At 69.6% G+C, this 114932-nt stretch carries 102 protein-coding genes and 5 pseudogenes; 41 read left to right on the top strand and 66 right to left on the bottom strand.

Annotated elements, in window-relative coordinates; translation table 11 throughout:
* On the top strand, window positions 1-488 hold a 488-nt coding region (locus tag IEZ19_RS30030; RefSeq protein WP_189314450.1), incomplete at its 5' end, for an alpha/beta hydrolase.
* 88 nt (window positions 489-576) lie between these two features.
* Here IEZ19_RS30030 and IEZ19_RS30025 read toward each other — a convergent pair.
* Window positions 577-1028: pseudogene (locus IEZ19_RS30025) on the bottom strand (Uma2 family endonuclease); the annotation flags it as partial.
* A gap of 471 nt (window positions 1029-1499) precedes the next feature.
* On the opposite strand from IEZ19_RS30025, the gene IEZ19_RS30020 reads away from it, so the two are divergent.
* Genes IEZ19_RS30020 through IEZ19_RS30010 form a run of 4 tightly spaced genes read left to right on the top strand, consistent with a single transcriptional unit; the run spans window position 1500 to window position 6882 of the window.
* Window positions 1500-4871 carry a S8 family serine peptidase gene (locus tag IEZ19_RS30020; RefSeq protein ID WP_229841012.1) on the top strand — a complete coding sequence of 1124 codons (3372 nt, stop codon included), beginning with the start codon at window positions 1500-1502 and terminating at the stop codon, window positions 4869-4871.
* A gap of 39 nt (window positions 4872-4910) precedes the next feature.
* Window positions 4911-5222 carry a hypothetical protein gene (locus IEZ19_RS51155; protein WP_229841011.1) on the top strand — a complete coding sequence of 104 codons (312 nt, stop codon included), beginning with the start codon at window positions 4911-4913 and terminating at the stop codon, window positions 5220-5222.
* A 60-nt stretch (window positions 5223-5282) separates the two neighbouring features.
* Window positions 5283-5945, top strand: a complete 663-nt coding sequence (locus tag IEZ19_RS30015) for a transposase (RefSeq protein ID WP_189314449.1) — start codon at window positions 5283-5285, stop codon at window positions 5943-5945.
* Between the two features lie 34 nt (window positions 5946-5979).
* Window positions 5980-6882, top strand: coding sequence for a phosphotransferase family protein (locus tag IEZ19_RS30010; RefSeq protein ID WP_229841010.1), 903 nt, complete (start codon window positions 5980-5982; stop codon window positions 6880-6882).
* Window positions 6883-7134: 252 nt separating this feature from the next.
* Here IEZ19_RS30010 and IEZ19_RS53660 read toward each other — a convergent pair whose 3' ends face one another.
* Window positions 7135-7671: a transposase gene (locus tag IEZ19_RS53660; RefSeq protein ID WP_373297070.1), complete on the bottom strand. Its 537-nt coding sequence runs from the start codon at window positions 7669-7671 to the stop codon at window positions 7135-7137.
* Between the two features lie 233 nt (window positions 7672-7904).
* Between IEZ19_RS53660 and IEZ19_RS30000 the strand changes: the two genes are divergently transcribed.
* The 8 genes from IEZ19_RS30000 to IEZ19_RS29965 all read left to right on the top strand — a co-directional run bounded on the left by IEZ19_RS30000 (window position 7905) and on the right by IEZ19_RS29965 (window position 16773).
* Window positions 7905-9017, top strand: a complete 1113-nt coding sequence (locus IEZ19_RS30000; protein ID WP_189314446.1) for an NDMA-dependent alcohol dehydrogenase — start codon at window positions 7905-7907, stop codon at window positions 9015-9017.
* A 26-nt stretch (window positions 9018-9043) separates the two neighbouring features.
* The gene (locus IEZ19_RS29995; protein WP_189314445.1) at window positions 9044-10240 is read left to right on the top strand and encodes a cytochrome P450; all 1197 of its coding nucleotides are present in this window, start codon (window positions 9044-9046) and stop codon (window positions 10238-10240) included.
* Between the two features lie 6 nt (window positions 10241-10246).
* Entirely contained in the window at window positions 10247-10435 is a 189-nt protein-coding gene (locus IEZ19_RS29990; RefSeq protein ID WP_189314444.1) for a ferredoxin, read from the top strand.
* Between the two features lie 235 nt (window positions 10436-10670).
* A complete protein-coding gene (locus tag IEZ19_RS29985) occupies window positions 10671-11915 on the top strand; it encodes a phosphotransferase (protein WP_189314443.1) in 1245 nt (414 codons plus the stop codon).
* Window positions 11916-12301: 386 nt separating this feature from the next.
* Window positions 12302-13447 carry an epoxide hydrolase family protein gene (locus IEZ19_RS29980; RefSeq protein ID WP_189314442.1) on the top strand — a complete coding sequence of 382 codons (1146 nt, stop codon included), beginning with the start codon at window positions 12302-12304 and terminating at the stop codon, window positions 13445-13447.
* Entirely contained in the window at window positions 13444-14691 is a 1248-nt protein-coding gene (locus IEZ19_RS29975; RefSeq protein WP_189314441.1) for a phosphotransferase, read from the top strand. The genes IEZ19_RS29980 and IEZ19_RS29975 overlap by 4 nt, the downstream gene beginning before the upstream one ends.
* A gap of 471 nt (window positions 14692-15162) precedes the next feature.
* A complete protein-coding gene (locus tag IEZ19_RS29970; RefSeq protein WP_189314440.1) occupies window positions 15163-15930 on the top strand; it encodes a crotonase/enoyl-CoA hydratase family protein in 768 nt (255 codons plus the stop codon).
* Window positions 15931-15996: 66 nt separating this feature from the next.
* Window positions 15997-16773 carry an SDR family NAD(P)-dependent oxidoreductase gene (locus IEZ19_RS29965; RefSeq protein WP_189314439.1) on the top strand — a complete coding sequence of 259 codons (777 nt, stop codon included), beginning with the start codon at window positions 15997-15999 and terminating at the stop codon, window positions 16771-16773.
* A 231-nt stretch (window positions 16774-17004) separates the two neighbouring features.
* On the opposite strand, the gene IEZ19_RS29960 is transcribed toward IEZ19_RS29965, so the two are convergent.
* Window positions 17005-18072: a phosphotransferase family protein gene (locus IEZ19_RS29960; RefSeq protein WP_229841009.1), complete on the bottom strand. Its 1068-nt coding sequence runs from the start codon at window positions 18070-18072 to the stop codon at window positions 17005-17007.
* 472 nt (window positions 18073-18544) lie between these two features.
* Between IEZ19_RS29960 and IEZ19_RS29955 the strand changes: the two genes are divergently transcribed.
* Window positions 18545-19777, top strand: coding sequence for an Rv3169 family protein (locus IEZ19_RS29955; protein WP_189314438.1), 1233 nt, complete (start codon window positions 18545-18547; stop codon window positions 19775-19777).
* A gap of 12 nt (window positions 19778-19789) precedes the next feature.
* Here the strand turns inward: IEZ19_RS29955 and IEZ19_RS29950 are convergent, their stop codons facing one another.
* The 5 genes from IEZ19_RS29950 to IEZ19_RS29930 form a co-directional block, all read right to left on the bottom strand.
* Complete coding sequence (locus tag IEZ19_RS29950) at window positions 19790-20887, bottom strand: 2-oxoacid:ferredoxin oxidoreductase subunit beta (protein ID WP_189314437.1); 1098 nt, start codon at window positions 20885-20887, stop codon at window positions 19790-19792.
* The gene (locus IEZ19_RS29945; protein WP_189314436.1) at window positions 20884-22746 is read right to left on the bottom strand and encodes a 2-oxoacid:acceptor oxidoreductase subunit alpha; all 1863 of its coding nucleotides are present in this window, start codon (window positions 22744-22746) and stop codon (window positions 20884-20886) included. The genes IEZ19_RS29950 and IEZ19_RS29945 overlap by 4 nt, the downstream gene beginning before the upstream one ends.
* Window positions 22743-23063, bottom strand: coding sequence for a hypothetical protein (locus IEZ19_RS29940; protein ID WP_189314435.1), 321 nt, complete (start codon window positions 23061-23063; stop codon window positions 22743-22745). Before IEZ19_RS29940 ends, IEZ19_RS29945 begins: the two co-directional genes overlap by 4 nt.
* A 69-nt stretch (window positions 23064-23132) precedes the next feature.
* On the bottom strand, window positions 23133-24080 hold the full coding sequence (locus IEZ19_RS29935; RefSeq protein WP_189314434.1) for an SDR family NAD(P)-dependent oxidoreductase: 948 nt from the start codon (window positions 24078-24080) through the stop codon (window positions 23133-23135).
* A gap of 1 nt (window position 24081) precedes the next feature.
* Window positions 24082-25320, bottom strand: a complete 1239-nt coding sequence (locus IEZ19_RS29930; RefSeq protein WP_189314433.1) for a cytochrome P450 — start codon at window positions 25318-25320, stop codon at window positions 24082-24084.
* Window positions 25321-25431: 111 nt separating this feature from the next.
* Here IEZ19_RS29930 and IEZ19_RS29925 point away from each other — a divergent pair, with 111 nt between their 5' ends.
* The gene (locus IEZ19_RS29925; protein WP_229841007.1) at window positions 25432-26220 is read left to right on the top strand and encodes an enoyl-CoA hydratase; all 789 of its coding nucleotides are present in this window, start codon (window positions 25432-25434) and stop codon (window positions 26218-26220) included.
* Here the strand turns inward: IEZ19_RS29925 and IEZ19_RS29920 are convergent.
* The 17 genes from IEZ19_RS29920 to IEZ19_RS29840 form a co-directional block, all read right to left on the bottom strand.
* Window positions 26192-26680, bottom strand: a complete 489-nt coding sequence (locus IEZ19_RS29920; protein WP_189314431.1) for an SRPBCC family protein — start codon at window positions 26678-26680, stop codon at window positions 26192-26194. The two genes, IEZ19_RS29925 and IEZ19_RS29920, sit on opposite strands and share 29 nt — an antisense overlap.
* Window positions 26681-26982: 302 nt before the next feature.
* Entirely contained in the window at window positions 26983-27468 is a 486-nt protein-coding gene (locus IEZ19_RS29915; protein WP_189314430.1) for a nuclear transport factor 2 family protein, read from the bottom strand.
* A 16-nt stretch (window positions 27469-27484) separates the two neighbouring features.
* The gene (locus IEZ19_RS29910) at window positions 27485-29884 is read right to left on the bottom strand and encodes a thiamine pyrophosphate-binding protein (protein WP_189314429.1); all 2400 of its coding nucleotides are present in this window, start codon (window positions 29882-29884) and stop codon (window positions 27485-27487) included.
* A gap of 24 nt (window positions 29885-29908) precedes the next feature.
* Window positions 29909-31093, bottom strand: a complete 1185-nt coding sequence (locus IEZ19_RS29905; RefSeq protein ID WP_189314428.1) for an acyl-CoA dehydrogenase family protein — start codon at window positions 31091-31093, stop codon at window positions 29909-29911.
* An 11-nt stretch (window positions 31094-31104) separates the two neighbouring features.
* Window positions 31105-31893: an SDR family NAD(P)-dependent oxidoreductase gene (locus IEZ19_RS29900; RefSeq protein WP_189314427.1), complete on the bottom strand. Its 789-nt coding sequence runs from the start codon at window positions 31891-31893 to the stop codon at window positions 31105-31107.
* Window positions 31893-33056 carry a thiolase family protein gene (locus tag IEZ19_RS29895; RefSeq protein ID WP_189314466.1) on the bottom strand — a complete coding sequence of 388 codons (1164 nt, stop codon included), beginning with the start codon at window positions 33054-33056 and terminating at the stop codon, window positions 31893-31895. The genes IEZ19_RS29900 and IEZ19_RS29895 overlap by 1 nt, the downstream gene beginning before the upstream one ends.
* A 61-nt stretch (window positions 33057-33117) precedes the next feature.
* Window positions 33118-34164, bottom strand: coding sequence for an LLM class flavin-dependent oxidoreductase (locus IEZ19_RS29890; protein ID WP_189314426.1), 1047 nt, complete (start codon window positions 34162-34164; stop codon window positions 33118-33120).
* Between the two features lie 82 nt (window positions 34165-34246).
* Window positions 34247-35053 carry an alpha/beta fold hydrolase gene (locus IEZ19_RS29885; RefSeq protein ID WP_189314425.1) on the bottom strand — a complete coding sequence of 269 codons (807 nt, stop codon included), beginning with the start codon at window positions 35051-35053 and terminating at the stop codon, window positions 34247-34249.
* A 44-nt stretch (window positions 35054-35097) separates the two neighbouring features.
* Window positions 35098-36300 (bottom strand): CaiB/BaiF CoA transferase family protein, encoded by a 1203-nt coding sequence (locus IEZ19_RS29880; protein WP_189314424.1) that lies wholly within the window; start codon window positions 36298-36300, stop codon window positions 35098-35100.
* A complete protein-coding gene (locus IEZ19_RS29875) occupies window positions 36297-37466 on the bottom strand; it encodes an acetylxylan esterase (RefSeq protein WP_189314423.1) in 1170 nt (389 codons plus the stop codon). Before IEZ19_RS29875 ends, IEZ19_RS29880 begins: the two co-directional genes overlap by 4 nt.
* Window positions 37467-37564: 98 nt before the next feature.
* On the bottom strand, window positions 37565-38341 hold the full coding sequence (locus IEZ19_RS29870; protein WP_229841005.1) for an enoyl-CoA hydratase-related protein: 777 nt from the start codon (window positions 38339-38341) through the stop codon (window positions 37565-37567).
* Between the two features lie 15 nt (window positions 38342-38356).
* On the bottom strand, window positions 38357-39475 hold the full coding sequence (locus IEZ19_RS29865; protein WP_189314422.1) for a Rossmann-fold NAD(P)-binding domain-containing protein: 1119 nt from the start codon (window positions 39473-39475) through the stop codon (window positions 38357-38359).
* Window positions 39476-39477: 2 nt separating this feature from the next.
* Entirely contained in the window at window positions 39478-40290 is an 813-nt protein-coding gene (locus IEZ19_RS29860) for an SDR family NAD(P)-dependent oxidoreductase (protein WP_189314421.1), read from the bottom strand.
* 76 nt (window positions 40291-40366) lie between these two features.
* Window positions 40367-40828: a limonene-1,2-epoxide hydrolase family protein gene (locus IEZ19_RS29855; RefSeq protein WP_189314420.1), complete on the bottom strand. Its 462-nt coding sequence runs from the start codon at window positions 40826-40828 to the stop codon at window positions 40367-40369.
* A 94-nt stretch (window positions 40829-40922) separates the two neighbouring features.
* Window positions 40923-41483 (bottom strand): VOC family protein, encoded by a 561-nt coding sequence (locus IEZ19_RS29850; protein ID WP_189314419.1) that lies wholly within the window; start codon window positions 41481-41483, stop codon window positions 40923-40925.
* Window positions 41483-44230, bottom strand: a complete 2748-nt coding sequence (locus IEZ19_RS29845) for a branched-chain amino acid ABC transporter permease/ATP-binding protein (RefSeq protein WP_189314418.1) — start codon at window positions 44228-44230, stop codon at window positions 41483-41485. Before IEZ19_RS29845 ends, IEZ19_RS29850 begins: the two co-directional genes overlap by 1 nt.
* 40 nt (window positions 44231-44270) lie before the next feature.
* Entirely contained in the window at window positions 44271-44999 is a 729-nt protein-coding gene (locus IEZ19_RS29840; RefSeq protein WP_189314417.1) for an ABC transporter ATP-binding protein, read from the bottom strand.
* 241 nt (window positions 45000-45240) lie between these two features.
* On the opposite strand from IEZ19_RS29840, the gene IEZ19_RS29835 reads away from it, so the two are divergent.
* The 3 genes from IEZ19_RS29835 to IEZ19_RS29825 are packed head-to-tail and all read left to right on the top strand — an operon-like array spanning window position 45241 to window position 47870.
* Window positions 45241-46428: an ABC transporter substrate-binding protein gene (locus IEZ19_RS29835; protein ID WP_189314416.1), complete on the top strand. Its 1188-nt coding sequence runs from the start codon at window positions 45241-45243 to the stop codon at window positions 46426-46428.
* Between the two features lie 2 nt (window positions 46429-46430).
* Window positions 46431-47159, top strand: coding sequence for an SDR family NAD(P)-dependent oxidoreductase (locus IEZ19_RS29830; protein ID WP_189314415.1), 729 nt, complete (start codon window positions 46431-46433; stop codon window positions 47157-47159).
* Between the two features lie 60 nt (window positions 47160-47219).
* Entirely contained in the window at window positions 47220-47870 is a 651-nt protein-coding gene (locus IEZ19_RS29825; RefSeq protein WP_189314414.1) for a hypothetical protein, read from the top strand.
* 155 nt (window positions 47871-48025) lie between these two features.
* Here IEZ19_RS29825 and IEZ19_RS29820 read toward each other — a convergent pair whose 3' ends face one another.
* The 8 genes from IEZ19_RS29820 to IEZ19_RS29785 form a co-directional block, all read right to left on the bottom strand.
* Complete coding sequence (locus IEZ19_RS29820; protein WP_189314413.1) at window positions 48026-49129, bottom strand: phosphotransferase family protein; 1104 nt, start codon at window positions 49127-49129, stop codon at window positions 48026-48028.
* Entirely contained in the window at window positions 49126-49494 is a 369-nt protein-coding gene (locus IEZ19_RS29815) for a tyrosine-protein phosphatase (protein WP_229841003.1), read from the bottom strand. The genes IEZ19_RS29820 and IEZ19_RS29815 overlap by 4 nt, the downstream gene beginning before the upstream one ends.
* Before the next feature lie 94 nt (window positions 49495-49588).
* Window positions 49589-50776: an ABC transporter substrate-binding protein gene (locus IEZ19_RS29810; RefSeq protein ID WP_189314412.1), complete on the bottom strand. Its 1188-nt coding sequence runs from the start codon at window positions 50774-50776 to the stop codon at window positions 49589-49591.
* A 169-nt stretch (window positions 50777-50945) separates the two neighbouring features.
* Window positions 50946-52913 (bottom strand): oxidoreductase, encoded by a 1968-nt coding sequence (locus IEZ19_RS29805; RefSeq protein WP_189314411.1) that lies wholly within the window; start codon window positions 52911-52913, stop codon window positions 50946-50948.
* Between the two features lie 39 nt (window positions 52914-52952).
* Window positions 52953-54953, bottom strand: a complete 2001-nt coding sequence (locus IEZ19_RS29800; RefSeq protein ID WP_189314410.1) for an alpha-ketoacid dehydrogenase subunit alpha/beta — start codon at window positions 54951-54953, stop codon at window positions 52953-52955.
* 139 nt (window positions 54954-55092) lie between these two features.
* Window positions 55093-55602, bottom strand: a complete 510-nt coding sequence (locus IEZ19_RS29795) for a MarR family winged helix-turn-helix transcriptional regulator (RefSeq protein ID WP_189314409.1) — start codon at window positions 55600-55602, stop codon at window positions 55093-55095.
* A 25-nt stretch (window positions 55603-55627) separates the two neighbouring features.
* Window positions 55628-55822, bottom strand: coding sequence for a ferredoxin (locus IEZ19_RS29790; RefSeq protein ID WP_189314408.1), 195 nt, complete (start codon window positions 55820-55822; stop codon window positions 55628-55630).
* Complete coding sequence (locus IEZ19_RS29785; protein WP_189314407.1) at window positions 55819-56997, bottom strand: CaiB/BaiF CoA transferase family protein; 1179 nt, start codon at window positions 56995-56997, stop codon at window positions 55819-55821. The genes IEZ19_RS29790 and IEZ19_RS29785 overlap by 4 nt, the downstream gene beginning before the upstream one ends.
* A 72-nt stretch (window positions 56998-57069) precedes the next feature.
* On the opposite strand from IEZ19_RS29785, the gene IEZ19_RS29780 reads away from it, so the two are divergent.
* A complete protein-coding gene (locus tag IEZ19_RS29780; protein WP_189314406.1) occupies window positions 57070-58191 on the top strand; it encodes an NAD-dependent epimerase/dehydratase family protein in 1122 nt (373 codons plus the stop codon).
* Between the two features lie 15 nt (window positions 58192-58206).
* On the opposite strand, the gene IEZ19_RS29775 is transcribed toward IEZ19_RS29780, so the two are convergent.
* From IEZ19_RS29775 to IEZ19_RS29750, 6 genes are all read right to left on the bottom strand, one after another.
* Window positions 58207-58569, bottom strand: a complete 363-nt coding sequence (locus IEZ19_RS29775; protein WP_189314405.1) for a TIGR03618 family F420-dependent PPOX class oxidoreductase — start codon at window positions 58567-58569, stop codon at window positions 58207-58209.
* 50 nt (window positions 58570-58619) lie between these two features.
* Window positions 58620-59543: a hydroxymethylglutaryl-CoA lyase gene (locus IEZ19_RS29770; RefSeq protein ID WP_229841001.1), complete on the bottom strand. Its 924-nt coding sequence runs from the start codon at window positions 59541-59543 to the stop codon at window positions 58620-58622.
* A complete protein-coding gene (locus IEZ19_RS29765) occupies window positions 59540-61546 on the bottom strand; it encodes an oxidoreductase (protein WP_189314404.1) in 2007 nt (668 codons plus the stop codon). The genes IEZ19_RS29770 and IEZ19_RS29765 overlap by 4 nt, the downstream gene beginning before the upstream one ends.
* Before the next feature lie 12 nt (window positions 61547-61558).
* On the bottom strand, window positions 61559-63610 hold the full coding sequence (locus IEZ19_RS29760) for an oxidoreductase (RefSeq protein ID WP_189314403.1): 2052 nt from the start codon (window positions 63608-63610) through the stop codon (window positions 61559-61561).
* Window positions 63611-63684: 74 nt separating this feature from the next.
* A complete protein-coding gene (locus IEZ19_RS29755; RefSeq protein ID WP_189314402.1) occupies window positions 63685-65205 on the bottom strand; it encodes a class I adenylate-forming enzyme family protein in 1521 nt (506 codons plus the stop codon).
* A gap of 146 nt (window positions 65206-65351) precedes the next feature.
* Window positions 65352-66059 carry an EthD domain-containing protein gene (locus IEZ19_RS29750; RefSeq protein WP_189314401.1) on the bottom strand — a complete coding sequence of 236 codons (708 nt, stop codon included), beginning with the start codon at window positions 66057-66059 and terminating at the stop codon, window positions 65352-65354.
* Window positions 66060-66204: 145 nt separating this feature from the next.
* Between IEZ19_RS29750 and IEZ19_RS29745 the strand changes: the two genes are divergently transcribed.
* On the top strand, window positions 66205-66768 hold the full coding sequence (locus IEZ19_RS29745; RefSeq protein WP_229840999.1) for a VOC family protein: 564 nt from the start codon (window positions 66205-66207) through the stop codon (window positions 66766-66768).
* A gap of 174 nt (window positions 66769-66942) precedes the next feature.
* Window positions 66943-67254: a hypothetical protein gene (locus IEZ19_RS29740; protein ID WP_189314400.1), complete on the top strand. Its 312-nt coding sequence runs from the start codon at window positions 66943-66945 to the stop codon at window positions 67252-67254.
* Window positions 67255-67355: 101 nt separating this feature from the next.
* Here the strand turns inward: IEZ19_RS29740 and IEZ19_RS29735 are convergent, their stop codons facing one another.
* The gene (locus IEZ19_RS29735) at window positions 67356-68003 is read right to left on the bottom strand and encodes a TetR/AcrR family transcriptional regulator (RefSeq protein ID WP_189314399.1); all 648 of its coding nucleotides are present in this window, start codon (window positions 68001-68003) and stop codon (window positions 67356-67358) included.
* An 86-nt stretch (window positions 68004-68089) separates the two neighbouring features.
* A complete protein-coding gene (locus IEZ19_RS29730) occupies window positions 68090-68359 on the bottom strand; it encodes a hypothetical protein (RefSeq protein WP_189314468.1) in 270 nt (89 codons plus the stop codon).
* On the opposite strand from IEZ19_RS29730, the gene IEZ19_RS29725 reads away from it, so the two are divergent.
* From IEZ19_RS29725 to IEZ19_RS29715, 3 genes are read left to right on the top strand one after another with little or no spacing between them, the layout of a single operon-like run.
* On the top strand, window positions 68358-69488 hold the full coding sequence (locus IEZ19_RS29725) for a multidrug effflux MFS transporter (RefSeq protein ID WP_229840997.1): 1131 nt from the start codon (window positions 68358-68360) through the stop codon (window positions 69486-69488). The two genes, IEZ19_RS29730 and IEZ19_RS29725, sit on opposite strands and share 2 nt — an antisense overlap.
* Window positions 69489-69527: 39 nt before the next feature.
* Complete coding sequence (locus IEZ19_RS29720) at window positions 69528-70130, top strand: NADPH-dependent FMN reductase (protein ID WP_189314397.1); 603 nt, start codon at window positions 69528-69530, stop codon at window positions 70128-70130.
* A complete protein-coding gene (locus IEZ19_RS29715; RefSeq protein WP_189314396.1) occupies window positions 70127-71011 on the top strand; it encodes an LLM class F420-dependent oxidoreductase in 885 nt (294 codons plus the stop codon). The genes IEZ19_RS29720 and IEZ19_RS29715 overlap by 4 nt, the downstream gene beginning before the upstream one ends.
* Before the next feature lie 6 nt (window positions 71012-71017).
* Here IEZ19_RS29715 and IEZ19_RS29710 read toward each other — a convergent pair whose 3' ends face one another.
* Both IEZ19_RS29710 and IEZ19_RS29705 read right to left on the bottom strand, forming a co-directional pair.
* Window positions 71018-71821 carry an enoyl-CoA hydratase/isomerase family protein gene (locus tag IEZ19_RS29710; protein WP_189314395.1) on the bottom strand — a complete coding sequence of 268 codons (804 nt, stop codon included), beginning with the start codon at window positions 71819-71821 and terminating at the stop codon, window positions 71018-71020.
* Window positions 71821-72636, bottom strand: a complete 816-nt coding sequence (locus IEZ19_RS29705; RefSeq protein ID WP_229840995.1) for an SDR family oxidoreductase — start codon at window positions 72634-72636, stop codon at window positions 71821-71823. The genes IEZ19_RS29710 and IEZ19_RS29705 overlap by 1 nt, the downstream gene beginning before the upstream one ends.
* A gap of 45 nt (window positions 72637-72681) precedes the next feature.
* On the opposite strand from IEZ19_RS29705, the gene IEZ19_RS29700 reads away from it, so the two are divergent.
* Both IEZ19_RS29700 and IEZ19_RS29695 read left to right on the top strand, forming a co-directional pair.
* Window positions 72682-73941: a cytochrome P450 gene (locus tag IEZ19_RS29700; protein ID WP_189314394.1), complete on the top strand. Its 1260-nt coding sequence runs from the start codon at window positions 72682-72684 to the stop codon at window positions 73939-73941.
* Window positions 73938-75251 (top strand): cytochrome P450, encoded by a 1314-nt coding sequence (locus IEZ19_RS29695; protein ID WP_229840993.1) that lies wholly within the window; start codon window positions 73938-73940, stop codon window positions 75249-75251. Before IEZ19_RS29700 ends, IEZ19_RS29695 begins: the two co-directional genes overlap by 4 nt.
* 73 nt (window positions 75252-75324) lie before the next feature.
* Here the strand turns inward: IEZ19_RS29695 and IEZ19_RS29690 are convergent, their stop codons facing one another.
* Window positions 75325-76368 carry an NAD(P)H-dependent flavin oxidoreductase gene (locus IEZ19_RS29690; protein WP_229840991.1) on the bottom strand — a complete coding sequence of 348 codons (1044 nt, stop codon included), beginning with the start codon at window positions 76366-76368 and terminating at the stop codon, window positions 75325-75327.
* A gap of 194 nt (window positions 76369-76562) precedes the next feature.
* Between IEZ19_RS29690 and IEZ19_RS29685 the strand changes: the two genes are divergently transcribed.
* The 3 genes from IEZ19_RS29685 (at window position 76563) to IEZ19_RS29675 (ending at window position 80074) form a co-directional block, all read left to right on the top strand.
* Window positions 76563-77750 carry a flavin reductase gene (locus IEZ19_RS29685; RefSeq protein ID WP_189314393.1) on the top strand — a complete coding sequence of 396 codons (1188 nt, stop codon included), beginning with the start codon at window positions 76563-76565 and terminating at the stop codon, window positions 77748-77750.
* Window positions 77751-77752: 2 nt separating this feature from the next.
* Window positions 77753-78769 carry a TIGR03617 family F420-dependent LLM class oxidoreductase gene (locus IEZ19_RS29680; protein WP_189314392.1) on the top strand — a complete coding sequence of 339 codons (1017 nt, stop codon included), beginning with the start codon at window positions 77753-77755 and terminating at the stop codon, window positions 78767-78769.
* Window positions 78770-78874: 105 nt separating this feature from the next.
* Entirely contained in the window at window positions 78875-80074 is a 1200-nt protein-coding gene (locus IEZ19_RS29675) for a cytochrome P450 (RefSeq protein ID WP_189314391.1), read from the top strand.
* 104 nt (window positions 80075-80178) lie between these two features.
* Here the strand turns inward: IEZ19_RS29675 and IEZ19_RS29670 are convergent, their stop codons facing one another.
* From IEZ19_RS29670 to IEZ19_RS29655, 4 genes are all read right to left on the bottom strand, one after another.
* Window positions 80179-80679, bottom strand: coding sequence for a nuclear transport factor 2 family protein (locus IEZ19_RS29670; RefSeq protein WP_189314390.1), 501 nt, complete (start codon window positions 80677-80679; stop codon window positions 80179-80181).
* Entirely contained in the window at window positions 80679-82103 is a 1425-nt protein-coding gene (locus IEZ19_RS29665) for an FAD-dependent oxidoreductase (protein WP_189314389.1), read from the bottom strand. The genes IEZ19_RS29670 and IEZ19_RS29665 overlap by 1 nt, the downstream gene beginning before the upstream one ends.
* A 67-nt stretch (window positions 82104-82170) precedes the next feature.
* Window positions 82171-83352: an ABC transporter substrate-binding protein gene (locus IEZ19_RS29660; protein ID WP_189314388.1), complete on the bottom strand. Its 1182-nt coding sequence runs from the start codon at window positions 83350-83352 to the stop codon at window positions 82171-82173.
* A gap of 5 nt (window positions 83353-83357) precedes the next feature.
* Window positions 83358-84758: an aldehyde dehydrogenase family protein gene (locus IEZ19_RS29655; protein WP_189314387.1), complete on the bottom strand. Its 1401-nt coding sequence runs from the start codon at window positions 84756-84758 to the stop codon at window positions 83358-83360.
* Window positions 84759-85025: 267 nt separating this feature from the next.
* Between IEZ19_RS29655 and IEZ19_RS29650 the strand changes: the two genes are divergently transcribed.
* Window positions 85026-86210 carry an NAD(P)/FAD-dependent oxidoreductase gene (locus tag IEZ19_RS29650; RefSeq protein WP_189314386.1) on the top strand — a complete coding sequence of 395 codons (1185 nt, stop codon included), beginning with the start codon at window positions 85026-85028 and terminating at the stop codon, window positions 86208-86210.
* A gap of 174 nt (window positions 86211-86384) precedes the next feature.
* Here the strand turns inward: IEZ19_RS29650 and IEZ19_RS29645 are convergent, their stop codons facing one another.
* Window positions 86385-87287, bottom strand: a complete 903-nt coding sequence (locus IEZ19_RS29645; protein ID WP_189314385.1) for a crotonase/enoyl-CoA hydratase family protein — start codon at window positions 87285-87287, stop codon at window positions 86385-86387.
* Window positions 87288-87600: 313 nt separating this feature from the next.
* Here IEZ19_RS29645 and IEZ19_RS29640 point away from each other — a divergent pair, with 313 nt between their 5' ends.
* Window positions 87601-88236, top strand: a complete 636-nt coding sequence (locus IEZ19_RS29640; protein ID WP_189314384.1) for a TetR/AcrR family transcriptional regulator — start codon at window positions 87601-87603, stop codon at window positions 88234-88236.
* Window positions 88237-88318: 82 nt separating this feature from the next.
* Here IEZ19_RS29640 and IEZ19_RS29635 read toward each other — a convergent pair whose 3' ends face one another.
* Genes IEZ19_RS29635 through IEZ19_RS29620 form a run of 4 tightly spaced genes read right to left on the bottom strand, consistent with a single transcriptional unit; the run spans window position 88319 to window position 91881 of the window.
* On the bottom strand, window positions 88319-88789 hold the full coding sequence (locus tag IEZ19_RS29635; protein ID WP_229841015.1) for a nuclear transport factor 2 family protein: 471 nt from the start codon (window positions 88787-88789) through the stop codon (window positions 88319-88321).
* Window positions 88789-89943 carry an acyl-CoA dehydrogenase family protein gene (locus IEZ19_RS29630; protein ID WP_189314382.1) on the bottom strand — a complete coding sequence of 385 codons (1155 nt, stop codon included), beginning with the start codon at window positions 89941-89943 and terminating at the stop codon, window positions 88789-88791. Before IEZ19_RS29630 ends, IEZ19_RS29635 begins: the two co-directional genes overlap by 1 nt.
* Window positions 89936-91099, bottom strand: a complete 1164-nt coding sequence (locus IEZ19_RS29625; RefSeq protein WP_189314381.1) for an acyl-CoA dehydrogenase family protein — start codon at window positions 91097-91099, stop codon at window positions 89936-89938. Before IEZ19_RS29625 ends, IEZ19_RS29630 begins: the two co-directional genes overlap by 8 nt.
* Before the next feature lie 8 nt (window positions 91100-91107).
* Window positions 91108-91881 carry an enoyl-CoA hydratase-related protein gene (locus IEZ19_RS29620; protein WP_189314380.1) on the bottom strand — a complete coding sequence of 258 codons (774 nt, stop codon included), beginning with the start codon at window positions 91879-91881 and terminating at the stop codon, window positions 91108-91110.
* Window positions 91882-92202: 321 nt separating this feature from the next.
* Here IEZ19_RS29620 and IEZ19_RS29615 point away from each other — a divergent pair, with 321 nt between their 5' ends.
* Window positions 92203-96009, top strand: a complete 3807-nt coding sequence (locus IEZ19_RS29615; protein WP_229840989.1) for a S8 family serine peptidase — start codon at window positions 92203-92205, stop codon at window positions 96007-96009.
* Window positions 96010-96572: 563 nt separating this feature from the next.
* On the opposite strand, the gene IEZ19_RS29610 is transcribed toward IEZ19_RS29615, so the two are convergent.
* From IEZ19_RS29610 to IEZ19_RS29585, 5 genes and pseudogenes are all read right to left on the bottom strand, one after another.
* The gene (locus IEZ19_RS29610) at window positions 96573-96845 is read right to left on the bottom strand and encodes a YnfA family protein (RefSeq protein ID WP_189314379.1); all 273 of its coding nucleotides are present in this window, start codon (window positions 96843-96845) and stop codon (window positions 96573-96575) included.
* Window positions 96846-96859: 14 nt separating this feature from the next.
* Entirely contained in the window at window positions 96860-97174 is a 315-nt protein-coding gene (gene merT, locus IEZ19_RS29605) for a mercuric ion transporter MerT (RefSeq protein ID WP_189314378.1), read from the bottom strand.
* A complete protein-coding gene (locus IEZ19_RS29600) occupies window positions 97155-97601 on the bottom strand; it encodes a MerR family transcriptional regulator (RefSeq protein WP_189314377.1) in 447 nt (148 codons plus the stop codon). Before IEZ19_RS29600 ends, merT begins: the two co-directional genes overlap by 20 nt.
* A 413-nt stretch (window positions 97602-98014) precedes the next feature.
* Window positions 98015-98551: pseudogene (locus IEZ19_RS54205) on the bottom strand (transposase); the annotation flags it as partial.
* Window positions 98552-98609: 58 nt separating this feature from the next.
* Complete coding sequence (locus IEZ19_RS29585) at window positions 98610-99593, bottom strand: winged helix-turn-helix transcriptional regulator (protein WP_189314376.1); 984 nt, start codon at window positions 99591-99593, stop codon at window positions 98610-98612.
* Window positions 99594-99846: 253 nt separating this feature from the next.
* Between IEZ19_RS29585 and IEZ19_RS29580 the strand changes: the two genes are divergently transcribed.
* Window positions 99847-102861: a S8 family serine peptidase gene (locus IEZ19_RS29580; RefSeq protein WP_229840987.1), complete on the top strand. Its 3015-nt coding sequence runs from the start codon at window positions 99847-99849 to the stop codon at window positions 102859-102861.
* 134 nt (window positions 102862-102995) lie between these two features.
* Window positions 102996-103760, top strand: coding sequence for a LuxR family transcriptional regulator (locus IEZ19_RS29575; RefSeq protein WP_229840986.1), 765 nt, complete (start codon window positions 102996-102998; stop codon window positions 103758-103760).
* Between the two features lie 224 nt (window positions 103761-103984).
* Here the strand turns inward: IEZ19_RS29575 and IEZ19_RS29570 are convergent, their stop codons facing one another.
* Window positions 103985-104596 (bottom strand): hypothetical protein, encoded by a 612-nt coding sequence (locus tag IEZ19_RS29570; protein ID WP_189314375.1) that lies wholly within the window; start codon window positions 104594-104596, stop codon window positions 103985-103987.
* A 137-nt stretch (window positions 104597-104733) separates the two neighbouring features.
* Here IEZ19_RS29570 and IEZ19_RS29565 point away from each other — a divergent pair, with 137 nt between their 5' ends.
* A complete protein-coding gene (locus tag IEZ19_RS29565; RefSeq protein ID WP_229841013.1) occupies window positions 104734-105090 on the top strand; it encodes a sigma factor-like helix-turn-helix DNA-binding protein in 357 nt (118 codons plus the stop codon).
* Window positions 105091-105387: 297 nt separating this feature from the next.
* Here the strand turns inward: IEZ19_RS29565 and IEZ19_RS29560 are convergent.
* Window positions 105388-106213, bottom strand: a pseudogene (locus IEZ19_RS29560) (alpha/beta fold hydrolase).
* A gap of 77 nt (window positions 106214-106290) precedes the next feature.
* Here IEZ19_RS29560 and IEZ19_RS29555 point away from each other — a divergent pair.
* Window positions 106291-107253: an AraC family transcriptional regulator gene (locus IEZ19_RS29555; RefSeq protein WP_308429021.1), complete on the top strand. Its 963-nt coding sequence runs from the start codon at window positions 106291-106293 to the stop codon at window positions 107251-107253.
* A gap of 586 nt (window positions 107254-107839) precedes the next feature.
* Window positions 107840-108193, top strand: coding sequence for an antibiotic biosynthesis monooxygenase family protein (locus tag IEZ19_RS29550; RefSeq protein ID WP_189314374.1), 354 nt, complete (start codon window positions 107840-107842; stop codon window positions 108191-108193).
* 628 nt (window positions 108194-108821) lie between these two features.
* Here the strand turns inward: IEZ19_RS29550 and IEZ19_RS53655 are convergent.
* Genes IEZ19_RS53655 through IEZ19_RS29535 form a run of 3 tightly spaced genes read right to left on the bottom strand, consistent with a single transcriptional unit; the run spans window position 108822 to window position 110500 of the window.
* The gene (locus tag IEZ19_RS53655; protein WP_373297069.1) at window positions 108822-109142 is read right to left on the bottom strand and encodes a putative quinol monooxygenase; all 321 of its coding nucleotides are present in this window, start codon (window positions 109140-109142) and stop codon (window positions 108822-108824) included.
* Window positions 109120-109410: an SDR family oxidoreductase gene (locus tag IEZ19_RS53650; RefSeq protein ID WP_189314372.1), complete on the bottom strand. Its 291-nt coding sequence runs from the start codon at window positions 109408-109410 to the stop codon at window positions 109120-109122. The genes IEZ19_RS53655 and IEZ19_RS53650 overlap by 23 nt, the downstream gene beginning before the upstream one ends.
* A complete protein-coding gene (locus IEZ19_RS29535) occupies window positions 109373-110500 on the bottom strand; it encodes an alcohol dehydrogenase catalytic domain-containing protein (protein ID WP_229840983.1) in 1128 nt (375 codons plus the stop codon). Before IEZ19_RS29535 ends, IEZ19_RS53650 begins: the two co-directional genes overlap by 38 nt.
* Window positions 110501-110606: 106 nt before the next feature.
* Between IEZ19_RS29535 and IEZ19_RS29530 the strand changes: the two genes are divergently transcribed.
* Together IEZ19_RS29530 and IEZ19_RS29525 are read left to right on the top strand one after the other, a co-directional pair.
* A complete protein-coding gene (locus IEZ19_RS29530; RefSeq protein WP_189314371.1) occupies window positions 110607-111185 on the top strand; it encodes a TetR/AcrR family transcriptional regulator in 579 nt (192 codons plus the stop codon).
* Between the two features lie 49 nt (window positions 111186-111234).
* Window positions 111235-111393 carry a hypothetical protein gene (locus IEZ19_RS29525; RefSeq protein ID WP_189314370.1) on the top strand — a complete coding sequence of 53 codons (159 nt, stop codon included), beginning with the start codon at window positions 111235-111237 and terminating at the stop codon, window positions 111391-111393.
* 243 nt (window positions 111394-111636) lie between these two features.
* Here the strand turns inward: IEZ19_RS29525 and IEZ19_RS29520 are convergent, their stop codons facing one another.
* Together IEZ19_RS29520 and IEZ19_RS29515 are read right to left on the bottom strand one after the other, a co-directional pair.
* Window positions 111637-111930, bottom strand: a complete 294-nt coding sequence (locus tag IEZ19_RS29520) for a transposase (protein WP_229840980.1) — start codon at window positions 111928-111930, stop codon at window positions 111637-111639.
* Window positions 111931-112244: 314 nt separating this feature from the next.
* A pseudogene (locus IEZ19_RS29515) lies at window positions 112245-112352 on the bottom strand (IS5/IS1182 family transposase); the annotation flags it as partial.
* Window positions 112353-112484: 132 nt separating this feature from the next.
* Between IEZ19_RS29515 and IEZ19_RS29510 the strand changes: the two are divergent.
* Together IEZ19_RS29510 and IEZ19_RS53645 are read left to right on the top strand one after the other, a co-directional pair.
* Window positions 112485-113084, top strand: coding sequence for a BlaI/MecI/CopY family transcriptional regulator (locus IEZ19_RS29510; protein ID WP_189314369.1), 600 nt, complete (start codon window positions 112485-112487; stop codon window positions 113082-113084).
* Window positions 113085-113496: 412 nt separating this feature from the next.
* A pseudogene (locus IEZ19_RS53645) lies at window positions 113497-113721 on the top strand (alpha/beta hydrolase); the annotation flags it as partial.
* A gap of 125 nt (window positions 113722-113846) precedes the next feature.
* On the opposite strand, the gene IEZ19_RS29500 reads toward IEZ19_RS53645, so the two are convergent.
* Window positions 113847-114407, bottom strand: a complete 561-nt coding sequence (locus IEZ19_RS29500) for an LLM class flavin-dependent oxidoreductase (protein WP_229840978.1) — start codon at window positions 114405-114407, stop codon at window positions 113847-113849.
* Between the last annotated feature and the right edge of the window lie 525 nt (window positions 114408-114932).

Raw genomic sequence — 114932 nt, 5'->3', positions numbered from 1 at the left:
GCGATTCGACGGGCGGCAACATGGCCGCCGCCATGACCCTGATGGCCAAGGAGTACGGCGATCTGCCGCTGGTGTACCAGGTGCTGTTCTACCCGGTGACCGACGCCGCGTTCGACACCCCGTCGTACCGCCGGTTCGCCACTGGCTGTTTCCTGCGCCGCGACGGCATGCGGTGGTTCTGGGACCAGTACACGACCAACGAGGCCGAGCGCGCCCAGATCACCGCATCTCCCCTGCGGGCCACGAAGGAGCAGCTGACGGGGCTGCCGCCGGCTCTGGTCATCACGGGTGAGGCGGACGTGCTGCGGGACGAGGGCGAGGCGTACGCGAACAAGCTCCGCGAGGCGGGCGTCGCCGTCACCGCCGTCCGCTTCCAGGGCATCATCCACGGCTTCGTGGTGCTCAACGCCCTGCGCGAGACCCACGCCGCCGAGGCCGCAATCTCCCTGGCCGTCTCCACCCTGCGCACCGCCTTGCACACGACCTGACACACGGGGCGGGCGCGGGGGCAGTCGGGTGGCAACTGCCTGCCCCCTGAGGGTATGTGCCCCGACACCCCGTTGGCATCGGCCCGGGAAAGGGCGCCGCAACCTTGACGACCCCGGTGAACACGTCACCCTCACGAGAAATCTTCGTCGCCGGGTCGAGGACGTAGGTGTACACCAGGGGAACACCGTCGCGGCCTGCTCGACCCGCCGGTAGAACGCAAAGCCGGCCTTGGCGTACTGATCCACCTTCACGATCCGGTCGGTGGTCTCCGGCCCCGGTGAGACCACCTCGGCCACCAGCAGCGCATGCTCTGGACGAGTGGGCGTGACATCAATCGTGTCCGCGCGATACACAACGACGTCCGCCCGGCGATTCGTGAGCGGCACGTCCTGCAGCCGGACGTCGAAGTCCATGTCGGCATACCGGTCCGGCCCCGAGCCCGCCTCCAGAGCGTTGGCCAGGATCCGGGCCAGACGGTTGTGCCGCTTCGACGCACTCGGACCCACGACGACCATCCCGTCCACGATCTCGACCCCGGCGGACAACAAAGTGCCTGGATAGCAGGCACCTTGAATGATTCGGAACACCACCGGCCGCGTCGACATCAGCGGCTTGGCACTTCGGCGCCATGTCGCAAAGACGACGTTCGCCCGCGGCGGGGCTTCCGGCGGCTTCCGGCGGCGGCGAGGGAGTGGTCGACGGGGCGCTGCGGCCCCGCTCGGCGGCGAAGGCCGCGTGGTGCGAAGGGGCCTGACCGCAGTGGGTGCGGCGCCCGCCTGCCGGGCGGTCGGCAGTGGTGCGGCCGTCCGCGGACAGCGGGTGAACTCGCCCTGCTCCAGGCGTAATCGGTGATCGTAAGCCCGCCGGAATCAGATCGCTGAGGTGTGAAAGATCACTCTGCGTCCGCGGGTTCCCAGCACGGGATTCCAGGCCACTATGCGGTGCCCTCCCCAACGGGGTTCACCGAGGGCCGAAGACCCGGCCCCTCCCAACAGCCACAGGGGAACTGCTTGAAAACCCCATACAGACACCGGAGCCTGCTGGCCGCCGGCGCCGTCGTCCTCGCACTGGCGCAACCCGCCGCCGCGAACACCGCAAGCACCGCGACCACCGCGTCGCCCGCCGCACCGCACAACGTGCCGTCCGGCACGCACACGGTGACGCTGATCACCGGAGACACCGTCGTCACGCGCCGCTCCGGCAGCGCCAGCGGCACGGTCGGCGTCCGCAGCGCCTCGGGAGGAACCGCCCAGGCGCGCATCCTGGAGTCGAACGGCGACCTGTACGTCTACCCCGACTCCGCCCTTCCCTACGTCGCCGCGGGCACACTGGACCGGCGGCTGTTCGACGTCACCGACCTCATAGCGGACGGCTACGACGACGCCCACCGCGAGCGGCTGCCCCTGATCGTCTCGTACGACTCCGGGACCGCCGCCAAGGGCCTGCGCGCCACCCTGCCCCGGGGAGCCGCCCCAGTGCGCGACCTCGGTAGCGTGCACGGCGCCGCGATCACGGAGAACCGTGCCCAGGCGTCCGACTTCTGGCATGCCGTCACCAGCGCTTCGGCACAGAGTTCGAGGACCTCCGCAGGCGTCGCCGCGCGGTCCGGCGGACCGGCCTTCGGCGGCGGCATCACGCACATCTGGCTCGACGGCCACGTCGAGGCCGACCTCGCCGACACCACCGCGCAGATCGGCGCCCCCGAGGCATGGTCGGCCGGCGACACCGGGCAGGGCGTGGACGTTGCCGTCCTCGACACCGGCGTGGACGCCGGGCACCCCGACCTCACGGACCGGATCGCGGACACGCGCAGCTTCGTCCCCGACGAGGACGTGACCGACCGCAACGGCCACGGCACCCATGTCGCCTCCACCATCGCCGGCACCGGCGCCGCCTCCGGCGGCAAAGAGAAGGGCGTCGCACCCGGCGCCGAACTCCACATCGGCAAGGTGCTGGACGACGACGGCAGCGGTCAGGACCCGTGGGTGCTGGCCGGCATGGAGTGGGCCGCCCAGGACCAGCACGCCAGGGTCGTCAGCATGAGCCTCGGCTCCGAGACCCCGTCCGACGGCACCGACCCCCTCAGCGCGGCCGTCGACCGGCTGAGCGCCGAGACCGGCACGCTGTTCGTGGTCGCCGCCGGCAACGCCGGCGCGCCGAACACCATCGGCGCACCGGGGGCCGCCGACGCCGCTCTGACGGTGGGGGCGGTCGACTCCGCCGACGACGTGGCCTCGTTCTCCAGCCAGGGCCCGCGCGTCGGGGACGGCGCCCTCAAGCCCGAGATCACCGCCCCCGGCGTCGACGTACTGGCGGCGCGTTCGCAGTACGCCGCGGAGGGCGAGGGCGATTACCAGACGATGAGTGGCACCTCCATGGCCACACCGCACGTCGCCGGCGCCGCGGCCCTGCTCGCCGCAGCCCACCCGGACCTGACGGGAAGCCAGCTCAAGGACCTGCTGGTCAGCAGCTCCAAGCGGACCTCGGCGTACGACGCCTTCCAGGCCGGCAGCGGACGGGTGGACGTGGCCTCGGCGCTGCACAGCAGCGTGTTCGCCTCGGCGACCGCGTTCGCCGGGCAGGTGGCAGCCGGCGCCGGGACCGCGGTCACGCGTCCGGTGACGTACACCAACACCGGCGACTCCCCGGCCACGCTCCACCTCGCCGTCGACGCGCAGAACGCCCCCGCGGGCCTGTTCCGGGTCTCCCCCGACCAGGTCGTCGTGCCGGCGCACGGCACCGCCGAGGCCTCCGTCGTCATCGACGCCTCGAAGGCGACCGAGAAGGGCCGCTGGTCGGGGCAGGTCGTCGCGACGGACGCGGCCGGCACGGCCGTCACGCACACGGCGGTCTCCCTCGGCGACGTCGCGCACAAGCTGACCATGGTCCTCAAGGACGCCCAGGGCAAGCCCATGTCCGGCGTCGTCGAACTGCTGAGCCCCGGCCGCTTCGAACCCGACTTCTACCTGGTCGACGAGTCCGGCCGACTCGAGACCTTCCTGCCGGACGACGTGTACTCGGTGCTGTCGTTCAAGGAGGTGCAGGGCGTGCACGGGCCCCATTCGCTCGGCATGGCCCTGCTCGGGGACCTCGAGGTCGTCATGGACCGCAACAACGTCGTCACACTCGACGCCGGCGCGATCCGCCGTGTCGACATGACGACACCGCAGCGGACCGAGACGACCTATCAGCGTCTGGAGTACGACCGCTCGATGGGCGGCGGCACCTGGCGCGACTACATGGAGACCCAGACGGGTTACGACAGCCTCTGGGCCCAGCCGACCACCCGCAAGGTCACGCACGGCGACTTCTACCTCGGTGCCCGCTGGCGCAAGGAGCAGCCCATGCTCACCGTCGCCACCCGCACCGACGACTTCACCGACGTCCTGCGGCAGGACGGTGTCACACCGCTGGCCCAGGGCCGCCACAAGCTGCCGCTCGTCGCCGCGGGCGACGGCTCGAGCGCGGACTACGAGGCGCTGGACGCCCGCGGCAAGGCTGTCGTCGTGCGCCGCAACGAGGCGGTGTCCGACACCGATCAGGCGGCGGCGGCCGCGAAGGCGGGCGCGAGCCTCCTGCTGGTCGTCAACGACCAGCAGGGCCGACAGCTGCGCTCGTACACCGGCGACCCGTTCACGCCCGCCGCGATCGACGTCGCCCCACTCAGCACGGACGAGGGCGAGAAGCTCCTGCGGCAGGCCGCCGACCGCGACGCGGCCGTCACCGTGGACTCAGAACCCGACAGCCGGTACGTCTACGACCTGATGTGGACGTGGCACAACGAGATCCCGGACAGCCTCGTCGTCCAGGGCGGGCCCAAGACCCTGGCCCGGGTCGACGTCGACTTCGACAGCCCCGACACCACGCGCGACGGCGGGGAGTGGCGCTTCGACTGGCCCGTCTACTCCGACTGGGGCATCGGATTGACGGTGCGGGAGGAGATGAACAGCCGACGGGTCGACTGGGTCGCCACCGGCCCGGGATACCGCTGGGGCCAGGAGGCGTACGTCGACGGCCTGCTGTACGAGATCGAGCCCCGCACCGTGTACCGGGCCGGCAGCAGGCAGGGCCAGGAGTGGTTCAAGCCCATCGAGCGCCCGTACCTCAACGACAACTACAAGGCGCCCACGCGCAGCGGCAGCCGCCTGAACCTCGACGTCCCCGCGTGGGGCGGCTCCGACCATGTAGGGATGTCCATGGACTACGAGCGCGACCACCAGTCGCTCACCCTCTACCAGGGCGACACCCGGCTGGCGCAGGGCATGTACACCTCCGTCGGCGCCGACGCGCCCGCCGCAGGCCCGCTGCCGTACCGGCTCGTCCTGGACGCGGGACGGGACGCCTCGGTCAGCCCGTACTCCTCGGACACGCACACCGAGTGAGGCTTCACCTCCCGGGCGCCCGCCGGAGACGAAGCCGATGTGCTGCCGCTGATCCAGCTCTCCTACGACGTCCGCACCGACGAGGCGGGGCGGGCCGACCGGGGCGCGGCCGTGACGGTCTTCGCCGCGCACCTGCGCGGTGCCGCGGGAGCCGGCACGCTCTCCCCCGTCAGCGTGGAGTTCTCCTACGACGACGGACGGACGTGGCACCCGGCCCGTGACGGCCGTGACGGACGGTTCGCGCTGTCCGCCCCGCAGAAGACCGCGTACGTCTCGCTGCGGGCGGGCGCGCGGGACTCCGCGGGCAACACCGTCAGCCAGACGGTGATCCGGGCGTTCGGCCTGCGCTGAGCCCCGCCGGGCGGCCCGGACCTGCCGGTCCGGCCCGCCCGGCGCCGGACGCCACCGGCGGTGCAGCAGCCTCGATGTCCACCACGCCTGCCTCAGCCGGCGCATCGCCGAGACCCGCGGACGCATCACGCTCATGGCACTGCGCCGCAAACTCGCCGAACGCGGCCGGCAGAGCAGCTACTCCACGTCAGGCGACTGGGCCTTCCACCGCCTGGATCAGCCTCGCCGAACCCCGCGACTGCCGCCGGCGCCGTCCAGTACCCGCCAGTCACCGGCTGGCTCACCCGCCGCCCCAGCACCCTCACCGAGGACGAACACCAACAGCTCAAGACCGTCCTGGACGGCTGCCCCGAACTGGCCACCGTGCACCAACTGGTGCGGAACTTCGGCGACATGCTCACCTGGCAGACCGGCGTGCTGCTGCCCGCTTGGATCGACGGGGCCTTTACCGCGGACCTGCCCGGCCCGACCGGCTTCGCCCGCGGCCTGACCAGCGGCCTCGACGCCGTCACCGCCGGGCTCACGCTCCACTGGAGCTCGGGTGACACCGAGGGCGCCGTGAACCGCATCAAGAAGATCAAAAGGAAGCTCTACGGACGGGCGAACGGTGCCTGCGGCAGCTGCGAGAGGAACAGAGCAGCGTGGCCACCGCCGCCTCCAACGAAAGCTTTTGCGCGTGCCGCCGTCCCGATGATGAGGTGGCACGGTGATCGACCACGATGAGGCGGGGGCCGTCCGACCGTTGACCCTGGCTTGGGTGAGCCGGCACCTGGAGGTCGGCGAACGGATCGTCAGAACCGAGGCGCTGCACGGCGGCATCACTGCCGAAATGAGGCGGCTGACCATCGGCACGCGGGACGGAGGCACCCGCGACCTGGTACTGCGGACCTTCGTCAACGTGGAGCACGCCGAGGACTGGCTGAACAGGGAGGCCTGCGCCCTGACCCTGCTCACGGGGACCGGCGTGCCGGCTCCTGGACTGGTCGCGCTTGATCCGACCGCCGCGCACTGCGAGTATCCGTCGCTCCTCATGACACATCTGGCGGGCCGGACGGTCCTCGACGATGAGGGATTGGAGGCGCGCGTTCCTCTGCTGGCCCGTCAACTCGTGGCGATCCACGCGTTGCGACCCGCCGAGCGGCCCCGGAAGTATGAGGCGTCGACGACCGCCGACACCGTCGTCGTTCCGAAGGGCGCCGACGCGGCGGCATGGGCCGCGGCGACCGATGTGATCCGCAAGTCCGCGCCGCCCTATGAAGGACGCTTCCTGCACCGGGACTTCCACCCCGGCAACGTGCTGTTCGACGTGCCGCCCCCAAGCCCTGCAGGTGCGCGGATCACCGGCGTCGTCGACTGGGCAGCGACCTCATGGGGCCCGGCGGACCTCGATGTCGCGCACTGCTCCACCAATCTCGCGCTGCTGCACGGCCCGGCGTGGGGTCTGCGCTTCGCTGAGGCGTATGAGGAGGCCGGCGGGGTACTGGCTGCGGCCGCGAGCGAGCGGCTGTACTGGCAGGTGCGGGACGGGCTGGCGTTCTCAGAAGAAGTGCAGCAGGTGGCGCAGCCATGGCGTGAGGCAGGGAGAACAGAGCTGACGACGCGAGCCGTGGAGGAGCGGCTGGATGCCTATGTCACCGCCCTGATGGACGCGCTGGGCTGAGTCAAGGCGGTCCGGGGCGCAGGCCCGGCGGCGAGCGCCGGGCCCGGCTGCCACGTCCGGCAGCGGAGCCGATCGCACACCCACACCGGAGCACCCCCGAGTACGGGCCGGCTCCCGGTCGACAGCTCTGCGACGCCTCCGAATCGAACGGCAATATCACTCGCCGTAACGGCTCCCCGTGATCGCTGCCAGAGCCCGTTCGAAGACGTCCAGGCAGTACAGGATCTTCATCGAACGGGACCGACGAAGCCGTCATACCGGGGCCGCTGAACGATGTCCGAGTTGGTGCCTGAAGCGTCTGCTGGTCCGGGGGCTGAGAGCTGTGTGGCCGGGCTTCCAGTGGGCGTCGAGTCGGATGACGTTGAGGGCAGTGGCGGAGAAAGCGTGCTGGAGGCGGACCTTGGGCAGTGCGCGGTAGCGGGCCCGGCGGAGGCCGGTGACGTCGAGGGCCTGGTTGATGGTGCCCTCGATCCCAGCGCGGAGTGTGTACTTGTCCTTCCAGGTCTTCGTGTTCTGCTCAGTTCGCGCTCCGGCCAGGGTCTGGTGGAGTTCTTGCGGCCGGAGGCTGCGGATGCGGGTGCCACGCGCGGAGGTGGTGCACTCGTCCTGGACGGGGCATGCGTGGCAGTCGGTGCGGGCTCGTCCGCGAACACCTCGCCCAGCCGATCGGGCGCCCGCATCGCCAATGTCCCGTGGGGGATCGCCGCCGAGCGACAGCCACGGTCTGAGCCGGGATCTCTGGCAGCCCCTTCGGCTGCAACGACATCTGCTCCACCCCCTGCGGCCCACGAGGCGGCCAAGGCCACAGAAGCGGTCATGCCGCACCCACGACGCTCACTCAGTCAAATTGCGCAGCAGAGTCAACGTTGCGGGCAAAGACTTGGCCGCCCCAGGACGATACCGCTCGGACGACTTGCGAACGTCAGCCTCGGCAGAGCCTCGGCCTTCTTGCAGAGACCCTTGACACACTGAATCAAACACTGTGTGATTACCGCCACTGCAGGGCTGAGAGGGGTCATATTGTGAAGTCGAAGGCAGCAATCCTGTGGGAGACCGGCCAGCCGTGGAGCGTCGAGGAGATCGAACTCGACCCGCCCCGCCAGCACGAGGTCCTTGTACGGATCGAAGCCGCCGGCATGTGCCACTCCGACGATCACGTCCGTCTCGGCGACGGCTACGCCGCACTCCCCACCATCGGTGGACACGAGGGCGCGGGCGTGATCGAGCAGGTGGGCCCCGGCATCGAGCACCTGGCCGTGGGCGACCACGTGGTCTTCTCGTTCCTCCCCGCCTGCGGACAGTGCCGGTGGTGCTCCACCGGACGGTCGAACCTCTGCGACTACGGGCAGTTCCTGATGGAAGGCTCGATGATCAGCGGCGGGTACCGCGCACACGCCCGGGGCAAGGACGTCGGCACGCTCTCCCTCGTGGGCACGTTCAGCGAGCGCACGGTCGTGCACGAGACGTCGATCGTGAAGATCGACCCGGACATCCCCTTCGAGGTCGCCTGCCTCCTCGGCTGCGGTGTGCCGACCGGCTGGGGGTCGTCGGTCAACATCGGCAAGGTCCAGCCCGGCGAGACGGCCGTGGTGGTGGGGATCGGCGGGATCGGCGCGAACGCGATCCAGGGCGCCCGGATGTGCGGCGCGCGGAACATCGTGGCCGTCGACCCAGTCGCCTTCAAGACCGACCAGGCGAAGGTCCTCGGTGCCACGCACACCGCGTCCTCCATGGAGGAGGCGATGAGCCTCGTGCAGGACATCACCCAGGGTGTCATGGCCGATGTCGGGGTGTGCACGATCGGCGTGGTCGAGGGGTGGATGATCCAGCCGTTCCTCGACCTCGTCTCCAAGGGCGGTCGCGCGGTCCTCACCGGCATGGCCCGCAACGTCGACGACAAGCCGACCCTCGGCATGCAGATGTTCGCGCTGTTCGAGAAGTCCCTGCTCGGCACCGTGTACGGCGGTTGCAACCCGCGCGCCGACATTCCCCGCCTCGCCGACCTGTACAGGGCAGGAAAGCTCCAGCTCGACGAGCTGGTCACCCGCACCTACTCCCTCGACCAGATCAACGAGGGCTACGCCGACATGCTCGCAGGCAAGAACATCCGCGGCGTGATCGTCAACCAGTTCTGACCCGATCCCCCTGCCCGGGAGGCGCCATGACGATGCACCAAGCCGACAAGCAGCAGGACCTCGCCGAACAGCTCAGCCACTTCGACATCTTCAGCTGGGAGAACCAGCGGGTGAAGTGGGAGCTGTTCGCACACGCCCGGGAACGGTGCCCGGTGGCACACACCGACGGAAACGGCGGCTTCTACATCGTCAGCCGCTACGACGACGTTCGGCGGGTCATGGAGGACTGGGAGACGTTCTCCTCGACCGAGTCACCGCTGGTCCCGACCGGCTTGCCGTCGCTCTGCCCCATCGACGACGACCCGCCCGTCCAGACCGCGGCCCGGCAGCTGCTCAACCCGCTCTTCTCCCGCACAGCGCTCGCGCCGCACGAGGAGGCGATGCATCAGACCGCCCGTAGCCTGATCGACGAATTCATCGATCGCGGCTCCGCCGAGATCCTCAACGAGTACGCCGGCCCCTACATCGGCCGGATGCTGACGAAGGTGATCTTCAACGACCTCACCGACGAGGAGCTCGAAGCGGCCCAGGCGCTCGCGCTCGCCGTGGCCGAAGGAGCTACGCCGGAGCTGTACGCGCAACTGTTCGCCATGTGCACCGAGTATCTGGAGCGTGCCAAGAAGCGCGGGATCACGGGCGACGGTGTGCTCGCCCGCCTCGTCAACGGCCGCTTCGGAGACCGGCCCATCTCCCAGGAGGAGCAGATCGGTTGCCTGGGCATCCTGGTGATGGGGGGTCTGGACACCACGCGGGCTGCGATCGGCAACATCACCTACCGGCTCACGCAGCACCCTGGACTCGAGGACCGGCTGCGGGACCCCGCTTGGGTGCGCCGGGACATGGACGAGTTCCTCCGCCTGGACTCCCCGGTCGCCGCGATGGCTCGCGTGGCGACCCGGGACGTCGAGCTCAACGGGGTGCTGATCAAGAAGGGCGAGCGGGTGCAGGTCCGGTTCGACTCCGCCAACCGGGACACCGCCAAGTTCCGTGACGCCGACCGACTGGTCTTCGACGAGGCACGAAGCGGCCACACCGCCTTCGGCATGGGTGTCCACCGCTGCATCGGCTCCAACATGGCCCGGATGCAGATCGAGATCGCCTTCGAGGAACTGCTGAAGAGAGTCAGGAACATCCGGCTCGTCTCGACCGCCGACATCCAGTGGGTCCCGGGACAGAGCAACGCGCTCCACGCCGTGGACATCGAGTTCGACCGGGTCGGGTGAGCGACCATGAAGGTCAATGCCGACACCACTCGGTGCCAGGGGCACGGCCGGTGCGCGCTGCTGGCCCCAGACGTCTTCGACGTGAACGACGACGGCAAGGTCGTCGTGCTGCTCGCGGAGATCGGTGACGACCACGTCGCCGACGTCCGCGACGCCGTGACGAGCTGCCCGGAGGCTGCGCTCGAGCTCACCTGATCGTCCCGGCCCGGCGGGGTCCGGGCCGGGACACACCGCACGCCCCCACGACCCGCACCATCGTCAACTCCCCGGCTGCGGGCTCACCGCCGTCAGGCGAGGAGCGCGGCCGTCCCCGGCGTCGGCACCGAGGTCCCCGGCTCGCTCTCCCCGGAGGACGAGACGACCGGGAACGCTGCGATCCCGGCGGGGTTGGTCCCGGTCCATTGCATCACCTGGCTCCCGAAGGAGGCCGATGACGATGACGAGCGCCGTGCAGGCCCTGGCCGCCGCCGCCCGCGCCCCAAGCACTCTGCTTCATGGCACCGGCGATCCGACCTCGCGGCTGTACCGGACGTCGCGTACCGCGTGGGTGGCCGCTGCGGTCGCACGCGAGCGGGCGCTTCCCCGGCGTCCACGCGGCCGAGGGACCGTGCCGGCGACCCCGGACGCGGTCACCGACGCATGGCTGACCGATGTGCTGTGCCGCGATGTGCCCGGCGCCAGGGTCATCTGGTCACAGACCACGGAGGCATCTGTCGGCAGCTCGACCCGCTGGCGCACCGAGGTGCGATACAACCAGACGGGCGACGAGGCCGGACTGCCAAAGTCGCTCTTCAGCAAAACCACCCAGCGTTTCAAGCAGCGGCTGATGCTCGGATTCATCGGCATCCTGGCCGGCGAGCCGACGTTCTATCGTGACTTCCGTCCCCGGCTGGACATCGAGGCTCCCCTCGGCTACCACGGCAGCGTCGACCGGTCGTCGTGGCGCTCGATCGCGGTCACCGAGGATCTGGCCGCGACCAAAGACGCCGAGTTCATCACCGCTCTCCGCCCGGTCTCCCGGTCCGAGATCGAGGACCTGCTCGCGAACATGGCCGTCTGGCACGGCCGGTTCTGGGAAGCACCCGAGGTCACGCGCAACGAGCGGCTGCACCGGCCGATCGAGTACGTACGCCGATCGGCCGAGACCTTCGGCATCGCCGACGTCGCCAGGGCCGGGGTCGACATGGCCGGCGATGCCGTGCCGGTGTCGCTGCGCCACCGCACCGACGACGCCCTCAAGGCACTGTGGACCGGGCTCGAGAAGTGCAGCACCGGCCCCGCGACCCTGCTCCACGGCGACCCGCACATCGGCAACACCTATGTCACCGGCATCGGCCGGATGGGCTTCACCGACTGGCAGATCATCCAGCGCGGCAGCTGGTTCTACGACGTCACCTACCTGGTCAACGGCGCGCTTTCGGTCGAGGACCGCCGCGCCTGGGAGAGCGATCTGCTCGCGTTCTACCTCGACCGGCTCCATGCGGCCGGCGGGCCGAAGCTCGACCAGGAGACCGCGTGGGCGGCGTACCGGCGCCAGGCCGCCTGGCCGTACTTCGCGTGGCTGATGACACTGGGCCACGGCGCGATGCAACCGAACATGCAGCCCGATGAGGTCAGCACGCTCATGGTCGAACGCACCGCGGCAGCGCTCGATGACCACGGAACCCTGGCCTGAGCGACCGTATCGCGGTGGTGGGCGCGTCGCTCGCCGGTCGCGTGCTCGGCCCCCCGGCCCAGCATGCCCTGCCTCTCCGGCAGGCGCCACGACCGGGAGTCCTCGGCCGGCGGGCCGCGCCGGACCCGATCCGTGGACGTGTTCCCGACTGGCCCGAACGACGCTGACCGCACCGTCGTGTCCGGCTCCGATCCGGCTCCGGCTCACGACGATGCGAAGACGCCCTGCGGCAATCACTCTTCCGGGCCGCGTCAACGGGCCGGAGAGGCACAGGAGGTGGTCCGGCGGAGCCAAGTCCGCCGCGACAGCCGCCCATGTCGGACAGTCCGGCAGCCCCGACCAGGGCTGGTCCCCAACCGCCTGCTCACGTTCTTGAGGAGCCCGTCATGCCCCGACCGTTCACCGTCTCCATCCCGCAGGCCGCCCTCGACGAACTGCACCGCCGTCTCGACGACTCCAGGTGGCCCGACATGCTGCCCGGCGTGGGCTGGTCCGCCGGCGCGCCGCTGGACCGGGTGCAGGAGCTGGCGACGTACTGGAGGAACACCTTCGACTGGCGCAGGGCAGAAAAACGTCTCAACGCGCAGCCGCAGTTCACCACCACGATCGACGGAACGAATGTGCACTACGTCCACGTCCGCTCGCCCCGCGCCGACGCGCAGCCGATGCTGCTGATCCACGGCTGGCCGGGCTCGTACCTGGAGTACCTCGACACCATCGGCCCGCTCACCGACCCGGAGGCCCACGGCGGGAGCGCCGAGGACCCCGCGTTCCACGTCGTGCTGCCGTCACTGCCCGGCTACACGTTCTCCGGCCCTGTGCCCGACAGCGGCTGGGGCTCGAAGCGGGTCGCTCGTGCGCTGACGGCCCTGATGACCGAGCTGGGTCACGACCGGTTCCTCGTGCACGGCGGCGACTGGGGCGAGCGGATCGGTCGTGACGTGGCGATCCAGGCACCGGACCGGGTCACCGGAGTGCACCTCACGACGTTCTTCTGTTCCCCTCCGTTCGCCGGCACCGACGGGCTCGACGAGCTGACCGTCGGCGAGCGGGCCATACTCGACGACTACATGTCACGGGACTTCTCGATCGGCTACTTCCACCTGCTCTCCGAGCGCCCGCAGACCGTGGCCTATGGGTGGAGCGACTCCCCCGTCTCCCTGCTCGCGTGGATGGCCGAGAAGTTCGCGGCCTGGACCGACTGGACCGACTCCCCCGACGAGGCGGTTGACGTCGACACCTTCCTCACCAACGTCTCGATGTACTGGCTCACCAACACCGCCAACTCAGCCGGCCGGCTCTACTACGAGCAGGCCCGGACCGGCGAGGCCGGCGTGCCGGACTTCAACGCCACGCCCACCGGCTGCGGTGTCTACCCGCGCGAGATGTCGGTCCCGATCCGCAGGCTCGTCGAGAAGACCAACAACGTCGTCCACTGGACCGAGCACGACCGCGGCGGCCACTTCGCCGCGCTCGAGGAGCCCGACCTGGTGGTCGAGGACCTTCGCGGCTTCGCTCGGGCGCTGTCATGACCGGACCCGTCCAGGCCGTGCGGCGGTGGGCCCGGGAGGTCCATCACGGCACAGGAGTCCCCGCCTCCCGGCCCTACCGCCGTGCCCGGCTGGCCGCGGTCGCACTCCAGGTGGCGCGCGAGAAGCTGGTGGCGCCACTCGCCTACCGGTACGGCGACGTCCCGGCCACGCCCGCCGATGTCACGCCCGAGTGGCTCACGGCAGCGCTGTGCCGCGGCATCCCCGACGCCCGGGTGGAGTGGGCGAAGGCGACCCCGCACTCGGCGGGCAGTTCGACGCGCTGGCAGATCGACCTGCGGTACAACACGGCCGGCGAGAAGGCCGGCCTCCCGCCGACGGTATTCGCGAAGACCACCGCGGCCTACCGGCAGCGGATCATGCTCGGCTTCATCGGCAACATCTCCGGCGAGCCGACCTTCTTCCGCGACTTCCGCCCGCGCCTCGACATCGAAGCGCCGCTCGGCTACTACGGCGCCTTCGACCCGGTGTCATGGCGCTCGATCTCACTGATCGAGGACCTGGTGCGCACCAAGGGTGCGGAGTTCCTGGTGCCGGCCCGCTACGTCACCCGCGACGAGATGACTGGGCTGCTCGACCAGATGGCCACCTGGCACGGCCGGTTCTGGAACTCGCCCGAGGTGCGTCCGCTGGTCAACGCACCCGCGGACTACGTCGGCCGGGCCGGTGACTTCTTCGGCTGGGAGGTCATCGCCCGGCTCGGCGCCGAGCGCGGACGCAGGGTCATCCCGTCCGCCCTCGCCGCCCGGTCCGTCCGCGATCTGAAACCGATGATGGCCGGACTGCGGCTGCTCGGGCGGGGTCCCGTCACACTGCTGCACGGCGACCCGCACATCGGCAACACCTACGTCACCGAGCACGGCCGGATGGGTTTCGCCGACTGGCAGTGCGTGCTTCGCGGCTCGTGGGCGTACGACGTCTCCTACCTGCTCACCGGCGGCCTGACCGTGGAGGACCGGCGCGACTGGGAACGCGATCTGCTGGAGCACTATCTCCACCGGCTCGACGCGGCCGGGGGCGAGCCACCGACGTGGCAGGAGGCCTGGACCGCGTATCGGCGGCAGTCACTGTGGCCGTACTACGCCTGGCTCAGCACCATCGGCCACGGCGCTCTCCAGCCGGACATGCAGCCCGACGAGGTCAGCCTCGACATGGTGGCCAGGACCGCCACCGCAGTCGAGGACCACGAGCCCGTCGCGCTCCTCCGTGAGGCACCGGGTGGGTGAGGTGCGCTCGCGGCTGACTCGCCCCGGCACGGTCCGGGGCGAGTCAGCCGACGGCGACTGTCCTGGTATCGGCTCCGGGAGAGCATGAGGCGGAGTACTGCGCACTTCTGAGGCGGCGCACGTCCCGTCGTCATCGGCCCTGACCCTGCGGGCGCCCGTCCCGCCAGTCCATCGACGGTGGGGCGGGCGTCGCCGTATGCGTTGTCCCAGGCGACGCTCGTGCCCTGCCCTGCCCTGATCGCCCGGGCTGCGGCTCTGCGCGCCCTCGAGGCGGAGTCGTCGTCCGGGGCCGGTTCCAGCACCGCCGTGGCGAGGGCGATGACTTAATCAATCAGCGCTTGGTAATGTGGCGGGGACACGCCTTCCTGCCCCCTCCTCGATGTGGGTCGCAATTTGCATGAACGCGCGGCGGGACGTCGGCGTGCCGCGTGGTCGTCGCATCCACGTGCGGCACAACTCGAATGGAGAGATGTGAGCTCGAAGGAAGTCCTGACCGAACGGATGGGCGCCGTGCTGGTCGTCACGATCAACCGGCCGGAGGCCCGGAACGCGCTGAACCGGAGCGTGGCCGAGGGCATCGCCGAGGCAGCCGACGAACTCGACGCGTCCGAGGAGCTGAGAGCCGCCGTGCTGACGGGGGCCGGCGGAAATTTCTCCGCCGGGATGGACCTCAAGGCCTTCCTGAGGGGTGAGTCTCCGAGCCTGGAAGGCCGGGGGCTGTGCGGCATCACGATGACACCGCCCCGCAAGCCGATGGTGGCCGCCGTGGAGGGCTGGGCGCTGGCGGGGGGATTCGAACTCGCGCTGGCCTGCGACATGGTGGTCGCGGCCGAGACGGCACGGTTCGGTGTGCCCGAGGTGAAGCGCGGTCTCGTCCCGGCCGCCGGCGCCGCACTGCGCCTGCCCAATCGGGTGCCGCACGCGCTGGCTTTGGAGATGCTGCTCACCGGTGAACCGATCGACGCGCCGAGAGCCGCGAAGATCGGCCTGGTCAACCGCGTGACGCGGACCGGCGGCGCGCGAGAGGCCGCTCTGACCCTGGCGCAGAAGGTGGCCGAGAACGGCCCTTTGGCGGTCCTGAGAGCCAAACAGATCGCGAGCGCAGCCCCGGACTGGACAGCGGAGGAGGGCTGGAAGCGCCAGCAGCCGTTCGTCGACGAGGTCTTCGCCTCCGACGATGCCGCCGAAGGGGCACGCGCCTTCGCGGAGAAACGCCTCCCGGTCTGGCGTGGCCGATGACGGCCGACGTTCCGTGGGCATGGCGCCCGGCATCCGTCCCATTGATCGGCAGGAGGAGAAAGTAACGTGGACATCAGGGGATACAGCGCTCTGGTCACGGGAGCGGCGTCCGGGATCGGCGCAGCGGTCGCTCGCCGTCTCGCGGCAGAAGGGGCCCATGTCGTGGTCGCCGACGTGCAACAGGCCAAGGGTCAGGCGTTCGCCGCGGAGATCGGAGGCGTGTTCGCCCCGGTGGACGTGACCGAGACGAGTCAGATCCGCGACGCGGTCGCGGCGGCGACTCGCGTCGCGCCTCTGCGGGCCGTGGTCAACTCCGCCGGGGTCGGCGGAGCCCGGCGGACCATAGGCCGCGACGGTGCCCTCGAATCGGCGCACGACCTCGAGTCATTCACCCGGATCATCGCTATCAACCTGATCGGCACGTTCGACGTCGTTCGCCAGGCGGCCAGTTCCATGAGCACCAACGAGCCGGACTCGGGCGGACAGCGCGGCGCGATCGTCAACATGGCCAGCATCGCGGCCTTCGACGGCCAGATCGGTCAGGCGGCCTATGCCGCCTCGAAGGGAGGCGTGGTCGGCATGACACTTCCGGTGGCCCGCGACCTGGCGGCGGCGGGAATCCGCCTGAACACCGTCGCCCCTGGTCTGATCGACACACCCATCTACGGCGAAGGTCAGGACGCCGAGGTCTTCAAGGAACAGCTGGGCTCCCACGTGCTCTTCCCGAAGCGCCTGGGCCTGCCGGAGGAGCTCGCCCGCGTGGTCCTGGAGTTCCTCACGAACGACTACCTCAATGCCGAGACCGTGCGGGTGGACGGTGGCATCAGGATGCCTCCTCGGTAACGTCCCGAGCCCGGACCCACCGGCTCGCTTCGCGGGTGATCCCTTCCGCTGATCGGGTCGGTGGTGTCCGGGCGCGGGTACGAGATGGTCGCTGGTCGCCCGGCGATTCCGCATTCCGGACCAAACCGCCAAGTGGCCACGAGGAGAGCGTGGTTACGGACGCCGACACAGCGGGCCGCTGCCGGGTGGCCGGAGCCGGCGGTGCTTCCGCCCGCAGCGCCTCGCGACGCACTACGTCCGGAGCGATCCCACCGCGAGACCGGCCGCCATCAGCCGGGGCACCGCACGCCCGGCGGTGGCGAAGCCCGGGCCCGTTCCGACGCCGGCCCGGCGCCGGTGTTCGATGCCGGCCGCGATTGTGCCGATCTTGTAGTAGGCCAGGGCCAGGTGGAAGTCCCAGTGGTCGAGCGCTACGCCGCCCGCCGCCTCGTAGGCCGCCGCCAATGAGGGTGCATCGGGCAACCGGTCACTCGTCCAGGCGCTCGGGGCGCCGAGGATGAGATCGAGGGCTTCGTCCCGGTAGGCGCACATCATGGCCACGTCTGCCACGGGGTCACCGATCGTCGACAGCTCCCAGTCGACAACGGCTGCCACCTCGGGAAGATGACCGTGTCGCAGGATGGTGTTGTCGATGCGGAAGTCGCCGTGCACGATCCCGGTGAAACGCTGCTCCGGGACAGCTGCTGTCAGCCGCCGCTCGAGTTCGGCCGCCGAGGCTCGGATCTCCTCGTCCTCCGGAGCGACCAGATCCCACTGCCCTCGCCAGCGGTACAGCTGTCGTTGTGCGTACGCGTCGGGCCGACCGAAGCGTTCGAGTCCGGCGGCCACATGGTCCACGCGGTGCAGCGCCGCCAACGTCTCCGTCAACGAGGCCATGGCACGGGCCAGCTGCGAGTCGTCGAGGCCGGCCAGGTCGTCGCGCGACTGTATGCTGCGGCCGTCGACGTACTCCACGACCGTGAAGGCACCGCCGAGGACCGACTCGTCCTCGCAGAGGACGACCGGCCGCGCGACGGGTACACCGCTCCCGCGCAGCCCGGACGTCACGCGAAACTCACGTGCCACGTCGTGCGCAGAGGGCGTACGACCCGCACGGGGTGGCGTACGCAGTATCCAGAGGGACGCCCCATCGCTCAGCGAGTAGGTCAGGTTGGACCGCCCGCCGGTGATCAGGGTCGCCTCGAGCGGACCTGCGGGAGCTTCGTCGGCTCCCGCCATGCAACGAGCGACTGCGTCCAGTTCCGCCCGGCTCAGATTGGTCATGTCCCGGCCGACGTGCGCAGGTGGCTCGGTCTTCACGGATGCTCCTTCTGACGGTCGCAGCGGCCTCCGGCCCCGGACCGTGTGGTGGCCGGGGCGGGCCGGGTGTGACGTGATCGTCCCTCTCCACGAACGACCCATTATATCAATTGCCGTTTGGTTTAGCGTAGCATGAGGCCGCCGGACCGCCCGGCCGACCATCCCGGGGGGAGGCGGATACGCGACGGACACCGCACGCGGGCACCGACACATTGCCGTTCTTGCTCCTCGCCCTCTCGGCTCTGGTCCTCTCCTCGCAACAACCGCCCCTCGTCAGCGTTCTCACCGGTATCGAGCGCACGTTCAACATTGCGACGACCCCACGAACAACCGGACAAAGCTCCCTGCACATCGCGGAGAGCGCCGGGCCGGACGCGATCCCGTCCGGCCACGTTCCATGACGCGGCCCTCGAACATGGGCAGCAGTTACCCAAACCACGATGGGTTTTTTCCTTGAGGGAAAGGACAGCCAGTGCTCACGCCGTACGACGAGTTTCCCGTTCACCAGAGCTCCCGGCCGTTCAGCATGGTCCCGTCCACCGACTACGGCTGGGACGACGGCTACTACTTCGGCCTGATGAACCCGGTGGACCGGCAGTTCCTGGACGTCAACTTCCGGGTCAACCCCAACACCGACATGGTCGGCGGCGCAGCCCTACTGGTCGTCGACGACCACCAGTTCGTCGTCCGCACGAACCGCTGCTGGCGTCGTGACTTCGACCTGCGGATCGGACCGCTGCGCCTGGAGAACCTCGAGCCGATGCGGCAGTGGAGGCTGGTCCTGGAGGAGAACGACTCCGGACTCGCCTTCGACGTCCTCTGGCAGGCCGCCACTCCCCCGATCCTGGAGGCGCATCATTACGTGGAACAGCGCGGCCGTGTCACCACCGACCAGTCCCGGTACAACCAGCCCGGCCGCGGCTCGGGGTGGATCAGCTTCCGGGGCAGGACGATCGACGTCACCCCGGAGCGCTGGGGAGCGGCGCGTGACCATTCCTGGGGCCTGTACGTGCAACGCCCGCCCTTCGCGCCGGACCCGTCGCACCTCCCGCCCACCCCACCGCGGAGTCGGCCGCGCGCACTGCGATTCTGGACCATCTTCTCGTTCCCCGATGGTGGACCCGGCGGCTTCTTCCAGGCGAACGAGCTCTCCGACGGCTCCCAGGCAGGGATGACGGACGTTTTCAGCAGTCCCTTCGAAGGGCGCATACACCTCGGGCCCGACGACGAGGGCGTCGACCTGGCCACCTACGAGCACGACATGACCTTCGAGCCGGGGACCCGCCTCCTGCGCACGGCGAGCTTCCGGCTCACGGACGCGGCGGGGGCGACGTGGGAGGTGGACTTCGAGCGGGCCATGATGCCGTGGTCCCCCCGCACCCTCGGCTACTCCGTGGGGAGTTGGCGCGACGGCGGAAACTTCCACTCCTTCCACGGCTCCGAGGAACTGGCTATCGAGTGGGACGAGCCGGTCGACATCTCCGTGCAGCCGATGCCTCCGTTGGCCAACGTTCCCGTCGCTCCCGGGGAGGATCGCTTCCGGATGCGGGCGGACGCCGGCAAGCCGGAGACCGGGACAGTGCTCACCTGCCACGTCGTGCTGCGCTCCCCCGGTGGTCGGAGGTACGACGGCGGCACCTGCCACGTCGACTGCAGCGTGCTGGGGCCCTACCCCCGCTACGGCATTACCGAAGCGACTCCTTGACCGGGCGACCGGTCAGCGCACCTCCCAGCTGTCCGGGCCCTCGATGAGAGCCTGAAGGTCCCCGTCGCCCTTCTGCTCGCGGTCGGCGACCACCTGAGCACGAGCCCGGTCGTCGTACGTGGGGCGCCGGACCGCACGGAAGATGCCGATCGGGGCGCGGGTTATCTCGCCCGACGCCGTCAGCCGCGAAAGCGCGAACGCGACGGTCGGGTCGTCGGCGTGCGCGTTGTGGACCACGATCCGTTCTCTGTTCGCGGGCGTGACGTGGTCGACATGTACCTCGCCGGTGGGTCGGCGGAAGACGCCGAGCCGTCCCTGGCCGTCCTCGGCGGGTGCGCCGAAGCGGACGGGTTCGCCATGGACGAGCGGGATGATCGCGTCGGCGGCGGAGTCACGGTCCTTCAGGACGCCGTAGGCGCCGTCGTTGAAGATGGGGCAGTTCTGGTAGATCTCCACCAGGGAGGTGCCGCGGTGGGCGGCCGCGGCCGACAGCACCGAGGTGAGGTGCTTGCGGTCGGAGTCGACGGTGCGCGCCACGAAAGTGCCCTCGGCTCCCAGGGCGAGGGAGACCGGGTTGAAGGGGTGGTCGACCGAACCCGCGGGAGTGGACTTGGTGATCTTGCCGGTTTCGCTGGTGGGCGAGTACTGCCCCTTGGTGAGTCCGTAGATCCGGTTGTTGAACAGCAGGATCGTCATGTTGACGTTGCGGCGCAGGACGTGAATGAGGTGGTTGCCGCCGATGGACAAGGCATCGCCGTCACCGGTGACGACCCACACCGAGAGGTCCTCGCGGGCGGTGGCGATGCCGGTGGCGATGGCGGGAGCACGGCCGTGGATCGAGTGCATCCCGTAGGTGTCGAGGTAGTAGGGAAACCTCGAGGAGCAGCCGATGCCGGAGACGAAGACGATGTTCTCGCGGCGCAGGCCGAGGCCGGGCAGGAAGCCCTGGACGGCTTTGAGCACCGCGTAGTCGCCGCAGCCGGGGCACCAGCGGACCTCCTGGTCGCTGGTGAAGTCCTTGCCGCTCTGGGGGGCGTCGGCGATCGGGACCAGTGCGGTGCCGCTGTTCCCGTCCGCGAGCGTGGAGACGGGAAGGTCGGTGACCGTCATGAGGCCTCCTGCGAGATCTCGGTGAGGTGGGTCAGCAGCTCCTGCGCGAGCTGCTCGGCGGCGAACGGCATGCCGCGCACGGTGGTGAGGCGCCGTACATCGACCAGATAGCGGTCACGCAGCAGCGTGGCCAGCTGACCCAGGTTCATCTCCGGGCACACCACGCGTTCGTAGGCGGACAGGATGTCGCCCAGATCCGGCGGGAACGGGTTGAGGTGGCGAAGATGCACCTGGGCGATGTCGAGTCCCCGGCGACGCACCTGGCGTACGGCAGCGCCGATCGGGCCGTACGTCGAACCCCAGCCGATGACCAGCACGCGGGCCCGGCCGCCCGGGTCGTCCACTTCGAGGGCGGGAATCGACCTGGCCACCGCGTCGACCTTGGCCTGCCGGCTGCGGACCATGAAGTCGTGGTTGTCGGGGTCATAGGAAATGTCCCCGGTGCCGTCCTTCTTCTCGATGCCACCGATGCGGTGCTCGAGCCCCGCGACACCGGGAGGCGCCCAGGGCCGGGCCAGAGTCTCGGGGGCACGGGCGTAGGGCATGAAGCGCTGCCCGTCGGATGGTGGGGTCGCGAAGCCCGGTTCGATGCGGGGCAGGGACGCCACGTCCGGGAGCCTCCACGGCTCGGAGCCGTTGGCGAGGTAGCCGTCGGAGAGCAGCATCACGGGAGTGCGGTAGGTGACGGCGATGCGCACCGCCTCGACGGCGGCGTCGAAGCAGTCCGCTGGGGACTGTGGCGCGACCACCGGCAGCGGTGCCTCGCCGTTGCGCCCGTACATCGCCTGCAGCAGGTCGGCCTGCTCGGCCTTGGTCGGCAGGCCGGTCGACGGTCCGCCCCGCTGGACGTCGACGATCAGCAGCGGCACCTCGAGCATCACCGCCAGGCCGATGGTCTCCGCCTTGAGTGCCACGCCCGGCCCGGACGTCGTCGTGACGCCGAGCCGACCGCCGTACGCCGCTCCCAGGGCCGCACCGATGGCTGCGATCTCGTCCTCGGCCTGAAAGGCGGTGACTTCGAAGTTCTTTTGTTTGCTCAGCTCGTGGAGGATGTCGGAGGCCGGCGTGATCGGGTAGGCCCCGAGGAACACCGGGAGCCCCGCGAGGCGCCCGGCGGCCACGATGCCGTAGGACAGGGCGGTGTTCCCCGTGATGTTCCGGTAGCGGCCCGGGGCCATGGCGGCCGGTTTGATCCTGTAGGAGACGGCGAACGTCTCGGTGGTCTCGCCGAAGTTCCAGCCGGCGCGCAGTGCGGTGACGTTGGCATCGCGGATCTCAGGCTTCCTCGCGAACTTGGTTTCGAGGTAGGTGACCGTGCCGTCGACCTCGCGGCCGTACAGCCACAACAACAAACCCAGCGCGAACATGTTCTTGGCACGGGCCGCGTCCTTGCGGGAGAGCCCGAACTGCTTGACCGCCTCGACGGTCATCCCGGTGAGGTCGAGTGCGTGGACGGTGAAGGCGGCCAGCGCGTCGTCCTCCAGCGGGCTGGCGGAGTACCCCGCCTTGGCCAGGTTCCGTCCCGTGAAGTCGTGGGTGTCGACGATCACCGTGGCCCCCGGCCGCAGATCCCCGACGTTGGCCTGCAGCGCCGCCGGGTTCATCGCCACCAGGACATCGGGCCGGTCACCGGGGGTCAGGATGTCGTGGTCGGCGAAGTGCATCTGGAAGCTGCTCACGCCGGGGATCGTGCCCTGCGGTGCCCGGATCTCGGCCGGGAAGTTCGGCAGAGTGGAGAGGTCGTTGCCGAAGACGGCCGCCTCCTGGGTGAACCGGTCCCCCACCAGTTGCATGCCGTCGCCGGAGTCGCCGGCGAACCGGATCACCACCCGGTCCAGTTCGGTCACTCGTTCGCTCATCGGGGTGCCTCCAGGTGGGCGCGGACCACGGAGCGGGTGTCATCGGCCCAGCCCTTGTCCGCGGCGTAGGCGATCATCGCGTCGTACCGCTTTCGCCATTCGGCGTCGCGGGGCGTTTGTGCACGGCGCCCGAGTTCGGCGACGTCGAGCCATACGTGTCCGTGTCCGGTGGCCCCCTCGTCGGTGTCCCGGGCCAGGCCGTCTGCCACCAATGCCCGGGGCGTGGCATGGACATCGAGCTCGGTGACGACCGACAGTGCGGTCAGCAGGGAGGGGTCGAGGATGGTGATCCCCTCGGCGGTGACGCGTACCTGCATGACGGCTCCTCTCCTCGTTGCGCGTGGGCGGGCGGCGACGCACCCGTATCAATCATCGTTGGATTATGGTCAAGCCTGTCGCCGTACGAACCCGTCCGATCCGGAGGCCAGTGCGGCCACCGCGGTGTCCCAGAGCCGCTCGGCATTGGCCGGGTCCAGGGCATAGGGGGCCACACCCCCGGAGTAGCCCGGGGAGCGTTCCTCGACGACCCGAGCCGGCCGGCAGTCCTGGTAGTACGCGCCTCCCAGTCCCTCGAGCTCCGGGGCAGTGGCGAGGAGGACCGATGTGGCGGCGCCCTGGGCGACGGACTTCAGGGGCAGACCTGCCGCGTCCCACTGGATGTGCCGCTGCAGTTCGGTGTGGATGATGCCGGGATGAACGCCATTGGCCCGCACGCCGCGGTCGGACCAGCGGTGCGTGATCTCGACGGCGAGCAGTACGTCGGCCGTCTTGGACTGCGCGTATGCCTGCCACGGGTCGTACGGCCGGTACTTGAAATGGAGGTCGTCGAACACCACCGGCGAGCGAAGGTGCGCGGCGGAGCTGAGGCACACCACGCGCGAGCCCGAGGCCTCGGCCAACGGCCTCTCCAGGCCCTGAACCAGCGCGAAGTGACCGAAGAAGTTGGTCGCGAGCTGCTGCTCCCAGCCGTACGGCGTGCGTACCAACTCGGGCAGCGCCATGATTCCGGCGTTGTTGACGAGGATGTGCGCGGGTCCGGTCCAGTCGTCGCTGAACCGACGTACCGAGCGCGGGTCGGCGAGGTCGAGCTCACGCGCCTCGATGCGGTCGTTGCCGGTCTGCCTGCTGAGCCGTGCGGCGATCTCCGCCGCGGCGCCGGTGCGGCGTGCGGCGAGCACGACCCGGGCCCCCGTCAGGGCGAGGGCTCGAGCGGTCTCGGCCCCGATTCCCGAGGTCGCACCGGTCACGATCGCCGTGCGACCCGTGAGGTCGACGCCCTCGACGACCTCGTCGACGGTGGACGCGAACCCGAAACCCTGCAGACGCTCCCCCATGTCAGACATCCGCATCACCCGGTGTCCGAGCGCGCACGGGCTTACGGCCGGCGTCCGTGACCCGCACCGGGAGGCTGCGCAACCCGTGGGAGTTGGTGTGGCCGCCCCACACCACGGGGCCGTCGAGCTCGAGCGGCGGAAGCTCCTCCAGGAGGTACTCGAGGACCGTCCTGAGCTCCAGCCTGGCCAGGCCCTCCCCGAGGCATCGGTGCCGGCCGCTGCCGAACGTGAGGTGTTGGGTCAGGCCCAGGCGGTCGAGGTCGAAGGCGAACGGGTCGGCGAACTTCTCGGGGTCGTAGTTCGCCGCTCCGAAGGCCAGCATCACCTTTTCGCCGGGGCACAACTCCGCGTCCCGCAGGGTCGTCTCGCGCCGCACGGTCCGGGCCATGTTCCAGACCGGCGGGTGCAGCCGCAGGCACTCGTCGATCATCCTCGGCACCAGGCTGGGATCGGTGAGCAGTTTGTCGCGGACACCGGGTTCGGTGATCAGGCGGTAGACCATCGTCCCGATCCCGTCGACCGTGGTGCCGTGGCCCGCCACCACCAGGAGTTGCACCAAGCCGAGCGCCTCGGTGTCCGAGAGGGGCTCACCATCGATTTCGGCGTTGACCAGCTGTCCGAGCAGGTCCTGCGCGGGCCGGCCGCGCCGTACGCGTATCTCTTCCGCCAGGAAGGCCTCGAGCCGTTCGGCCGCGGCCTTGCCCCGTTCGGGGTGGTCGGTGTCGGCGAACGCCGCCATGAACTCCTCACCGAGGTCGTGGATACGCTCCCAGTCCGACCGGATGCCGAGGACGCGGCAGATCACGAGAACCGGAACAGGGCGAGCGAACTCGGTGACCAGGTCGGCGCGGCCCCGCTCGGCCAACGGCGCGAAGCCGTCCGCGACGATCCGGCGGATGTCGGCCTCCCAGGGGCCGAGCGCCTTGGGTGTGAAGTGCGGGAGGACCAGCCTGCGGAACGCCCCATGACGGGGCGGGTCGAGTTCGGCCGGGATCACCGGCATCGACTTGCCGGTCGGCGGGATCATGATGCCGTCGGTGACGGTGAACGTCTCCCAGTCCGCCGAGGCGGTGACGATGTCGGCGTGCTTGAGCAGCGCCCAGAAGCCACCGGATGCCTCGCTCCACGCAACGGGGCACCGGGTCTGCATCTCTGCGAGAGTCTCGAAGAGCTCTCCCGCCAGCTCCGTTCGACGGTTGTCGAGGTCCACGAGATGCCGCTGCCTTCGGTCGTCGGTCACGGATCCTCCTCAATGCGTCGGGCGAGTTAATCTAACAGCGATTGGCTCTGGTGCGGCCGAGTGATGCCTGTCACCCTTGGGCCACAAACCCATCGCTGTAAGGAGCTTGGTGTGTCCTCCACGAACACCCCTGCCTGCGTCCTGATCGAGTACGACGAGGCGGTCGCGACGGTCACACTCAACCGGCCCCGGCAGCGCAACGCGCTCAACTCCCGGCTGATCCAGGAGCTCAGCACGACCATGGCCAGGCTCGCCGGCGACGCAACCGTCCGCGCGGTCGTGCTGACCGGCGCCGGAACCGCCTTCTGTGCCGGACTCGACCTGCGCGAACTGGGAGAGACCGGGGACAACATGCGGCTGGCGGGGCCCTCGGCCGGCGATCACGGGCCGTGGCACCGTCCGGGCAAGCCGGTCATCGGTGCGGTGAACGGCCCGGCGGTCACCGGTGGCCTCGAGATCGTGCTGCACTGCGACTTCGTCATCGCCTCGGAGGAGGCTCGTTTCGGCGACACCCACGCCCGAGTCGGCGTACTGCCCGGCTGGGGCCTCTCCTACCTGCTCCCCCAGGCTGTCGGAGTGCGGCGAGCTCGGGAGATGAGCCTCACCGGGCGCCTGATCGGCGCCCACGAGGCGTTCGCCTGGGGGCTGGTCAACCGGGTCGTCAGGGGTGAAGAGCTCGTCGCCACCGCCCGGGAGACGGCGAATCAGGTCGCCGAACTCGACCCGGAGATCGCCGCCGAGTATCTGGCCCTCTACCGCGACAACGCCGCATCGACTCTCCGCGAGGCGATGCGGCGCGAAAGCTCCCGCTCACTGGCCTGGGCGGACCGCATGTTCCGCCCGGAAAACGTCGCCGCCCGGGCCGATGCGGTCATCGAGCGAGGTCGCGCCCAGAGCTGAGTGAAGACTGGTCCGCAGACGGCAGGCCGAGGTGGCCGCACAGGTTCCGAAGAAACGTGGAGTACCGGCTCACGAAGGCCTCGCGCATCTCCGCCTCGACGTCGGCGTCGGAGTCGAAGTCGCCGTACCACTCGACGAAGGTCTCGTTCGTCCGCGTGACCGGACGGACCCGGATGGTGGCCCGGTAACTGCGTACCGGGAACGGGTTCTCCCCGGGCGGGAAGTCGTAGGAGTACGAGCGGTCGACGGCGTCCATACCGACCAACCGCTCGCGGACGACCTGGCCTCCGTCACGGATCACGAGTCGCCGCACCGCGCCGACGGCCGGTCCCGCGTCGCCCTCGAGCTCGCCCCCGGACAGCTTCTCGACGAAGTCCGCGATGCCCTCGAAGCGGCCCAGCACCGCCCAGACGGTGTCGACCGGCGCGGGCAGGACGTCGCTGACGTAGGCGCGGCTCATGGTTCCTCCAGGGTGATGGTGGTCCGTCCGCGGCGATCGCGCCTGTTCGTGCGTCGACGCGGTCACCGCCCTGCCCCGACCGGCCGGTGCCCGACCGCCGGGAGATTCTGCGGTCCCTGGCCCGGCCGGCCAGACGCCGGCTCTTCGCGCGGGACACCGTCGTATCGGGAATCCCGACCCTGGCGCCACGTGGCGCCGCGGGACAGGTTGCCCCTGGCCACGCACGACATCGCGGACGCGCTCACGCCCGCCGGCCCCTGCGGTACCGCCCAGGTGCTCCGCGGTCCCGACACCTACGGGTGTCAGTGCGTTGTTCCGGTCGGAGTGGGTCGCATGAGTACCTCGGACTCTCGCTTGAACCCCACGACCACCCGGCGCTCGCGGAAGAACCACCGGCCGTCGACGCACGCGAACTCGTCCTCGTAGTCCCCGACAATGGCCGGGCGGGTGTCGACCGCGAGGCCGTCGGCTCTCCGGTCGTCCCGGAGTTCGACGGCGACGGACACACCGAAGGCGTGATCGGCGTCCCGCACGTCGACGGTGACGTTGGTGACGATGTGGCGGGTCACCCGGTCCGTCAGCGCGTCCCGCCTGGCGAAGAAGGCACGCAACTGGTCCCGTCCGACGGCGTCGATCGTGGGGGAACGCCAGGCACCGTCCTCGGTGAAGAGGTCGGCGACGGACACTGCGCTGCCGTGGTCGATTCGGCGGCCGTACTCCACCATCAGCCGCTTGCACTCCTCGATCGCCAGGAGCCGTTCGAGCGGCGACAGATCGTGGACGGTCATGCGTACCTCCATCCTGTCATTCGGGTCGGTCGAGCAGATCGAGCGCCGCGCGGACGACGTGGTCGGTGTCGATGCCGTGCGCGGCGTACAGATCCGGCAGGTCGCCGGACTCACCGAAGCGCGTCACTCCGAGCGTGCGGATGCCGCGCCCACCGGTGTGCGCGGCCAGGAATGCCAGGGTGTGCGGATGGCCGTCGAGCACGGTCACCAGCGCCTGCGGTCGCCGCTGCGGGAACATCTGGTCCAGGATCCAGCTGTCTCCGGGCTCCAGGCCGTCGCGGGCCCGCTGTGCGCGCATCAGCCGGTCCGGGCTGGTGGCCACCACGACGTCCACGTGGTGGCCACCGGCCGCGAGGCGGTCGGCCGCGGCGACCGCCTCGGTCACCATCGCGCCCATGGCCACGATCGCGACCCGCGCGCCTGGCGTGGTGCGCAGCCGGTAGCCGCCCGCGAGCACCTGCCGACGGCGCCGCTCGCGGGCGGCCGCCTCGGTCGGTATCCGCGCCAGCGACTGGTCGACGCGTCGCGTGGACAGCCGCAAGTATGTCGAGTTGCCGCCCTCGCGGCCCAATCGGGACAGGCCGTCGAGCAGGCACCATTCGGCCTCGAGGGCGAAGGCCGGCTCGAAGGCGACACAGCCCGGCTGCTCCAGACCGATCGAGGGTGTGGTGACCGACTGATGGGCGCCGCCCTCGGGTCCCAGAGTGACGCCCGACGGGGTACCGACCAGGATCGACTGTCCCCCGGCATACATCCCGAACGACCAGGGCTCCAGAGCCCGTCCCACGAAGGGGTCGTAGACCACTCCGATCGGGAAGAGCGGGTACCCCCAGCGGCTCCACGTCGCGCCGAGCTCACCCAGGAGCCCGACCAGGTTGACCTCGGCGATGCCGAGTTCGATGTGCTGGCCGGTGGGTCGCTCCGACCAGCGCAGCAGGGTTTCGGCGTCGTCGGCGAACCAGTCGCGCTTCGCCGTGCTGGACCACGTGCCGGCCTTGTTGAGCCACCCTCCGAGGTTGGTGCTGGAGGCGACGTCGGGTGCAACCGTGACCACCCGAGCCGCCACGTCCGGCGCGGACCGGCTCAGGTCGAGCAGGGTGCGCCCGAGTGCCTGCTGCGTCGACGCACGTCCGTTCGGGGTCCGGCCAAGGTCCGTCGGTACGACCGGAGGTGCCGAGGGCACCAACGGCGGCCGGGCAAGTCGGGCCGCGACCGCGGCGCAGTGCCGTCCTTCGGCGCTGTCCTCGGGGAAGGCGGCCCAGGGATCGGCCGGGTCGGCCCCGGTGCGCACGGCCAGATCGCGCAGTTGCTCGGAGGTCAGCAGGTTCGAGTGGTTCTGGGGGTGTCCCGCACTGGCCAGCCCGTAGCCCTTGACCGTGTAGGCGAAGACGACGGTGGGACGTGTGTCGTCGATCCGGTCGAAGGCGTCGAGGACTGCGGGCAGATCGTGCCCGCCGAGGTCGCGGATGGCCTCGACCAGGGTGGCGTCGTCGATGCCCGCGATGACAGTCTCCACCGCGTCGGCGCCGGCCCCGATGCCGGGCAGGCGGCGGCGCAGTTCGCCGGCGTCGCAGCGGAGAAGCCGCTGGTACTCCGGGTTGGGCATCTCGTCGATCCGGCGCTCCAGAGCGTCGCCGCCCGGCAGGTCGATGAGGGCCTGCAGTTTCCGCCCGTACTTGACGGTCAGTACCTGCCACCCGGCCGCGTCGAACATCTGCTGCAGCCGACCGACGGCGATGTCGGGCACCACACGATCCAGGGACTGGCGGTTGAGGTCCACGATCCATACGACTTCGCCGAGTTCTGCCGTGGCGGGATCGAGGACGGCCTCCCAGACCGCTCCCTCGTCGAGTTCGGCGTCGCCGACGAGCGAGTACTGCCGTCCACGGCGCCGGGTTCCGGTGCGGTCGTCGACGTAGCGGCCGGCCACCGCGCCCCAGATCGGCGCGGTCGCCCCGATCCCCACCGAGCCCGTCGAGTAGTCGACCGGGTCCGGATCCTTGGTCCGGCTCGGATAGCTCTGCAGTCCGCCGTACTCCCGCAGGCGGGTGAGATACGACGGGTCCAGCCACCCCAGCAGGTAGTTGATGGCGTGCAGGACCGGCGAGGCGTGCGGCTTGACCGACACCCGGTCCTCGGCGGTCAGACGACCGAACCAGAGCGCCGTCATGATGCTGACCATCGAGGCGCTGGAGGCCTGGTGGCCGCCGACCTTGAGCCCGGACCGGTTCGGACGTCCGCGGTTGGCGTGGTCGATCATCGCCGTCGCCAGCCACAGGGTGCGGCGCTCGAGCGACTCCAGGACCGTCAGTTCGTCCGCCGGCCCGTTGCCACTCGCCGAGGTTGCCTGCAGGAGCGGCCCGCGGTCGGCCGCGGCACCCGCCGGTGGCGAGGGGTGGGTTCTGATGGGGGTCATCAGTGTCTCCCGGTCACTCGTCGCTCAGCCGACGAAGGGTCGTTCCCGTCGCAGTTCCTCGCGGGCGACGGTGCGCCGGTGCACGGCATCGGGCCCGTCGACGATCCGCAGCACCCGCGCCCACGCGTAGAAGTAGGCGAGTGGCAGGTCGTCGCTCACGCCGGCGCCCCCGAAGACCTCGATCGCCCGGTCGACGACCCGGGTGGCGACGGCAGGTGCGACCACCTTGATCTGGGAGACCTCCCCGCGTGCCGCCTTCGCTCCGCGCTGGTCGATCAGCCGGGCCGTGTGCTGCACCAGCAGCCGGGCCTGGTCGATATCCATCCGGGAGTCGGCGATCAGCTGCTGGACCACGGGGTTGTCGGCCAGCCGCTGCCCGAACGCGACCCGTTCCCCGGCGCGCCGAACCATCAGGGCCAGGGCCCTCTCGGCCATGCCCAGCGCCCGCATCGCGTGGTGGATCCGGCCGGGGCCGAGCCTGGCCTGGGCGATGGTGAACCCGTCGCCCTCGCCGGCGAGGAGGTTCGCGGCCGGCACCCGCACAGCGTCGAAGACCAGCTCCGAATGGCCGTGCTGGTCCTGGTAGCCGAAGATCGGCAGGTGTCGCTCGATCGTGAGGCCGGGCGCGCCGCGCGGCACCAACACCATCGACTGCTGACGGTGCGTAGGCGCGGTGGGGTCGGTCTTCCCCATCACGATGAAGACCTGGCAGCGCTCGTCCGCCGAGCCGCTGATCCACCACTTTCGCCCGGTGATGACGTAGTGGTCGCCCCCCCGCACGATCCTGGTGGAGATGTTGGTGGCGTCGGAGGAGGCCACGCCGGGCTCGGTCATCGCGAATGCCGAGCGGATCTCTCCCGCGAGGAGGGGTTCGAGCCACTTCTTCTTCTGCTCGTCGGTACCGAAGAGGGCCAGTGTCTCCATGTTGCCGGTGTCCGGAGCCTGGCAGTTGATCGCCTCGGGCGCTATCACGGGCGACCACCCGGTGATCTCGGCGATGGGAGCGTACTCGGCGTTCGACAGACCGGAGACCGCGGGGAGGAAGAGGTTCCACAGCCCGCGATCACGGGCGGACGCCTTCAGCTTCTCCATCACCGGCGGGTAGCTGTGCTCGCCGTGCTCGCGCAGATGGGCCGCCCAGACCGGTTCGGCCGGGAAGACCTCCTCGCGCATGAAGTCCCACATGCGTTCCTGCAGGGAAGTGCTCATGAATTGCGCTCCTAGTGGCCGGACATGCCGCCGTCGACGGGCAGCGTGATGCCGGTGACGTACGTCGAAGCGTCGCCGGCGAGGAACACCACGACGCCGTCGAGTTCGTGCGGCTCGCCCAGCCGCTTCAGCGATGTGCTGTGCTCCAGGAACTCGGCGAGCGCCGGACGGGGAATCGGTTCGGTCATGTCCGTGGCGAAGTAGCCCGGGGCGATCGCGTTGACCCGGATGCCCTTGCGGCCCGACCACTGCTGGGCGAGGTCGCGGGTGAGGCCGACCAGGCCGGCCTTGCTGGCGACGTAGGCCGCCTGCGGGGCGAAGGGCTTCACCAGCGCAAGCGCGCTCGCGACGTTGATGATGCTCGACCCGGGCCGCATCACCCGGGCGCACGACTGGGCCATCCAATAGGCGCCCATGAGGTTCACGTCGACGACGCGCCGGAACTCCTCCGGGGTCTCGCGCAGGGCGGGAACGGCCGTGCCGACGCCGGCGTTGTTCACGAGCACGTCGACGGCACCGAATTCGGCGACGGCGCGGTCGACGACCGCGGCACAGTCGTCCGGGGACACGATGTCGCAGCGCACCGGCAGCGCACGCACCCCAGACTTCTCTGCCTCCTGGGCGATCGCCTGGAGGCGGTCGACCCGGCGGGCGGCGAGGACCACATCCGCCCCGGCCGCGGCCAAAGCGCGGGCGAAACCAGCCCCGAGCCCGGAACTCGCACCGGTGACGATCGCGACCTTGCCGGTCAGGGAGAACTGTTCGACGCCGGTCCTCGGCGCCGACTGGCCGCTCGCCATCAGATCCGCTCGACCAGAGTCGCGTTGGCCATTCCTCCGCCTTCGCACATGGTGATCACACCACGTCGGCCTCCCGTGGCCTCGAGGTGGCCGAGCAGGGTGGCGAGGATCCGCGTGCCCGATGCGCCCATCGGGTGGCCGAGGGCGATAGCGCCGCCACGCGGGTTGATCTTCGTCAGGTCTACGCCGAGCTCGCGGGCCCAGACCAGTGGTACGGGCGCGAACGCCTCGTTGACCTCGAAGGCGTCGATGTCGTCGACCGTGAGGCCGGCACGGTCGAGCAGGCGTTGCGTGGCCGGGATGACTCCGGTGAGCATCAGCAGGGGATCGCTGCCCGTGACGGCGAAGCCGGTGAGCCGTGCCCGGGGTGTGAGGCCCAGTGCCGCGGCCTTCGCCTCGCTCATCACCAGGGCGGCGGAGGCTCCGTCGGTGAGGGGCGAGGAGTTGCCCGGCGTGATGTGCCACCCGATCTCGGGGAAGCGCTCCCCCAGCGCGGCATCCTGGAACGAGGGACGTAGGCCTGCCAGTTGCTCGACGGTGGTGCCGGGCCGCACGGTCTCGTCGGCGGTCAACTCCCCGAGGGGCACGATCTCTTGGGCGAAGCCTCCGGCGCGGGCGCAGGCCGCGGCCAGTTCGTGGGAGCGTGCCGCGAACTCGTCCAGTTCCCGCCGGTCGAGCTTCCAGCGTCCCGCGATGATCTCGGCCGAGACGCCCTGGCCGACCAGACCTTCGGGGTAGCGACGCGTCAGGGGCGCGAACGGCTTGCCGTCGCGGCCCGGGAATCCGAGCGGCACCCGGCTCATGGACTCCACACCGCCCGCGACCGCCACGTCGTAGGCACCGCTCATCACACCCTGGGCCGCGAAATGCAGTGCTTGTTGCGAGGAGCCGCACTGACGGTCGACGGTCGTGGCCGGCACGGACTCCGGGTAACCTGCGGCGAGCAGTGCGGTGCGGGCCACATTGGTGGCCTGGTCTCCCGCCTGCCCGACACAGCCGGCGATCACGTCGTCGATCTGCGTCGGCTCGATCCCGGTGCGCTCGACCAAGGCCGCGAGCGTCGTGGCCAGCAGGTCCGCCGGGTGCTTTCCGGACAGGGCGCCGCCAGGCTTGCCACGGCCGGAGGGGGTACGCACCGCGTCGACGACGACGGCAGGAGACAACGATGGCATGGATTTCTCCTGGGTGGGACGGTGAGGGCGGAGCCAGGGCGACGGGACCGGGTCAGGCGTCCGCGAGCTGTGGGATGACCTTGCTGCCGAAGAGCTCGATGGCGCTGAACAACTCCTTCTCCGGCATACCGCCCATGTCCATGTAGGCAAGGTGCGTGGTGACCTTGAGCTGCTCGCTCAGCCGCGAGATCCGGTCGACGACCTCGTCCGGGCTGCCGACGATGGCCGGGCCCTTGGTCGTGAGCCACTCGAAGTTGAAGGGGCGCTGGTTCTGCTTGGGGATCGAGGGGTTGACCACGCCGAGCAGCTCGTTCATCCAGGCGTGGTAGGCGCGGTACCGCGGTTCCCACTGTGCCCGCGCCGACTGACTGTCGGAACCGACCCAGACGTGCCAGCCGGCACCGATTTCCGGCTGCCAGTCGTGACCGCATTGCTCCCAGGTGGCGAGGTAGTGGTCCACCACCTTGACGAAGAAGGACGGATCGCCGAAGGCGCTGGGGAGCATCAGCTTCCACCCGAGGCGAGCGGCGAGTTCCACGGACTCCAGGGAGCTGCCGCCGCCGATCCACATGCAGTCGCGGGCTCGCTGGATCGGAGCGGGCTGCAGTGCCTCGCCGTTGATCGACGCCCGGAACCGGCCGGACCAGTGCACCGGGTCCCCGGTCCAGAGTTTGTCGACGAGTTCGGCGTTCTCCTTGAAGCGGGCCGCGGACTCGTCCAGGCTCTGGCCGAAGAGGGTGTAGGTCGAGGCGAAGAAGTTGCCCCGCCCGTGCACCACGTCGACCCGCCCGTCCGACAGGACGTCGACCGTGGCGTAGTCCTCGGCGATGCGCAGCGCGTCGAGGTTGGCGAGCAGGGTGACGGCGGTGCCGAGGCGCAGTGTGGTGGTGCGCTCTGCGATGGCGCCGAGCACGACGGGCGGAGCCGAGTAGATGTACTCGATCCCGTGGTGCTCGCCCATATTGATGCCGTTGAAGCCGGCCGACTCGGCGAGGGCCGCCATCTCGGGAAACATCTTGTAGCGGCGCGCGTTGGTGCTCCGCACACCGGTCACGGGGTCGGTGACGAGATCACCCAGCGACATCAGGTTGAACTTCATGGAGCCTCTTTCACGTCAGGCCGACAGGGCGTACGGCAACGAGCCTTGCTGCCCATTAATCTAACACCCTTAGATTAATGGGTCAATCGTCGAGGAAAGCGCGGATCGCCTTCACGAAAGCGTCGTTGCGGTCACCGACGACCATGTGGCCCGCACCATCGAGCGTGACCGCGCGGGCCGTGGGCATCACCGCGAGGAACTCGCCCACCTCGTCCTCCCGCACGACGTCGCTGGCACCGCCCGCGACCAGCAGCGTGGGCACAGTGACCGACTTCGCGGCGGCGACCGCCTCGTCCGGCCAGACCAGCGGGTTCTGCCCCTCGTTGCCCTCCGGGAGGATCGCGGGGTCCCAGTGCCACCGCCACCGTCCGTCAGCACCGAGGCGCACGTTGCGGTGCAGGTTCTGTTGACCCGAACGCCGTTTGCCCGGGTTGTAGTCGGCGACGGCCTCCGCGGCCTCCGCGAGGGTCTCGAACCCGTCGAGGTGTGCCGTCATGAAGCGCTTGATGCGTTCGATGCCGGCCGGGTGCGGCCGGGGCGTAATGTCGACCAGCACCAGCCGGTCGGTCAGATCGGAACGCCGGGCCAGCCCCATGAGCGCCGTCATACCGCCGAGGGATGCGCCGGCCACGCAGGCCGGGCGGCCCCTGCCCAGCTGGTCCAGGACGCATTCGAGGTCGTCGATGTACCGCTCGATGGAATAGTCCTGATCCCCGGCCCAGTCGCTCTCGCCGTGCCCCCGCGCGTCATAGGTCAGGGTCGTCCAGCCGTCACCCGCGAGGGTCTCGGCCGCGCGGCTCCAGGAATGCCGGGTCTGGCCTCCCCCGTGCAGCAGGACGACCAGTCCGCGCGCGGTGGCGGGCATGGCCGGTTCACGGACGTCGGCCACGATCCTTCCAGCTCCACCGCGGAGGATCAGGGGGACTTCGGCCATCATCGGCTCCAGCTCGCGGGCGTCATCCGCAGAACGCCCAGAATCTCGTCGTTGTGCTCCCCGAGCATGGGTGCACCGCGCCGGATGCCCCCTGGGGTCCGGCTGAGCTTCGGCACCACGCCGGGCATCGGGACGCTTTCACCGCCCAGCGACGGGTCGGCCACCTCCACGACCATGTCCCGCGCGCGATAGTGCGGATCGTTGAGGATGTCGGGCGCGGTGTAGATCCGGCCGGCCGGCACGCCCGCCTTGTCCAGCAGGTCGAGGAGTTCGTCGACCGTGCGACGGCGGGTCCAGTCCGCGATCTCGGCGTCCAGCTCGAGCTGGTGCTCGCCGCGCAGCAGGTGCGTGGCGTAGCGGCCGTCGGGCGCGGCCCACTCCGGGCGCTGCATCGCGGCCGCGAGACGGCCGAACACGGTGTCCTTGTTGGCCCCCATGACGATCCACCGGCCGTCGGACGTGGGGTAGACGCTGGAGGGCGCGATGCCCGGCAGCAGCGGTCCGGAGGGCCCACGCACCTTCCCCAGTTTCACGAACTCGGGAAGGATCGACTCCATGTACATCCACGTCGCCTCATAGAGGGCCACGTCGATCACCTGGCCCCGGGGGGTTCCCGGACGCAGATGGCCGCCAAGCAGTGCGAGCAGCGCGCCGATGAAACCCTGGGTGCCGGCGAGAGCGTCCCCGATGGAGATCCCGACCCGGACCGGCGGCCGGTCCGGGTCCCCCGACAGATGCCTGAAACCGCTCATCGCCTCGGCGATCGAGCCGAATCCGGCCCGGTCCCGCAGCGGGCCCGTCTGCCCGTAGCCGGTGATACGGACCATGACCAGGTCGGGGTTGTCCGCCTGCAGGTCCTCGGGGCCGAGGCCCCAGCGTTCCATGGTCCCGGGACGGAAGTTCTCGACGACCACGTCGGCCGTACGGGCCAGTTCGCGGAAGGCCGCCTGCCCTTCACCCACGCGGAGGTCGAGCGTGACCGACTTCTTCCCGCGGCCGATGATCGGCCAGTACAGCCCCACGCCCTTGTAGAGCCCGCCCCAGCGGCGCATGTCGTCACCCGCCGGGGGTTCGACCTTGATCACTTCAGCGCCGTGGTCGGCGAACAGGTGGGCGCAGAAAGGCCCGCTGATGATGTGGCCGACCTCGAGGACCCGCAGACCGGCGAGGGCGCCGCCCCCGAAGGATGCCCTGCCGGTCACCTGTCGAAGCCGTTCTGCGTCAGCCAGCCGGCGATGTGGTCGACCGCCGACTGCAGATGCTCCTTCTGGCCGCTGTAGTAGTGGTTCGCGCCCTCTATGACGCTCAACTGCTTGTTCTCGTGGGCGATGGCTTCGTAGATGGCCCGCGGGTGTGCCGGCGGGCACGCGTCGTCGCGGGAGTTCTCGAGCAGGAGGACCGGAACGGTGACGCGGGAGGCAGCCTCCACGGCGTCGACCTGCGCGGTGTCGTAGGACCACTGCGAGAGCCAGCTGCGCGTGGTGGTGAAGCGGCCCAGCGCCGAGGGCCCGTCGTTGACCAGGCGGGGGTCGCCGAGGTAGGAGCCCGGTGCCCGGTCGTTGGGGTCGACATCGAGGTCCAGCCAGCGGGGGTCGGCCATGGTGCCCTGCACCACGAAGCAGTGCTCCTCGTGGTGTCGTCCGGCCGCCTGGAGAGCGGCCAGACGCTCCTGGGCATGCGCCGTGATGCGACGGCTGCGCGCCACCTGGGCCACGCGGTACTCCTCCAGGAACTCCTCGGTGTATGGCGGCTGGTTCGGGTTTTCGGGTGCGTACAGGTTGAGGTGGGGGTCGCGCTCGTCGGGGCGCGACTCGTCGAGGATCGAGGCGTCCAGGAAGTCGGTCAGCAGGTGGTGCCGGCTGCGGTGCGCCGCGAGGATCATCACCCCGTCGGCCGGGGTCAGCCGGGTGTCGACGAGCGGGGTGTACTCCCCCGCCCCGGTGAGCTTGATGACCGGCTGCTCGGCCTCTGCCTGATAGCCCATCATCAGCGAGCCGCCGCCGCTCCAGCCGGCCAGGATCACCCGCTCGTAGCCGAGTCGCTCCTTGGCGTCCCTGACCACCGCGCCGAGGTCGAGGAGGACGTTCTCCATGATCAGCGCGGCGTCGCCGTTGCTGTACCGGGTGCCGGCGGCGACGACGTGGAACCCGGCCCGGGCCAGGGCCGAGAACATCGGCAGGTAGCCGGGGGATCCGATCGGGTGCATCGCCACCACACAGGTCGTGGAGGGGTTCTCACCACGGAGCAACTGAGCCTGCAGCACCACCGAGTCACCGATCGTGCCGTAGACGTCCTTGCGCGTGGAGTTGTCCCGTTGCACCACAAGGTAGGGGGTACGGGTGTACTTCACGGACCTGTCCACGGGCATGGGCGTACCTCCAGTGCTCGACGTCGTGCGGCCGGCAGTCCGGTGCCGCCCACAAAACCATACAGTGTTTGGATCAATGGTGTGCAGTCCGGCAGCGGCTACGAGGACGTGTCCCGGGACAGGTAGCCCCTGCGCTCACCGGACACGAAGGTCTCGCGGGCCTCCGTTGCGTCACCGCGCATGTTGAGTTCGAGGGTCAGCGCGGTCTCCTGGCGGTAGAGCGGCCCGATGTCCCGCCGGGCGCTGCCGTTGATCGCCTTCTTGGCCGCCCGGACCACCGACGGCCTCTTGGCCGCGATCACTCCGGCCAGCCGCCGGGCCTCCTTCGGTACCGACCCCTCGTCGGGCACCGCGACCACGGTGCCGTACGACGCCAGCTCCCGCCCCAGCACCGGCTCACACGTGAGCATCGCCTGGCGCAGTCTCTTGTCCGGCATCAGTCCCATCGCCTGCACCGCGCCGCCGGTGGCGCCGTTGTCGACCTCGGCCAGCACGAACGTGCACGCCTCGTCCGCGACCACGATGTCGCTGGCGCCCGCGACCAGCACGCCCAGACCGATGCAGTAGCGGTGGACGGCGGCGATCACGGGGACGGCGCAGTCGTGCAGACCCACGGTCAGGGCGGTGGAGCCGGTGACCTGGCCGAGGATGCCCTCGAACCCCGGCAGCCGCTGGACCTCCTTGACATCACCGCCACCGATGAAACCCCGGCCCTCGCCGCGCAGGATCACCACGCGCACGTCCGGGCGGTCGTCGACGCTCTCCACGACGGCTGCCAGCTTGGCGAGGTCCTCGATCCCGAGGGCGTTGACCGGCGGGGCGTCGATGACCAGCTCGAGGACCCCGTCGGCGGACAGCTTCTGGTGGATCGGCACTGTCTCCTCCTCCGGTCAGCGGCCGCGCTCGTCGCTAGTCAGCGACGGGACCTTCGGATGCGGCATGGGGTGAGCCAGCGGCGGGGCCACGTCGGGGGCCTCGGCCTGGCACAGCTCGACCGCCTTCGCGTAGGCCGCGACCTGTCGGTCCTCGAGCTCGTAGTCGAACTTGCCGGTGTACATCGGATAGGCCTCGGGGGTGGGCGGGTTGGCCCGCAGCCACTCGACGGTCTCGGCGAGCGCCTCGTACGCCGTGACCACGTCCCGGTGGCCGAGCTGGGTGCGGATCTTGGACGCGTCCACCATCATGTGCGGCCGCGAGGCCGGCGCGAGGAACTCGTTGACTGCCGAGGGCGCGATGAGCGAGGGGATGCCGATGAATTCAAGCGGTGTTCCGCAGATGTCCGCCACGACCTCGGCCCACTGCCGCAGGGTGAACTGGTCATCGTCGGCGACGTTGTAGGACTCACCGTTGGCGGCGTCGGGATGGTCGACGATCGCCATGATCCCCGCCGCCGCGTTGCGGGCGGCACAGCGGAAGATCACCCAGAGGCCGTCGTCGGGCAGGATCATGTACCGTCGGCCGTCCTGGATCCGCTTCACCACCGCCCACTCCCACGGCACGATGTTGCGTGGGCCGTAGATCTGGGGGTAGCGGACGTAGGACGCCATGTAGGCACCGTGCGCGGCACGCTCCATCACCGAGCGCTCGGCGCTGAGGATCTGCATCGCGAACTTCGCGGGCACCGCGACGGTGTCGGCCAGCGGGCTGTCCTCGCGGGCGTTGATCTTCATGCCCCACGGCTTGGAGCCCTGCGGCTCGATGAACCCGCGGTAGACCGGCACACCGCCCACGCAGATCAGCTGGGCGGTCCGGCCGGCGAAGAACTCCCCGGTCACCCTCATCCGGCCGTACGTCGCGACCACGAGGTCCCACTCCTGGTCCCCGACCACCTCCTCGAGGGTCTCGGCGAAGTGCGGGTCGGCGTGGATGTGCTTGACGTCGGGAAGAGCCGGCGGCTCGTGGGCGCCGCGGTGCAGCATACTGACGTCGTGGCCGCGGTCGAGAAGCCCCTGCAGAATGTGCGGGCCGGTCGGGCCAGTTCCGCCGATGACCAGGGTCTTCTTGCTCATGCTCAGTCCTCGATTCCACGGCTGGCCGCGGGGGCCAGTCCTTCGCTGAAGGCGCTCTGCCCGCCGTCGACGGGGATCACCGCGCCGGTGATGAAGGCCGAAAGGTCGGATGCGAGGAACACCACGACGTTGGCCATCTCCTCGGGCCGGCCGAGCCTGTTCAGCAGGTGGGAGCGCTCGACCTCGCGCAGCCGCTCCTGCGGGAGGCCGCTGCGGAGTGCGGGTGTGTCGAAGACACCAGGCACGATCGCGTTGCAGCGGACGCCCTGCGCGCTGTAGTGCACCGCCACCGTGCGGGTCAGCCCGATGATGCCGGCTTTGGCGGTGTTGTAGCTCATCCGCCACGTGGCGCCGGTGACACCGCGGGTGGAGGACATGTTGATGATGCTGCCGGTCCCGGCTTCGAGCATCCCCGGCAGCACGTGCTTGCAGCCCAATGCGGCACCGGTGAGCGTGATCGACAGGCTGGTGTTCCAGGCGTCCAGGTCGAGGTTGAGCGGATCGCGGTCGCGGTCCATGACCGGTCCGCCGGTGAGCGCGGCGTTGTTGTGCAGCACCGTCACGGGGGCGCCGAACTCGCGGCGCGTCGTCTGCACGGCCTCCCTCCAGGCCGCCTCCTCGGCGATGTCGAGGACCGCCGCGACGGCTGTGCCGCCCGCCTCGGTGATCGACTTCGCCGTGGCGGTCGCGGTGTCGCCGTTCACATCGGTCACCATGACCTTGGCACCGGCCGCGGCGAGGGCGTGCGCGGACGCCTGTCCCATTCCGGAGCCGGCGCCGGTGACCAGCGCGACCCGTCCCTGAAGGGAACCCATCGTCGTGTTCTCCGTTCACCTCGACGTCAAAACCAAACAGTGTTTTATCAGGTCGTGGGGCACGCAGGAAGGCCGACTAGTCTCCGGCCCGCATGAGGTCGTCGAGGATCGGCGACCGGTCGGCCGCGAAGTCCTCGGGCAGGTACTGCTCGGCGAACTCGCGGGTGTCGTAGAAGTAGTCCCGCGCCCAGCGGATGCGACCGTGCTCGACCTTGAGCGTGCCCATCACCTTGAACGAGTGCAGCAGCCTGCCGTGGTCGTCGACGGAGTCGTCGAAGCGCTCGGTGAGCACGTAGGGGCCGTCGGCGGCGGCATGCACCAGTTCGAACCGGAAGCCCGCCACTCCCTTGCGCGCCCTCGCGTTCTCCAGATCCGTCACCAGCTGGTCCAGGCTGGTCACCCGGGGCGGATCGAAGCCGCCCGAGGCCCACCACAGGTCGTCGTGGCAGAGCCGTCGGGCAGTCGCCACCATGTCGTCGTGCGTCGGTCCGAAGTGCGCGAAGAAGTCGCGCACCACGGCCAGCGGATCGGTGTTCACCTGTTCCCCTACTCGTCAGGCCGACGCCCGGGCGGATGGCGTCGGCGGGCACACGGGCCGCCGCCATGCCCCGAGCGCCGCGGGCGGGCACGGCTCAGGCGTTCTCGTGGTCGTACTTGTACGCCGTGAGCGTGGCCTCGTCCTCGCCCTCGTGGAAGCGGCGGGCCAGGTCGTCGAAGTCCACACGGTGACCGATCGGGTGCCGGGAGAAGGCCGACGAGCGCAGGAACGCGGTCGCCTCCTCGTTGGTGCGAAACCGGTCGATCTGCAGTTCGGCCCGGTTCCCGTCCGGATCGCGGTAGTAGAGCGACAGTGTCGGACCGTGGTTGACGACCCAGGTTGCGTCGATGCCCTGCCCCTTGAGCCGCTCGTACGTCGCCACCAAGTCGCCCAGGCTCGCGTAGGTGAACGCGATGTGATCCAGGCCGGCCGGGTACCCGGCCGGGTCGTCGAGGTCGGCCGGTTGGACGATCGCGACCCGGTGGTGCTCGTCGTCGAAGGTCAGGAAGCCGATGAACCCGTTCTCGAACACCACCTCGGCCTGCAGCAGGTTGGCCCACCACTCGAGCATCGGCCTGAACTGCCGTGTGCGGAGCACGACATGGGCCAGCCGGTCGGGAACGATCGTGCGCGTGGTGTTTCCGGCCGCCGACATCAGCTCAGCTCCTCGAGGAGGCTGCTGTCGCGCGGATCGGCCGGGGCCGCCGCGTCCGCCGGTTCCTCGGCTCCGCCCCCCAGGTAGGCGCTGAGCACACGCGGGTCGTGGCGCACCTCCTGCGGCGAGCCGCTGACGAGCACCGCCCCGGCGGTCAGCACGGTCACCTCGTCGCAGGCGGCGAGCACCATGTCGATGTTGTGCTCGACCAGCAGGATGCCCATGCCCCAGTCCTTGGCGAGTTTGCGCAGCAGGACGGCGAGGTGCTGGGCCTCCGGGTCGCTCAGACCGGCGGCGGGCTCGTCGAGGCAGAGCACCGAGGGGGTGCTGGCCACTGCCCGGGCGATCGCCGCGAGCCGACGGTGGCCCATGGAGAGTTGACCGGGCTTGAGGTCGAGCTCGCCCAGCAGGTCGAACTCACGGGCCGCCGCGAGTGCCGCGCCGTCGAGCTGGATTCTGCCGGGCCGCACGAAGTCGGAGCCGTACCTGAGGGGGCTCCAGCTCTCGCTGGCGATGGCGAGGTTTTCGCGCAGGGTGAGGTCCTCGAAGAGCTCCAGCGACTGGAACGACCGGCCGAGACCGGACTTCAGCCGTTTCTGCGGCGACATCCTCGTCAGGTCGGCGCCGTCCAGGTTCACCGTGCCGGTGTCACATCGTACGAAGCCCGTGACGGCGTCGATCACCGTGGTCTTCCCGGCACCGTTGGGGCCGATCAGGCCGTGCACGGTGCCGGGCGCGACGACGAACGTCGCGTCGGACACGGCGACCACATTGCCGAAGCGCACCCGCAGTCCGGAAACGGTGAGCCGCTTGGCCGTCACCGGCTCGGCCTTGACGACTTCGGCAGCCCTGACGTCCTGGGCGTCGGCCGGCGGCTCGGCCTTGTGCCGGCGTAGCTTGTGCGCGATCCCCTTGACCATGTCGACGTTCATCTGCCAGAGACCGGACGGGTTCTGGACCAGGATGACCAGGAGGATCAAGCCGCTGATCAACGGGAGCCAGGATTCGATCGAGTGGATGCCGGAGAAGAGCTCCGAGCTGACGCCCGACGGCATGAGAGTGCCGCCCATGACGCCGCCGCCGACGTACCCGACGCCGCCGACCACCGTCATGGCGACGACCACGATGGAGTTGAAGGTGTCGAAGTTGACCGTCACCACACTGAAGCTGCGGAAGGTGAGAACCACACCGGCGACGGCTGCGATGCCGGCCGCCGCACCGAACGCGAACAGCTTGGCCCCGAAGACACTGACGCCCAGCGAGGCGGCCGCACGCTCGTTGCTTCGTACGGCGAGCAGCCGGCGGCCGACTGCGCCGCGGCGGACGTTGAGCACGCCGACCGCCACGATCACCAGCAGGATGAACGCCATGATCGCGTAGCGGTCGGGTGACAGCAGGCCGCTGACGTTCTGCCCGAAGATCTCTATGGGCGGGACGACGATGCCGCTCGTCCCGCCGCTGTAGTCGGTGTTGTTGAGGACGATGTTGTAGATGACCACGGCGAGGCCGAGGGTGACGATGGCCAGGTTGATGCCGCGCGTGCGGAGCGCCGGCAGCGCCACCAGCACGCCGAGCAGTGCGGTGACCGCCACGGCACCGAGAAGGGCCGGCAGGAACGGCCATTTGAGATCGGCCACCAGCCGGGCAGCGATCAGGGCACCGAAGCCGGCCAGGACGTACTGCGCGAGCGAGAGCTGCCCGGCGTATCCCGTGACGAGCACGATGGACACACAGAGGATCGCGAAGCCGATGGTGACCGTGAACGCGTTCGTCCAGGCGAGGTTGAGCACCGAGCTGAGCAACCACGCCATGACCGCGCAGACGACCACCGTCGGGATGATCCGCACCTTGCCGGAGCCGATGTCAGCCATGCGGTCCAGCACGTGGCTGCGCAGCGGGATGCCGCGGCCGCGCAGCACCATCACGATCACCACGATGATGAAGGGCACACTGGCCGACCATCCGGGCGCGCTGACATAGCGGGCCATGAGGGACTCGACGACGCCGAGCCCGATGGCTCCGGCGAACACGATCGGGAACGAGTTGAAGTTGGCGATGAGACCGACGGCGAGAGCGGGGATCACCAGCATGGCGAGGACCTGCGGTTGCAGGTAGGTGATCGGCGCAATGAGGGCGCCGGCGAGCGCGCTGAGAGCGGCGCCCAGCGCCCAGTTGACAATGGCGATGCGCTCCGGGGAGTGGCCGAGGCTCGCGGCGACACGGACGTTCTCGGCGACCGCGCCTGTCGCCCGGCCGAACGTCGTACGGCGGTAGACGAACCACAGCGCGGCGGTGGACACCGCCCCGAGGAGGAAGAGGATCAACCGGTCGGCGCCGACGTACGCATGCGGCGCCACCTGGATACTGCCGGTCGGCAACAGCGACGGCGCGGCCTTCAGGTCGCTGCCGTAGAGGAGCACGGCACCCGACGTCAGCACCATGAGCACGGCGAGCGTCGAGATGACCTTCAGCAGGGCCGAAGCCTCCTTCATGGGCTTCAGGACCAGCAGTTGGACCAGTGTGCCGAGGATCGAGCCCACCACAACGGCGAAGACCAGGCCGAGCCAGCGCGGGAGTGAGAAGCCCACGACGGCTTGGTAGTAGGCGTAGCCGCCCACCATCACGAACCCGCCCTGGGCGAAGTTGAGGATGCCGGATCCCCGGTACACCAGTACCAGCCCCTGGGCGATCAGCGCGTACAGCGCACCGGCGCCCAGACCGATGAGCAGGTAACGAAGGAAGTCCATGGACGTTCTCCTGTGAGTGGTGAGGCCGGACGGGAGCGGATCAGTCGGCGCTGTCGTGGCCAGCGAGGTACAAGCGCTGGATCTCGTCCATGCCGTCCGAGGAGTCCCCACTGGCGACCAGCTCACCGCGGCGCATGAGGTACCAGCGGTCGGAGGCGGCCAGTGCCCGGCGCGCCTGCTGCTCCACCAGCAGAACCCCGATGTCGAGCGTGGTCGCGGCGTCGCGCAGCGCTGCGAGGAGCCGGTCCACCACGATCGGCCCGAGGCCCAGGGAGAGTTCATCGGCGAGGAGGACCTTCGGCCGCCGGGCGAGAGCGCGGCCGAGCGTGAGCATCTGCTGCTCACCGCCGGAAAGGAGACCTGCCCGGCGGTCCAGCAGCGCGCCCAGTTCCGGGAACACCTCGACGGCCGGCTCGATGCCGCCGCTGCCCAGGAGCAGGTTGTCCCGCACCGACATGGACATGATCACAGAACGCTCCTCCGGCACGAACCCGAGGCCGGACGCCGCCCGCTTGTGCAGCCCGCCGGTGAGGGGGGAGCCGAACCAGCTGATCTCCCCGCCGAGCGGGCGCAACTCACCGGCGAGAGTCAGCAGTGTGGTCGACTTCCCGGCACCGTTGGGCCCCAGCAGCGCGACGATCTCACCGGCGCGGACCTCGATGTCCAGCCCCCGTACGACGGCGAGGTCGCCGTAGCCGGCGACCAGCGACGTCGCCCGCAGGGCGGCACCTCGCGCCGTGGCGGGCTCGGTGTGGGCGACTGCAGTCACGTCATCTCCCTCAGCGGTGATGGAGCCGGGTGCCCTGCCACAGCCCGTGGCGGCACACACAGCGCGGTAAACACTGTTTGGTTTTACGTCCGCCGCAACCTCAACGCAAGGACCTGACAGGGCCGGATCCTTGCGATCTCTGACGCGAACCGCCCCCCTTGCCGATCAACGCCGAGCACAGTTAACCTAACCGCGTTTCGTTATTTGTGGCAAGGATCCTGTTTCCATAGACAAGGACCCCATGAAGCGACGACTGCTCTCCGCCCTCGCCGTCTCCACTCTCACCCTCGGCTCGCTGGCCGCCTGCGGTCGCTCCTCCTCCGGCTCCACAGCCGAAGGCCCCATCAGGATCATGTCGATCGGCTCCTTCGAGTCGCCTGTGTTCTCGACCCCTCAGATCGCAACCGCGCTCCGCGCGAAGATCGCCGAGATCAACTCGAACGGCGGTATCGACGGCCGTAAGGTCGCGCTCGAGACCTGCAACGACAAATTCGACCCCAATGAGGCAACCTCGTGCGCCCAGCGCGCGGTGTCGGACGGCTTCGTCGCCGTGGTCGGGGGCGCGTCTGCGTTCTCACCCCAATTCCTGCCGATCCTCGAGGCCGCGAAGATTCCCCTGGTGGCCGGAAGCGCGAGCTCCGGCGCCCCCGAGCTGCAAAGCAAGATCTCGTTCCCCGTCAACGCCGGCGCCCCGGGCATGTCGATCGGCAACGGTCGGCTCGCGGCCGAGGCGGGCCGCACGACGGTCGTCATCGCCTCCGACAACGAGGGCTCCCAGAGCGGCGCGGACCTGGCCATCCAGGGCGCCTCGGCCAGCGGGTCCAAGATGACCAAGGTGACGATGAAGCTGGGCGCTCCCGACGTCTCCGCCACGGTCGCGAGCTCTCTGGAGCTCGACCCTGACGCCGTCTCCCTCCAGGTCGTCACCGAGGACGCCTTGAAGCTGGTCAGGGGCTTCCGCCAGGCCGGCTACGAGGGTCTGATCACCGGGCCGGGCTCCAACTTCCCGCCGGCCAGCCTCAAAGCGCTCGGCGACTTCGCCGAGGGCGTCCGGATGACCAGCCGCGTCGTGCCCACCACGTCCACGGACATCCCCCAAGTCCGCGAGTTCCTCGACCAGATGGCGGCCGAGGACCCGAAGGCCCAGACCGACGACCTCGCGCTCAACGCGTGGACGGGGATGTACCTGCTGGCCAAGGTACTGAAGGGCCACAAGATCACCGACGGCGCCTCCGTGATCGCGGCCTTCGACGACATCAAGGAGCCGATCGTGCTGGGCACCGCCCCGGACTATCCCGGCATCCCCGCTGAACCTGACAGCAAGCAGTATCCCAGGGTGCCCGTCTTCGCCACGGTCGGCAGCACGGTGAAACACGGCAAGATCGTCCGCGACGGCGACTTCTTCAACCCCCTCGAAGGAAAGGACTGACCATGGACGTCGTCATCGTCACCGGGGGCGCCAGCGGCATCGGCGCGGCCACCTCCCGGTTGCTGACCGAGCGCGGCTTCCGGGTGGTCGTCGCCGATCTGCAGGACGAGTTGGGCGAGCCGCTGTCCGAGGAACTGAACGGACTGTTCGTCCACCACGACGTCGCGGACCCGGACTCGTGGGAGGGTCTCCTGACCGCGGCGGTGGATCGCTTCGGTCCGCTCTTCGGCCTGGTGGCGGCGGCCGGGGTCAAGAGCGAGTACCTCCTCGACAGTCCGCCGGACCCGGCCCTGTTCCATCGCACCGCGATGGTCAATCAGCTCGGGGTGATCCTCGGCGTCCAGGCCGTCGGACGACACCTGCGGGAGCTCGGTCGCGGCTCGATCGTCAACATCGCCTCCGGGGCGGCGATGCCGCCGGCACAGAGCCCCGACCTCGCCTACGTCAGCACGAAGTGGGGGGTACGCGGTGTCAGCCGGGTGGCCGCGCGACAACTCGCGCCGTACGGCGTCCGGGTCAACACGGTGCTGCCGGGACTGATCCGCACCCCCATGATGGCCACGATCATCAAGAACTTCCCCGATCGGGTGGCCGGCATCGAGGCGGCCATCCCGATGCGGCGGATGGGCGAACCGGACGACATCGCACGGGCGGTGTACTTCTTCATCTCCGAGCTGGGCTCATACGCCACCGGCGCCGAACTGGTCGTCGACGGAGGATCCCTCGCCTGACGGTCGAACACATCGAAAGGCGGCAGCCATGACCACATCCACCAGAGATGCCCTGCACCAGTGCTCCAGTTGCTCTCCGGCCCCGCCGCCGAACTCGGCACCCGCCTCCAGGCCGGTATGTCACCGGTCCCGATCGCGTGGAGTGACGGTGGCGGCTCATCCCGCGGGATCCAGGCGGTGCTCGCCGAGGCCGGCCGATGGTGGGCCCCGACTCCCACGGGCGAGGTCACGATGGCCGTGCTCGACTCCATCGCCACCGGCGGCGCCGCTCTGGCCGAGACCCGCTACCTCACGCAGCACGGCACGGCCCTCGGCCTCGGCCATGCCGTCATCGACCTCACCGAGGGAACGGAGCCGGCGCGCCACCACGGTGACCCGGGCGCCGCCGCCCGCGGCATCGAGGTGCCCGACTTCCCTCGCCCGGCAGCCCGCACTGCTGCCCCCGGCTCGGCCGCGCGCCAGCAGGCAGCCGTCCGCGACTTCTTCGGGATGCACGACGAGATCGGCGGAGTGCTGGCCGCCTGGGAGAAGTACGCCGACCCGGATGTCCTGCTCTGGCACTCCGCAGAGGGAGTGCGCGCCCGGGGGCGCGAGGCGCTGCTCGACTTCTACGCGCGGCAGCACGGGCGTTACGCCTACAGCAGCGTCCGGTGGGAGCTGCACGTGATCGCCTCCCGCCCCGGTTACACGACGAGATCACCTACACGCTGACCCACGAGGCGCATCCGCCGATCGTCCTGCCGGCTTCGTTCGGCGTGGACTTCGGGCCCGACGACCGGATCGTCGCCTGGCGTGACTACTCGCGGGCCTGGATCCCCGGGGAGGCATCGTGAGCCGCCCCTTCTCCAAGGGCTGACCAGTCCGGGTCAGCCCTTGGAGAAGGGGCGCGGGGCCGCGTCCACCCGGTCGCCCAGGAGCCGGCGCAGGATGTGGGTGCTGCCGGTGTCGATGCCCAGGTCGGGGTGGGGGGCGAGCCAGCCGGCATCCAGTGACATCTTGGCCACGCGCATCATGTTGATCGCGCTCTGCACGGCCAGGGCGACGTCGTAGTAGGGCAGGTCGTCGAGCGCGCGTCCGGTGAGCTGACGGTAGTAGTCCAGTTGCTCCGCGCGGGTGGGGAAACCCTCCGGCCGCTCCGCACCGATGCCTTCGGTGAAGTACCGGTCCGCGAACAACCAGTGGGACAGATCGTGGGCGGGGCTGGCCAGGCACGCGAACTCCCAGTCCAGCAGCGCCACCACCTCCGGCCCGTCATCGCTGAACAGGACGTTGCCCAGACGCGAGTCACCCCACGTCAGTACCGGCTCGGCCTCCGCTGCCGGCCGGTTGGCCTCCAGCCAGGCGAAGCCTCGCTCGACGTGCGGGTTCCCGTAGCCGAGCTCGCACGCGGCGTGGTCGTAATGGGCGCGGTAATAGTCCAGCCGCAGGCCGAGCGCGGACCTCCCCGCGGTCGGTCGCTCCAGCGACGGCACGTCGACGCGCGTGTGGTCGACTGCGTGGACCGCGGCCATCGCCTCGATCGCCGCCTCGTGCACGCGGCGGCGACCAGGAGGGTCGAGGTCGACGATCCAGCCCGAGACCGTGTACGGCGGGCTGTCCGGCCCTGGCCGACCCGGCACGTACTCCATGAGGAAGTACTCCGGGTCAGGGCTGCGCCACACCACCCTCGGGACCGGCACGGTGCCGACCGCCGACAGCGCCTGCATCACCTCGCACTGCAGCCCGAGGGTCGGCACATGCAGCAGCGTCGGTCCCTGGGGCGGAGTGCGGAGCACCAGTCGCCGCGTCCCGGGCCCGTCGGTCCCGGTCCATCGCACCCGGAAGGTCCAGGTGCCGTTGGAGAACCCGCCCGAGCTCGGCGTCCCCACCTCGTCGACAGTGATGTCGCGAACACCGTCGTACGTCGCCTCGAGCCAGGGCTGCACCGCGTCGAGCGGCGATACCGGGCCTGCTGTGCTCTCGGTGCTCATACGAGCCCCGAACCAGGCTTGCCGAGGCGGTCACGCAGGTAGTGGGCCGCGAAGTTCAGGAGCATCCTGTGGCCGGCGAGACAGTCCGGCTCCTTGCCGGGCGGTGCCCAGTCGGGAGAGGCCGCGGCCATCAGGTCGAGCGGCCGCAGGTCGACGCCCGGCCCCCAGTCGTACGGCGCCGCGGCGGTCTCGGCAGGCGCGCGGAGGTCCACCACCCGGCCGGGCGGCCAAGTGGGCAGGTGGGTGGGCGGCAGGTCACCGACCCGCGGAGCGTCGCTGCGGAACAGTACTCCGTGCCGGGTGGTACGGCCGCCGGCAACGGGGAGGCCTCCGAGGTCGCGGAGGTTGGTCATCCGGGTGGTCACGCGAAGTTTCTCCTCAGTCCGTCGCACAGAGTGCCGGTGACTCCCCAGAAAGCCACCGGCAGTCCGTCACAGCACTGCTGCGTCCGGTGCGGGATCAGCCCGCCAGCGGGTCGAAGAACTTGCCGTCCGGGACGATCTTGCCGTCCTTGATGGTGCTCGGCTGCACCTCGAAGACCGCCACCCGCGGGAACTCCTTGTGGGGCGGGGTGCCACCGAGTCCCGGATAGTCGGGGTAGATGCCGAACAGGTCCACCGGCTTGGACATCTTGGCGAGGGCGTCGATGACCGACTTCCCGTCGGTGATCACGTGACCGCTCATGATGCCGGGCAGGGCACGCACGGAGAGCCAGCCGTTGAGGCTGATGTCGTCGATCGGAGCGTCGGGGTCGATCGCGTGCACCTCCGTGTTGAACTCAGCGATCATCTTGTTCTCGGTGTACGACGCCGGAAGGCCGCGGCCGGCGAGCACGATGCCCTCCGCCTTGTTGCCCAGCGCCTTGATCGAGGCGGGGTTGACGATCGACGCCGGGCCGGTGATCGGGCCCTTGAAGCCGTTCTCGCGCAGTGCCGCCACGATGCGCGTCGCGGTGTCGCCGGAAGCGGTGAGGACGATGCCGTCGGGCTTGTGGTCGAGCGCCTTGAGCGCAGTCGGGTTGAAGTCGGCGGAGGTGGCCGGTGCGATCACCTGGGTCATGGATCCGCCGGCGCGCTCGATGCCCTGTTTTGCAAGGTCGACCGCTGCACGGCTGGAGCCGACGTCCATGGGGATCACGACGACGTTCGGGCCACCGCGCTCCACGGCCAGCCGTCCGGCACCGATGACGAAGGCGCTCGAGCCGGCGTTGATCGGGTAGAACGCGGGCTTCTCGCCCTCCACGATGCCGTCGCCACCGCCGGGACCGATGAACGGGATCTTCGCCGCCTCAAGAATCGGGGCGAGCGCCCCGGTGTGCGGCGTCATGCCGCCGACGACCGCAGCCACGCCCTCGCTGACCGCGCGCTGCCCGCACGCGGTGGTCTCGTTGGGGTCGAACTTGTCGTTGCAGAACGAGACCTTGAGCTTGCGGCCGTCGATCCCGCCTGACTTGTTCACCGCGTCGACTGAGGCCTGGATGGCGGTCTGAAGCTGGGGGACGGAGTAGGTCGCGCTCTCGAAGGAGGCTATCGACATGATCTTGATGGGTCCGTCGGAGCTTCCTGCGGCCCCGCTGTCTTCCTTGCCGCAGGCGGCGAGCGGCAGGACCAGAGCCAGGAGCGGTACGAGTCTGAGAGAGCGACGCATCGTGTTCTCCAATTGGTGCAACGTTGCTTGGTTACAGGGCGGACATCCTGCGTCGATCACGGCGCAGGACGGCCAAGGACGGCGTCGCCGGGGAATACTGGGCCCGGCCTCAACCGTGCGATGTAGGTGAACTTGGGTGCTTCGTCACGAATCCGGCCGATCGTGCCGCTCAGAACGTCTGCGCCAGCAGAGTCGCCTCGCGGGTGGCCGTGGTGACGCCTCGGGGGGCGATCACGTCGCCGCAGGTGTGCACGGTGACTCCGAGCGCGTCGAGTTCGTGGACCAGCCCGTCGCGCGGGACGGGATGCACTGCGGCCACCACGACGTCGATGCCCAGCAGGTGGCTCTCGATGCCGTCGGGGTCGACGAGCATGGCCTTGCCGTTCTCGAACGACCTCAGGTCCTTGAAGGTCATCGCCGTGATGAGCGGCGACCGGCGGAAGAGGTCCTGGTAGTCGAGCCGGTGGTTGTAACCGCCGTTGGTGACCATCCGGTCGAACGGTGTCACGTAGACGACCTCGTGGCCCTCCAGAGCCAGCTTCTCGACCGCCACGCCGGCCGGGTTGTGGCCGGTGCGGTCCACGACCAGCACCTTCACGCCCTCGGGGAGCTCGCCGACGATCGCGTCGTCGACCGAGACGATCCCCGGCCGGTCCAGGCCGTGAGCGGCGAGGTCGTGCTCGGCGCCGGTGGCCACGACGACCTCGTCGAAGTCCAACGCCCGGATCTCCGCCGCGGTGAGCCGGTGTCCGTACTCGACCCGCACGCCCTCGTGCCTGAGCTCGTTCACCAGGTGGTCGACGGTGCCGAACAGTTCGGCGGCCCGGGTGCCGAGGATGTTCCGCAGCCGGCCGCCCGGATGGTCGCTCGCCTCCACGATCCTCACATCATGGCCCCGCTTGACCGCAACCTCGGCGGCCTGCAGTCCGGCGACACCGGCACCCACGACGAGTACGCTCTTGCGCCGCGCCGGCGCCGGCACTGCGGCGAACCGAGCCTCGCGCCCGAACTCCGGGTTGTGCCAGCACTGCACGACCTTGCCGTCCACGCGCCGGCTGTTGCACTCGGCGACCCGCACGCAGGTACGGATGCGGTCCTCGTCGCCGCGCAGGATCTTCACGCCCATGTCCGGGTCGGAGATGAAGCCGCGGGTCATGCCGATCAGGTCGCACATCTCGTCGGCCAGCGCCTGCTCGGCCATGTCCGGGTCGACGATGCCACCCACGCCGACCACCGGCACCCGCGCGTCGATCGCGTCCCGCAGGCCCTTGGCCAGTTCGAGGTCGTAGCCCTTGGGGTAGCGGAAGGAGGCCACCGCGGGCTGGCTGTACGCCGGTGCCTTGGTGCCGATGGAGAGGTTCATGAAGTCGATGTGCCCGGTGTCCACCAGGCGCCTCGCGACGTCCATGAGCTCCTCGGCGGTCAGGCCGTTCTCCTCCTCGCGCAGCTGGTCGTCGGCGGTCATCCGCCAGCCCAGGATCTTGTCCTCGCCCAGTCCTGAGCGGACAGCCTGGAGCACCGCGGTCGAGAAGGCCAGTTGCTCACCCCATTCGTCGTCGCGGCCGTTTCCCCAAGGGCTGTAGGACTGCTGCAGCAGATAGCCGTGGGCGCCGTGCAGTTCGAGCCCGTCCAGACCGGCCTCGCGGAACACCTCGGCCAGCCGGCCGAAAGCGTCGACCATCAACTGCACCTCGGCACTGGTCATCCGGTGCGCGGCTTCGCCGAACTCGTCCTGGCCACCGTTGAAGGACCACTCCGCCCTTTCGTCGAGCAGCACGTGCGAACCGATCTGACGGCCGAAGTTCACCACCTGCGGAGTGACCAGCGCGCCCTCCTCGTGCACGGCGTCGGCCAGCCGCTTGAGCCGGTCCACCACCGGCCACGGCCAGTCGTGGAACGGTTCGACGTTGACGGGCTGAGCGATGAGCAGCGCAGCGCCGCCCTTCGCGCGGCGGCGGCAGTAGTCGACATAGGTCGTCTCGTCGCCGGCCGGGTGCCAGGGCGCCATGATGCTGTGCCCCGTAGTGATCATCCGGTTGCGGAGCACGTTGCCACGGATGGTCATCGGGCTGAGCAGACGGGCGTATTTCCCATCCGTGCGCGGGGACGTCGGCCCGGTGGTGGAGCTGGTCGTCATGCGTCTCTCCTGTCCGGAAGCCTCGCCGTGCCGGAAGTCCTAGACGGCGAGGATCCTGCGAATCGCGTCTTCGATGTCGCGCTGCCCGACCACCCACTCCTTCTCCAGGACGGGGGCGTAGGGCGCGGGTGTGAAGGGAGCCCCCACGCGCAGCACGGGGGCGTCGAGCGTCCAGAAACCCTCGTCGACGGCCCGGGCGGCGATCTCGGCCCCGATCCCGAAGTCGAGGACCGCCTCTTGCGCGATCACGAGCCGGTTGGTCTTGGCGAGAGAGCCCAGCACCGTCTCCCAGTCGATGGGGGCGACGGTGCGAAGGTCGACGACCTCGACCGAAATGCCCTCGGCAGCCAGCGATTCGGCGACGGCGAGGCTGTCGCGAGCCATGCGCGAGACGCTGACGACGGTCGCGTCGGTGCCCTCGCGGAGCACCTTCGCCTTTCCGATCGGCACCACGTGGTCAGGGGCGAACCCCGGACCGGTCTTCTCGTAGAGGAGGCGGTGCTCGATGACCACGACCGGGCTGTCCTCCTGGATCGCGCTGCGGAGCAGGCCGTAGGCGTCCGCGGGCGTCGAGGGCATCACGACCTGTAGGCCAGGGATGTGGGCGAGCAGAGCCTCGATCGCCTGGGAGTGCTGGGCGCCCGAGGAGCGCCCGGCGCCGAACTGGGTGCGGATCGTCAGCGGCACGCTCACCTTGCCGCCCGTCATGTACCGCAGCTTCGCGGCCTGGTTCATGATCTGGTCGAGGCAGACCGCGACGAAGTCGGAGTACATGATCTCCATGACCGGCCGCATGCCTGCCATCGCGGCGCCCACGCCCGCCCCGACGATCGCGCTCTCGGCGATCGGGGTGTCACGCACCCGTCCGGGGAAGTCCGCGGCCAAGCCGCGGGTCAGGCCGAAGACGTTGCCACCCTCGCCGACGTCGATGCCGGCCACGAAGACCGACGGGTCCCGTTCCAGTTCGCGGCGGAGTGCCGCCTTGACCGCCCGGCTGTAGCGCACCGGTTCTGCGTCGGCGGGCAGCGCCGGCTCGACGACGGGTTTCGGAGGGGTACGAACATACTCGAACAGGCTGCCGGCCGACGGCTCCTGTCCGGCCATCGCGGCCGCCACTGCCTGCTCGATCTCCTCGGTCACCGACGCGTGCACGCTCGCGATCTCGGCCTCGCTCGTGCCGCCCGCCCGCAAGCGCGTCTCGGCGAGCAGGATCGGGTCCCGCTCGGCCCAGGCCGCGGCGAGCTCCGCGTCGCGGTACTTCAGCGGATCGCCCTCGTAGTGGCCGCGGGCGCGGAACGTCACGGCCTCGACGAACGCGGGGCCCTCACCACGGCGTACCGCCGCCACGATGTCCTCCATCGCGTCCGCCATCGCGACCACGTCGTTGCCGTCGAGACGGTGAAAGGACATGCCGTAGGCCGCCGCACGGGCCTCCATCAGTCCGGGCGCCTTCAGGTGGGTGCTGGAGAACTCTGAGAACTGGTTGTTCTCACAGAGCAGGATCAGCGGCAGCCGCCAGTCGCCCGCCAGCGTCGCGCCCTCATGGAACGCACCGGTGCTGGTGGCGCCATCGCCGAAGAAGCTGACCGCGACCTTACCGTCCTGCCGCAGCATGGCCGCGGTGGCGGCGCCGGCCGCGATCGGCACCCCGGCGCCGACGATGCCATTGGCGCCGAAGATTCCCAGCGCCGGGTCGGCAATGTGCATCGAACCGCCCCGGCCGCGATTGGTCCCGGCCTCCCTGCCGAAGAGTTCGGCGAAGGCGCCGGAGAGGTCGAGTCCCTTGGCCAGGACGTGGCCGTGCCCGCGGTGGGTCGAGGTGATCACGTCGTCGGGCCGCAGTGCCGCCGCGGTACCGACCGGCACCGCCTCCTGGCCGACCGAGAGATGCACGAACCCACGGATCACTCCGTCGCGGTAGAGCGCCGCGGCCCGGTCCTCGAACATCCGGATGCGCAGCATGTCGCGGTGGAGGTGGGCCAGGTCCGTCCGATCGCTCGGGGTCGAATGCGGGCGGAGCCTCTCCTGGACGTGTGTCATCGTGCTCCCTGTCCTCGCGGGGGATCGAGTCGCGGCGTCCGTCACGGACCGCAATCGCGACCGGGCTCACTGTCGCACAGGAGGGGGACTTAAACAAGCATTGATTGGTTATTGCTTGCGGAAGCTCATACCGCCGACGTCACGGCGTGCGCTGGTCGGCGAGCCGCATCAGGAGCCGGCCGAGCTGCTGCTGCTCCTCAGGGGTAAGAACGGCGAACCAGGCGCGGTCGCGCTCGGCCTGGGCGCGCAGGCCTTCCATGAGCCTGGAGCTGCCCTCCTCCGTGAGCGAGACCAGCACCTGGCGGCGGTCGCTCTCGCTTCGGTCACGGCTGATCAGGCCGTCGCGCTCCAGAGTGTTGAGAACGGCCGAGGTGGCGGCGCGCGAGGCTCCCGAAAGCCGCGTGAGGTGCCGGGCCTCCAGGGGACCGGCAACCCACAGCAGGTTCATCAAGCGGAACCCGGCCCAGCTCCAGCCCAGTCGACGGTGAACCGACTCGGCGTCCTGGCCGAGTCGGTTCCAGAACTTGGTCAGATTGAAGACCAGGTCGGTGCGGTCGGCGACATCGGGTGGCACGGTGCCCTGCTCGACGAGCCGGGCATGGAGGATGTCGCGAAAGCTCGGCTGCGCCTGCGTGTGACGGGAGTTCACGTCCAGAAGGATAGGGCCACCCACCTCAGTCCTCGATGCCGATGGCCTGCTCGGGGCAGGCCATGGCCGCGGTCTCGGTGTCGCGGCGCAGGTCGCCGGTGATGTCGGCGGCGATCACGCGGGCGTAGCCGTCGGCATCGAGGTCGAACACGTCAGGGGCCATCATCGCGCACTGGCCGTGGCCCACGCACTTGTCGGTGTCGATCACTGCCTTGGTCATCGCTGCTTCTCCTTCGGATCCTGTGGTACGGGGCTCGCGGTCACCACACCCGTCTCGACGAGCCGGTCGGCGTCGAGTCCGAGGGCGGCGAGGATGTCGCGGCTGTGCTGTCCCGGCAAGGGCGGCGGCGTCGGAACGCCGGGGGCCGAACCCGAGAACCGGGGTGCCGTACCGGCCTGGAGGACGCCGTCGCGCACCCCCAGCGACCGCCGGAACCGTATGTGCGGATGGTCGGCGGCCTCGACCAGGCCGAGCACCGGAGTCACGCAGCAGTCCGTCTGCTCGAACTCCGCCGCCCACTCACCGCGGGTCCGGGTGGCGAAGACCGCGGCCATCCGTCGGCGCAGGTCCGGCCAGCGGGACTCGTCGAGCTGGTGACGCGGGTCGTCGTCGAGCCCGAGCCGGCGGAGCAGCTCGGCGTAGAACTTCGCCTCGCCGGCACCCACCGCGACGCACCCGCCGTCGGCGCACTCGTAGACGGAGTAGAAGGGGGCGCCGCCGTCGAGGACGTTCACGCCGCGCCGGTCCTGCCACATGCCGCCGGCGTACATCGCAAGAGTGCTGGAGAGCAGATGGGAGACACCGTCGACGATGGCCGCGTCGACGACCTGGCCCGTGCCGGTGCTCGCGGCCTCCCGCAGTGCGGCGAGCAGGCCGATGACGAGATAGGTCGCGCCTCCGCCGAAGTCGCCCAGGTAGTTGACCGGGATCTGCGGTGGTCCATCGGCTCGGCCGATGCCGTGCAGGGCGCCGGTGAGGGCGATGTAGTTGATGTCGTGGCCGGCGGTCGCGGACAACGGGCCCTCCTGACCCCAGCCGGTCATCCGGGCGTAGACGAGTTTCGGGTTGCGGGCCAGGCAGATGTCGGGGCCCAGCCCGAGCCGTTCGGCGACGCCCGGCCGGAACGGCTCGGTCACGGCATCCGCCCGCTCGACGAGCGAGAGCACAATCTCCACGGCCTCGGACCGCTTGAGGTCCAGAGCCAGGGACCGCTTGCCGCGGTTGAGCAGGTCGAACCTCGGCTCGGCCGCGGCCTCGACACCGCCGTGTGCGGCCCGCGCCCGGTCGATCCGGATCACGTCCGCGCCGAGGTCGGCCATCAGCATGGTCGCAAAGGCACTCGGGCCCAGGCCGCCGAGCTCCACGATCGACAGCCCGCTCAGCGGTCCTGACATGTCTCCTCCTGTGATCCGCACCGGCGCACGGCACCAGTGGCGCCGACAGCGTAAACCAATTACCGTATGGTTATGAAGTCCTCCCGTACCGCACTCGTCGTCGGCGGCACCGGCCCGACCGGGCCGCACCTTCTCACCGGACTGCTGGAGCGCGGGTACGACGTGGAGATCCTCCACCGCGGCGTCCACGAATCGCCGGGACTGCCCGACGTCCGCCACATCCACGCGGACCCGCATTTCCCCGAGACCCTCGACGACGCCATCGCCACCCGTACCTGGGACGTCGTTCTGGCGACGTACGGACGGCTCAGGACCGTCTCTCAGGCCTTCGCCGGCAAGTGCGGGCAGTTCATCGGGGTCGGCGGCGTCCCGGTCTACCGGGGGTTCTTCGACCCGGCCGGCACCAAGCCCTACGGCATGCGACTGCTCGCACGCGAGGACAGCACGCTCGCCGACGCCTGCGAGCCGGTCGCTCCCTTCGCAGCGAAGATGGTGGCAGCCGAGCGGGAGGTGTTCCGCCTCGGCGCGGAGGGGGCTTATGCCGCCACCATGGTCCGCTACTCCCAGATCTACGGCCCTCGCAACATCGTGCCGTGGGAGTGGGCCGTCATGAAGCGGATCGCGGACGGGCGGCACCGGATGATCCTCCCCGATGCAGGCCTGTGGATCGTGACCCGTTGCGCCGCCCGCAACGCCGCCGAGGTGCTGTTGTGCGCGGTCGGCAACCCGGCCGCCGCGGGCGAGGCGTTCAACGTCGCCGACGACGACCAGCAGACCACCCGCCAGTGGGCCGAGAACGTGGCCATGCTGCTCGGCGCGGACATGGAGTTCGTCGGCATCCCGTCCGAACTCGCCCCCTCCGCCATGGGCGAACTGCTCTCCCCCACGGCCCGCCCGCACGTCCTCGTCGACGCCTCGCGTGCCAAACGGCTGCTCGGCTACCGCGAGGTCGTCACGGCCGCCGACGCTCTCGCCGAGACCGTCGCCTGGCTTACCGAGCACCCCGTCACCGCCGAGAACTACCCGACGTACAACGCGCGATTCGACTACGCCATGGAGAACCGACTGCTGGCCGCATGGGACCACGCCCGCGCCTACGTCCGCCGGCACGCGCCGGACACCGCCGTCGAGATGGCGCATGCGATGCCGCACCCCAGGGTGCCGTCACTCCAGGCAGACGCCCGGGGGCGCTGAGGCCCTGACCGGGCCTCAGTGCGGCGTCACGTCCGTCGCGACGATCCGCCGCGGATGGAAGGTGACCTTGCTGCGGGTCTGACCCGGCAGGTCGTGGTCGTGGAAGTCGTGGCCGTACTTCGCGCCTGCCTCGGCCGCGAACGAGAAGTCGGCGTCGGGTTCGACCTCGACGCCGGCGCGGACCTCGAGGGTCCGGAACCTGTTCTCGGGATCGATGATGAAGAGTGTGGCCAGCGGGGTCCGCCGCAGGTTGCGGGCCTTCTGCCGGGAGTCGTTGAGCGAGATGCGGAAGACGCCGTCGGCCTCGTCGTAATGGAATGCGACAGCCGTGACCTGCGGGAGCCCGTCCACACCGATCGTGGACAGGGTGGCGGTCATGGCTCTTGTCAGATCGAGGTGGCTCGCCGGAACCTCCGGGCGCGGGGACGTCATGATGCCGCCCCCCGCGGGAAGCCGCCCGCTTTCGATACCATCGAGGGGACCTCCTTGCCGAGCTTCTTGCCGACGAACTCGGCGGCGGTGACGAGCGCGGGGACGGACAGCCCGCTGGCGTAGCCCGAGCGGTCCAGGGTGTAGACGAGGTCCTCGGTGGCGATGTTGCCCGTCGCCCGGGGCGCGAACGGGCAGCCGCCGATGCCGCCGATGCTCGAGTCGAGGATGTCCACTCCGATGTCGAGGGCCGTCACGGCGTTGGCGTAGCCCGTGTTGCGGGTGTTGTGGAAGTGCGCCCGAAGGGGCGCGTCGGTCAGTCCTCGGGCGATGTCGAAGAGCTCACGCACTTGGCGCGGCACGCCGACCCCGATGGTGTCGGCCAGCGCGATCTCGCGGGCGCCGGCGGCCGACGCCCGCGCCACGAGGCCGGCGACCACGTCGGGCGGCACCTCGCCCTCGAAGGGGCAGCCGAACGCGGTCGCGATCGTCACCGACGCCGGCATTCCGGCGGACGAGGCGAGATCGAGCACTTCCTCGACCATCGCGACGAGGGAGTCGGTGGTGGCTTTCTGATTGCGGAGGTTGAAGGAGTTACTGGCGGCGAGCACCAGGTTGATCTCGTCGACACCGGAGTCCAGCGCCCGCTGGAAGCCGCGTCTGTTGAGCACCAGCCCGATGTAGGACACGTCGTCGCGCCGGGAGACCTGGGCCATCACCTTCTCGGCGTCGGCCATCTGCGGCACGGCATCCGGACGGACGAAGGAGACCGCCTCCACCCGGCGGACACCGGCCGCGATCGCCAGCTCGATGAACCGGACCTTGTCCTCGGCGGCGAGGATCGTCGCCTCGTTCTGCAGGCCGTCGCGGGGGCCGACCTCGACCACCTGCACCGATTCGGCCATGCCCAAAGGCTCCGTCATGCCCTTGCCTCCGATGTCGCTCCCTGCTCCGTGCCGCAGAGCTCCTCGATCCGCGTCGCCGCCACGTATCCCTCCAGCACCGCGGTCCGGTAGGACCGCGGGAGAACCGCGTCGCCGACGTATTCCACCGGGACCCCCAACCGTGCCGTCCACGAGGGCCGCGACGGCGCCGTGCGGGTCACCATCACCACCAGGCCCGCCTCGTGCGTGGACACCGTGTGGCCGAGGAGGTCTTCGACGTCGACGGCGGTCCCGTTGATCGCCACGACCATCGACAGCGGCAGCGCCGTGAACCGGCCGTGGGCGCGGAGCCGGCCGAGCGCGGTCGAGGGGCGTCCGGTCGCGTCCGCCCGCAGTCCGACCGACGCGAACGGCGTCACGAAGGTGACCTGCGCCCCTCTTTCGACGAGCATCTCGCTCACCCCGAGGGCCTCGTACTCACCGATCTCGTCGACCACGACCGCGGCCGCCGGGACGGTGGTCAGTCCGAGAACCTCCCGCGAGTGCATCACGTGCGGCAGGTGCGCGCCCGCAACAGCCGCACCGGGCCGCGCCGTTTGGCGGGCGCCCGGCTTCGGCACCGATCCGGTGGCCGCGATGACCAGGTCGGGCGAGGTGGCGAGGACGGCGTCGACCGTCGCGCCCACACCCAGCCGTACGTCGACGCCCGCGCCGCGCACCTCGCGCTCGGACCAGGCGATCGCGTCGAGCATGCCGGCAGCGTTCGGCATCACCCGCGCGGCGCGGCGGGCCACTCCGCCGAGCTCGTCGGTCTCCTCGAACAGCGTCACGGTGTGCCCGGCCAGCGCCGCGGCCCGGGCGGCCTCGAGACCGGCCGGGCCGCCGCCGACGACGGTGACCCGACGGGCCCGCCGGATGGGGAACGGCAGGTCGCCCGTGGTTCCGGCGCCCGGGAGCGCCGGGTTGACGGCGCACCGGATCGCGCCCTCGGTGATGATCGAGCGCTGGCACTCGTTGCAGCCGATGCAGGGCCGCACCCGCGCGGCCTGCCCGGACGTCGTCTTGCGGACCAGATCCGGGTCGGCTATATGGGCCCGTGTCATGCCGATCAGGTCCGCGGCGCCCGAGGCGATGGCCTCGTCGGCCTGCTCCAGCGTGCGATAGCGCCCGGTGACCAGGGTGGGCAGCGAAAGGCCGCGCGAAGGCAGTTCGTTCCACGGCAGTTCGTAGCCGGCCGGCCGCTCCATCCCGCCGGTCATCAGCGGAAACGCCTCGGGGGTCCGGCCGCCGAGCGAGAATCCGACGTAGTCGACGAGGCCGCGCTCCTGCAGCGCCTGCCCGATCGCGAGCATCACCTCGGAGTCGATGCCGCCCGGGCCGATGTCCGCGCTGAGCCGCACGCCCAGGACGAAACCCGGCCGGGTCTCGGCCCGCATCCGCTCGAGGATCTCGGCGGCGAACCGCAACCGGTTGTCGAAGCTTCCGCCGTACTCGTCCTCGCGCCGGTTGTAGAGCGACGAGAGGAAGTGGTTGACAAGGTAGTGGTGGGCGCCGTGCACCTCGCAGCCGTCCAGCCCGGCGTCCGACATCACTTGTGCGGCGTGCACGAAAGCGTCCTGGATCTCCGCGATCTCGGCATGCGTCATCGCCCGGGCCGGCGCCCCGTTGAGGCCGTCGTTGTCGGACGCGGAATACGCCGGGCGGCCGTCGGGCAGCGGTGGCGAGGCCGCCCCGCCGTGGTTGGCCTGACCGAACAGCACCGCGCCCTCCGCATGGACGGCGGCAGCAAGCCGGGCCAGGCCGGGCCCGACGTCGTCACGGTAGAGCTGGTACGACGCGGGTCGGTACGTCGGGTGGACGGAGCCGGCCTCGGTGATCAGCAGGCCGACGCCCCCGCGCGCCCGGGCGGTCAGGTACTCGACGAGGATGTCGGAAACCAGGCCGTTCTCGGCGTACCCCGTCATGTGGGCCGTCGTCGCGATGCGGTTACGGATCGTCAGCGACCCCACTCGGAGCGGTGAGAGCACGTGCTCGAGATCCATGACACCCCTTCCTCAGACCGAGCTTCCGCCGGAGTAACGAACCCATGTCGCGCGCTGCCAGTTCGCTTCGAAACGGGCGGCGGCCAGTGAACCCTCGGTGATCGCCGGCTCCAGCGTGCGCGGTCCGAGCGCGTCACCGATGACGTAGAGGTCCGGGATGTCCTCGAGCTCGGCGTGCAGTGCGTGGTCGGGCACGGCACCGGACATGAACACGAACGTGTTCACATCCAGCACCTGGAACCGGTTCGGGGCCGCCAGCGGGGCCACGGTGGCCCTGCCCGGCTCGACGGCATGGACGAGGGTGCGTGTGTAGAGCTCGTAGTCGCCCTTGTAGAGCTCTTCCGCATGTGGTGCCGCGGCGTAGTCGTAGGCGACCGGGATGTTGGCAGCGAGGTTCGAGAAGCGGGTCACGTGATGCACCTGATGACCCGCCCGGACGAGAGTCTCGGCAACGTCGATGGCCTCGTAGTGTCCGAGCTCGTCGACCAGCAGCACCGGCCCGGTGATCTCGGCGCCGGACAGGACGTCCCAGCCGGTCAGCAGCTCGATGCTCGCCAGACCCGCCGGCGACTCACCCGGCCGCCATGCCTGGAAGCCGTCGCGACGCGGAGTCGCTCCGGTCGCGACGACGACCCGGTCGGCACCGACCGCGTCGACCGCCTCGCGGGAGTCGAGCGGGGAGTTCAGCACGACCTCGACGCCGAGGCGGGCCATCTCCGCCTCGTAATAGGGCAGCAGCGAGGCCACATCGGAGCGTGACGGGGACTTCTCTATCAGCGTGAGCTGACCGCCCAACCGGTCGGCACGCTCGTGCAGGACGACGCGGTGCCCGGCCAACGCGCACGAGCGGGCTGCCTCGAGGCCCGCCGGACCGCCGCCGATGACCAGCACGGTACGCCGACGCGGGCTGATCCGAAGCAGATGGTCACCGCGGTCCTTCTCGTAGCCGCAGGCCGGGTTGACCACGCATCCCATCAGGCCGCGGCTGGTGAGGCCGCCGGCACACGCCTGGTTGCAGGAGATGCAGGGCCGGACCTCCGCGGTACGCCCCTCCCTGGTCTTCTTGACCAGGTGCGGGTCGGCGATGAGCGCGCGGACCATCGAGACCATGTCGGCCTCTCCGTTGCGCAGGATCTCCTCGGCATCGTGCAGAGAGAGGATCCTGCCGGTGACCATGGTGGGCAGCGCGGCTCGCTTGGTGATCTCCCCGGTGACCTGTTTGACCATGTAGCACCGCGGTTCCCGGGTGACACCGATCAGCTTGGACCGGCGGTAGTGGCTGCCGTAGGAGACATTGAGGTAATCGACCAGACCCTCGGCCTCCAGCCGCTCCACCACCTGGCCGATGTCGTCGGCCGTGGTCATGTTGTCGGCACCGTCCGGAGAGAGCCGCACACCGACGACGAAGTCCGGGCCGACCCGGTCCCGGACAGCGCGTAGAGCCTCGAACAGAATCCGCGACCGGTTCTCCAACGACCCGCCGTACTCGTCGGTGCGACGGTTGGTGGCCGGAGAGAGGAAGGAACTGAAGAGGTAGCTGTGTCCGCCGTGCAGCTCGACGCCGTCCAGTCCGGCCTGTTGGACCCGGCCCGCCGCGGCGGCGAAGCCTTCGACGACCTCCTCGATCATGTTCTTGGTCATCGGGTGCGGCACCAGACCGAGGACCGGGTCCGGCACCGCCGAGGCCGCCCAGGGTGCCGATCCGTCGTGGGCGTAGAGCGTCGGGCCGCCGTGCATGAGTTGCTGGAACAGTTTCATGCCCTCGGCCTGCACGGCCGCCGCCATGTCGGCGAGCCCGTCGAGGACGTCGTCGGTGGTCAGGTCCAAAAAGCCGGGTGAGCTCCAGTGGACCTGCCCGCCCTCACCGAACCCGAGTGCGACGCCACCCCGGGCCCGTTCGAGCTGATAGGCCTTCAGTGTGTCCGTCACCAGGCCCCGGGCGAAGCCGGTGCCGTGCGCGGACCGGACAATGCGGTTGCGGAGCGTGACGTTCTTGATCGTGAGCGGCTGCCAGACCAGTTCCAGTGCCCGCTCGGCCTGCTCGTGAAGATCCCTGGCGCTCACATACGTTCCTTTCGTGCCGTGGTCCTGCTGTCCTGTGGTTTCTGCGGCTCGGATTGCCTCCGTGCGACGCGATGTCAGCTGAGCTGGTCGCGCAGTACGTTCTTCTGGATCTTCCCGGTGACGTTGCGCGGGAAGTCCTCGACGACGACGACCTTCGTCGGCACCTTGTACTTGGCCAGGCGTGAGGCCACGTGTGCGATCAGATCGGACTCGTCGACCGTGCGGCCCGTTTCGGGGACCACCACGGCGTACCCGACCTCGCCCCACTTCTCGTGCGGCATCCCGACGACCGCCGCGTCCTGAACGTCGCGGTGACTGGCGATGACTCGCTCGACCTCGGCACAGAAGACGTTCTCGCCGCCGGATTTGTACATGTCCTTGAACCGGCCCCGCAGCACGACAAAGCCTTCCTCGTCGATCGAGACGGCGTCACCGCACTTGAACCAGCCCGCCACGCTGTCCTCATCGGTCTCGGGATCGCGACGCCAGTAACCGGGCGAGATGGAAGGGCCGCGGACCCACGCCTCGCCGACCTCACCCGAGGCGACCTCCTCGTTGGTAGCGGGGTCGACGATGCGGATCTGGACGTGCTGGACGGGGAACCCGACCGTGTGCGCCTTCGCCACACGCGATGCCTTCGGCATCAGCGTCACGCTCGGCCCCATCTCGGTGGCGCCCCAACCGGCCTGCAGCTCGAGGCCACGCTCACTGAAGTAGGAGCCGACGTCGGTCGGGATCGCACCGCCGCCGACCATGCCGGCGTGGATGTGGGAGAAGTCGGCCGGACCGGATACGTTCTCCATCACCATCCGGTACATCACCGGCGCGGCGTTGAAGTGGGTGAAGCCGTGCCTCTTGTCGCCGAGCAGTTCGGCCGTCCGGGCGGGGTCGAAGCGGCGCAGGATGCCGATCCGGCCGCCGGCCATCAGCGTCGGGTTGACGATTGCGTTGAGGCCGGCCGCGTGGAAGAGCGGCAACGCGCTGAGGTAGCGGGCCGGTGGGCTTCCGATGCGCATCTCGTGCTGGACGTTCATCGCGTGCCAGGCCAGCCCGCCGAGCGTGATCAGCGCTCCCTTGGGAAGGCCCGTGGTTCCTGAGGTGTACAGGATCTGGGCGATCTGGTCGCCGGCGTAGTGGCCGGTGCTGCGGATCGGCGTCGCCAGGTCCATCAGCGCGTCGATGTCGTTGCGGACATCGGCGCACGACCAGCCAGCCAGCTGCACCCCGAGGTGCTCGCCGAGCTTGGTCGCGGTGTCCTGCCAGGTCGCGTCGTGGATCAGCAGCCCGAGTTCGGCGTCGTTGCAGAGCACCTCGATCTCGTTGACCGTCAGTCTCCAGTTGAACGGCACGAAGATCGCACCCGTCCGAATGCAGGCGAATTGCAGGGCCAGGACGCGCCAGTCGTCGTCCGCGATCAGTCCGACCCGGTCACCGTGCCGAATACCGAGATCGACCAGCACCGAGCTGAGCCGGGCGATCCGGTCCTCGAGTTCGATCCAGGTAACCTGCCGGCCGGTGTCAAGGCTTTCCACGGCGACCTCGGACCCGTAGCGGTCCGCGTTGTAGGTGACCCAGTCCGTCAGATGAGTGACCACTCGTGCTCCCTCGCTGGTGGTGGAAGTGGAGGTGGAGGTGCGGCATCCCGAGCCGTCATATGCCCTCAGTCACGTGGCCGAGCGGGCGAAAACCTAACAGCATCGGGTTAAGTGGTCAACGGATCGGACAGCGCTTGGGCGACGCCTCAGATGACCCGGTTCTCACGCACCACCAGGCAGGACACCTTCAACGGCAGCAGAGCGGCGTCGGCCGCCACCGCCAGCGCGACTTCGGCGGCCGAGGCGGCGTCCCGGAACCAGGCCTCCAGCAGCCCGGAGTACGGCCGATCCGACGCGCCGCGCGGCGAGAGCCCCGGGTCGGCGTCCATCGCCGTGCTCCACCGGTGCCCGATGGCCGCGTCCGCCCCGGGTACAGCATCGAGGGCCCGGACCAGCGTCCGGCCGGCGCGTTCGCCGGTGCTCGCCGTCCGCGCGAAGACCATCAGCGTGCGCCCGTCGGCCACCGGGTCCGGCGCCTCGCCGAAGCAGTGCGCCAGCAGTACCGCAGCCATGCTGGACCGGTCGGTGAACTCCGCCTCGTCCGGCACGGCGCGGGCACGGTAATCCGGATGGGATCTGAGTACCTCGATGGCCCCGAGATCCGGGAACGACGCCAGTGCCACCCCGTCGTACTCCCAGCTTGCCGGACGTTCTTGCGGTTGCTCCTCGGGGATCGCGTGCCCCTGGGTGTAACCCACCATGCCCGGCAGCCGCCTGGCGATCGCGGCGTGCTCCTCACGCCAGTGGCGGGAGAACTCCGCCCAATCGAGGCCCCTGCGCCGGCGCACGGGAGCCACGGATCTGATCACAGTGGCGGCGGTATCGGCCGGATGGGCTGTCATCTGGTCAGACATGGGCGAATGCTGACGTGCGTCGCGATTACACGTCAAGGCTTTGACAAGTACTTCCATTACGTCAAGCCTTTGACAATCGATGTTGTGTAAGCCACTGTGGAGGCACCCCCAGTAATCGGGACGTCTTCCAGCGCGAGGAGGGGCCGTGATTCACCACCTGGCCATCACCCCGAAGAACTTCGACGTGTCGCACAGGTTCTATACCGAAGTCATGGGCTTCGAGCTCGTGAAGATCGTCAAGCGTCAGGCCATGGGCGGGTCCAAGGCCGGCTGGACCAAGCACGTCTTCTACGAGACCGCCAAGGGTTCCGGCTCGTACTTCGTGCTCTGGGACCTCCACCTCAACGGCTTCGAGCAGGACGAGGACTGGGATCCCTCGATTTCCGTCGGACTCGGTCTGCCCTGGTGGATCAACCACGTCGCCTTCGAGGTGGAGGGCCTCGACGAGCTCGAGGCGAAGAAGCAGCACTGGCTGTCCCATGGCCAGAAGGTGAGCGAGGTCGTCCACGAGTTCATCACCTCGATCTACACCAGGGACCCGGACGGCAACATGGTCGAGTTCACGACCAACACCCGCCCGCTCACCGACGACGACAAGGCCGAGGCCCGGGAACTGCTCGCCGACGACGAGCCCGCCAGCATGCCTGACTACCCGGGGGTCATCTACCTGCCGGACGGACGGATCATCGAGGCGCCGTCCTCGGAGTGACCCGTGCGGCCACGCCCCGCCGCGACCGTGCCCCCGAAGAGAAGGGGCGCCATCAGCACATTGTCAGTTCTTCCCATGCCCGCTGCCGCCGGCAGCACAGGAGAGGTCAGGCCCATGGGCTGGTCGATGTACACCGCCAGATTCGGAGCGACGAGGCCGGCCTTCCTACCGGCCGTGGCGGATCCTGCTGCCGTCGCCGCGTCGGTACGTGCGGGTCTGGACTGGATGTTCCCCGAAGTGACCATCAGCGCCGACACCGCCACGGTGCGCCTGTCCATGAAAGCGCCCTCTGCCGAGGCCGCACTTGCGCATCTGCGTGGCAGCTACAAGTCGGCGCTCCATACCGCCGGCGTAGGGCAGGTCGGCAACTGGCCGCTGCACCTGCTCACCGTCGAGGCCGGCCTGCCCCTCGAGCTCCGGACCGCGGTCGACGCCGGGCCGGCCGGGACGGTCCAGAGCCACGGCGGTCTCCATCTCGTCGGCTGACGTACGCCGGGCGTCCGACGCACACCCTGCCGGGCGCGCCTCGGACGCGGGGCGCGCCCGGCCACATGTTCACCCCTCCCCACCAGCGGCTTTCCGGCTCCTCAGGCCTTCGAGAGCCGCTCGGCCGCCAGCCGGGTCTCCTTCAGCTGGATGGTGCTCTCGATGATCGAGATCATCGAGGAGGCCATCACCTGGAAGAGTTCCTCGGAGCTCATGCCACGCGCCTCGATGGCCGCGTGCAGCGACGGGGTGGCGATCTCACTGTCCTCACCCTCCATGGGACCGGCCCGGCCGCTCTCCTGCAACGCACTGGTGATCGCCAGCAGTTCCAGGCTCTCCATCAGCGGCGAGATCATAGGCAGCGGCACGCCTTCGGACTGCAGTCGCTGCACGCTCGCCTCGACCTCCGCCAGACCGATGCCCAGCGGTGCACGGCGCAGCATCACCGGGATCAGCTCCGGGTGGGAGATCAACGCCTGCCGGGTGCGGTAGGCGTTGAGCGGCAGCCAGATCCGCCAGTTCTCGTTCTCGGTACGCGGGGTCGCCACGTCGGCCAGTGCGAGCTGGGTGACCCCGACCAGGATCTCGTCCTTGTTGCGGAAGTGGTGGTAGAGCGAGGCACCGTTGACCTTCAGGGCCTCGCCCAGACGCCGGATGCTCAGGGCATCGAGACCCTCGGTGTCAACGATCTCGAGCGCCGCCTCAAGCGCCTTGCGGCGCGAGATCAGCGGGACCTTCGGTCGGGCCATGCGGAACTCTCCTCATCTCCGGGCTCTCGTCCCCATGAACCTTAATCCATCGGCGTTGTATGCCCGGTCCATTTCCTGGCCTGGCCTCAGATCGCGTGCACCGGCTGCATCGTGTCCTCGTGAACGGTCAGGACCTCGGCGTGGCTCATCACGACCACCATCTCATTGCACGGAAAGGACAGTGCCCCAGTGCCCGAGGACCAGACCGATCCCCCACGCACTCGGCCGGTCGACCCCGCTGCAGGGGCGCCACCGAACCCGGACCCGGCATCGGGCGCACCGGCACGCTCGGCAGCGAGCGCAACCAGAATGGTCGTGGTCGTCGCGCTGCTGATGTCGGTGTCGCCCTTCACCATGGACATGTACCTCCCGGCCCTGCCCGAGATGGCCCGCGCCCTGGACGCGACGCCCTCGCAGGTCCAGCTGTCCCTCACCGGGGTGCTGGTCGGCCTGGCACTGGGCCAGCTGGTCGCCGGACCGCTGGCGGACGCGTTCGGCCGCCGCCGCCCCGTGCTGGTCGGCCTCGTCGGGCACATTGTCGCCTCGCTGCTCTGCTTCGTCGCGCGCGACCCCGATCTGCTCGCCGGTACCCGGCTGCTGCAGGGCCTGTCGTGCGCCGCGGTCGCCGTGGTGGCGATGGCCACCGTGCGCGACCTGTTCGCGGGTTCGGGCTACGCGCGGGTCATGTCGCGGATGTTCCTCGTCATCGGAGTGGCCCCGGTGCTCGCCCCCACCATCGGCGGCGGAGTGCTCACGGTCGCCGAATGGCCGTTCATATTCCTCGCACTCGCCGGTCTCGGCGTGTTGCTGCTCGTCGTGGCCGCGACATCGCTCCCCGAGACGCTGCCGCCCGAACGCCGCGGTCAGGCGACGTTCACGGCCGTCCGTGCGTCGTACCGCACGCTGCTGGGCGACCCGACGTATCTCTCCCTGATCCTGGTCGGGGGGCTGATGTTCTCGACCCTGTTCAGCTACGTCTCGGGGGCGTCGTTCGTCCTCCAGGTCCGGTTCGGGCTGAGCCAGCAGCAGTTCGCCTTGGTCTTCGCCGCCAACGCGGTCGGTCTGACGGTCCTGGCCCAGGTGAACCCGCTGCTGATCCGGCGCTTCGGGCCGGCGAACGTGCTCACGTGCGCCACCGTGCTCGGTCTGGTGAGCTCGGCGCTGCTGTTCCCGCTGCTGGTCTTTGGCGAGGGACCGCTGGTCGCCGTCGTCGCGGTCCTGGCGCTGTCGGTCGCCGGGTATGGACTGAGCATGCCGAACAGCCAGGCGCTGGCTCTGAACCGGCAGGGCCACCGGGCCGGCACCGCAGCCGCGTTGATGGGGTTCATGCAGTTCGTCATCGGCAGCGTCGTGGCGCCGGTTGTGGGCCTGGGCGGGGCCGACGGCGTCGCGATGGCCACCGCGATGCTGGCCGCCACGGCCTGTGCCGCGAGTGTGATGTGGTTCGTCGTCCGGCGGCACCCGGAGACCATGGCGGTCCGCTGATCCTTGCCAGCATGAATCAACCACTGTTAGTTTATTGGTATGCCTGAACATCCGCTCGACGAACGACCGCTGGTCGTCGGCATCGGTGGCACGATCCGGAGCAACTCCAGCTCCGAGGCGGGACTGCGCTCCGCACTCGCGGCGGCCGCGGCCGCCGGTGCCCGCACGCTGTGCCTGACCGCCCACGACATCGCGTTGCCCTTCTACGAGCAGCACACTGCGCGCTCGCCCCAGGCGACAAGGCTGGTGGAGGCGTTGCGCGTGGCCAACGGACTGATCGTCTCGAGTCCCGGTTACCACGGATCGGTGTCGGGCCTGGTCAAGAACGCCCTCGACTACGCCGAGGACCTCGCGGGCGACCCGCGCCCCTACCTCGACGCCGTGCCGGTCGGCTGCATCGGCGTCGCCTACGGCAAGCAGGCCGCCGTCGCGGTCATCGACCAGCTCCGCACCGTCGCGCACGCCCTGCGCGGCTTTCCGACGCCGTACGGCGCGGCCGTGGTTGCCCAAGGAGCCGCCTTCCGCGACGGGCGATGCGTCGACCCCGCGATCGACGAGCAGTTCGGCCGGGTCGGGGCCCAGGTGGCGGCGTTCGCCGGCGCCGTCCGGGCCGCCACCACCACGTTCGAGCCCGTCGCATGAGCCCCCGCCCACTGCGCGGGCCGGGACGGACGGTCGGCATCTGGGCCGGCGCGTTCCGCCTCGGCGACCGCGCCCTCGTCGCCCACGCCGCCGCCGCGCTGGAGGAGATGGGCTATGCCGCGCTCTGGTATCCCGGCGGTCTTCGGCGCACCTTCGACACCGCCACGGTGCTCCTCGAGGCCACCTCGCGGGTCGTCGTCGCGACCGGCATCGCCAACATCTGGGCCAACCCGCCGTCTGAGTCGGCCACGGAGTTCGCCCGCCTCGACGCGGCGCACCCCGGACGCTTCCTGCTCGGCCTCGGCGTGAGCCACGGACCGATGGTCGAGCGGTCCGGACTCGGCAAGTACGAAAAACCGCTGGCCAGGATGAACGGCTACCTCGACGAGCTGGACGCATCGGCCACCCCTGTGCCGCCCGAGGACCGGATCATCGGCGCCCACGGCCCGAGAATGCTCGCGCTCTGTGCCGAGCGGTCGCTCGGCACGCACCCGTACCTCGTCACTCCCGAGCACACCGCGGAGATACGCGCGGCCGTCGGTGGCCACGCCCGAGTGATGCCCGAGCAGGGGGTGATCCTCGACACCGACCCGGCCTCGGCCCGCGCCACCGCCCGGGAAGCACTCGCGATCTACCTCGGGCTGCCCAACTACGTGAACAACTGGCTCCGCCTCGGCTTCACCCCCGACGACATCGCGGGCGGGGGCAGCGACCGGTTGATCGACGCCCTCGTCGCCTGGGGGACTCCGGAACAGATCGCAGACCGCGTCCGCGCCCACCACGACGCAGGCGCGGACCACGTGTGCCTGCAGGTCCTCGGTGCCCCCGGCACCCTGCCTCTGGACGCCGCGAGCACCCTGGCCGGAGCCCTGCTGGAGTAGCCCGGTCTACCGGTTCTGGAAGACCGGGTCCCGTTTGTCGAGGAAGGCCGCGACGGCCTCGCGATGGTCGGCGGTGACGGCAGCGGACACCTGGGTGCGGTTCTCGAGGTCGAGGCCGGCGACCTGACTGGAGATCTCCAGCTGCGACCACATCACCTGCTTGGTCATCCGGACACCGTAGGGCGAGTGCGCGGCGATCGCGCGGGCCACCTCGAGGGCGGTGTCCAGGAGTTCCGCACGGGGCACCTGCCGCGAGACCAAGCCGATCCGGTCGGCCTCCTCGGCCTCGACGAAGCGGCCGGTGAGCAACAGCTCGAAGGCGCGCGACGCCCCGATCAGCCGGGGCAGCAGCCAGCTCACCCCGATGTCGCAGGCGGAGAGGCCGACCTTGACGAACGCCGCGTTGAACCGGGCGTCGTCGGCGCAGACCCGGACGTCGGAGGCGAGCGCCAGCGCGAATCCGCCACCTGACGCCGCGCCCTGGACCGCCGCCACGACCGGCATCCGCAGCGAGCGCAGCCGGGTCACGAGGGTCGCGATGTGCTCCTGCACTGACATCCAGTCCGGGATCGTCCTCGACCCGTCACCGCCGGGCGCCGCGCCGTGACCCCCGAGGTGGGCACCGGCACAGAAGTGCTTGCCTGCCCCGGTCAGCACCAGGACGCGCACGTCGGTGCGCGGCGCCAGGCCGGAGAGCACGTCGTGCAGCTCCTGGACGATCACCGCTTCGAGGGTGTTGAACCGCTCGGGCTCGTCGAGCCGGACTTCGAGGACTCCGCCGCCGTGGTCGACAGTCGTCACCGAGGCCATCAGGAGACCTCCAGCGCGGAGAACTCGTCGCCGCCGAGCAGCGCCCCGCCGTCGACGGTCAGCACCTGTCCGGTGACCCACGACGACGCCTCGGTCGCGAGGAACTCGGCGGCCGCCGCCACATCCTCGGGCTCACCGAAGCGCGGCACCGGCCAGCGCCCGTAGACCTTCTCGCCGAAAGCGACCAGCGGCGCGGCGAACCGGGTGTTCACGACGCCCGGCGCGATGCCGTTCACCCGCACCCGCGGGCCGAGCTCGACCGCGAGCTGCGCGGTCAGGTAGTTGAGCGCCGCCTTGCTCATGCCGTACACGCCCGACGGGCTGCCAGGGGTGTCGGCGAGGTTGGAGGAAACCATCAGGACCGAGCCGGGCCGCGTCGCACCCAGCCCTTCCTCGAGCGCCAGCTGCGTCCACCGCAGCGGGGCCCACAGGTTGACCTCCATGATCTTCTGCCAGCGGCCGTGGTCGACCGAGCGGGTCGGGCCGAAGTGCGGGTTGACCGCGGCGCTGTTGACCAGCACGTCGAGTGCGCCCCAGCGGCCACGCGCATCCGCCAGCAGGGTCCGGGCGGCGTCCTCGTCGGAGACGTGCACGCCCGCACCGAGCGCGGTCTCGCCCGAGGGGTCGAGGGCGTGCGCCGCGGCCATCGCGTTGTCGGCGTTGCGGGCACACAGCACGACCCGCGCGCCCAGCTCGTGGAAGCGGCGCGCGATCCCGAGCCCGATCCCCCGCGAGCCTCCCGTGACGACGGCGACGCAGCCCTCCATGCGTCCGGCCGATGGTTTCGACTCTCGTTGACACCCCTTGTCCGGCATGCCTAGCATCCTAAACCCAATACTGGTTGATTAATAGGGGTGCAGATGACGCCCGAACCCTTCGACCACACCTCCGAGGCCCATGCCGAACGCTGGCGGGAGATCCTCGCGGAGGCCCGCCGGACGTGCCCGGTCGTCCACTCCGACCGGCACGGCGGCTACTACGTGCTGACGAAACACGCCGACATCACCGAGGCGCTCCGCAACCACCAGGTGTTTTCCTCCGAGCGGTCCTGGCACGCGGACGGCGCCGACAAGGGCCTCGGTGTCTCGATCCCGCACCAGCCGGTGCGGGTCGGCATTCTCGAGATGGACCCGCCGGAGCACCTGAAGTACCGCCGGCTGCTGACCCCTTGGTTCACCCGCCAGGCCATCGCTCGCGGCCGCGAGCGCATCCGGCAGATCGCGACGTGGGCGATCGACCGGATCGTCGAGGCGGGTGAGTGCGACATCATCACCGATCTCGCCGGGCCGTTCCAGGCCATCGTCATCCTCGACCTCCTGGGCATTCCGCTGGAGCGCTGGTCGGCCTACGCCGACGTCGCCGAACGGATGGTCCGGCAGACCGAGGACCGCGGCGAGGGTGCCGTCTGGATGCGCGAGGACGTGCGCAAGGAGGTCGAGCGTCAGCGCATCACGCCTCGGCCCGGACTGATCAGCGGTCTCAACGACGCCGTCGTCGACGGCGAACCGCTCGGCGTCGAGTGGGTCACCGAGCTCGTCAACATGCTGCTGCTCGGCGGTGAGGGCACCACGATCGCGACCATCGCGCACATGCTCAAACACCTCTACGACCGCCCGGAGGACCGGGCACGGCTCGCGGCCGACACGTCGATCCTGCCGACCGCGGTCGACGAGATGATGCGGTACCACGCGCCGTCGCCAGGCTTGGCCCGTACCGTCAACCAGCCGGTCGAGGTCGGCGGCCACGCGTTCCAGCCCGGGGACCGGGTGCTGCTCTCCTATGCGTCGGGCAACTTCGACGAGGACGTCTTCCGCGACCCCGAGACCCCCGACATCACCCGCTCGCCCAACCCGCACCTCGCCTTCGGCGGCGGTGTCCACCGCTGCCCGGGCGCGTTGCTGGCCTCCACCAACGCCGAGTTGTTCCTCGGCGAACTGCTGCGCCGCATCCCCGACTACGAGATCACCGCGGTCCGGTCCTACGAAAAAATCCCGCTGACCAACGGCTTCTACTCGATGACGATGGCGTACCGACGCGGAGAGCGTGAGGGCAGCGACCCGGGCGACCTGCCCCGGCTGACCGGCGAGCGGGTGCGACCGGCCCAGGGAGGGGTCCTGTGACGTCGGCCCACGCTCAGGAGCCCTTCGACCACCACTCCCCCCGGTTCGCCGAGCGGTGGCCCGAGATCTACGCCGGGATGCGCACCAGGTGCCCGGTCGGGCAGTCGCCGCAGCACGGCGGGTTCTACGCCGTCACGCGGTACGACGACGTCCGCCGCGTGCTCCAGGAACCCGAGACGTTCGCGTCAGGTCGCGAGCTGGAGTTCGACGGCAGGATCGTGGGCGGTGCCACCGTGCCGGTCACGGCCTCGCGGCTCGGGATGATGGAGATGGACCCGCCGGCCTCCCTGATCTACCGCCGGCTCATCGCCCCGTACTTCTCCGCCCGCACGGTCCGCGAATACGTTCCCCGTCTCACCACGATCGTCGACTGGATTCTCGACCGCACCATCGAGTCGGGCCGGATGGACGTCGTCGGCGACCTCGGCGCGATGCTGCCGCCGCTGGTCATCGTCGACCTGCTGGGCCTGCCTCTCGAGCGCTGGCAGCACTACGCGCACGCGCTGCACCAGGGCGCCGGCCACGTGAAGGGTTCGGCGCGGGCGATCGTCGGCGTGATGCGGGAGATGCGGGAACTGGTCGCCGAATGGCGTGCCCGCGGCGCCGGCCCCCCGGGCGTGTGCACGGCGCTCCTGGAGGCCGAGGTCGACGGGCGACCGATCGACGACGACCTGGTCGCCGAGCTGGTGTTCATGCTGCTCACCGGAGGCGTCGACACCACCACGGCGCAGATCTCGAACGTCGTCGAGCACCTGGACGCGCATCCCGGGCTGCGTCTGCGGCTGATCGAGGATCCCGACGCCGTCCCCAGCGCGACGGACGAGCTCCTGCGGCTGTACAGCCCCGGTACCGGGGCGGCCCGCACCGTCGTCGCGCCGACCACCCTCGGCGACGTCGCGCTCCGGCCGGGCGACCGGCTCTTCCTCGGCATCGGCTCGGCCAACCGCGACGAGACGGTATTCCCGGATGCGGAGACCGTCGATCCCGACCGCTCGAACGCGCACAAGCATGTGGCGTTCGGGCTCGGCGTGCACCGCTGTGTCGGCGCGTATCTCGCCAGGGCCGAGTTGGTGGAAGTGGTCCGCGCCGTGCTCCGCCGGATGCCGGACTTCGCCATCGACCGCGAGGCTCTCGTCCACCGGCCGATCATCCCCCTGGTCAACGGCTGGACCGTCATGCCGATCCGGTTCACCCCCGGCCCGCGGGTCGTCCCGGAGCACCTCGCTCCTCTGCCGTGCCGGACGGCCGTTCAGCCGGATCGGCCGCGGGATCTCGCTCCGCCGGACCGGTCGTCCGCCCGGCACGCCTGACTGATCGCAGCAACGGGACGACGAACGGCCCGGCCCCGCATCGGGACCGGGCCGTCGGCCTGCGGCGAAAGGTTCAGGCGCGGGTGGCCTTGAGGGCCGCGAGCGATGCCGAGGTGTTCTCGAGGAGGTCGATGGCCTGGTCCATCATCCGCTCCAGGAGCACCCTGACCGGCACGATGTCCTTGATGGCGGCTGCGACCTGACCGGCGACGACGATGCCGGCCTCCGTGTCGCCCTCCATCTGGGCCAGGTAACCCCGGTCCTCCTTCCACTGGTTGAGCTCGTCGACCGGGATGCCCGTGGCCTTGACGGCCGGCAGGTCCTCCAGGAGGGCCTTGTTCCTGAGGCCGCGGCTGGGCGCGTAGTAGCCCTGGTAGGTCATGTCGTCCCACTCGCGCGAGTCGACGATGTACTGCTTGTAGTTCCGGTGCCACTCGTGTTCCTCGGTCGCGATGAACCGGGTGCCCATGGCGATACCGGCGGCGCCCATGGCGAGCATCGCGGCAAGTCCGTAACCGTCGTGAATGCCGCCGGAGACGATGACAGGGATGTCGACCTCCGCGATCACCTGTGGGGCGAGCACCATCGTGGAGACCGGCCGGAGGTGTGTATGACCGCCCATCTCGTACCCCGAGGCGATGACGACGTCGACGCCGGCCTCGGCGGCCTTGACGGCGTGACGCACGGAGCCCACCTTGTGGATGTGGAGAAGGCCGGCTTCCTTGATGCGCTCGGTGAAGCCACCGGGGAAACCCGCCGAGGTGGTGATGGCGGCGAAGCGCTCGCCGACCGGACCGCCGGCGAGCTTGACCCGGATCGCCTCGTCGATGCATGCCTCGGAGGCGGGGAGCATCTCGCCGGAGGAGAGGGTTCCGACCGGGATGTTGACGGCGAAGGAGCCCTGCGCGTCGACCGCCACCTGCTCCATCCGGTCGCGCAGTTTCTTGCGCAGTTCGGCCTCGGGTGTGAGCAGGCCCGGTGTCGAGACCGAGCCGAGCCCGCCGGCCGCTGACACGGCGGTCGCCAGCGAGGTGGTGGGTGACGGGCCCATGCCGTCCTGCATGATCGGGTACTTCGTTCCGAGTCGGCCGCACAGGGCCTGCCATACCGCTCCCACGTCGATCCCTTCGCTGAGTGCGCAAACGGCCTTCCCGGCCGGATCAACTCAGCCTAACGGCATTTGATTATCGGGCCAAGGCCCCGCCGCTCACCCTGCGGGCCCGCGCCTACCCGGCCCCACTTCCCCTCTCCCCTTGGCCATAGAATCAAATATTGTTAGATTAAGTTGTTGCCGTCCCAGTGAGGTGCGATGTGAGCAACTACGGCCAGGCGACCGCCCCGCCACAGGACTCGCGCTACTTCCGCGACGTCCTCGGACAATTTCCCACCGGCGTCGCGGTCGTCACAGCGCTCGACGCGGAGGGTCAGCCCCACGGCATGGCGGTGGGGACGTTCAGTTCGGTCTCGCTCGATCCACCGCTGGTGGGGTTCATGCCTGCGCGCACATCGAGCACCTACCCGCAGATCGAGGCCGCCCGGCAGTTCTGCGTGAGCATCCTCGGCGCCGACCAGGAGGACGTGTGCCGGATGATGGCGACCAAGGGTGCCGACAAGTTCAGTGGGATCAAGTGGTTCCCGGCGCCGTCCGGTGCACCTGTCATCGACGGGGCTCTCGCCTGGATCGACTGCTCGCTCGCGCAGCGGTACGAGGCGGGCGACCACTTCATCGTCGTCGGCGAGGTCAACCAGCTCTCCGAGCTCCGGCCGGGGCCGCCGCTGGTGTTCTTCCGCGGCGGGTACGGCGGATTCACGACGCCGTCACTGATGGCTGCACCCGAGCGTGACCTCGTCGAGTTGATCCAACTGACGGGTCGCGCCCGTCCGCACATGGAGCGGCTCGCCAGGGAACTCGACCTCGAATGCCTGGCCGTCGGGACGGTCGACCAGCAGTCGGTGTGCCTTGCCATCGCCGACTCCCCGAACGCCGACTACACCTCCTCGCGGGTGGGCTACCGCACCCCGTTCGTGTTCCCGGTCGGCTCGGTATTCGTCGCCTGGGACCCGGACGGCACCGAGGGCTGGCTCCCGAAGGACCCGGCCCGGGCCGCGATCGGCGAGGCCGCGCTCCGGCGCACCCGCCGGCGTCGCTGGTCCGTCGCGATCGGCGACGACGACTACGACCAGCTCGAGCACGCGGTGAGCCGGCAACTGCGCCATCCACCGGAGGACGAACTCGGCAGTGTCATGAGAAGACTGCGCGGGGAACAGTTCGACCCCACACTCGACCAGCGCACCGCGTACGACGTCCGAATGCTCGTGGCACCCGTCTTCGGCCCCCGGAAGGTCGAACTCGGCCTCGCCGTCCGGGGCTTCCGCCAGCACCTCGACGGCGCCGAGGTCGAGCGGATCGCGGCCCGGCTGGTCGACGCGGCCGACGAGGTGAGCAGCAAGATCGGCGGGGCCGACGCCCTGGCCGCGGCGATCAGCGGGGAGGCATGAGCATGGCCGTGCACGTCGACACCGCGCTGCCCATCAAGGGCGGCGCCGATCCGGCCGCGGCGGCACGCATGGCCGAGGAAGCCGGGTACGACGCCGTCTGGGCAAGCGAGCTCGACCGCGATCCGTTCCTGCAACTCGCCGTGGCCACCACCGCGACCGAGCGGATCGGCCTGGGCACCGGCATCGCGGTGGCCTTCGCCCGCAGCCCGATGAACGTCGCCTCGATGGCTCACGACCTGCAACGGCTCTCGGGCGGCCGCTTCATGCTGGGACTCGGCACCCAGGTACGCGCGCACATCACCCGGCGCTTCTCGATGCCCTGGTCCGAGCCGGCCGCCCGTATGCGCGAGTACGTTCAGGCCCTCCGCGCCATCTGGTCCGCCTGGGAGACCGGTGAGCGCCTCGCCTTCGAGGGCCGGTTCTACTCGCACACGCTGATGACACCGATGTTCACGCCGGCCCCGCACGGTCACGGCACACCACCGGTCGTCGTCGCGGCTGTCGGCGACCTGATGACCGAAGTGGCCGGAGAGGTCGGTGACGGCATCCTGTTCCACAGCTTCCTCACCGAGCGCTATCTCCGCGAACACACCCTCACGGCCCTCGAGCGTGGCCGACGGCTTTCCCGGCGTCCGGACTTCCAGCGGGTCGGCGGGCCGTTCGTGGCCACCGGTTCGACACCCGAGCAGATCTCCGGGGCGGCGGAGGCGACCCGGAACCAGATCGCGTTCTACGCCTCGACCCCGTCCTACCGGCCGGTGCTCGAGGCGCATGGATGGGGCGAGCTCGGTGTACGGCTCCACGCCCTGTCCCGCGCGGGCGACTGGAAGGCCATGACCGCGGCGGTCGACGACGAGGTGCTGTACGAGTTCGCGGCGGTCGGCACCCCGGAGGAGGCGGCGGACACCCTGGCCACGCGGTACGGCGACGTCTTCGACCGGTTCACCCTCGTCACGCCGTACGACCTCGACGAGAACGCCCGCGCCCGGGTCGCCGCCCGGCTGCGGGAGCGCACCTGAGGGTGGCTGACGGCGCGTCTGCCGCCGTCAGCCGCCTTGTCCGAGTATCACGTACCACTTTACTGTAACGCTGTTTGGTTTAAGCGCGCACGACAAGGATCCTCCATGACCGAGAGCCGTAAGTCCGAGCACGCGTACTACCTGGACAACACCGATCGTTCTCTCGCCCCACATCTTTTCGAGACGCTGAAAGACGTACAGGCGAAGTGTCCCGTCGCGTGGAGCGACGCGGTCGGCGGATTCTGGATGCTGACGAAATACGCCGACATCACCGCGGCTGCCAATGACTGGGAGACCTACACCGTCGAACAGGGCCACACCATCCCGTCCACCGGAAAGTCGGTGATGCTCCCGCTCGCCGAGGTCGACCCGCCTCTGCACACACCGTGGCGCCGGTTCCTCGTGCCCTACTTCACCCCGAAGACCGTCGAGAGCTACCGCCCGGTGATCGAGCGGATCGTCGAGGATGCCTTCGCGGGGCTGGTCGCGGGAGGCCGCGGCGACCTCGTCGCCGACGTCGCCCGCAAGGTCCCGACCTCCTCGATCTCGGCGATCCTGGGCTTCGACCAGGACTGGAACCACATCTCCGACATCGTCGACGAGTGGATGGCCTCCACGGGCGACACGGCCGATCAGGACCGCGCGCGCCGGGCGGCCGCCGCCGTCGAGGCCGTCGTCAGGGAGGAGATCAGCAAGCGCCGCGGGAAGCCTGCCGAGGACGTCCTCGGCAAGATCATGCAGGGAGAGGTCGAGGGTGCGCCGCTCACCGACGCCGAATTGCTCGGTCTGTGCATCGTCTTCATCGTGGCCGGTCACGGCACCACCGTCGACGGCATCGCCAACACCGTGCACCGGGTGCTCGCCGAACCGGGTCTGATGGCTACGCTGCGGGCCGACCGCTCCGTGCTGGCCAAGGTCATCGACGAGTCGCTGCGTATCAATCCGCCGGTTTGGAACATGGGCCGCACCGCCCGCAAGGACGCCGAGGTGCGAGGCGTCGGAATCTGCCCCGGAGAGAAGGTGATGCTCACCTTCGGCGCCGGTAACTACGACCCGGAGAAGTTCGAGAACCCCGACCGCTTCGACCCCGACCGCCCCGGCGTCCACGGCCACCTGACCTTCGGCTTCGGCCGCCACCGCTGCATCGGCGAGGCACTGGCCAAACTCGAGATCACCATTGTGCTCGAGTACATCCTCGACCACCTGCCCGACCTCGACCTCGACGGCGAGGTCACCACCCGGACCTACTTCACCACCTACGGTCTCACCGCTCTGCCCGTCCGCCACGCCTCCCGGCCGGCCTGACGACCTGTCTCCCCCGGACGCCCGGCACATTGCACCTGCCCACACCCCGCGATCAGCGTCGTGTGGGCAGGTGGCCGTGGAATGCCTCCCTCGCCGTGCCGGACTCAGCCCTGGGGAAGGGTCGTGCCGGAGTTGTACGCCGCGAGGTCCCTCCGCTCCGCGAACCGCCACTGTCCGTCGGTGTCGCGGACGATGACGTCCTCGTAGCGCCCGAACTGGTGGACGCGACCGTCGGGCGAGAGCACGACGAAGTATGCCGCGCCAGTGGCCCGGTCCCCGTCGTAGGAGGTGACAAGGACGTTGACCGTGAGGTGGTGGTAGAGCGGTGCGCCGGAGGCTTTGGTCGCGATGGCGCGCAGACGGGCGCGACCGCGTACCTTCCCGGTCTCGTCGAGGATGTCCAAACCCCTCGCCTGGAAGGACTCGGCGGTGTGGCCGAAGGAGGAGATGTCGGTCCAACCGTCCTCGGTGAAGCAGTCGGCGTAGGCCGCGCCGTCCGCCAGATCGGCTGCCTGGGCGTAGCGGGCGTAGAGCTCGTGGATGGCCAGGCGGTCCGCGACCTCCTGGGTGCTCCGGTCACCGGGGGCGGGAAGCGCCGGGGCCACTACGCCGCTCCCCCGGTCGCCGTCCGGGCGGCGGTGCGGCCGAAGACGAGGGCGTTGCCGATGGAGGTGCCGCCTCCGGCGTACACATCGGCGTCGAGACCGCCGACCACCTCGCCGCCTGCGAACAGGCCCGGAATCGGGCGGCCCGCCGTGTCGAGCACTCGGGCCTCGTGGTCGATCCGGAGCCCGGCGAAGGTGATGCCGATGATGGCCGGCCGCAGCTCCACGGCGTAGAACGGGGCGGTCGAGACCGGCGCCAGCGTCCCCTGCTTCTCGAAGACCGTGTCGCGTCCGCCCGCGACATCGGCGTTCCACTGCTCAGCGGTCGCCTCGAGTCCCGCGGCTGCGATACCCGTGCGCGCGGCGAGTTCGGCCAGGGTGGCGCCGGACGTCACGACGCCGGCCTCTATCTGCCTGCGCAGCATGGCTGCGGTCCAGTTCGACTCCAGGTCGACACCGAGGCCGTAAGGGTCGACGTACCCGCCGTCGGCGACCTTCTGCAGCGCGGCATCGTCGAAGACCGCCCAGCACCTGCCCTCGGGCTGGCGGCCGATGAGGTGCGGCATCACGCAGTAGGTGTCGGTCTCGTCGACGAACCGGTGGCCGTGCTTGTTGACGTAGATGAGCCAGGGCGGGGTGAAGGCGTCGTTGAGCCGGCCGAAGTTCGGCGTCTCGAGCAAGGTGCCACCGCGGCCGCGGAGTTCGCCTCCGGCGGCCAGGCCCATCCGGACCCCGTCACCGATGTTGGTGTCGGGGCCGAGATACCAGTGCCAGTCGCCGTGTCGGACCGCGTCGGGCCAGTACTTCCGCAGCATCTCGGTGCCGGCGCCGAAGCCGCCCGTGGCGAGGATGACGGCGTCCGCCGGGATCTCCTCACCGGTCTCGGTGCGCACGCCGACCACAACCTGGTCCTCACCGGTGAGCAGCGAGGTGCACCGGGTGCCCGTGCGGATCTCGACGTTGTCGGCCCGCTCGACCGCGGTGAGCAGGGCGGCGACGATCATGGCACCGCCCGCCGGGCCGAGCCCGCGGGTGTCACCGGTGGGCATGTGGCCGCGCGGCTTGTGCTCCAGCCCGGCGATGTACAGGCGATCGGGGTTCCAGGTGATGCCGAGGTCTTCGAGCCAGCCGATCACCTGCCGGGTGCCCTCGGCCGATGCGCGCAGCAGCCGCGGCTCGAGTTCGTGCCGGCTCACCGTCATGTAGTAGTTGATGAGCTCGTCGACGGAGTCCTGGACGCCACGGGCCTTTTGGACCGGGGTGTCGGAGGCGTAGACGACGCCCCCGGCCCGGGCTGTCGCGCCACCGACCTGCTCGGCTGCTTCGAGAAGGAGTACGTCGGCGCCGGCCCGGCCGGCCTCGAGTGCGGCGGCGAGGCCGGCGCCACCGGCCCCGATCACGACGATCCTGCGGGTTCCTGCCATGAATGAGCCTTTCTGCACTGCGGTGTCGGCGAAGGCGGCCCCGTCGCAGTCCCTCGCCGACGCCGGGTTACTTGGCGAAGGGATCGAAGAAGCCGCCGTCCGGGACGATCCGGCCGTTCTCGACGGCGCTGGTGCCCACCTCGAACGACGCGACCCGCGGGTACTCCGGCAGCGGAGGGGGATCCTGGATGCCCTTGTAATCCGGGTAGGCGTCGCCCAGGCTGACCGGCTCCTTGATATTGGCGAGGGCCTCGATGACCGACGCACCGTCGGTGATCCGGTGGCCCTCGGCGACCGCGGCGAACAGCTTGACCGCCAGCCAGCCGTTGAGACCGATGTCGTCGACGTTGACCTTGGGGTCGGCGGCCTTCATCGCCTTGGTGAACGTCGCGATCTCGGGGATCGAGGTGTCGGACGCGGCGTGACCGCGGGACGTGAGCAGGATGTTCTTCGCGCCCGTTCCGAGGATCTTCAGGACACCCGGGGTGACCATCGAGGAGATTCCGGTGATCAGACCGTCGTATCCGGCCGCTCGGAGGGCAGCCGCGATCCGGCCGGCGTCGGCGCCCGAGCCCTGCAGGGACACCGCGTCGGGGTGGAGGTCGACCGCCTTGGCCGCCACCGTCGAGTAGTCGGCCGAGCCGATCGGGGCGTAGATCGTGGTCGCCTTGCCGTCGGCCGACTCGACGCCCTTCGCGGCCCATTTGGCGCCGGCGCGGGCGGTCTCGTTGTCTCCGCCGATCACGACGACGTTCGGGCCCCCGCGCTCGACCGCGAGCTTTCCGGCGCCGACACCCATGCCGACGGGGGTCGCGTTGATGGGGTAGGACACCGGGCTGGTCGCCTCGTTCTGGCCGTCGGCACCCCCAGGGCCGATGATCGGAATCCGCGCCTGCTTCATCACCGCCGCGATCGGACCGATATTGGGCGAGAGCGGTCCGACGACCGCGACGACCTGTTCGGACACGGCGCGCTGCGCGCACGCCGTGGCCTCATTGGGGTCGAACTTGTCGTTGCAGGTCAGCATTTCGACCTTACGGCCGTCGATGCCACCCTCGTCGTTGAGCCGGTCCACCGCGGCGGTCACGGCCGTCTTCAGCCACGGCACGGAGTAGACCGGGCTCTCGAACGAAGCGATCGTCATGATCTTGATCGGCCCGTCGGCAGCCGCTCCCCCCGCTCCGCCGCCACCGCATGCGGTGAGCAGCAGCGGAAGCACCGCGAGTCCGGTGAGAGTTCCTCTGCCCATCGGGATCAGCCCCTCGCCGTGTGGACAACCTGCTGCTCGGTGAAGGAGAGCAGCCCGTCCTCACCATTGGCCACACCGAGGCCACTGTGTTTGGCACCGGAGAAGGGCGCGTGGGAGGGCAGCATCGCATGGCAGTTGATCCAGGCCGTGCCGCACTCGAGCTGTTCGGCAACGGCCCCGGCCTTCTCCTCGTCGGCGGACCAGACCGAACCGGACAGGCCGTAGTCGGTGGCGTTGGCACGCGCGACGACTTCGTCGACGGTGTCGTACTTCAGCAGCGGGATCGCCGGGCCGAACTGCTCCTCGTCGACGATCCGCACGCCCTCCGCCACGTCGGCGAAGACCGTCGGCTCGAAGAAGTACCCGCCGCCCTCGATGGGCTTGCCTCCGGCCACCACCCGTGCGCCGCCGGCGACGGCGTCGGACACCAGCTCCGAGACCCGGTCGAACTGGGGCCGGGTGGTCAGCGGGCCCATCGCCGTGACGGGGTCGGTCGGATCGCCGACGACCATCGAGCGCGCGGCCGCGCCGAACGCGTCGACGAATTCCTCGTAACGGTTCGCGGGAACGAAGATGCGCTTGGGGATGCAGCAGATCTGGCCGCAGTTGAACATCGAGAACGCGAACAGGGTGCCGGCGGCGTTCTCCAGGTCCGCGTCGTCCAGGACGATCGCTGCGTCATTGCCTCCGAGTTCGAGGGTGACCCGCTTGAGGTCGTGGGCGGCGTTGACGGCCACGGACCGCCCAGCCGGGATCGAACCTGTGAAGCTGACCTTGCGCGGCGTCGGGTGCGCGGTCATGGCCTTGCCGAGCTCGTCGCCACCGGTGACGATGTTGATGACGCCGGGAGGCAGCACCTCGGCGCCGATCCGGCCCAGCAGCAGGGTCGAGAGCGGAGTGAACGGCGAGGGCTTGAGCACGACGGTGTTGCCGCCGCGCAGGGCCGGGGCGATCTTCCAGGTCCACATGCCGACCGGGCCGTTCCATGGGGTGATCGCGGCGACCACGCCCATCGGGCGGTGGGCCACCTCGATCCTGGCGGCGTCGTCGTCCTGGATCACCCGCTTCGGCCACTCCAGTTCGGCGTAGTAGCGGATCCAGGGTGCCGAGGAGGCGACTTCGCCCGCGGCGACGGCCAGCGGCTTGCCGGTCTCCTGGACCAGGAGCGCGGTCAATTCCTTCTGGTGGGCGTCGACGGCGTCGGCCAGGTCGCGCAGGGCCTGCCGGCGCGCGTCGTCGTCACGCTTCCAGCTCTGGTAGGCACGGGCGGCCGACGTCATCGCCTGGTCGAGCTGCTCCGGCGTGCACTCGGGTGCCTGCGCCTCGACGGCCCCGGTCGCCGGGTTGACGACGTCGAACGTGTCATGTGCGTCGACGGTCTCGCCGTCGATCGTCATGCTCAGCATGGGTTTCCTCCACGTCCGGTTCGCGATGGGTGAGCCACGTCGGCCATGTGGCAGGGCGCAGGCGCGCCAGGAGTTGCGCCGACCGTGATCAGTGACACATTATCCTGACAGTGATTGGTTTCTATATCAAGATCTTCACGCTGATTCCGTCCATCCCCGATACAGCCCTCGAGGGAGACCGATGACCGCCACCTTCCGAGCCTTGACCGCCCCCGTCCCCACACCCGGAATTCACCCCGACCGGGCCGGTGGTCCGAGGACCCAGGCATGAGCGGCGGGATAGTCGTCGTCGGCGCCTCGCTCGCCGGCCTGCGGGTCGCCGAGGCGCTGCGAGGCAACGGATACACGGGCAGGCTGCGGCTGGTGGGCGACGAGCACCACCTCCCCTATGACCGCCCGCCGTTGTCCAAGCAGGTGCTGACCGGCGAATGGGAGGCCTCGCGTACCGCGCTGACCACCCCCGAGAAGCTCGCGGAGGCCGGCATCGAAACCGTGCTCGGCGCTCGAGCCGTCGCAGTGGACACCGAGGCCGTCACGCTGGCCGACGGCGACCGGATCGACTACGACCAGCTCGTCGTGGCCACTGGCGCGGCCGCCCGCACCTGGCCGGGCGCAGCCCCCGACGGTCGCGTCCACCGGCTGCGCACCCTGACCGACAGCGTCCGGCTGCGTACCGCGCTGGCGGACGACGGCCCGATGACCGTCGTGGGCGGCGGTTTCATCGGGCTCGAGGTCGCGGCCGCCGCGCGCGGGTCCGGGCTGGACGTCACCGTCGTCGAGCTCGCGAGCACGCCTCTCGAACCCGTCCTCGGCCCCGAGCTCGGCGCCTGCTTCACCCGGCTGCACCGAGCCGCAGGAGTGCGCGTACTGACCGGCGTCCCCATCACCTCGCTCCAGGAGACGCCCGACACCGTGGCCGTCCGGCTCGCCGACGGCACCGAACTCGTCGCAGCCCACGTCGTCGTCGGCATCGGCGCAAAACCCAACAACGACTGGCTGGCCGGCCTCGGCCTCGATGACGCCGCGGGCGTGCCGTGCGACGCCCGCGGTCGGGCCGCCGACCGGGTGTGGGCGCTCGGTGACGTCGCCGTGTGGGAGGAGCCGATGTACGGCGACTGCGCACGTCACGAGCACTGGACTACGGCGGTCGACCAGGCGGCCGTGGTGGCGGCCGCCGTCCTCGGCCGGGAGTCGGGCCGCCCACCGGCGCTGCCCTACTTCTGGAGCACCCAGTACGACGTGAACTTCCAGCTGGTCGGCCGCCCCGACCTCGCGTCCTCGGTCCACGTACTCGAAGCCGGAGAGGACGGATCCGACCGCGGCACCGTGTTCGCCTTCACCGACGCCACGGACCGCCGCGTAGCGGTCGCCGCCTTCCACAACCCGCGCCGCTTCCTGCGGCTGCGCCGCGATCTCCAGCAGGAGCTCACCACGGCACCTGTCCGGCGCTGACCGGTCACGAGGTCCGTGACGCTCACTCAGAGGAGGGCAGCCATTTCTGCGGCCGCCCCGCCCACCCGTACGACCACCTCGACGAAACTCAGCGCGCATCACTCGACCCGCGCGGCCCGCACGAGATGACGGCCGGTCCGTCAGCCGGTGACCTTCACCCGTCCCGGGTGTTCCTCACTCGTCGTCCCACCAGGGGTAGAACGGGGGCATCCCCGTGTGCGCGCTGCTCGAGAAGCGGGGTTCCCGCTTCTCGAGGAAAGCCCTGACGCCGTCCTTGCCATCTCCCGCGCTGGTGTAGAACATCGCCAGCGAGTCGATCCGGTGCGCCTCCCTCGGGTGCGGCAGGGCGCTGTTGCGGTACATCATCTGCCGCGTGAGCGCGACGGCGACCGGCGACCGGTTCTGCGAGATCCGCCGTGCCAGGTCCTGTGCCTCTTCGAGCAGCGACGTAGCAGCCACGACACGGCTCACCAGTCCGCCGTCCCTGGCTTCCTCCGCCGAAAGGATCTCGGCCGAGTACACCCACTCCAGTGCCCGGGCCATGCCGACGATCCGTGGCAGGAACCAGGTCGACGCCGCCTCGGGGACGATGCCCAACTTGCCGAAGACGAAGCCGATCCGTGCCTCCTCCGACGCCAGCCGGATGTCCATGGCCAGGGTCATCGTGGCCCCGATGCCCACGGCCGGGCCGTTGATCGCCGCAATCACGGGCTTGCGGCATTCGAAGATCGCCAGGGTCACCCGTCCGCCTGTGTCGCGCACGCCCCGCAGGATCTGTGGGTCGTCGAGGTCGCCCATGTCGGACAGCATCGGCCGCTGGGACTCGTCCAGCCCGAACACGTTGCCCTCCGACGCGAGTTCCATGCCCGCGCAGAAGGCCCGGCCGGCTCCCGTCACCACCACGGCACGCACCTCGTCACGCACGTTCACCTCGGTGAACAGCAGCACGAGTTCGTTCGCCATGTCGACAGTGAAGGCGTTCATCCGGTCGGGGCGGTCGAGGGTGACGGTGAGAACCCCGCGCTCCAGTTCGGTCGACAGGGTCTGGAATTTTCCGACGTCCGTTGCCGCGCTCATGCCCCGTACGCCTTTCGTGCGGCTGCGGCGATTCCTGCGACCCCTGCGGGCATGGACACCTGGCCCCCTTCTCGCACCTCAGCCGTATCCACGATCCGTCCCAGCCTTCCGATGGCCCGCATACGATCCCTCGATCCGTACGACCTACCGAGCGTTAGAAAATAATCTACCGATAGGATTATGCTAGTGATCACTTGGAGCGTGCAAGAGCTCGCCGTGCCGGAACAAGCAACGTCCGGTGGGGTGTCCCCTTGTGTCAGGGTTGGTGCGATGCTCGTGTCCCCAAAGGCTCCCAGGTTTGAGGATGGGTCACGTGAGTGAGACGAGCCGGGAATGGCCGCGCCCCAAGATTCGCCCCCGCAAGGCCGAGGTGAGGAACGATCAGATCTTCGAGGCGGCTGCCCGGCTGTTCTACGAAAAGGGGTACGCGGCCACATCCCTCCAGGACCTGGCCGGCGCGGTGGGCCTGAAGAAGGGCAGCCTCTACTACTACATCGACTCCAAGAAGGACCTGCTCTTCGCCATCACGGATTACGCGCACAGGTTCTTCGTCGAGCTCACCGAGAATGCCAAGGCCGAAGGCGGCACGCCGCTGCAGACGCTGGAACGCATGCTGTTCCAGCACGCGAGGTTCGCCGCCGAGCACTTCCACGTGACGGCCGCCTTCTACAACGAGCGGCCGACCCTGTCCGACGCATACCAGGAGCGCATCGTCGCCACCCGCGACGCCTATGAGGCGTCCCTGCGCCGACTCGTCAGGAGTGGCCAGGAAGCGGGCGAGTTCGCCGCGGACCTGGACTCCCGGCTCGCGGTGTTCGGTGTGCTGGGCATGATCAATTGGATCCACCAGTGGTACCGCCCGGAAGGGACGCTGTCGCCGTCCGAGATCGCCACGGCGCTGAGCCGGCAGGCCGTCCGGTCCCTGATGCCGCGCACCGACGCGGGCTGAGCGGGACGGACCTGCCGACCAGCCGCACGGGAGGGGACGGCCTGTCTGCTACGGCGAAGGGGGGAAGTACTCGATACCGTCTTCAGTCGCGGTCGGCGGCCGGTCCGTGGGCTCCCCGCGCATAGCGCGTCCAGGGCAGCCGAGAGCGGTCGAGGTACGACGTGCGGTGGCTGTACCTCCAGCCGTCGGGCGTCCGCACCAGGCGGTCCCGGTACCACCCGCTGGCGAAGAAGGCGTTGTCGCCGTCGCTGCTCTCCCGGCGGTAGAGCAGCACGAAGACCTTCTGCGTCGCCGCGTCGCCAGCTATGTCGACCATGCTGTCGGCCGTCACGTGCCCCATGAGCCAGGCAGAGACCGCAGCGGCACGGATGCCTGCGGCCAGGCTCTCGCGCCCGCAGTTCCGGCTGCCGGTGTTTGCGGACTCGTACACGCCGTCCGGGGTGAAACAGTCCGCGTACGCCTCGGCATCGCGCTCGTAACAGGCCCAGTTGTATCGCGCGTTGAGACGGTGAATCTCGAGTTCGTCCGCGACGGGGAAGCCGTCCGGTGCCATCACGAGGCCTTCCTGGGAGATCGATGATGGCGTCCGTCCGTGAGCGAGACGGGCATCCCGTGACACACCTTGCGTCGCCCGACCTCCGTGGCGGCCTCCCGCTCGTCCCCGTACCAGGTGCGCAGGGACAGCGCGCGCTTGTAGTACCAGTGCAACTCGTGCTCGTATGTGAATCCGATGCCGCCGTGGATCTGCAGGGCGTCCTCACATGCCGAGCGGCCGACCTCGGCGGCGGCGGCCTTCAGGGTCAGGGCCGCGAGATCGAAGGACTTCGGGGGGAGGGTCGCCGAGTCAGCGGCCGTGGCCGCGACAAGACTCTCCAGCATGATCACCCGCTGGGCGGCCGAAGCCGCGATGTGCTTGACCGCCTGGAAGCCCCCGATGGGACGGCCGAACTGCTCGCGCTGCTTGGCGAACCCGACACTCAGGTCGAGTACATGGCGGGCGATGCCGGAGAGTTCAGCGGCGACCAGCACCCGCTGCCAACTCCGCAGTGCGGCCACGAGAGCCACCGCGTCCTCGCCCCGCGCAACGATGTCGCCCGGTCCGACTGCGACCCCGTCGAGGACCACGCGAGCGTAGCTCGCACCCGGGTCCGTACTCCGGTGCCCGGTGACGGTGAGACCGGGCTGGGCGCGATCGATGACCAGGACTGCAGCCGCGCCGTCCGGGGCGCCATCGATGATCGCGACGAACAGGTCCGAGACCGCCCCGAATCGCACCAGGTCCACCGACCCGACGAGCGTGCCGGAGCGCAGGGTCAGCGAGCCGTTGGCCGCCCGCCAGTCGAGTGTGACACCGGGGTCCAACACCGCCACCCGTCGTCTTCCGGTCAGCGTGGCCGCCAGCCGGGTTCGCGCGCCGTCGGTGCAGGTCGTCCTGAGCAGCAGTCCCGGCAGCAGTATCTGCTCCAGCAGGGGGCCGGTCACAAGACGTTGCCCGAACAGCTGAAACATCGGCACGAGAGTGGCGGGGTGCAGTCCGAGGCCGTCCTCCGCCTCGGGCGCCACCAGTGCGAACCAGCCCTGTTCTACCGCTTCTTCGAACAGTTGCCGGTCCTCGCCCTGGGCCTGCAGTGCGGCGCGCCTGCGCTCGGCCGGGTAGTCACGGTCAAGGAACGCCTTGAGCGCCTGCAGGATGTCTTCGTCAGCCACGGGGCAGTCCCAACAGTCGCTCGCCGATGATGTTCTTCTGAATCTGGGACGTCCCCCCGTAGATGGACGCCGCCCGGGAGTAGTAGTGATCCTTGACCCACCGCGGGCCGTCGAGACCGAACGCAACCCCGTCGGCTGCCAGGCGGAACGGCCCGAGAACGTTGGTGATGGATGTGTAGACCAGCTGCTCCACCTCGTTGAGGCTGAGCTTGTCCACCGAGTCGAGAGGGCTGGGAATGTCGCCGGCGAGCTGCCGCTCAATGGTCCGGCGGGTCAGCGCCTCCAGCGACCGCACCGCCGTGTAGGAGCGGCCGAGCTGCTCAAGGACCCAGTCCGAGGGTTCGGTTCCGGTCTCGTCGACATGGTCTCGCAGGTCCCGCACAGCCTCCTCGACTGCCACCTCGTACTCCACGCGCCGGCGGAGCGTGTACGAACCCCGCTCGTGACTCAGGGTGTCCTGGGCGATGGCCCACCCCTCATGGAGCTTTCCGACCAGATTGCCCACCGGCACACGGACGTCCTCGAAGAAGACCTCGCAGAACTCGTCGTCACCGGTCATCTGCACCAGCGGCCGTGCGGTGACGCCGGGGGTACTCATGTCGACGAGGATGTAGCTGATGCCCCTGTGTTTCGGCGCGTCCGCGTCCGTGCGCGCCAACAGTGCGCACCACTGAGCCTTGTGGGCCCAACTGGTCCATACTTTCTGGCCGTTTATGACGAATTCATCACCCTCGATCCGTGCGCGGGTACGCAGCGAGGCCAGGTCGGATCCGGACTCCGGCTCGGAGAATCCCTGACACCAGATGTCGTCGCCGGACAGCAGGCGGGGCAGCAACTGCTCCCGTTGCCATTCGCGCCCATACGTCTCGATCGACTTGCCCACGACATCCACGCCGATCAGGCCGATGGGCTGCGGGGCTCCGGCTCGGGCGAGCTCCTCGGAGAAGACCAGCTGGTGCAGCGGGGTGAGTCCTTGCCCGCCGACCGCCTTGGACCAGGAGATCCCGACGAATCCGGCCTCGTAGAGAGTCTTCTGCCACGCTCGCAGGACAGTGAAGCGGCCTTCCAGGTCGAGGGGCACCTCGGGGACGGTCGCCTGCGCGAGCCACGCTCGGATCTGTCGACGGTAGGCATCCAGGTCTGTGATGTGGGCCATGCCGCAGCTCACTTCCCGGTGTACTGCGGCTCACGCCGCTCGAAGAAGGCGGTGACAGCCTCCTTGGCGTCGTCGTATCCGGAGAGTTCGCCGGTGAGACTCTGCTCGAACGCGTAACCGTCCTTGAGTCCCATGTACTCGATGTGATTCAGGCTGCGCTTGGCCATTCTGATGGCGACCGGGCTGTGCCGGGCGATCCGTTGGGCCAACTCGGTTGCGGCGACGAGCAGTTGATCGCCGGGCACGACGTTGTCGATGCCGCCGTACCTGGCCAGTTCCTCGACCGGGACCATGTCGCCGGTGAAGTGCATGCGGCGCACCAGCGCCTGCGGGACCAGGCGCGAGGCGTGCTTGGCACCGCCCATCGCGCCGACCTGGATCTCGGGGAGGCTGAACCTGGCACCCTCGGCGGCCACGACCATGTCACACGAGCCGGCCAGTGCCAGTCCTGTCCCCACGGCGACGCCATGAACGGCCGCGATCACCGGCAGGGGACAGTCGTAGATCGACCAGAACGCCTCGCGCACATGCCTCATGCGCTCAGCGGCGTTCTCCGGGTTCATGGTCAGGAATTCGTCAAGATCATTCCCACCGCAGAAGTGCTTGCCGGCTCCCGTCAGGATGACGACCCGCGCCTGGGGCGCATGGCGCTCGATCTCACTGAACAGGGCCTTGATCTCGTCGTACATCGGCACGCCGACGGCGTTGACGGGCGGTCGGTTCATCGTGACGGTCGCAACACGGTTCGTGGTCCGCACGTCCAGGAACTCGAATTCCAGCATATCTCCACTCGCTTCTGCCAACTCTTACCCGTTGCCCCTTGACCAACTCAACGGTCGAGAAAAATCGACCGATCGGTAGAATAGTGACAGTCCCTCACCCCCGGCGCAAGCGCTCGGGGGTGCTCCTGTTCGCAGTCGGCGGCCGGGACGAAGTCCTCACCAGGCCGCAGTTGGTCCATATCGTCGATGGGCGTATCGACCGGAGGTGACGGAGCGTCAGTGTGACGGGAAGGCAGGCAAGTTACCGATCCGAAACCCCTGGATCACCAAGACCCGAAGGAGAGATGATCAATTTTGATCACATAACTTCATGGAGGAACAGTGGGACACCCCCCTTTCCGAAGATCAGCCGTGCTGGCTCTCGGCGCGTCAGTCGCCGTGCTGGCCACGGTCCTTCCGTCCGCGGCGGCCCAAGACGCCGCCCTCGACGGGAAGTCGGCAACGTCACCCGCTCCGGGGCCGGCCGCCGGTGCACCGCGGGTGGTCACCCTGATCACCGGTGACAAGGTGACCGTCGCCCCGGGCCCCAAGGGAACGTCGGGCTCGGTCAGCGTGGAACGCCCGCCCGGCGCAACCGGTGTGGTGCGCGTCGTCACCGAGGGAGCCGACACCTATGTGTATCCGGAGGAGACTCTCGCCTACGTCGCCGCGGACCGCCTCGACAAGCGCCTGTTCGACGTCACGCAGCTCATAGCGCAGGGCTACGACGACAGCCGGGCACCCCGGCTGCCCCTGATCGTCACGCACGCGAAGAACTCGAAGCACGCGGCGCTCCGGAGCACCTCCGCCGAACTGCCGGGCACGCAGACGAAGCTGGCCCTCCCGTCCGTCGACGGCGAGGCGATCACCGCCGACCGGTCCACAGCGGCCGCCTTCTGGTCCGCCCTCACCAACGGGGCGGGCACGCCGGCGGCGGGCAGGACGGCCGCCGCCGGCGCCCCCGCCGCGCCTTCGTTCGCGGCGGCCATCGACAAGATCTGGCTGGACGGCAAGAGCGAGGCCACCCTCGCGGACTCCACGGCCCAGATCGGCGCGCCCCAGGTCTGGAACACGGGAACCACCGGCGCCGGCGTCAGAGTCGCGGTCCTGGACACCGGCGTCGACGAGGAGCACCCGGACCTCGCACCGCGCATCGTCGACACCCGCAGCTTCGTGCCCGACCAGGACGTCACCGACCGGGACGGCCATGGGACGCACACCGCGTCCACCGTCGCCGGCACGGGCGCCGCCTCCGGCGGCAAGGAGAAGGGCGTCGCCCCCGACGCCGACCTGCTGATCGGCAAGGTCCTCGACAACGACGGCGTGGGGCAGGAGTCCTGGATCATCGCCGGCATGGAGTGGGCGGCACGGACCGCGCACGCCAAGGTCGTCAACATGAGCCTGGGCAACCGCTGGATCAACGACCAGAACGACCCGATGAGCCAGAGCCTCAACGCGCTCAGCGCCGAGACCGGGACGCTCTTCGTCGTCGCCGCGGGCAACTCCGGTCCCTCCCCGTACAGCGTCAGCGCCCCCGGTACCGCCGACGCCGCGCTCACCGTCGCGGCGGGGAACTCCGCCGACCAGGTCGATCCCCGCTCCAGCGCCGGTCCACGCAAGGGCGACGAGGGCCTCAAGCCCGACCTGAGCGCGCCGGGAGTAGACATCCTGGCGGCCCGCTCGCAGTACGCCCAGGAGGGCGAGGGCTCCTACATGACGCTGAGCGGCACCTCGATGGCGGCGCCCCATGTCGCCGGCGCCGCGGTGCTGCTGGCGCAGGAGCACCCCGACTGGACCGGGCAGCAGCTCAAGGACGCCCTGATGAGCACCAGCAGGCCGACCCCCGGCTTCACCGCCTACCAGGGCGGGTCCGGGCGTGTCGACGCGGCCGCCGCCGCCCACACCGAAGTCGTGGCGACGGGCTCGGCGTTCGCACAGCTGCGCTGGTCGCGGGAGACCCCCGCGCCGGTCGAGCGGCCGATCACATACACCAACACGGGGGACGCCCCCGTGACGCTGCAGCTCGCGGTGGACCCCCGCACCTCGCCCGCCGAGGCGTTCGTCCTGGACGCCGACGAGGTGACCGTGCCGGCCCACGGCAGCTCGCAGGTGAATCTCGTCGCAAGCCGGGGCCGTCTGGCCGCCGGGAACTACACCGGGCAGGTCCTCGCGCGGAACGCCTCGGGCGCGGTCGTCGCGCACACCACGGTGGGCGTGAGCGTCGAGCCCGAGCGGTACGACCTCACCGTCACGGTGAAGGACCGCGATGGCCGGCCCATGGGAGGGCTCGCCGAGATCAAGGGCGCCCTCGGCACCTCCACCATGTTCCAGGAGGTCCCCGACTCCGGCACGCTGACGCTGCGCCTGGCCCCCGACTCGTACTCCGTGATGATGTTCACGGGGGTCCAGGGCACCCACGGAGCGAGCTCCCGGGGGATCGCCCTGCTCGGCGACCCCGAGGTGGAGCTGACGCAGGACCGGGAGATCGCCCTGGACGCCTCGCAGGCGCACCAGGTGCGGGCCCTGACACCGAAGCCGACGGCCCTGGTGAACACCCGGCTGGAGTACTTCCGCTCGTTCGCCTCGACCGTGCCGGCCCCCGGCGACTACCGCTCCTTCGTGAGCACCGCCATGGTCTCCTCCGGGTACGACAGCGTCTGGGCCCAGCCGACCGGTGACAAGGTCGCGCACGGCAGCTTCGTCTTCACCACGCGGCTGCGCGCCGAGCAGACCCCGCTCGACGTGTCCTACGGCGGCCGGCACCTCGACGACACGCTCGCACAGCGCGGGTCCCGGCCACTGCCGGACGGCACGTCGGTGTCCGCCGCGGTGTTCGCCGGCCACGGCTCGGCCGCCGACTACGCCGGCCTGTCCGCCCGGGGCGCCGTCGCCGTGGTCCGCCGCAACGCCGGGGTGTCCCCGTCGGAGCAGGCCGCGGCGGCCCGCGCGGCCGGTGCGGCGCTGCTGCTGGTGGTCAACGACGGCCTGGGGCGCGTCGACGACTGGTACGGGAACGCGGACGGGGTCACCACCGGGCCGCTGCCCGCCGCCTCTGTGACCCACGAGGAGGGTGAGGAGCTGATCCGGCAGATCACCGCCGCGCCGGGGAACCGGCCGGTGCAGGTGCGGGTGACCGCCCACCCGGCGCCCGCGTACCTGTACGACCTCGTCAAGTACCACATGGGCGCCGTCCCCGAGGACGCCTCCCTGACGGCTGACCCGAAAAACCTGGCCCGGGTGGACGTCGACTTCGCCCAGCCCGCCGGGAAGCAGGCCACGGAGTCGCGCACGGACTTCCCGCCCTACGACTGGGCCGCGGCCCCCGCGTTCGGCTACGAGCCCGCCGCCCAGGGACCGCGCACCGACTGGGTCTCGGCGAGCGACGACGTCACATGGCAGCAGTCGGCCTACATCCCGGGCTGGCTCGGCGCGCAGAACGAGCCGACGTCCTACGCGCCGCGCAGCATCCACGAGGAGCGGTGGTTCGCACCGGTCGTCCGCCCCCGGATGACCCACGACGCGATCCCGACGCGCGACGAGACCTCGCTGTCCATGGTGCTCCACGGCTTCAGCGACTCCGGAGCCGCACACAGCGGCGACACCCAGTACGGCACGCAGATGTCCTCCACGGTCACGCTGTACCAGGGCGACCGGCAGCTCCTGCAGACGCACAACCCCTATCTGTACGCCTACGACCTGGCCCCGGAAGAGCTGCCCTACCGGCTGGTGGACGAGACAACCGGCGACCCGGCGTTCAGCCCCTACTCCGCCCGGACCCGCACCGAGTGGGACTTCACCTCCGGCGCGCAGCCCAGCGGCACGCCCGTGCCGCTGGTGCAGCTGGACTACGGGACGGACCTGGACGCCGCCGGGCGGGCCGCACGCACGTCCGACCTGACGATCACGCCGTCGGTGCCGGGCGCCGCCGGAGCCGGCGCGGTGGCCTCCGTGCGGCTGGAGGTCTCCTATGACGACGGCGCCACCTGGCAGACGCAGGTCCTGAAGAAGGACCTCGAGAAGGAGGGCAACTGGCGGGCGTCCCTGCGCGCCCCGTCCGGAGCCCGGTTCGTCTCCCTGCGGACGACTGCGAAGGCCGCCGCGGGAAGTTCCGTCACCCAGACCGTCGTCCGGGCCTTCGGCCTGAGGTGACCTGACTCTTGGAGACACGAAGGGCCCTGCCGTGCGGCGGGGCCCTTCGTGTCCACGGGAAGAGTGGAGATGGCAGTAATCGAACCCGCGTCCTGTGGTGCGGAACCAGGGCTTCTCCGAACGCAGTCCGCTGTGCTTTCTCGGCCCCGGCGGTCACGCGGACAAGCCGCCGACGGGTCCAGCCACATGTGGGGTTCGCTGCCGATCGACGACCTGGAGATCCGAAACATGCCGCGGAGCGTGTCGGATGAGCTGTGGGACCGGCTCGAACCGCAGTTGCCGGTGCGCAAGAGGCGCTTTCGGTATCCGGGCGTTGCGCGCCAGGCCCGTGCCGGGGACGCACGCCGGCGACCGTCGCGCGCCGCACCTCGATGGTGTTGTCGTTGCCGGCGGTGCCGTGGTCCGGGCGGACAGCGCAAGTGTCCGTGGACATGAGCGCGGACGTACTTCGGCCGGTCATGGCGCCGAATGACGCAGGCGTCGCGACACGCTGGGGGAAGCTGGGGACCGGAGGCCCAGGCGCAGCGCCACGTTTACGCGACCGCCCCAGGGCCGCGAAGGTGTCAGAAGACGGCTGTCTCCTCGATGAGACGGTCCGTGACAAGCATGTACGGAGGGTCGAAGGTGATCAGCAGATCGGGCATGGACCCGGCGACGAAGATCCCGCCGCAGGCGGCGAGGATCCGGCCGAAGTTGTCATCCTGCTGCCAGGTGGCGACGACTGAGTACAGGCCCAGGGAGATGACGCCGGCGCCGGCCCAGATCCAGCCCTTGTGTGCACGGATGCCCTGCCACACCAGCCAGGCGCCGCCGATCTCGAACAGAGCGAGCGACAACCAGGCCGGTGACCCTACTGACGGCCCATTCCGGTGATCTTCACTGGGTGCGGCGACGACTGGCACCCGCACCCGTCCTCACCAGCCGCTTCGGGCGTGCAGGAGCAGGCGTGGCGGCGTTGTCCGAGCCACCAGGTTCCGCCGGCGAGCACGGCCAGGACGACGGCGAGGGCGGGCAGCCAGCCCACCACCGCCCCGGCGCCGGCACCCAGGACTCCCGCGGTGATCAGGACGGGCAGCGCGCAGCACGCCACGCAGGCCAGGGCGGCCAGAGCCGCGAGCACCCTCGGCGTCTTGCGGGGGTGCGGATCAGCAGCAGGGGCCGGCATGGCGGTTCTCCTCGGCGAGGTCGGTGAAGGGAATGGGGCAGCAGTCCATCGAGGCGCAGACGGTCAGGTCGTCGCAGCCCGCTTCGACGGCCGCGGCCAGGGCGGTGCGGATCGTACTGAGGTCGGCGATCTTCGCGTCGACCTCGGCGAGCTTGGAGGCCGCCCGCTCCTGCAACCCGGCGACCGGGCGGCCGTGGCGATGGCGCCCGGCCTCCAGCAGCTCGGCCACCTCATCCAGCGTGAACCCCAGGCGCTGGGCGGCCTTGATGACCCGCAGCGCGGTCACTGCCTCCTCGCCGTACAGGCGGTGCCCGCCGTTGCTGCGCTCCGGCTCGGCCAGCAGACCGCGCCGCTCGTAGTAGCGCAGCGTCTGGACATTCACCCCGGCCGCCTCGGCCACCTGCCCACTGCGCAGGCCCGTGCTCACCGCGCCTCCCCCGCCGTGCCCGTCCGCGCGGCGATGGCCGCCAGAACGGCCTCGTGCGCCTGGTCCACCGTGATCTCCAGGTGGACCAAGTCCTCGCCCGGAGTGACGGTGAAGGCGAAGAACGAGCAGCAGCCGCCCTCACGCTCCGCCAGGTCACGGATCCGGTCGACGACCCCCGGTCCTCCGACCAGGTCGAGGCGCAGGCGCAGCGCCTGGGGGTGGGCCAGGGCGGTCAGCCGCTCGGCGAACAGCGCGTCCCACTCGGCGACCCGCAGAGGCCGCTCCTCGGTGGGCAGTGTGCAGGACTGCGGCACCCACGCCATATCCGTCATCGCACTCACTCCCGTCATCACATCCCGCCGCTGGGGACACCTCCGACGGTAAACCTGTACCCAGGTACCGGTTGCAAGCGGCGTCTGTCCGGGCCGGGCGGCGGTCAGGCCCGGTTCGGCGGCAAGCAGGTCCAGCAGAGTCTCGCGTTCGTCGGCCTCGGCCCCGGTCAGGGCGAAGGCGATCGGCAGGCCCTGCAGGGTGCACACCAGGTGCAGGCACAGGCCACAGAAGAAGCGGCTGTGGCTGGCGCAGTACCCGTACTCGGCCCATCCGGCCGGGTCGGAGCGTTTGACGGTCTCGCGGGAGTGTCCGCACTCCACCGGCGTGGAATCCACGATCCACACGTCGTCGCTCCATACGGAGGTGTCGGTGGCCAGCAGCCGGGTCGCTCGCCGCAGCAACTCGGCGGCCTTGCGCAGGCACTTGTTGTAGCCGGGCTGCTTCGGCAGGCAGGGGAAGAGATGCCGCAGGTGGGAGCGGGCGTAGCGAAGCCACTTGGCCTCGGAGGTGAAGCCCGGCATGGCCTGCATCATCACGAGCGTGACCAGCTCGGCATCGGCCGGTTGCGGAGCCATCCCGATGAGTGCGGTGGCGAGGGAGTCCAGCTCTGTCCTCACACACCGACGTTGGGCTCCCTCCCCTTGTGCGCGCAGCCGATCCCTTGGATTCGATCATCTAGATCCAGCGGCGCGCCGTCGCTTCGATGCCTGCCTGGAAGCGGGTGTCGGCGCCGAGGCGGGTCATCAGGGCGGCGATCTTCCGGGTGACAGTGCGGGGGCTCCAGCCCAGCTGGCGCGCTATGGCCTGATCCTTGAGCCCCGCCTTGAGCATGGACAGCAGCAGGGCCTCTTCCCGGCTGGGGCCGTCGTCGAGCGATGCGGTGGCCGACCGGATCGGCTCGGCGCGGGCCCAGTAGGCCTCGTAGAGCTCGATGAGCGCGTCCAGAAGTCCCGAGGGGCGCACGACGGCGAGGCCGTCGTAACCGCCACCGATCAACGGGACGAGGGCGACCTTCCGGTCGACGATGTGGAGCTTGAACGGGAGCCTCGGCAGGAGGCGGGCCTTCTCGCCGAGTTCGGTCAGTTCAAGGACGGTGTCGAACCTTCCCGGACGCTCCATCGACTCGGGGCAGTAGATGGAGCGCACCTCCACACCGCGCCGGAGCCACTCCGTGGTTTGGGCCTTCTCCTCATCGTTGCTGTGCGGGTCACCGTCGACCCGTTCCACATAGGGAGGTTTGTCGAGGACCCACAAATGCGTGCTGATCGTTCGCCTGAGCTCGTCCATGCGCTCCATGACGACGTCCCGTCCGCTCAGTACCTCGACAAGGTTGCCCGGGTCGGTGCGCAGCCGCCCGGCCCGGTACTCCTGTCTGAGGTCCTCCACCGCCGAGCGCACCTTGTCGAAGGCGGACTCGGCCTCCAGCCGGCGCCTGGTCAGCAGTGCCGTCAACGCCTCCTCGGGCCGCGCGGGTTGGTAACGGGCCCGGCTCGTACGGCGCACCAGGCCGAGTTCGGCGAGCCGGGCAAGCGCACGCCGTGCACCGCCCGGCGAAACGGCGGCCTGCTCGGCGGCTTCCTGTGCCGTCATCTCTCCGTGTGCGAGTAGGGCGCGGTATATCCGCTCGTCGAAGTCGCTGATTCCCAGGGCATCGAGCACGGCCTCACTCCTCGTCCTCACGTTCCTGCCAGCAGGAGACCACAGACGGCACACCGTGGCGTCCTCGGCCATTGGCCAGAGGACGCCACTCGAGCCCCTGGACGCCGCCCCTTGACGCATCGTTCACTTCATTGTCGCGAACACATCGAGGTCGAGGCGTCAACTTCGCTCCCCCCAGGGCTCGTCTCGCTCTCGTGCTCGCGCTTCCCCGCCGTACGGGCCGGAGCAGCACCCGCTCCGGCCCCTCCCCCTCATGGAGGACCCTGAGTTGGCCCCCACCCCACGCGGCAGATCCGCCGCGCTCGCGACGATCGCCCTCGTCGCCGCAACCGCCCTGCCCGCGACCATGCAGTCCCCCGCGGCCGCCGCTGCTCCCGCTCCCGTCCCGACCGCGTCCCACCTGGCGGCCGGCCGCTACGTCGTCACCCTTGCCGACAAACCCATCGTGACCTACCAGGGCGGTGTTGACGGCATCGCCGCCACCGCACCGGCCAAGGGCGCAAAGGTGAACGTGGCCAGCGCCAACGCGCGGCGCTACCGTGACCACCTGACGCGGCAGCAGAACGGTGTCGCGGCCACCGTCGGTGCCAAGGTCAAGGACCGCTACGCCGTCGCCACGAACGGCTTCACCGCCACCCTGTCCGCCGCCCAGGCCGTCAAGCTGACCGGTGAGCCCGGGGTCCTGTCGGTCACCCCGGACACGTGGAACAAGACGAACGACGACAAGAACTCCACCGATTTCCTCGGCCTTTCCGGGAAGCACGGCCTGTGGGCGTCGCTCGGCGGCACCGCGAACGCGGGCAAGGGCGTGGTGATCGGTGACATCGACACCGGAATCTGGCCGGAGAGCCCCTCGTTCGCCGCCTCGCCGCTGGGCACCGCCAGCCCGACGGCGAAGAACCCGTACCGCCCCTACCTGCAGGGCTCCACGACCGTGATGCACAAGGCCGACGGCAGCACGTTCACCGGAACCTGCCAGACCGGCGAGCAGTTCACCATGAGCGCCTGCAACAGCAAGGTGATCAGCGCCCGTTACTTCGGCGACGGATGGACGTCGATCGTCCCCCCGGAGCGCCGAGCCGACTACATCTCCCCGCGGGACGGCGAGGGCCACGGCACGCACACCGCGTCGACGGCCGCCGGTGACGCCGACGTCGATGTCACCGTGGGCAACCGGGACTTCGGAAAAATCTCCGGCGTCGCGCCGGGCGCAGCGATCGCCGTGTACAAGGCGTTCTGGACAGGCAAGTCGGCCAGCGACTCCGGGGCCCTGAACTCGGACATCGTCGCCGCTGTGGACCAGGCCGTCGCCGACGGCGTGGATGTGCTCAACTACTCGGCGGGGTCGATCATCGAGACCGGCCCCGACAGCCCGGTTCAGGCGGCCTTCCGCACAGCGGCCGCCGCGGGCATCTTCGTCTCCACGGCCGCCGGCAACTCCGGCCCGGACCCGTCCAGCCTCGACAACGTCGCACCCTGGACGACGACGGTCGCTGCCAGCACCATCCAGCCGTACGAGGCCACGGTGCAGCTCGGCGACGGCCACAGCTTCGTCGGCTCCAGCACCACGGTCGAGACGACGGTCGGCCCGAAGCCCCTGGTGCTCGCCGAGAACGTGAAGAACGCAAGCGCCACCACCTCCGACGCCCAGCTGTGCCAGGACGGCTCCCTGGACCCGGCGAAGGTGGCGGGCACGATCGTGGTCTGCGACCGTGGGGTCAACCCTCGGGTGGCCAAGTCCGCCGAGGTCGCCCGGGCCGGCGGCGTGGGCATGGTGCTGGTCAACCGCACCGACCTGGAGACCGACGCCGATCTGCACAGCATTCCGACCGTGCACCTGAACGTCCCGGACGCCGCGAACGTACGCGCGTACGCCGCGACGCAGGGCGCCACGGCCAGCCTGGTTCCGGGCGGCACGACGGGCCAGCCCTACCCGCAGATCGCGCCGTTCTCATCGCGCGGACCCTCCGTGGTGAACAAGGGCGACCTGCTCAAGCCCGACATCGCCGCTCCAGGAGTCGGCATCCTCGCCGCGGTGGCGCCCCCGTCCAACTCCGGCCACACCTTCGACTTCCTCAGCGGCACATCGATGGCGACGCCGCAGATCTCGGGCCTCGCCGCGCTGTACCTCGCCCAGCACCCCACCTGGTCGCCGATGGCGGTCAAGTCCGCGATGATGACCACCACGGTGGACACCAAGACCGCGTCGGGCGCGGACAACACGGATGTGTACGCCCAGGGCGCCGGTGAGGTGAACCCCTCCGACATGCTCAACCCCGGCCTGGTCTACGACTCCTCGGAGCAGGACTGGCTGGCCTACCTGGAGGGCCTGGGGGTCGACACCGGAACCGGAGTGAAGGCCGTTGGCCCCAGCGATCTCAACTACCCGTCCATATCGATCGGCCAGTTGGTCGGCTCGCAGACCGTCACCCGCGAGGTCACGGCGGTCGCCGCCGGCACGTACCGCGCCACGGTCGACGTGCCGGGCATGAAGGCCACCGTTCACCCGTCCACCCTGACCTTCAACAAGGCGGGGCAGACCGCGAAGTTCACCATCACCTTCGAGCAGACCACCGCACCCTCGGGCGAGTTGACCACCGGCTCGCTGGTGTGGACGCACGGCGGCACCGAGGTGCGCAGTCCCGTCGTCATCACGCCGTGGAGCGTGCTCGCGCCGAACGCCGTGAGCGGCCCCGCGGGCAGCGGCAGCGCGGCCTTCTCCGTCACGCCGGGCACCGCGAACCTCACGCCCCAGGCGATCGGTCCCATCGTCGGCCCCTCGGTCAAGGGATCGGTGTCCTCGCCGGACAACAGCGAGCAGGACTTCGCGTTCACCGTCCCCGAGGGCACCAGGGCCGGGCAGTTCTTCGTGACGCCGGACAACCCCGACGCCAAGCTGACCTTGCTGATCGCCTACAACCCGGGTGACGGCCAGAAGCCGTTCGTGGTCGGCGACATCGCTCTCGAGCAGAACCGGCCGCTGGTCAGCCTGAGCACCCTCAAGCCGGGCAACTACGTCGCCATCGTGGTCAACCTCGGGAACGCGCCGGGTACCACGAGCACGCCCTTCACCTTCCAGTCGAACCTGGTCACGCCGGACGGCCCGACCGCACCCGGCACCTTCACGGTGTCGCCCACCCACCCGGCGACCACCCCGGGCGTCCCCGTGACGCTCACCGCCTCGTGGTCGGGCGTACCCGGCGACAAGCCCGCCACAGGCTACGTCGCCTACCCGAACGGCGCCGGGACCCTGGTCACCATCGGCTGACCTGCCGTCCCTCGCCTTCCTGACCGGCCCCGGGCCGGGGGTTCACCGACCCCCGGCCCGGGGCCCACCACGTTGTGCGGCCTTGTCCCCGACTTCGCCCCCGGACCATGACACATCAGAAGGGGGCCCAGTCCATGCACACGAGCGGTATCCGCCCTGAGTTGGCCGCCGTGCAGGAGGCGGCGGGTCCGCTGGGGGAGATATTCGACAACGCTCGGCGCGGCAGCGCGGCCGTACCCGCGACCAGGACGATCAGCGGCCCGGAGGCGGTCGGTGACCACTACTACCGTCTGAAGCAGGCCGCCCAGGAGGAGTTCTCCGCGCTGGGACGCCCGCCGTTCCTCCTCGCTCCGAACGAGCCGATGGACGAAGCCGCGATCGGGCGCGGCGTGCGGGTGCGTGCCGTCTACGCCGCCGCCAGTTTCGACACCGAAGCCAGCTGGCAGGAACTGGGCAGTCTCGTCTCGCGTGGCGAGGAGGCCAGGGTCGTGCCGTCCCTGCCCATCAAACTGGCAATCGCGGACCGGTCGGCGGCCATGGTGTCACTGGACCTGTCGCCCGACAGTCCTGAGTGCCTCTACACCGAGGCGTCCCCCTTGCTGGACGCGCTCACCGAGTTCTTCGAGCACTACTGGAGCGCCGCCTCGCCCCTGAGCGGTGTCCCCGGCCCCCGGTCGGCGGCGCCGGCCGCGGTGAGCGATCAGCCCCGGCCCCCCACCGAGGACGAGCGCAAGCTCCTCGCGTTCTTCGCCGCGGGTGTCAAAGACGACACCATCGCCCGCCAGTTCGGGATCTCGACGCGGACGCTACGGCGCCGCATCCAGGACCTCTACGGGGAACTGGGCACCACCAACCGGTTCGGCGCCGGCGTGGCAGCGGCCCGACGCGGGTGGGTCTGAAGTGCTCCGATGACACACGGTTCGGCTCAATATCCGCGCAAGACACAACGGCGTCAACCATGTTGAGCACAAACATCTGACACTGCGGCACAGGCCGGAGAGGGACACAAACACACCAAGCACACCAAGACGATCAACGCCGCCCTTGCTTCAATGCTTCCGTACTTCGCAGGCGGCAGCGGATGGTGGATTCTGGGACAACGGGCAGTTGTCTGGCCGCGCGGCTATCGACGACCGTCGCGTTTACGCTCGCTGCGCCGCAGTGCGCGACGCTGCTTTCCCGGCAGGGTGGCGGCCAACTCGCCCACCAGGGAGACGTCGTGGCATTTGCCGTCCCGGCTGCCCCGGCACCACCACACCGGTGGGCCGGCCGCGTCCGTTTCGCCCTGGTACCAGCAGTCAGTCGTCCCTGCGGGACGAGGGTGCATTCCGATCTTGTGTTCCCAGCAGATCGGCCAGACCTGCCAGAGCAGCTCCATGATGGTCGCCTGCGCCGCATCCGCGACCACGGTCAGGACCGTCGGCGCATCGTCCGGCTCTGGCGGGTCGCCCTCCTCCAGGTCGCGCGCGTTCACCGGATTTCCGTGCCAACGGCCGTCTGGCATCGCCACGTAGACCTGGCCTCTGTCAATCCCGCTCGGGGGCAAAGGCCGCCAAGACGGGGCAACCATCAGTATCAGCCGGTCTTGACCCGGCAGAGTCGCCATCAGGTCGCGGTTGACCACGGCGAGTGCAGCCTCCAGCTTCGGCCACTGGCCGGGCTCGGCTCGCCTCGGCTTCGGGAGATGCCGCCGGTCATGACCAGGACCGATGCTGGAATACGCGAAGTGGTTCACTGAGGCATCGTCTCAGCCGAGCCGTCCTTCACCGGTAGCTGAGGACGAAATCACCTCCCTGCTTCGCGGGTAGTTCGTTCAGGTCTCTGGCCAGCGGGGTGTGTCGGTTCCAGGCAGAGGAGGTCGTGCACGCGGAGATGTTTCGCCCTGGGCAGCGTCCGATCAGGCCGCCCCTGACACCCACGGCGCGGCGTCGGACGACGACCGTGCCGACCGCGTGCTCACGGCGATGGTTGCCCGGCCCCCGCTGCAACTGTTGCCCCCCGGAACAGGGGTTGGTCCTGGTGCACCTGTACTGGCACGGCAGGACCATCCAGGAGTCGGCAGGCATCCTCGGTGTACCCACGGGAACGATCAAGTCCCGCCACTGCAACGCCTTGCGAAACTGCGTGGCCGGGTGGCGCAGGAAGCGGCCTGAGCCTGCGCCTCCCCGCCCCCGACTGGCGCCGGCCGGCCCGGCTTCACCTGCCACGGTCGGTGGAGGCCCGTTCTGATAGCGGCAGTGACGAGGCGTCAGTTTCGCCGTACGGTGCGACCGTCGAGGCCAGGGGCCATCCGGGGATTCAGCATGGGCAGGCCGGTGTTGAACGATGGGCTGTGCGCCCGAGTTGGTAGTTGGCCGCCTCTGCGACCTGCCAGGATGCGCTGCGAGCGCGGATCCGTAGGTGTCGTTTCGCCCAGCTGGTCCCCAGCAGTGTGCCCCCGTCGCTCGCATGAGGCGCCGGGCTGGAGACGCCGCCGTCCGTGCCCGATGGGGGCGGTCACATGTGGAGGGCGGCGTCGTCCGCCTATCACAGGCCCTCGGTGAAGGCCAGAAGTGGCACGGCGGTCCGCGGCGGGTCCTCGAGGTTGGGTGAGTGGCCGTAGGCCGGGCAGCATCGTGACCGTCGTACCGGGGACGGCGCGGTAGTCGGCTGCGGACGTGGGGAGCCACCTGCGGTCCTCCTCGCCGAAGAGCACCAGCAGCGGCTTGCCGAGCGGCGCCAGCCGTGCCGGGAGCGGCCGCTCGTCGAGAAACGCGTGGATCGCCTGCGACGTCGCCCCGAACACGTGGAAGTCGATGTCTCGGAACTGGTCCACGTAATCCTGGGGGATCTCGAAGCCCTCGTGGAAGCCGTCGCTCATGGCCAGGCGAATCTGGTCGTCTGTCAGGTCCGCCCACGACGTCACCCGGAGGGGGACCTCCGTCGCAATGTAGGCGGCCATGTGGGGTCCGGTGTTGATGAGCACGATCGCGCTGACGAGGTTGGGCCGTTGCTCGGCGAGGGCGGTGGCGAACACCCCACCGCTGGAGTGGCCGACGACGCCGGCGTGGTCGACGCCGAGCCAGTCGAGTGCTTCGCCGGCCCGGCGGGCCTGGTCTTCGACCGCGTAGCTGGCGTCGTCCAGTTTCCCTGACCGGCCGCACCCGAGCAGGTCGATCCGGATGACCCGGTGTGACCTGGTCAGCAGCGGAACCATCGGTTCCCACGAGCGGGCCGACGCGGCGGTCCCGTGGATGAGCAGGAGTGTGGGGGCGTGGCGGGGGCCGTCCTGGCAGACGTGGATCTCGCCGTCGGTCAGGGACAGGGTCGTTTCCTCGGTGGTGGGGCGTGACGTGTTCTCGGAAGTAGCCATACAGGCACTGTGGTCGCCGGTACGGGCCGCCGGCTTGGACAAATGCTCCGGTCGGCCAACGTGCGTAGCATCGAAGAATGAGGGCCGAAACGGACGACCTGCTGTGGCAAATCACCTGTCCCACGCGGCCCATCCGCGTGCCTGGGGTCACCATGGCCGGGTTCCGTGACCGTGGCATCACCCCGCCCACCCTCCGGCTCATCCCGCACCCGGCCGTGGCCCTGGTGCTGGTGTTCGGCGGCACGATCGCCGTGGAGGACACCACCGGTCGTCAGCAGCAGGGCAGCTTCGTCACCGGGCTCGGGTTCGGCGAACGCCTTGCCGCGCTGCGGGCCGACGCCTTCGAGTGCCTCCAGGTGCGCCTGTCACCGGTGGTCGCACACGCCGTTCTGGGCGGTGTCGTGGCCGATCTCGACAACACCGCGGTGACCCTCGACGACCTGTGGGGCCGGGAGTCGGCGCGGATCAGTGAGCGTTTGGGCGAGTTTTCGTCCTGGGCGGACCGCTTCGCGTGGATCGACGCGTGGCTCGTTCGCCGATGTGCGGCGGCGTCGCGGGTGGCCCCGGAGGTGGCCTGGGCCTGGCGCCGGATCGCCGCCAGCCGGGGCACGGTCCGGATCGAGTGCCTCGCGACCGAGCTCGGGTGGAGCCGTAAACAGCTGTGGTCCCGGTTCCGGTCACAGGTCGGTCTGTCGCCCAAGCGCGCGGCGAAGCTGGTCCGCTTCGACCACGCCGTCCACGGCCTGGTCGCGGGGCAGGACGCGGCGGGAGTCGCGGCCGACGGCGGCTTCTCCGACCAGTCGCACCTGCACCGGGACGTCGTGGCGTTCACCGGGTTGACCCCCGCGACCGTGATCAACGAGCCGTTCCTCGCGGTCGACGACATCGCCTGGGGCTGGGCAGGATCGGCGCGGAACCAGAGCGCTGGTCAGGGATGCGCGCGGACCTTGTCTTTGTGCCCCTCGGCGGCCAGCGACCAGACATCACCATCGCGCAGCGGCGTCACCTCGGCGGCACCGGTGGCACGGAGATCACTATGACCCTTGCACGACTGGGGTCTCGTTGCGTTCGTCAGGTGGGCCGGCCCGGCCCGGAATACCTGACGGTACGTCATGGTCTTTGAGGGAGACGATTTTCCGCCTGTGAAAGGGAGAGAACTTCACGGGGGTACGCGCCTGGTTCCTCGACAGGATGCAGCCGGCCGACCTCCTCGCGCCACACCGGCCATCCCACTGGCCTCGGGCTTTCACGAGCGATGCATGCCGTCCACCACTTGATCATTCTGCGGTGAAGCGTATTGACCTGTATCCGCATGTCCGCGTCCCGGGCAACGGCCGTGAGGCCGTCGGTCAGGCGCGTGGGGGTGCTGCTGGTCGAGACAGTCACCGTGCTGGAGCGAGCCCGCTGGCCTCTCCCCCAGCATCGCCGTACTGGTTGCAGCCGCTGGACTCGCCCTGTCCCTGTGGCACGCCGTCGCGGCTCGATAGCCCCTCTCGGCTCGCGTCCCACCGTCAGAGTGCCGCAGAAAGGAAGCTCGGAGAGCCTTGGTCAAGAGCTGGACCCCTTATGTATCCCGTTTGGGCAAGGCACTGGATCCTTGGCCACGTCCTGCCTCAAAGTGGCGATATGAGCGATCACTCCAAAGCGCCTGTCGCGCCCGTCGAGGCCTATGAACCCCCCTACTACGTCGCTGTCTTCACTGCGGTGCGAACCCAGGACCAGAGCGGCTACAGCGAGACCAACGCACGCATGGAAGACCTGGTGAAGGACGTCCCTGGGTTCCTGGGGATGGACCACGCGCAGACTCCTGGTGGGCTGTCCATCACCGTCGGGTACTTCCGCGACACCGACGCCCTCACGGAGTGGCGGAGCAACGCCGAGCACGGCGCGGCGCAGAAGCGCGGGCAAGTCGAGTGGTACCAGAGCTACACGCTGCATGTCGCGAAGGTGGAACGGAGCCACGGGTTCAAGCGCACATAAGAGCCCATATCGGCCCGATGCCGACGACGGGCTCAATCTCGTCGCTGCCCACCGCGGCGTAGGCTCACCTGGGAATCAAGCACCCGCGTGGGCGGACCGTCCCGAGGGGAATCTTTCCCAGGAACCGTCCGACTCGGAGCACGAGTTGTTCGCCTGCTGCTGCCGATCTCTAGCCTCGAGCTTTCACGAGACAGGGCGTCCGGTGGGATGGGGTGGTCGAGGCCGCAGCAGCACGCTTCGGCCCGGCCGGAGACTGAGAAGTGCACACGATAGAACTCGGCCACGGCGGCCACGTCGGCGCGGCCGAAGGTCGTCCAGACGGCGGCCGAGTCGATCGAATCTGAGCCCAGGACGTGACGACGCTCGCCGAGCGATGCGGGGTCGGCGTCCGAGCGCTCCAGCACGGCTACCGCCGCCTCCTGCGGCTCTCGCCGATGGCGCACCTCCGCGCGGTGCGACTGTGCTGCGGACAGCGGACTCCTACACCGTCAGCGTGGCGGTGATCACACGCAGGTGGGGCTCCAGCACGCCGGCCGGTTCGCGGCCGTGCACGAAGCGGAGCACGGCGAGACCCCGCTTTGCACACTGCGTTCGAGCCGGTGATCGGACCCGGGCGCCGGGGCTGTGCTCAGCTCCGCCGCCCGGGTCCGGCCAGTGGCTCCACGACAGAGACGTGGAACGCGTCGGAGAGCAACGGCCGAAGCACGGTACCGAGCTCAACGGCCGCAGCGCTTCGCCTGTGAGTCAGACAGGATTCCTGGTCCGCCCATCGTTCCACGATGACGAGCATGCAGTCCGGAGCCAGATACGGTTCGTAGGCCACGCAGCCAGGTTCGTTGCGCAGTACCTCCGTCAGGGCTGGCAACTTGCTTCGCACGGTCAGGGATGCGCCCTCGATGAAGGGGGGAACCGCGCGATCACGGTGGTCAACGCCATGAATCACTCCCATTCGGTCGGAACGCCCATCGGGCCGGCCCTGCCGGGCCCGCCCGATGGCGTCCTGTTTCACAACGGCGCTCACGGGCGCGGACTTTTGCCCGACTCCTGCCGCCCCCGTCGACGGGCAGGACGACACCCGTGAGGAAGGCTGCCTCGTCGCTCACGAGGAACGTCACTGCCGCGGCCACGTCGGCCGGCGTCCCGACGCGATGAACCTTGCTGTCCAGCTGTAGCGGTGGGTTACGCCGAGGTGTCGAGGACGACACGGAATCGGGCATTCCCCGACATCATGTGTTCGTATGCCTTGGGGGCGTCGGACAGTGGCATCACCTCGGTTGTCGGCCGGATGCCGTGTGTGAGGCTGAAGCGCAGGTTGTCCTCGTTGTCGATCGGGGTGCCGGTAAGACGGCCGCTGATCGTGCGGCTGCCGAAGACGAGGTCTGCCGTGTGTACAGCGATGGGCTCGGCATCGACACCGAGTACGACGAACTGGCCGCGAGGTCGGAGCCCGGGCACAAGGGGCGACATGGAGGGCCCGCTTGCTGCCGTGGCGATAACGGCAGCGGCGCCGCCCAGACCCTGCAGTGCCTGACCCGGATCTTCGGCGATGCTGTCGATGTAGTGGTCAGCGCCGAGCGACCGCGCCAGTTCTTCCTTCTCCCTGCCGCGAGCGATCGCGGCTACGCGATAGCCGAGCTTTGCAGCGTACTGGAGCGCGAGGTGGCCGAGTCCGCCGATGCCCTGTACTGCTACCAGGGCTCCCGGCTCTGCCTCGACGGACCGCAGTCCCATGAAGGATGTCAGCCCGGCGCACAGCAGTGGCGCGGCCTCCACGGGAGAAAGTCCTTCCGGGATGCGGACAAGACCGTTCGCTCGGGCGATCACAACGTCGGCGTATCCGCCGTCCACCGTCGTACCCATCTGTTGTTGGTTCTCGCAGTGGATGAAGATCCCGCGTCGGCAGGACTCGCACTCGCCACAGTGCCCGGCGAGGAATCCGACGCCCACACGTTCTCCTACACGCCAGGCGCTGATCCCCTCGCCCACCTCGTCGATCACGCCGACGATCTCGTGGCCGGGAACGATGGGCGTCGAGGGGTCGGCCCGCAGTCCCTCAACCGCCAGTGCGTCCGAGTGGCACACACCGCAGGCCTCGACCCGCAGGCGCACAAAGCCGGGTCGCGGCGCCTCCTGAACGCGCTGGACGGCTGAGAAGACGCGTGAGCCGGTGACTTGGACTGCTCGGTATTCAGACATGGAAACCCTCCGTGGACGCGAATCCTTGATCGGTGGCGGATTGGCCGTGCCGGCAGTAGGCGGCAATGGCTCGAGCTGGTGGTCAGCCCTGGGCACCTGCGGCTGCCGCAATAATGACCGGTCACTTTAAAACGGTCAAGGCGATCCCCCGCGGTTGACACAAGAGCAAGACGACTGTTCATATTGGACGACGGAGGTGCTCATGGCCAGGCGAAGCATGCGCGAAGAGATCGTCAACGCGGCGGTAGACCGGTTCCATACACACGGCTACAACGCGGCCGGCATCAAGGACATCGCAGAGGCGGCCGGCGTGCCGAAGGGTTCGGTTTACAACCACTTCGAGAGCAAGGAGGCCCTGGCTCTTGTCGTCCTGGAGCTGTATGGGGAGACAAGGCGCCTGGGTGAGCTGTCCGACCGATCCGTCGAACCGTTGGTGCGACTTCGCAGACATTTCGAGTTCTTGCGTGATGAGCAGGAACAGTACGGGTTCACCCGCGGCTGCCTGCTGGGAAACTTCGGTGCTGAGGTGGCCGACCACAGCATGGCGCTGCGCGGCAAGATCCACGAAGGCTTTGACCAGTGGAGCCATGCCCTGGCCGGGGCGCTGCGCGACGCGGTCATGACGGGGGATGTCGACTCGACGGTCGACCCGGATACGACCGCGATCTTCCTGCTGTCCTCATGGGAAGGGGCTCTCGTGGCGGCTCGAAGCAGCCGCTCAGCAAAGCCGTTCGACGCCTTCTTCAGCAGTGTCTTTGACCGGCTCCTTGTGCCCGGGCTGCGGGAGCCCGCTTAGCCGACGTTGCCCGAAACCCTGGCCTTACCGGGTTCATCGGCTGAGAGTCGTGATGATGAAAGCCGTCGTGTATGAAAGGACCGATGCCGCGGCGAAGGTGCTGCATCTGGTCGAACGCGAGGTGCCCCAGCCCGGGGAAGGCCAGGTCCGAGTCCAGGTGGTGGTCTCGGGAATGAATCCGGTGGACTACAAGTTCCGTCAAGGCTGAGGTGAGCCCACGCCGTTCCCGCAGGTGGTTCCTCATGATGACGGCGCCCGATGGATCGACGCAGTGGGGCCCGGGGTGCAGAGACTCCAGGTCGCAGAGACCGTGGAGAGGGTCGGCGGGAGCGCCAGGCGAGCAGCCGGACTCAAAAGACGTTGAGCACTCTCATCGCCATCTGCACGGACAGGACATGCCCTCGCCGGCCATCACCGCGACGGCCTCGAAGCGTCTTTGGGGGGCACCACCTTACCAATGAGCTCGGCTGCCCGGCGGTGGAGGAGGCGATTCCGCCTCCAGTTCGGCGATCCGCCGTCGTGCCGCCACGAGTTCGGCTTGGTCCTCGCTGGTCGGCCCCGGCAGTTGCCCGGTGTCGATGATGTGCTGACGACGCCAGACGTAGATCGTCTGCTCGCTGATGCCAAGGTCGTGGGCGATCTGAGAGAACGGCCGGACGACTTCGACCAGATCGAGGACCTTGCGCCGGAACTCGGGTGGGTGACTACGAGGCGCAGAAGCCTCCTTGAATGTCTGGAGCATCATCAGTCCACGTATCCGAAGTGCGCGCTCATGCAGACCTTTCGGGCCGCCGCGTCGGAACACCTGGGCGCGCAGTGGCCACTCAATACGCCACCTCCGTTGGCGGCCGTGGCCGACGGGTTCGCCTGAGCGGTGGTCGTTGCGAGGTTCCTGCTGAACTGCCGTTTGCCTGCGGTCATGCGCTGGCGGAAGCGACCATGCAGCATGCACCAAGGCCGCCGCGGGCCACGCGGTCACCATTGCTGACGACCGCTACCAGGGCACTGCCCCTCATCATCCCGCAGCGCCGCAAGAGAGGGCAGGCGCCCCCATCTGGTGAGGGCCAGATCGTGCAGGTGGGCGATGCCGAGGATGGCGTGGCGGACGCCGTCGCCTCTGAAGCGGCAGTCGCGCTGGATCTTCCAGGTCTTCATGCGGGCGGGACATGCCCGAACTTCCAGCCTGGAAAGAAGCGCACAACTCGCACAAGCAAGTTCGAGCCCGAGTAGAGAGTCCGTCGTACCAGCGGGTACGATCCGCCCCCAGCACTAAAAACACAGCACATAAGGGGCAGGACCATGACCGAAGTCCAGTCACACACAGCCGGCATCAAGGCCCAGTACGCCGAACAGGTAACGGCCGATCTCGAAGGCAACACCAAGGAACAGGAACGCATCAGCGCCGAAGTCGCCTCTCTCCAGCAGCAGTTGAACGCACTCCAGCACGACCAGGCCGTGCTGCTCGGCGTGCAGAAAGCCCTGGAGAACGACACCACGGTCCCCATCACAGCCGAAAAGACCGTCCCCGCGCCTCGCACAACTGCGGCCGCCTCCCGCCGCAAGACGGCCACAGCGCCCAAGCCCACAACGAAGAAGACCTCGGCCAAGACAGCGAGTGTCAGCAGTGACGCGACTCAGCCCACGCTCGTCGAACTCGTCACCCGGCACCTGTCACAGCAGACCGACCCCCGCTCCGCCGCGGAGGTCACCGCCGCACTCGCTCAAGCCCACCCTGAGCGCAACATCAAGACCACGGTCGTACGCACCACCGTCGAGAACCTTGTCGCCAAGGGCCTCGCCGAACGGTCCAAGCAAGGAAGGTCCGTCTTCTACACCACAACAGCAGGCGAAAAGACTCCCGAACAGCAGGAGCAGCCGGCCTCGGACTCCGAGGGCTGAGCAGCGCCTACGCGCAGGCGGGATGTCGCAGGTCTGCCAGTTTGGTCTCGTCGGTCCGCACTGGAGCACTCCGCCTGTGAGGAGGAGGTCCCACGCAACGTCTACACCGGCACACGCCGGCACCGACAGCAGTCGCGACCAAGGAGCTGCCGCCACCGACGCGGAAATAGGCTGCGCAAGGTGGACTGCTGGGAGGAACAGTCCGTCGCGGCCGCGTGCGACGACAACGCGGCGGTTTCCGTAGCGCAGGAGTGCACGGAGGCCCCATGGCCCAAGAACTGGGACACGTGGTCGACGCACACCTGGAAGGCACATGAGCAGGCGCCGGACGTGGCATGGGCCTGGAGATGGGTGAACTCGCCCTGCTTCTACTGGGACGCCGCGTCCGGCCGGCCGGTCGGAGACCGAGGACGCCGCCACGCCCTTCGAGGGCAGCCTGGAAGTGCGCTCACGGTTCCCTCACTCGGCGCTGCTGGCCGTGACCGGCGGAACCAACCACGCCAACACCCTCAACGGGAACAGCTGTGTCGATGACGCTGTCGCGGACTGCCTGGCGACCGGCGACCTGCCTCACCGCAAGCCCGGACGGCAGGCGGACACCACGTGCGCACCTCTTCCCGAGCCCGCCGATTCATGAATCGGCGGGCTTCGAGGATCAGTCCTGGGGCCGTGGGACGAGCGTCCCGAACAGGCGGCGCGTCACTCCTGGCTGAGCATGTCCCGAACCATGGGGGCGACCTTGGTGCCGAACAGTTCGACGCATCACAGGACGTGCGCGTGCGCCATGCCGGCCATGCCGTATTTCAGGTCGAACCGGGTCGCGCCGAGAGTTCTGAGGGAGTCGGCGATCTTGCGGGCCACCGTCTCGGGCGATCCCACGTGCAGGGCTCCGCCGGGCGCCACGTCCCGCATCAGCTCGGCCCGGGTAGGGGGACGGAAGCCGCGCTCGGCCGACACCTTGCGCATCGTCTTCTCCAGATGCGGCAGGAACTCCTCCCACGCCTGTTCGTCCGTGGCGGCCACGTGGCCGGGCGCGTGCACGCCCACCGGCCGCACCGGCTGCCCAAACTCAGCCAGTGCCCGTCCGAACAGCTCGGAGAACGGTGCGAAGCGGGCGACGTCGCCCCCGATGATGGCGAGCATCAGGGCGAACCCGTGGCGTGCGGTCCGCACCACCGACTCGGGGCTGCCGCCAACGCCGACCCAGGTCGGGATCGTCCCGGACTCGGTGTGCGGGAAGACGCGCAGGCCGTTGAGTAATCGGCGGCCCGACAGCGGGCAGGCCGAAACGGGTCCCAGGGGCGCCTGGTTCTGCCACGGCACCCGGCAATGCGCCAATAACGGGGACAGAACACCGCCCGAGCCACGGGCCCGGTTTTCACTCAGGGACGCACAGCGGTCGGTTCGTGCGCGTGGCCGTCATGACCGGCAGCCACTACGCCCTCGCGGTGCCGGAACGAATGACAGGCCTGCGGCGAGGGCGGGCGGTCCCTGGGGGCCGCTCGGTGGCGAGGGGGCCGTTTCACTGCGGAGGGCCGGCCTGAAGGGGAGGGACCGGACAGGGGAAGGGACACCCCGGTCAGGCACGGGGGACCCTCGGACCGTGCAGAGGACCCGCCCCGGCGCGGCTCTGGCAGAGGCTACTCGTATGGGCCACGCATGCCATCCAGTCGGGGCGTCCCCTGCGACCCTTCCTTCAGCCGTTCCCCAACGCCGAAGACCAGCGGTGAGCGTCACCGGCGGCGACGATCACCACGCCGCGGCTGGGACCGCTGCCCCCTTGCCGTCGTTCCCGCTCGCGCCGCTGCTCGGCGGCGATCCATCGCCGGGTCCGTTCGAGGTCGGCTC

The organism is Streptomyces brasiliensis, assembly GCF_014647875.1.
Classification (GTDB): domain Bacteria; phylum Actinomycetota; class Actinomycetes; order Streptomycetales; family Streptomycetaceae; genus Streptomyces; species Streptomyces brasiliensis.
The sequence above is the reverse complement of the archived record's forward strand: the minus strand, read 5'-3'. Positions and strand labels throughout refer to the sequence as shown.

Excerpts from the sequence above, each read along its gene's own strand:
- IEZ19_RS29995 (WP_189314445.1), top strand. The coding sequence starts at position 9,044 with ATGACGATGCACCAAGCCGACAAGCAGCAGGACCTCGCCGAACAGCTC.
- IEZ19_RS29990 (WP_189314444.1), top strand. The coding sequence starts at position 10,247 with ATGAAGGTCAATGCCGACACCACTCGGTGCCAGGGGCACGGCCGGTGC.
- IEZ19_RS29985 (WP_189314443.1), top strand. The coding sequence starts at position 10,671 with ATGACGATGACGAGCGCCGTGCAGGCCCTGGCCGCCGCCGCCCGCGCC.
- IEZ19_RS29980 (WP_189314442.1), top strand. The coding sequence starts at position 12,302 with ATGCCCCGACCGTTCACCGTCTCCATCCCGCAGGCCGCCCTCGACGAA.
- IEZ19_RS29975 (WP_189314441.1), top strand. The coding sequence starts at position 13,444 with ATGACCGGACCCGTCCAGGCCGTGCGGCGGTGGGCCCGGGAGGTCCAT.
- IEZ19_RS29950 (WP_189314437.1), bottom strand. The coding sequence starts at position 20,887 with ATGACGGTCACCGACCTTCCCGTCTCCACGCTCGCGGACGGGAACAGC.
- IEZ19_RS29945 (WP_189314436.1), bottom strand. The coding sequence starts at position 22,746 with ATGAGCGAACGAGTGACCGAACTGGACCGGGTGGTGATCCGGTTCGCC.
- IEZ19_RS29940 (WP_189314435.1), bottom strand. The coding sequence starts at position 23,063 with ATGCAGGTACGCGTCACCGCCGAGGGGATCACCATCCTCGACCCCTCC.
- IEZ19_RS29935 (WP_189314434.1), bottom strand. The coding sequence starts at position 24,080 with ATGGGGGAGCGTCTGCAGGGTTTCGGGTTCGCGTCCACCGTCGACGAG.
- IEZ19_RS29920 (WP_189314431.1), bottom strand. The coding sequence starts at position 26,680 with ATGAGCCGCGCCTACGTCAGCGACGTCCTGCCCGCGCCGGTCGACACC.
- IEZ19_RS29915 (WP_189314430.1), bottom strand. The coding sequence starts at position 27,468 with ATGACCGTCCACGATCTGTCGCCGCTCGAACGGCTCCTGGCGATCGAG.
- IEZ19_RS29910 (WP_189314429.1), bottom strand. The coding sequence starts at position 29,884 with ATGACCCCCATCAGAACCCACCCCTCGCCACCGGCGGGTGCCGCGGCC.
- IEZ19_RS29905 (WP_189314428.1), bottom strand. The coding sequence starts at position 31,093 with ATGAGCACTTCCCTGCAGGAACGCATGTGGGACTTCATGCGCGAGGAG.
- IEZ19_RS29900 (WP_189314427.1), bottom strand. The coding sequence starts at position 31,893 with ATGGCGAGCGGCCAGTCGGCGCCGAGGACCGGCGTCGAACAGTTCTCC.
- IEZ19_RS29890 (WP_189314426.1), bottom strand. The coding sequence starts at position 34,164 with ATGAAGTTCAACCTGATGTCGCTGGGTGATCTCGTCACCGACCCCGTG.
- IEZ19_RS29875 (WP_189314423.1), bottom strand. The coding sequence starts at position 37,466 with ATGCCCGTGGACAGGTCCGTGAAGTACACCCGTACCCCCTACCTTGTG.
- IEZ19_RS29865 (WP_189314422.1), bottom strand. The coding sequence starts at position 39,475 with ATGAGCAAGAAGACCCTGGTCATCGGCGGAACTGGCCCGACCGGCCCG.
- IEZ19_RS29860 (WP_189314421.1), bottom strand. The coding sequence starts at position 40,290 with ATGGGTTCCCTTCAGGGACGGGTCGCGCTGGTCACCGGCGCCGGCTCC.
- IEZ19_RS29850 (WP_189314419.1), bottom strand. The coding sequence starts at position 41,483 with ATGTCGGCGGCCGGAAACACCACGCGCACGATCGTTCCCGACCGGCTG.
- IEZ19_RS29845 (WP_189314418.1), bottom strand. The coding sequence starts at position 44,230 with ATGGACTTCCTTCGTTACCTGCTCATCGGTCTGGGCGCCGGTGCGCTG.
- IEZ19_RS29835 (WP_189314416.1), top strand. The coding sequence starts at position 45,241 with ATGAAGCGACGACTGCTCTCCGCCCTCGCCGTCTCCACTCTCACCCTC.
- IEZ19_RS29830 (WP_189314415.1), top strand. The coding sequence starts at position 46,431 with ATGGACGTCGTCATCGTCACCGGGGGCGCCAGCGGCATCGGCGCGGCC.
- IEZ19_RS29820 (WP_189314413.1), bottom strand. The coding sequence starts at position 49,129 with ATGAGCACCGAGAGCACAGCAGGCCCGGTATCGCCGCTCGACGCGGTG.
- IEZ19_RS29810 (WP_189314412.1), bottom strand. The coding sequence starts at position 50,776 with ATGCGTCGCTCTCTCAGACTCGTACCGCTCCTGGCTCTGGTCCTGCCG.
- IEZ19_RS29805 (WP_189314411.1), bottom strand. The coding sequence starts at position 52,913 with ATGACGACCAGCTCCACCACCGGGCCGACGTCCCCGCGCACGGATGGG.
- IEZ19_RS29800 (WP_189314410.1), bottom strand. The coding sequence starts at position 54,953 with ATGACACACGTCCAGGAGAGGCTCCGCCCGCATTCGACCCCGAGCGAT.
- IEZ19_RS29790 (WP_189314408.1), bottom strand. The coding sequence starts at position 55,822 with ATGACCAAGGCAGTGATCGACACCGACAAGTGCGTGGGCCACGGCCAG.
- IEZ19_RS29785 (WP_189314407.1), bottom strand. The coding sequence starts at position 56,997 with ATGTCAGGACCGCTGAGCGGGCTGTCGATCGTGGAGCTCGGCGGCCTG.
- IEZ19_RS29780 (WP_189314406.1), top strand. The coding sequence starts at position 57,070 with ATGAAGTCCTCCCGTACCGCACTCGTCGTCGGCGGCACCGGCCCGACC.
- IEZ19_RS29775 (WP_189314405.1), bottom strand. The coding sequence starts at position 58,569 with ATGACCGCCACCCTGTCCACGATCGGTGTGGACGGGCTCCCGCAGGTC.
- IEZ19_RS29770 (WP_229841001.1), bottom strand. The coding sequence starts at position 59,543 with ATGACGGAGCCTTTGGGCATGGCCGAATCGGTGCAGGTGGTCGAGGTC.
- IEZ19_RS29765 (WP_189314404.1), bottom strand. The coding sequence starts at position 61,546 with ATGGATCTCGAGCACGTGCTCTCACCGCTCCGAGTGGGGTCGCTGACG.
- IEZ19_RS29750 (WP_189314401.1), bottom strand. The coding sequence starts at position 66,059 with ATGTCTGACCAGATGACAGCCCATCCGGCCGATACCGCCGCCACTGTG.
- IEZ19_RS29735 (WP_189314399.1), bottom strand. The coding sequence starts at position 68,003 with ATGGCCCGACCGAAGGTCCCGCTGATCTCGCGCCGCAAGGCGCTTGAG.
- IEZ19_RS29725 (WP_229840997.1), top strand. The coding sequence starts at position 68,358 with ATGGACATGTACCTCCCGGCCCTGCCCGAGATGGCCCGCGCCCTGGAC.
- IEZ19_RS29730 (WP_189314468.1), bottom strand. The coding sequence starts at position 68,359 with ATGGTGAAGGGCGACACCGACATCAGCAGCGCGACGACCACGACCATT.
- IEZ19_RS29720 (WP_189314397.1), top strand. The coding sequence starts at position 69,528 with ATGCCTGAACATCCGCTCGACGAACGACCGCTGGTCGTCGGCATCGGT.
- IEZ19_RS29715 (WP_189314396.1), top strand. The coding sequence starts at position 70,127 with ATGAGCCCCCGCCCACTGCGCGGGCCGGGACGGACGGTCGGCATCTGG.
- IEZ19_RS29710 (WP_189314395.1), bottom strand. The coding sequence starts at position 71,821 with ATGGCCTCGGTGACGACTGTCGACCACGGCGGCGGAGTCCTCGAAGTC.
- IEZ19_RS29705 (WP_229840995.1), bottom strand. The coding sequence starts at position 72,636 with ATGCCGGACAAGGGGTGTCAACGAGAGTCGAAACCATCGGCCGGACGC.
- IEZ19_RS29700 (WP_189314394.1), top strand. The coding sequence starts at position 72,682 with ATGACGCCCGAACCCTTCGACCACACCTCCGAGGCCCATGCCGAACGC.
- IEZ19_RS29680 (WP_189314392.1), top strand. The coding sequence starts at position 77,753 with ATGGCCGTGCACGTCGACACCGCGCTGCCCATCAAGGGCGGCGCCGAT.
- IEZ19_RS29675 (WP_189314391.1), top strand. The coding sequence starts at position 78,875 with ATGACCGAGAGCCGTAAGTCCGAGCACGCGTACTACCTGGACAACACC.
- IEZ19_RS29665 (WP_189314389.1), bottom strand. The coding sequence starts at position 82,103 with ATGGCAGGAACCCGCAGGATCGTCGTGATCGGGGCCGGTGGCGCCGGC.
- IEZ19_RS29660 (WP_189314388.1), bottom strand. The coding sequence starts at position 83,352 with ATGGGCAGAGGAACTCTCACCGGACTCGCGGTGCTTCCGCTGCTGCTC.
- IEZ19_RS29655 (WP_189314387.1), bottom strand. The coding sequence starts at position 84,758 with ATGCTGAGCATGACGATCGACGGCGAGACCGTCGACGCACATGACACG.
- IEZ19_RS29650 (WP_189314386.1), top strand. The coding sequence starts at position 85,026 with ATGAGCGGCGGGATAGTCGTCGTCGGCGCCTCGCTCGCCGGCCTGCGG.
- IEZ19_RS29645 (WP_189314385.1), bottom strand. The coding sequence starts at position 87,287 with ATGAGCGCGGCAACGGACGTCGGAAAATTCCAGACCCTGTCGACCGAA.
- IEZ19_RS29635 (WP_229841015.1), bottom strand. The coding sequence starts at position 88,789 with ATGGCACCGGACGGCTTCCCCGTCGCGGACGAACTCGAGATTCACCGT.
- IEZ19_RS29625 (WP_189314381.1), bottom strand. The coding sequence starts at position 91,099 with ATGGCCCACATCACAGACCTGGATGCCTACCGTCGACAGATCCGAGCG.
- IEZ19_RS29620 (WP_189314380.1), bottom strand. The coding sequence starts at position 91,881 with ATGCTGGAATTCGAGTTCCTGGACGTGCGGACCACGAACCGTGTTGCG.
- merT (WP_189314378.1), bottom strand. The coding sequence starts at position 97,174 with ATGCCGGCCCCTGCTGCTGATCCGCACCCCCGCAAGACGCCGAGGGTG.
- IEZ19_RS29580 (WP_229840987.1), top strand. The coding sequence starts at position 99,847 with ATGGAGGACCCTGAGTTGGCCCCCACCCCACGCGGCAGATCCGCCGCG.
- IEZ19_RS29575 (WP_229840986.1), top strand. The coding sequence starts at position 102,996 with ATGCACACGAGCGGTATCCGCCCTGAGTTGGCCGCCGTGCAGGAGGCG.
- IEZ19_RS29565 (WP_229841013.1), top strand. The coding sequence starts at position 104,734 with ATGTTTCGCCCTGGGCAGCGTCCGATCAGGCCGCCCCTGACACCCACG.
- IEZ19_RS29555 (WP_308429021.1), top strand. The coding sequence starts at position 106,291 with ATGAGGGCCGAAACGGACGACCTGCTGTGGCAAATCACCTGTCCCACG.
- IEZ19_RS29550 (WP_189314374.1), top strand. The coding sequence starts at position 107,840 with ATGAGCGATCACTCCAAAGCGCCTGTCGCGCCCGTCGAGGCCTATGAA.
- IEZ19_RS53655 (WP_373297069.1), bottom strand. The coding sequence starts at position 109,142 with ATGGGAGTGATTCATGGCGTTGACCACCGTGATCGCGCGGTTCCCCCC.
- IEZ19_RS53650 (WP_189314372.1), bottom strand. The coding sequence starts at position 109,410 with ATGCCCGATTCCGTGTCGTCCTCGACACCTCGGCGTAACCCACCGCTA.
- IEZ19_RS29530 (WP_189314371.1), top strand. The coding sequence starts at position 110,607 with ATGCGCGAAGAGATCGTCAACGCGGCGGTAGACCGGTTCCATACACAC.
- IEZ19_RS29520 (WP_229840980.1), bottom strand. The coding sequence starts at position 111,930 with ATGATGCTCCAGACATTCAAGGAGGCTTCTGCGCCTCGTAGTCACCCA.
- IEZ19_RS29510 (WP_189314369.1), top strand. The coding sequence starts at position 112,485 with ATGACCGAAGTCCAGTCACACACAGCCGGCATCAAGGCCCAGTACGCC.